At 59.8% G+C, this 113017-nt stretch carries 104 protein-coding genes and 3 pseudogenes (1 of these 107 cut by a window edge); 46 read left to right on the top strand and 61 right to left on the bottom strand.

Features of this window, described 5'->3' with window-relative positions; genetic code table 11:
• Positions 1-92: 92 nt before the first annotated feature.
• The 10 genes from G5V57_RS18070 to G5V57_RS18025 form a co-directional block, all read right to left on the bottom strand.
• Complete coding sequence (locus tag G5V57_RS18070) at positions 93-746, bottom strand: hypothetical protein (RefSeq protein WP_206530065.1); 654 nt, start codon at positions 744-746, stop codon at positions 93-95.
• A complete protein-coding gene (locus G5V57_RS18065) occupies positions 747-1067 on the bottom strand; it encodes a hypothetical protein (protein ID WP_165168969.1) in 321 nt (106 codons plus the stop codon).
• The gene (locus G5V57_RS18060) at positions 1064-1327 is read right to left on the bottom strand and encodes a hypothetical protein (RefSeq protein WP_165168968.1); all 264 of its coding nucleotides are present in this window, start codon (positions 1325-1327) and stop codon (positions 1064-1066) included. Before G5V57_RS18060 ends, G5V57_RS18065 begins: the two co-directional genes overlap by 4 nt.
• Positions 1328-1607: 280 nt before the next feature.
• Positions 1608-2999, bottom strand: coding sequence for a primase-helicase family protein (locus tag G5V57_RS18055; RefSeq protein WP_165168967.1), 1392 nt, complete (start codon positions 2997-2999; stop codon positions 1608-1610).
• Positions 2992-3216, bottom strand: coding sequence for a hypothetical protein (locus G5V57_RS18050; RefSeq protein WP_165168966.1), 225 nt, complete (start codon positions 3214-3216; stop codon positions 2992-2994). Before G5V57_RS18050 ends, G5V57_RS18055 begins: the two co-directional genes overlap by 8 nt.
• Positions 3213-4073, bottom strand: coding sequence for a hypothetical protein (locus tag G5V57_RS18045; RefSeq protein WP_165168965.1), 861 nt, complete (start codon positions 4071-4073; stop codon positions 3213-3215). The genes G5V57_RS18050 and G5V57_RS18045 overlap by 4 nt, the downstream gene beginning before the upstream one ends.
• On the bottom strand, positions 4070-4522 hold the full coding sequence (locus G5V57_RS18040) for a hypothetical protein (protein WP_165168964.1): 453 nt from the start codon (positions 4520-4522) through the stop codon (positions 4070-4072). The genes G5V57_RS18045 and G5V57_RS18040 overlap by 4 nt, the downstream gene beginning before the upstream one ends.
• A 77-nt stretch (positions 4523-4599) precedes the next feature.
• The gene (locus tag G5V57_RS18035; protein WP_165174176.1) at positions 4600-4749 is read right to left on the bottom strand and encodes an AlpA family transcriptional regulator; all 150 of its coding nucleotides are present in this window, start codon (positions 4747-4749) and stop codon (positions 4600-4602) included.
• A 208-nt stretch (positions 4750-4957) separates the two neighbouring features.
• Entirely contained in the window at positions 4958-5470 is a 513-nt protein-coding gene (locus tag G5V57_RS18030) for a hypothetical protein (protein WP_165168963.1), read from the bottom strand.
• Between the two features lie 197 nt (positions 5471-5667).
• Positions 5668-6933 (bottom strand): site-specific integrase, encoded by a 1266-nt coding sequence (locus G5V57_RS18025; protein WP_165168962.1) that lies wholly within the window; start codon positions 6931-6933, stop codon positions 5668-5670.
• Between the two features lie 533 nt (positions 6934-7466).
• On the opposite strand from G5V57_RS18025, the gene G5V57_RS18020 reads away from it, so the two are divergent.
• The gene (locus G5V57_RS18020) at positions 7467-7637 is read left to right on the top strand and encodes a hypothetical protein (RefSeq protein ID WP_165168961.1); all 171 of its coding nucleotides are present in this window, start codon (positions 7467-7469) and stop codon (positions 7635-7637) included.
• Positions 7638-8096: 459 nt separating this feature from the next.
• Here the strand turns inward: G5V57_RS18020 and G5V57_RS18015 are convergent, their stop codons facing one another.
• Positions 8097-8882 carry a hypothetical protein gene (locus tag G5V57_RS18015; protein WP_165168960.1) on the bottom strand — a complete coding sequence of 262 codons (786 nt, stop codon included), beginning with the start codon at positions 8880-8882 and terminating at the stop codon, positions 8097-8099.
• Positions 8883-9514: 632 nt separating this feature from the next.
• Positions 9515-9952, bottom strand: coding sequence for a hypothetical protein (locus G5V57_RS18010; RefSeq protein ID WP_165168959.1), 438 nt, complete (start codon positions 9950-9952; stop codon positions 9515-9517).
• A gap of 437 nt (positions 9953-10389) precedes the next feature.
• Between G5V57_RS18010 and G5V57_RS18005 the strand changes: the two genes are divergently transcribed.
• Positions 10390-10860, top strand: coding sequence for a CARDB domain-containing protein (locus G5V57_RS18005; protein WP_165168958.1), 471 nt, complete (start codon positions 10390-10392; stop codon positions 10858-10860).
• Between the two features lie 80 nt (positions 10861-10940).
• Here G5V57_RS18005 and G5V57_RS18000 read toward each other — a convergent pair whose 3' ends face one another.
• Positions 10941-11387 carry a putative lipase gene (locus G5V57_RS18000; RefSeq protein ID WP_165168957.1) on the bottom strand — a complete coding sequence of 149 codons (447 nt, stop codon included), beginning with the start codon at positions 11385-11387 and terminating at the stop codon, positions 10941-10943.
• Positions 11388-11846: 459 nt separating this feature from the next.
• Here G5V57_RS18000 and G5V57_RS17995 point away from each other — a divergent pair, with 459 nt between their 5' ends.
• Positions 11847-16499, top strand: a complete 4653-nt coding sequence (locus tag G5V57_RS17995) for a DUF4062 domain-containing protein (RefSeq protein WP_165168956.1) — start codon at positions 11847-11849, stop codon at positions 16497-16499.
• A gap of 156 nt (positions 16500-16655) precedes the next feature.
• Entirely contained in the window at positions 16656-17309 is a 654-nt protein-coding gene (locus tag G5V57_RS17990) for a WD40 repeat domain-containing protein (protein ID WP_206530064.1), read from the top strand.
• Between the two features lie 187 nt (positions 17310-17496).
• Here the strand turns inward: G5V57_RS17990 and G5V57_RS17985 are convergent, their stop codons facing one another.
• Both G5V57_RS17985 and G5V57_RS17980 read right to left on the bottom strand, forming a co-directional pair.
• On the bottom strand, positions 17497-17874 hold the full coding sequence (locus G5V57_RS17985; protein WP_165168955.1) for a hypothetical protein: 378 nt from the start codon (positions 17872-17874) through the stop codon (positions 17497-17499).
• A 23-nt stretch (positions 17875-17897) separates the two neighbouring features.
• Positions 17898-18365 (bottom strand): hypothetical protein, encoded by a 468-nt coding sequence (locus G5V57_RS17980; protein WP_165168954.1) that lies wholly within the window; start codon positions 18363-18365, stop codon positions 17898-17900.
• Between the two features lie 834 nt (positions 18366-19199).
• On the opposite strand from G5V57_RS17980, the gene G5V57_RS17975 reads away from it, so the two are divergent.
• From G5V57_RS17975 to G5V57_RS17965, 3 genes are all read left to right on the top strand, one after another.
• Complete coding sequence (locus tag G5V57_RS17975; protein WP_165168953.1) at positions 19200-19430, top strand: hypothetical protein; 231 nt, start codon at positions 19200-19202, stop codon at positions 19428-19430.
• Between the two features lie 546 nt (positions 19431-19976).
• Positions 19977-20180 (top strand): DUF4242 domain-containing protein, encoded by a 204-nt coding sequence (locus tag G5V57_RS35290; RefSeq protein ID WP_371744539.1) that lies wholly within the window; start codon positions 19977-19979, stop codon positions 20178-20180.
• 127 nt (positions 20181-20307) lie between these two features.
• The gene (locus G5V57_RS17965; RefSeq protein ID WP_165168951.1) at positions 20308-23787 is read left to right on the top strand and encodes an RICIN domain-containing protein; all 3480 of its coding nucleotides are present in this window, start codon (positions 20308-20310) and stop codon (positions 23785-23787) included.
• Between the two features lie 26 nt (positions 23788-23813).
• On the opposite strand, the gene G5V57_RS34435 is transcribed toward G5V57_RS17965, so the two are convergent.
• The 3 genes and pseudogenes from G5V57_RS34435 to G5V57_RS34885 form a co-directional block, all read right to left on the bottom strand.
• Positions 23814-24182: a tetratricopeptide repeat protein gene (locus G5V57_RS34435; protein WP_246737280.1), complete on the bottom strand. Its 369-nt coding sequence runs from the start codon at positions 24180-24182 to the stop codon at positions 23814-23816.
• Positions 24179-24526: pseudogene (locus tag G5V57_RS34430) on the bottom strand (hypothetical protein); the annotation flags it as partial. The gene G5V57_RS34435 and the pseudogene G5V57_RS34430, both read right to left, overlap by 4 nt.
• A 32-nt stretch (positions 24527-24558) precedes the next feature.
• Entirely contained in the window at positions 24559-24684 is a 126-nt protein-coding gene (locus G5V57_RS34885) for a hypothetical protein (RefSeq protein WP_256378588.1), read from the bottom strand.
• 130 nt (positions 24685-24814) lie between these two features.
• Here G5V57_RS34885 and G5V57_RS35285 point away from each other — a divergent pair.
• A pseudogene (locus tag G5V57_RS35285) lies at positions 24815-24898 on the top strand (MJ0042-type zinc finger domain-containing protein); the annotation flags it as partial.
• 380 nt (positions 24899-25278) lie between these two features.
• Here the strand turns inward: G5V57_RS35285 and G5V57_RS35280 are convergent.
• Positions 25279-25704 carry a toll/interleukin-1 receptor domain-containing protein gene (locus G5V57_RS35280; RefSeq protein ID WP_165168950.1) on the bottom strand — a complete coding sequence of 142 codons (426 nt, stop codon included), beginning with the start codon at positions 25702-25704 and terminating at the stop codon, positions 25279-25281.
• A gap of 351 nt (positions 25705-26055) precedes the next feature.
• On the bottom strand, positions 26056-27276 hold the full coding sequence (gltS, locus tag G5V57_RS17945; RefSeq protein ID WP_165168949.1) for a sodium/glutamate symporter: 1221 nt from the start codon (positions 27274-27276) through the stop codon (positions 26056-26058).
• Between the two features lie 334 nt (positions 27277-27610).
• Here gltS and G5V57_RS34880 point away from each other — a divergent pair, with 334 nt between their 5' ends.
• Complete coding sequence (locus G5V57_RS34880) at positions 27611-27739, top strand: hypothetical protein (RefSeq protein ID WP_256378587.1); 129 nt, start codon at positions 27611-27613, stop codon at positions 27737-27739.
• Positions 27740-28266: 527 nt separating this feature from the next.
• Here the strand turns inward: G5V57_RS34880 and G5V57_RS17940 are convergent.
• Positions 28267-29634, bottom strand: a complete 1368-nt coding sequence (locus tag G5V57_RS17940; RefSeq protein ID WP_165168948.1) for a calcium-binding protein — start codon at positions 29632-29634, stop codon at positions 28267-28269.
• 422 nt (positions 29635-30056) lie between these two features.
• Positions 30057-31115, bottom strand: a complete 1059-nt coding sequence (locus tag G5V57_RS17935) for an alpha-hydroxy acid oxidase (protein ID WP_165168947.1) — start codon at positions 31113-31115, stop codon at positions 30057-30059.
• Positions 31116-32096: 981 nt separating this feature from the next.
• Between G5V57_RS17935 and G5V57_RS17930 the strand changes: the two genes are divergently transcribed.
• The 4 genes from G5V57_RS17930 to G5V57_RS17915 all read left to right on the top strand — a co-directional run bounded on the left by G5V57_RS17930 (position 32097) and on the right by G5V57_RS17915 (position 37737).
• Positions 32097-33110, top strand: coding sequence for an AraC family transcriptional regulator (locus G5V57_RS17930; protein WP_165168946.1), 1014 nt, complete (start codon positions 32097-32099; stop codon positions 33108-33110).
• A gap of 371 nt (positions 33111-33481) precedes the next feature.
• Complete coding sequence (locus G5V57_RS17925) at positions 33482-35269, top strand: type I secretion system permease/ATPase (RefSeq protein WP_165168945.1); 1788 nt, start codon at positions 33482-33484, stop codon at positions 35267-35269.
• The gene (locus G5V57_RS17920; RefSeq protein WP_165168944.1) at positions 35269-36582 is read left to right on the top strand and encodes an HlyD family type I secretion periplasmic adaptor subunit; all 1314 of its coding nucleotides are present in this window, start codon (positions 35269-35271) and stop codon (positions 36580-36582) included. The genes G5V57_RS17925 and G5V57_RS17920 overlap by 1 nt, the downstream gene beginning before the upstream one ends.
• A gap of 159 nt (positions 36583-36741) precedes the next feature.
• Positions 36742-37737 (top strand): hypothetical protein, encoded by a 996-nt coding sequence (locus G5V57_RS17915; RefSeq protein WP_165168943.1) that lies wholly within the window; start codon positions 36742-36744, stop codon positions 37735-37737.
• Between the two features lie 416 nt (positions 37738-38153).
• Here G5V57_RS17915 and G5V57_RS17910 read toward each other — a convergent pair whose 3' ends face one another.
• A complete protein-coding gene (locus G5V57_RS17910) occupies positions 38154-39332 on the bottom strand; it encodes an adenylate/guanylate cyclase domain-containing protein (RefSeq protein ID WP_165168942.1) in 1179 nt (392 codons plus the stop codon).
• Positions 39333-39501: 169 nt separating this feature from the next.
• Complete coding sequence (locus G5V57_RS17905) at positions 39502-39912, bottom strand: RidA family protein (protein WP_165168941.1); 411 nt, start codon at positions 39910-39912, stop codon at positions 39502-39504.
• Positions 39913-40127: 215 nt separating this feature from the next.
• On the opposite strand from G5V57_RS17905, the gene G5V57_RS17900 reads away from it, so the two are divergent.
• Entirely contained in the window at positions 40128-40577 is a 450-nt protein-coding gene (locus G5V57_RS17900) for a VOC family protein (protein ID WP_165168940.1), read from the top strand.
• A 232-nt stretch (positions 40578-40809) separates the two neighbouring features.
• Entirely contained in the window at positions 40810-41166 is a 357-nt protein-coding gene (locus G5V57_RS17895; protein WP_165174174.1) for a VOC family protein, read from the top strand.
• 327 nt (positions 41167-41493) lie between these two features.
• Here G5V57_RS17895 and G5V57_RS17890 read toward each other — a convergent pair whose 3' ends face one another.
• Both G5V57_RS17890 and G5V57_RS17885 read right to left on the bottom strand, forming a co-directional pair.
• Positions 41494-41661, bottom strand: coding sequence for a hypothetical protein (locus G5V57_RS17890; protein ID WP_165168939.1), 168 nt, complete (start codon positions 41659-41661; stop codon positions 41494-41496).
• A 29-nt stretch (positions 41662-41690) separates the two neighbouring features.
• Positions 41691-42317, bottom strand: coding sequence for a DUF502 domain-containing protein (locus G5V57_RS17885; RefSeq protein WP_165168938.1), 627 nt, complete (start codon positions 42315-42317; stop codon positions 41691-41693).
• A gap of 272 nt (positions 42318-42589) precedes the next feature.
• Between G5V57_RS17885 and G5V57_RS17880 the strand changes: the two genes are divergently transcribed.
• Both G5V57_RS17880 and G5V57_RS17875 read left to right on the top strand, forming a co-directional pair.
• Complete coding sequence (locus tag G5V57_RS17880; protein ID WP_165174173.1) at positions 42590-44287, top strand: SulP family inorganic anion transporter; 1698 nt, start codon at positions 42590-42592, stop codon at positions 44285-44287.
• Between the two features lie 108 nt (positions 44288-44395).
• Positions 44396-46306: a glycerophosphodiester phosphodiesterase family protein gene (locus G5V57_RS17875; protein ID WP_165168937.1), complete on the top strand. Its 1911-nt coding sequence runs from the start codon at positions 44396-44398 to the stop codon at positions 46304-46306.
• 27 nt (positions 46307-46333) lie between these two features.
• Here G5V57_RS17875 and G5V57_RS17870 read toward each other — a convergent pair whose 3' ends face one another.
• Positions 46334-46717, bottom strand: a complete 384-nt coding sequence (locus tag G5V57_RS17870; protein WP_165168936.1) for a DUF1622 domain-containing protein — start codon at positions 46715-46717, stop codon at positions 46334-46336.
• A 258-nt stretch (positions 46718-46975) separates the two neighbouring features.
• Between G5V57_RS17870 and G5V57_RS17865 the strand changes: the two genes are divergently transcribed.
• The 3 genes from G5V57_RS17865 (at position 46976) to G5V57_RS17855 (ending at position 51756) form a co-directional block, all read left to right on the top strand.
• Complete coding sequence (locus tag G5V57_RS17865; RefSeq protein ID WP_165168935.1) at positions 46976-49561, top strand: SH3 domain-containing protein; 2586 nt, start codon at positions 46976-46978, stop codon at positions 49559-49561.
• A 267-nt stretch (positions 49562-49828) separates the two neighbouring features.
• Positions 49829-50617: an alpha/beta fold hydrolase gene (locus tag G5V57_RS17860; protein ID WP_165168934.1), complete on the top strand. Its 789-nt coding sequence runs from the start codon at positions 49829-49831 to the stop codon at positions 50615-50617.
• Between the two features lie 17 nt (positions 50618-50634).
• Positions 50635-51756 carry a PAS domain-containing sensor histidine kinase gene (locus G5V57_RS17855; protein ID WP_246737278.1) on the top strand — a complete coding sequence of 374 codons (1122 nt, stop codon included), beginning with the start codon at positions 50635-50637 and terminating at the stop codon, positions 51754-51756.
• Here the strand turns inward: G5V57_RS17855 and G5V57_RS17850 are convergent.
• On the bottom strand, positions 51753-52910 hold the full coding sequence (locus G5V57_RS17850) for an AI-2E family transporter (protein WP_165168932.1): 1158 nt from the start codon (positions 52908-52910) through the stop codon (positions 51753-51755). The two genes, G5V57_RS17855 and G5V57_RS17850, sit on opposite strands and share 4 nt — an antisense overlap.
• Before the next feature lie 267 nt (positions 52911-53177).
• Between G5V57_RS17850 and G5V57_RS17845 the strand changes: the two genes are divergently transcribed.
• The 3 genes from G5V57_RS17845 (at position 53178) to G5V57_RS17835 (ending at position 55845) form a co-directional block, all read left to right on the top strand.
• The gene (locus tag G5V57_RS17845) at positions 53178-53588 is read left to right on the top strand and encodes a CopG family transcriptional regulator (protein ID WP_165168931.1); all 411 of its coding nucleotides are present in this window, start codon (positions 53178-53180) and stop codon (positions 53586-53588) included.
• A 119-nt stretch (positions 53589-53707) separates the two neighbouring features.
• The gene (locus tag G5V57_RS17840) at positions 53708-54874 is read left to right on the top strand and encodes a PHB depolymerase family esterase (RefSeq protein ID WP_165168930.1); all 1167 of its coding nucleotides are present in this window, start codon (positions 53708-53710) and stop codon (positions 54872-54874) included.
• 5 nt (positions 54875-54879) lie between these two features.
• Positions 54880-55845: a C45 family autoproteolytic acyltransferase/hydolase gene (locus G5V57_RS17835; RefSeq protein ID WP_206530063.1), complete on the top strand. Its 966-nt coding sequence runs from the start codon at positions 54880-54882 to the stop codon at positions 55843-55845.
• A 103-nt stretch (positions 55846-55948) separates the two neighbouring features.
• On the opposite strand, the gene G5V57_RS17830 is transcribed toward G5V57_RS17835, so the two are convergent.
• The gene (locus G5V57_RS17830) at positions 55949-57157 is read right to left on the bottom strand and encodes an FAD-binding oxidoreductase (protein ID WP_165168928.1); all 1209 of its coding nucleotides are present in this window, start codon (positions 57155-57157) and stop codon (positions 55949-55951) included.
• A gap of 93 nt (positions 57158-57250) precedes the next feature.
• Positions 57251-57454 carry a CsbD family protein gene (locus G5V57_RS17825; RefSeq protein ID WP_165168927.1) on the bottom strand — a complete coding sequence of 68 codons (204 nt, stop codon included), beginning with the start codon at positions 57452-57454 and terminating at the stop codon, positions 57251-57253.
• A gap of 134 nt (positions 57455-57588) precedes the next feature.
• On the opposite strand from G5V57_RS17825, the gene G5V57_RS17820 reads away from it, so the two are divergent.
• Together G5V57_RS17820 and G5V57_RS17815 are read left to right on the top strand one after the other, a co-directional pair.
• On the top strand, positions 57589-58329 hold the full coding sequence (locus tag G5V57_RS17820; RefSeq protein WP_165168926.1) for an SDR family NAD(P)-dependent oxidoreductase: 741 nt from the start codon (positions 57589-57591) through the stop codon (positions 58327-58329).
• Between the two features lie 101 nt (positions 58330-58430).
• Positions 58431-59093 carry a DUF924 family protein gene (locus tag G5V57_RS17815; RefSeq protein ID WP_165168925.1) on the top strand — a complete coding sequence of 221 codons (663 nt, stop codon included), beginning with the start codon at positions 58431-58433 and terminating at the stop codon, positions 59091-59093.
• 34 nt (positions 59094-59127) lie between these two features.
• On the opposite strand, the gene G5V57_RS17810 is transcribed toward G5V57_RS17815, so the two are convergent.
• The 3 genes from G5V57_RS17810 to G5V57_RS17800 are packed head-to-tail and all read right to left on the bottom strand — an operon-like array spanning position 59128 to position 62188.
• The gene (locus G5V57_RS17810) at positions 59128-60444 is read right to left on the bottom strand and encodes a glutamine synthetase family protein (RefSeq protein ID WP_165168924.1); all 1317 of its coding nucleotides are present in this window, start codon (positions 60442-60444) and stop codon (positions 59128-59130) included.
• A complete protein-coding gene (locus tag G5V57_RS17805) occupies positions 60441-61343 on the bottom strand; it encodes a MurR/RpiR family transcriptional regulator (protein WP_165168923.1) in 903 nt (300 codons plus the stop codon). The genes G5V57_RS17810 and G5V57_RS17805 overlap by 4 nt, the downstream gene beginning before the upstream one ends.
• A gap of 53 nt (positions 61344-61396) precedes the next feature.
• Positions 61397-62188 carry an N-formylglutamate amidohydrolase gene (locus G5V57_RS17800; protein ID WP_246737277.1) on the bottom strand — a complete coding sequence of 264 codons (792 nt, stop codon included), beginning with the start codon at positions 62186-62188 and terminating at the stop codon, positions 61397-61399.
• A 196-nt stretch (positions 62189-62384) separates the two neighbouring features.
• On the opposite strand from G5V57_RS17800, the gene G5V57_RS17795 reads away from it, so the two are divergent.
• From G5V57_RS17795 to G5V57_RS17775, 5 genes are read left to right on the top strand one after another with little or no spacing between them, the layout of a single operon-like run.
• Entirely contained in the window at positions 62385-63371 is a 987-nt protein-coding gene (locus tag G5V57_RS17795) for an NAD(P)-dependent oxidoreductase (protein ID WP_165168922.1), read from the top strand.
• Complete coding sequence (locus G5V57_RS17790) at positions 63356-64942, top strand: ATP-binding cassette domain-containing protein (protein ID WP_165168921.1); 1587 nt, start codon at positions 63356-63358, stop codon at positions 64940-64942. The genes G5V57_RS17795 and G5V57_RS17790 overlap by 16 nt, the downstream gene beginning before the upstream one ends.
• A 5-nt stretch (positions 64943-64947) precedes the next feature.
• A complete protein-coding gene (locus G5V57_RS17785; protein ID WP_165168920.1) occupies positions 64948-65844 on the top strand; it encodes a branched-chain amino acid ABC transporter permease in 897 nt (298 codons plus the stop codon).
• A gap of 6 nt (positions 65845-65850) precedes the next feature.
• Positions 65851-66912: a branched-chain amino acid ABC transporter permease gene (locus tag G5V57_RS17780; protein ID WP_165168919.1), complete on the top strand. Its 1062-nt coding sequence runs from the start codon at positions 65851-65853 to the stop codon at positions 66910-66912.
• A gap of 36 nt (positions 66913-66948) precedes the next feature.
• Positions 66949-68106 carry an ABC transporter substrate-binding protein gene (locus tag G5V57_RS17775; RefSeq protein WP_165168918.1) on the top strand — a complete coding sequence of 386 codons (1158 nt, stop codon included), beginning with the start codon at positions 66949-66951 and terminating at the stop codon, positions 68104-68106.
• Between the two features lie 83 nt (positions 68107-68189).
• On the opposite strand, the gene G5V57_RS17770 is transcribed toward G5V57_RS17775, so the two are convergent.
• The 5 genes from G5V57_RS17770 to G5V57_RS17750 form a co-directional block, all read right to left on the bottom strand.
• The gene (locus tag G5V57_RS17770) at positions 68190-68390 is read right to left on the bottom strand and encodes a hypothetical protein (RefSeq protein WP_165168917.1); all 201 of its coding nucleotides are present in this window, start codon (positions 68388-68390) and stop codon (positions 68190-68192) included.
• Complete coding sequence (locus G5V57_RS17765; protein ID WP_165168916.1) at positions 68387-68551, bottom strand: hypothetical protein; 165 nt, start codon at positions 68549-68551, stop codon at positions 68387-68389. Before G5V57_RS17765 ends, G5V57_RS17770 begins: the two co-directional genes overlap by 4 nt.
• 159 nt (positions 68552-68710) lie before the next feature.
• Positions 68711-69085, bottom strand: a complete 375-nt coding sequence (locus G5V57_RS17760) for a response regulator transcription factor (RefSeq protein ID WP_246737276.1) — start codon at positions 69083-69085, stop codon at positions 68711-68713.
• Between the two features lie 183 nt (positions 69086-69268).
• Positions 69269-69907, bottom strand: coding sequence for a response regulator transcription factor (locus tag G5V57_RS17755; protein WP_165168915.1), 639 nt, complete (start codon positions 69905-69907; stop codon positions 69269-69271).
• Positions 69904-71652, bottom strand: a complete 1749-nt coding sequence (locus G5V57_RS17750) for a sensor histidine kinase (RefSeq protein ID WP_165168914.1) — start codon at positions 71650-71652, stop codon at positions 69904-69906. The genes G5V57_RS17755 and G5V57_RS17750 overlap by 4 nt, the downstream gene beginning before the upstream one ends.
• On the opposite strand from G5V57_RS17750, the gene G5V57_RS17745 reads away from it, so the two are divergent.
• The 3 genes from G5V57_RS17745 (at position 71614) to G5V57_RS17735 (ending at position 74943) form a co-directional block, all read left to right on the top strand.
• Positions 71614-71811 (top strand): hypothetical protein, encoded by a 198-nt coding sequence (locus G5V57_RS17745; protein WP_165168913.1) that lies wholly within the window; start codon positions 71614-71616, stop codon positions 71809-71811. The genes G5V57_RS17750 and G5V57_RS17745 overlap by 39 nt on opposite strands.
• 505 nt (positions 71812-72316) lie before the next feature.
• Complete coding sequence (locus tag G5V57_RS17740) at positions 72317-74569, top strand: DEAD/DEAH box helicase (protein WP_165168912.1); 2253 nt, start codon at positions 72317-72319, stop codon at positions 74567-74569.
• Between the two features lie 158 nt (positions 74570-74727).
• Entirely contained in the window at positions 74728-74943 is a 216-nt protein-coding gene (locus tag G5V57_RS17735; protein WP_165168911.1) for a helix-turn-helix domain-containing protein, read from the top strand.
• Between the two features lie 222 nt (positions 74944-75165).
• Here the strand turns inward: G5V57_RS17735 and G5V57_RS34875 are convergent, their stop codons facing one another.
• Both G5V57_RS34875 and G5V57_RS17725 read right to left on the bottom strand, forming a co-directional pair.
• The gene (locus tag G5V57_RS34875) at positions 75166-75297 is read right to left on the bottom strand and encodes a hypothetical protein (protein WP_256378586.1); all 132 of its coding nucleotides are present in this window, start codon (positions 75295-75297) and stop codon (positions 75166-75168) included.
• Positions 75298-75302: 5 nt separating this feature from the next.
• Complete coding sequence (locus G5V57_RS17725; protein WP_165168910.1) at positions 75303-75695, bottom strand: hypothetical protein; 393 nt, start codon at positions 75693-75695, stop codon at positions 75303-75305.
• Positions 75696-76058: 363 nt separating this feature from the next.
• On the opposite strand from G5V57_RS17725, the gene G5V57_RS17720 reads away from it, so the two are divergent.
• From G5V57_RS17720 to G5V57_RS17710, 3 genes are all read left to right on the top strand, one after another.
• A complete protein-coding gene (locus G5V57_RS17720; protein ID WP_165168909.1) occupies positions 76059-77012 on the top strand; it encodes an HNH endonuclease in 954 nt (317 codons plus the stop codon).
• A gap of 447 nt (positions 77013-77459) precedes the next feature.
• The gene (locus G5V57_RS17715) at positions 77460-77702 is read left to right on the top strand and encodes a hypothetical protein (protein ID WP_165168908.1); all 243 of its coding nucleotides are present in this window, start codon (positions 77460-77462) and stop codon (positions 77700-77702) included.
• Between the two features lie 246 nt (positions 77703-77948).
• On the top strand, positions 77949-79745 hold the full coding sequence (locus G5V57_RS17710) for an ATP-dependent endonuclease (RefSeq protein ID WP_165168907.1): 1797 nt from the start codon (positions 77949-77951) through the stop codon (positions 79743-79745).
• A 534-nt stretch (positions 79746-80279) separates the two neighbouring features.
• Here G5V57_RS17710 and G5V57_RS34425 read toward each other — a convergent pair.
• Positions 80280-80348: a hypothetical protein gene (locus G5V57_RS34425; RefSeq protein ID WP_246737702.1), complete on the bottom strand. Its 69-nt coding sequence runs from the start codon at positions 80346-80348 to the stop codon at positions 80280-80282.
• Positions 80349-80648: 300 nt separating this feature from the next.
• On the opposite strand from G5V57_RS34425, the gene G5V57_RS17700 reads away from it, so the two are divergent.
• The gene (locus G5V57_RS17700) at positions 80649-81080 is read left to right on the top strand and encodes a hypothetical protein (RefSeq protein WP_165168906.1); all 432 of its coding nucleotides are present in this window, start codon (positions 80649-80651) and stop codon (positions 81078-81080) included.
• Between the two features lie 108 nt (positions 81081-81188).
• Here the strand turns inward: G5V57_RS17700 and G5V57_RS17695 are convergent, their stop codons facing one another.
• On the bottom strand, positions 81189-82034 hold the full coding sequence (locus G5V57_RS17695; protein ID WP_246737275.1) for a metal-dependent phosphohydrolase: 846 nt from the start codon (positions 82032-82034) through the stop codon (positions 81189-81191).
• 350 nt (positions 82035-82384) lie between these two features.
• Between G5V57_RS17695 and G5V57_RS17690 the strand changes: the two genes are divergently transcribed.
• Positions 82385-82540: a hypothetical protein gene (locus tag G5V57_RS17690; RefSeq protein WP_165168905.1), complete on the top strand. Its 156-nt coding sequence runs from the start codon at positions 82385-82387 to the stop codon at positions 82538-82540.
• Positions 82541-82573: 33 nt separating this feature from the next.
• Positions 82574-83290, top strand: coding sequence for a DJ-1/PfpI family protein (locus G5V57_RS17685; RefSeq protein WP_165168904.1), 717 nt, complete (start codon positions 82574-82576; stop codon positions 83288-83290).
• 61 nt (positions 83291-83351) lie between these two features.
• Here G5V57_RS17685 and G5V57_RS17680 read toward each other — a convergent pair whose 3' ends face one another.
• The 8 genes from G5V57_RS17680 to G5V57_RS17645 form a co-directional block, all read right to left on the bottom strand.
• The gene (locus G5V57_RS17680) at positions 83352-83828 is read right to left on the bottom strand and encodes a DUF992 domain-containing protein (RefSeq protein WP_165168903.1); all 477 of its coding nucleotides are present in this window, start codon (positions 83826-83828) and stop codon (positions 83352-83354) included.
• A gap of 153 nt (positions 83829-83981) precedes the next feature.
• Complete coding sequence (locus G5V57_RS17675; RefSeq protein ID WP_165168902.1) at positions 83982-84656, bottom strand: hypothetical protein; 675 nt, start codon at positions 84654-84656, stop codon at positions 83982-83984.
• A 174-nt stretch (positions 84657-84830) separates the two neighbouring features.
• Positions 84831-85196 carry a PRC-barrel domain-containing protein gene (locus G5V57_RS17670; RefSeq protein ID WP_165168901.1) on the bottom strand — a complete coding sequence of 122 codons (366 nt, stop codon included), beginning with the start codon at positions 85194-85196 and terminating at the stop codon, positions 84831-84833.
• A 498-nt stretch (positions 85197-85694) separates the two neighbouring features.
• Positions 85695-86255 (bottom strand): hypothetical protein, encoded by a 561-nt coding sequence (locus G5V57_RS17665; RefSeq protein ID WP_165168900.1) that lies wholly within the window; start codon positions 86253-86255, stop codon positions 85695-85697.
• Between the two features lie 53 nt (positions 86256-86308).
• The gene (locus G5V57_RS17660) at positions 86309-86695 is read right to left on the bottom strand and encodes a carboxymuconolactone decarboxylase family protein (RefSeq protein ID WP_165168899.1); all 387 of its coding nucleotides are present in this window, start codon (positions 86693-86695) and stop codon (positions 86309-86311) included.
• Between the two features lie 68 nt (positions 86696-86763).
• On the bottom strand, positions 86764-88008 hold the full coding sequence (locus tag G5V57_RS17655; RefSeq protein WP_165168898.1) for a patatin-like phospholipase family protein: 1245 nt from the start codon (positions 88006-88008) through the stop codon (positions 86764-86766).
• A gap of 1027 nt (positions 88009-89035) precedes the next feature.
• Positions 89036-90601 (bottom strand): FAD-binding oxidoreductase, encoded by a 1566-nt coding sequence (locus G5V57_RS17650; protein WP_165168897.1) that lies wholly within the window; start codon positions 90599-90601, stop codon positions 89036-89038.
• Between the two features lie 19 nt (positions 90602-90620).
• Positions 90621-91853, bottom strand: a complete 1233-nt coding sequence (locus G5V57_RS17645) for a hypothetical protein (RefSeq protein ID WP_165168896.1) — start codon at positions 91851-91853, stop codon at positions 90621-90623.
• A gap of 224 nt (positions 91854-92077) precedes the next feature.
• Here G5V57_RS17645 and G5V57_RS17640 point away from each other — a divergent pair, with 224 nt between their 5' ends.
• Positions 92078-92887 (top strand): DUF1194 domain-containing protein, encoded by an 810-nt coding sequence (locus tag G5V57_RS17640; protein WP_165168895.1) that lies wholly within the window; start codon positions 92078-92080, stop codon positions 92885-92887.
• 16 nt (positions 92888-92903) lie between these two features.
• Here the strand turns inward: G5V57_RS17640 and G5V57_RS17635 are convergent.
• The 4 genes and pseudogenes from G5V57_RS17635 to mgtA all read right to left on the bottom strand — a co-directional run.
• A pseudogene (locus tag G5V57_RS17635) lies at positions 92904-94118 on the bottom strand (MFS transporter); the annotation flags it as partial.
• Between the two features lie 82 nt (positions 94119-94200).
• Positions 94201-94359 (bottom strand): transposase domain-containing protein, encoded by a 159-nt coding sequence (locus G5V57_RS17630; protein WP_165168893.1) that lies wholly within the window; start codon positions 94357-94359, stop codon positions 94201-94203.
• Between the two features lie 47 nt (positions 94360-94406).
• Positions 94407-95600 carry a succinylglutamate desuccinylase/aspartoacylase family protein gene (locus G5V57_RS17625; protein WP_165168892.1) on the bottom strand — a complete coding sequence of 398 codons (1194 nt, stop codon included), beginning with the start codon at positions 95598-95600 and terminating at the stop codon, positions 94407-94409.
• 62 nt (positions 95601-95662) lie between these two features.
• Positions 95663-98272 (bottom strand): magnesium-translocating P-type ATPase, encoded by a 2610-nt coding sequence (mgtA, locus tag G5V57_RS17620; RefSeq protein ID WP_246737273.1) that lies wholly within the window; start codon positions 98270-98272, stop codon positions 95663-95665.
• 252 nt (positions 98273-98524) lie between these two features.
• Between mgtA and G5V57_RS17615 the strand changes: the two genes are divergently transcribed.
• On the top strand, positions 98525-100339 hold the full coding sequence (locus tag G5V57_RS17615; protein WP_165168891.1) for a M2 family metallopeptidase: 1815 nt from the start codon (positions 98525-98527) through the stop codon (positions 100337-100339).
• 16 nt (positions 100340-100355) lie between these two features.
• Here G5V57_RS17615 and gntF read toward each other — a convergent pair whose 3' ends face one another.
• A complete protein-coding gene (gntF, locus tag G5V57_RS17610) occupies positions 100356-101681 on the bottom strand; it encodes a guanitoxin biosynthesis pre-guanitoxin forming N-methyltransferase GntF (RefSeq protein WP_206530062.1) in 1326 nt (441 codons plus the stop codon).
• Positions 101682-101702: 21 nt separating this feature from the next.
• The gene (locus G5V57_RS17605; RefSeq protein ID WP_165168890.1) at positions 101703-102776 is read right to left on the bottom strand and encodes a glycosyltransferase; all 1074 of its coding nucleotides are present in this window, start codon (positions 102774-102776) and stop codon (positions 101703-101705) included.
• Positions 102777-102992: 216 nt separating this feature from the next.
• On the opposite strand from G5V57_RS17605, the gene G5V57_RS17600 reads away from it, so the two are divergent.
• Both G5V57_RS17600 and G5V57_RS17595 read left to right on the top strand, forming a co-directional pair.
• Positions 102993-103484: a MarR family winged helix-turn-helix transcriptional regulator gene (locus G5V57_RS17600; RefSeq protein ID WP_165168889.1), complete on the top strand. Its 492-nt coding sequence runs from the start codon at positions 102993-102995 to the stop codon at positions 103482-103484.
• Positions 103485-103588: 104 nt separating this feature from the next.
• Complete coding sequence (locus tag G5V57_RS17595) at positions 103589-104389, top strand: DUF2189 domain-containing protein (RefSeq protein WP_371744536.1); 801 nt, start codon at positions 103589-103591, stop codon at positions 104387-104389.
• A 45-nt stretch (positions 104390-104434) separates the two neighbouring features.
• Here G5V57_RS17595 and G5V57_RS17590 read toward each other — a convergent pair whose 3' ends face one another.
• Together G5V57_RS17590 and G5V57_RS17585 are read right to left on the bottom strand one after the other, a co-directional pair.
• Positions 104435-105448 carry an alpha/beta hydrolase gene (locus tag G5V57_RS17590; RefSeq protein WP_371744535.1) on the bottom strand — a complete coding sequence of 338 codons (1014 nt, stop codon included), beginning with the start codon at positions 105446-105448 and terminating at the stop codon, positions 104435-104437.
• A 49-nt stretch (positions 105449-105497) separates the two neighbouring features.
• Entirely contained in the window at positions 105498-106802 is a 1305-nt protein-coding gene (locus G5V57_RS17585; protein WP_246737272.1) for an epoxide hydrolase family protein, read from the bottom strand.
• A 346-nt stretch (positions 106803-107148) separates the two neighbouring features.
• On the opposite strand from G5V57_RS17585, the gene G5V57_RS17580 reads away from it, so the two are divergent.
• A complete protein-coding gene (locus tag G5V57_RS17580) occupies positions 107149-107937 on the top strand; it encodes a methyltransferase domain-containing protein (RefSeq protein WP_165168888.1) in 789 nt (262 codons plus the stop codon).
• Between the two features lie 54 nt (positions 107938-107991).
• On the opposite strand, the gene G5V57_RS17575 is transcribed toward G5V57_RS17580, so the two are convergent.
• Complete coding sequence (locus tag G5V57_RS17575) at positions 107992-108612, bottom strand: isochorismatase family cysteine hydrolase (protein ID WP_165168887.1); 621 nt, start codon at positions 108610-108612, stop codon at positions 107992-107994.
• A 422-nt stretch (positions 108613-109034) separates the two neighbouring features.
• Between G5V57_RS17575 and G5V57_RS17570 the strand changes: the two genes are divergently transcribed.
• Positions 109035-109967, top strand: a complete 933-nt coding sequence (locus tag G5V57_RS17570; RefSeq protein WP_206530061.1) for a DMT family transporter — start codon at positions 109035-109037, stop codon at positions 109965-109967.
• Positions 109968-110016: 49 nt separating this feature from the next.
• Here G5V57_RS17570 and G5V57_RS17565 read toward each other — a convergent pair whose 3' ends face one another.
• Together G5V57_RS17565 and G5V57_RS17560 are read right to left on the bottom strand one after the other, a co-directional pair.
• Positions 110017-111633, bottom strand: a complete 1617-nt coding sequence (locus G5V57_RS17565; RefSeq protein WP_165168886.1) for a DHA2 family efflux MFS transporter permease subunit — start codon at positions 111631-111633, stop codon at positions 110017-110019.
• A 36-nt stretch (positions 111634-111669) separates the two neighbouring features.
• The gene (locus G5V57_RS17560; RefSeq protein ID WP_165168885.1) at positions 111670-112881 is read right to left on the bottom strand and encodes an HlyD family secretion protein; all 1212 of its coding nucleotides are present in this window, start codon (positions 112879-112881) and stop codon (positions 111670-111672) included.
• 120 nt (positions 112882-113001) lie between these two features.
• Here G5V57_RS17560 and G5V57_RS17555 point away from each other — a divergent pair, with 120 nt between their 5' ends.
• Positions 113002-113017: the 5' portion of a TetR/AcrR family transcriptional regulator gene (locus tag G5V57_RS17555; protein WP_165168884.1), read on the top strand. It continues 638 nt past the right edge of the window; 16 of the gene's 654 nt are visible here — the first part of the coding sequence; its start codon is at positions 113002-113004; its stop codon lies beyond the right edge, outside the window.

The raw sequence follows: 113017 nt of genomic DNA, 5'->3' as shown, positions 1-113017 counted from the left end.
GAAAATTTCGGCGAGCGTACCGTCCCCAAAGCGGCAGATATTGCCGACATAGCACTCGCGGCGACCGGGAAGGCGATGCCGATCAGTCACCGCTAGTTATCCGTAACGAAGCTGTAACGGTCAGATGCACGGTCGCGATAGGCGCGCTGGCGACAGGCGTTCGAGCAGAATCTTGCGTCAGCTCGATTCGGCTGGAAGGGCTTGCGGCAACCATCACACATCCGCGTCCGTCGCGGTGAAGGGAGCTCGCCATTGTGGAGGATTGGGCCGCTGTCATGGCTTGCATCAAAACGGCACCAGGCGAAGTTGTCCTTGCCACTGTATTTCGTGCCAGGAATCCATCTCAGGCGGCCAATCACAACAATATTGCTGCACCTCCTCATGAAGGGCCGCGCCTGCTTTGTTGCCGTCCAATCGTATTCCAGCAGGAGCCAGGTTGGCGCAATTTTCTCAAAGTGACTGATAAGGGCGTGCATGACCGGGCGGGAATAGGGCGGATTCGTAATGATGGCATCGATCTCGCCGTAATTGTCGACCGCAAGCGCATCCTGGCCGGTGCGGATGTCACCGGCATAGACGCAGCGCAGGCCGATCTCCTCGAGATGTCTCACCAAGGTGCCGTCGCCGGAACAGGGCTCGGCAAAGCTGTTTATGCCGCGAAGGTGCGGGATCAGGGGCACGACCGCTGCCTGTGGAGTCGGATAGAAATCGGCCTCACGGCGTTCGAAGTTGGATCGCTTGCCCATCTAACCGGCCGCCTCTCTGCACCTGGATTTTCTGGTGTGGAAAAACTCGGGATCGTGGTGAGGTTTGATGGTGCGGGCCGCCGCCGATCCCGCCAAAAGGGACTCTCGATGCGGATCTTGCACAGGAAGTTTGCAGTCCGGCGCAATCGTCCTGCCAGCGCCACCGGACTCCCCGGCCAAGTCCTTGGACTTGGCGGCCCGTTCACCCGCCATCGGGGAGAGGGCGACCAAAAGCGTCGAGGCCGTTCCCGTCCACACCGCCCGCTTTGCCATCGCCGCACAAACGGCGGTGGCGATCACGTTGGCATCGATCACGTTCATGACCCTATCCTTTCCCTTTGCAAGTACCTCAGGACGGCGTCGATCGCCGCGCCAAGGACACTCGCGGGTTGGCCGCCGTAAGTTTTGGTCAGGCCACGCGCAAGACCGTCTAGCGATGCGCCGTGCTGCAGAGCGATCGAAACGGCAATACCGCCGTCGCGCGCTTCGATTTCAACCGCTGTTCCAACCTTGGCAGCGTGCAGGAAAAGTTCCACCGGCGTTAGGTCGGGCAGGCGAAAGCCCACGGTGACGATCGCCATGACGCCATTATGTTCAAATTCAAAGTGTTCGCATGGTCGGCGGTTTGGAAGAGGAGCTCGAGTCATGGAGCTTCCCCCTAATTGCCAACCTGGGCGCCGTTGACGTGGAACATTTCGAGCTTCGGCAGGCTCGTTCAGTCTCCTTTCGCAGGCGGAGCATTGTGCGGCGGCTCCGCCGGACGCTGGGTCTGGTCCCTGAAGTCCGAGAAGTCCTAGGTTTTCAATCTCGGTCAATTTCGCGTGCTGAAGTGCAGTTACAGAACCTAGGACTTCTAGGATTTCACGGTTCATGCTCTCGCCATCCCAGGAAGCCGCGTGCGGCATCAATGCGTTCCCCTGGTGTTAAATTCTTGTAGCCATAGAGGGTCTGGCGCTTGCCGTCGATCTTCCATCTGCCGTCGTCGGCCATGGGATTGGCGACGCGCAGGTATCCAACCCTCTCCAGAAGCTTCGGCACAATCCGACGGTTTTTCGGATCCTTGATCCATATGCCTATCTCCGCCGAGGCGAAGAGTGCTAGCTTCTCTAGGGTGATGACGTCTGGGGGCTTGCCGTTCACCATCATTACATCGATGACATCGGCGAGTCCGCCTTCCTCGCCACCCTGATTGGCATCAACGACGCTCCAGAACGCTTCCGTCTTTGCCGGAGGCGCTTTCGGATTGAACCCTGTGAGATCGAGTGCGGCCAGCCAAGCGGCGACATGCCGATTTCCGCCGTCTTGATACCAGCGATAGAGCTCGTCGAAATATTCCGTGCCCAATGCACCGGCCGCGAGCGGCGACCATGCGACATAGTGGCGACGATCGTCGGACGGCAAATAGCAACCATCGGTGAGGTAGTTGGTCGTGATGATAACGCCGACAACGTTCGGTACAGAGTATTCACGGATGTTCTTCTCATCGCAGCGAAGCACGTCAGGCGGCGCGGCTATCAGGGGCTTACAACGTTCATAAAAGGTGTAGCGGTTGATCTCGCCCAGATCGCGCGCCTCATTGATCCGTAGGATGACGCTCTTGATGAAGCCATTGAAGCGGCCGAGCAACTGCACCGGCGTCACTTCCATCATATTCCAGGATCCGACCGCATAGCTTAGCGGGACCAGTATCGTGTCCTTGCCGATGCCCGGAGCCCCGCCGAGGAGGAGTGCATGATTGATCTTCTCGAATGGCTTCTGAACACGGTGCGCGAGCCAGAGAAGAATATGATCGGCGTTATCGGGATAGACCTTGTGGACATGGTCAAGCCAGCGACCGGCCTGACGGGGATCTCCAGGAAGACAATTCGGCGGTCGGTAGAGATTGAAAATCGTGGTGCCTGGCCGCTCTATGAACCCGCCATCGGCCACCAACAGACCTCGGATCAGCATTTCCTCGCCCGGAAACCATGTCAGTTGCTCGACCGGTTGATGTTGATCGAGCCAGGCCGTTGCCGGGATTGGTTTGTCGCCGCCAATATTGACCGGCGGAATTCTCGCGTTCACGCTTGATCCGGGCCACAGGTCACGCGTCGGCGCGAATAAATAGCGATGTTGGGGCATGTAAGCATAGAAGTCTTCAAGCCGAAGAGCACCGTCCTCGATGCGACGCTTGCGGTTCCAGCGCGCGTCGGCTTTCTCGCGAGCGTTCACACCGGCAAGATGTGCATCATTCCAATCTCGACCCTTAGCCATGAGGCGCCTCTTCGATTTCGCATTCGAGACCAGCAGCAAGCCAACGAGATCGACAGACCTGCGCCGCTTTCAGGCCGCCGCCGTCCTCATCGTGATCGGCAAAGATCGTGAGAGCCTCGACGCCGCCGAGCACCGGAAAGTACTGGATGCCGGCTTTCGAAGCGGTGGTGCCGCGCCATTTCCCTCCAAGTGCGGCGATGATCTCCCGCGCGGTCATGTCCGTTTACCCGCAAAGATCTTGAGCTGCTTGCGCTCCTCCTCCTCGGCGATCTTGAGGATTTCAAGCTGATCTTGTGGCAAGTGCTCGTTGATTGCGCTTTCGACGAGATCGCGAAGATCGTCGGGCGCGATGGCATCGAGTTCGACTGAGATAGCGCCGAAATTCTTAGCACGGGTGTCTGATGCCTTTGTGGGACGCGTCGGTAGATTCCAAGTTTCTATCTGCTCAGGGGTGACGGCGATGCGCTCAAAAACGATGTCGGCTTCCGGCGCCAGCTCCTTGAGGGTCTCTTCAATCTTCTCGCCGGCATTGACACCAGATGGATCGAAGTCGCCGAGGTGATAGATGAAAACGGGGACGTCCAGGTCATTGATACACTCGGCCGAACTATGCAGGAAAGACAGGCTGGCATAGCCGCGAGAAACCATGAGCGGCACGTCATAGAGACTCGTAATCGGGTACACGACGCCAGAAAGCGCATCCTTTTCCAGCCAGATTTCGCAATAAGCGTCGACGTCATGCCATAGGGCTTTCCGGTATAGCCTGGCGGTGTCGTTGAGTGCTTCCTCGATGCTGTCATAGCTCCGTGGCTTGCGCTGCCAACGGGTGTTGTCGGCAAGCCAGTAGTAGGGCATCTCACCGGTACGGCGCATGTGCACAAGGTCGGTCTGGACCTTCGCATAGCCGGCCTCCGACTTCTCGACGATGCCCCGGACAGTTGCCTGGTAAAACACTTGGCGCACGGTCATCGGCTTCATCTCGGCCACGATGTCGAATAGAGCTTGCCGTCTTTCCTCGATTTCCGCTTTTGTGGAGCGAGACCGTTTTATGTGACTAGCCTGATAAACGGTCATGTCACTAGCGTCACAATTGCTGGCCAGACGTTGCCCGAGATGGCGATCGTTGTCTCAGTTCGTCTATAATCGTCCCGACCCAACCGCTCGTCCGGTGAGGTAACCTTTCTCGCATGAAGACGATTGGGTCGGGCCAGTTCATCCCACAACACGAGCGACTGAAGTGCCGCAGTCACCTTCCACCGACCGCAGTCCGCATGGCACCGGACGAGTACTTTACCGTTGCCGGCGCTCCTTATCGCCAAGCTCGGCTCGCGATCGTCGTGTGCCGGACACTGCGCCATCGAGGAGGCGCTGACTTTGCGCCAGGCGAGGGCGCTGGCGATGGCTTCAGCGCTCATGGCGCACATTGCATTCATACGCCCTCGACGAGCAGATCGAGCGATCTTGCGGCTGGTTAAGCGCAAATGGCTGTTGAACGGCAGGAAAGCTGAGGGTATAGCAATCATTGCAATCATCCTTCGCCCCGCTCGTTGCCCCAAGCTCGATGCGGGGCTTTATCCTTGCTGAGCTTGAGGGATGGGGCTTAGGCGGTGCGGTTTTGCGCTCGAGAAATAAGCCAAGCCTTGTACTCAGACCTGAACCAGGCATTTCGACCAGGGCTGAGCTTGATCGGCTCGGGGAAGTCTTTCGCACGCCTGAGGCGCCAGAGCGTTGAGCGAGAGATGCCTCCCATTTGGTCGAGCAACTCTGACTCTGAGATCAACCGATCGGGCTGCGCTGACTCCTCGACCAATTGGCTGGCATGGTTAGCTGTTTGCGCCATTGTCATCACCCTGTGTCAGTGTGCCGCGATGTGCTGCGTCACGCTGCAGGATGTTTCACATGATCCGAGTGTTATCGGCAGTAGGGGCGAATTCGCGATTTGCTCCCTAGGTGGCCCGTTATGCCCTTTTCTTCTTCCGTCCTCGGGCGAGCCGCGCCGCATTCGAGCGGCCAGCGCCACCGCGGTAGCGCTCGCCAGCCTTCCACATTCTGGCTGTCAGTATTTCCCCATTTGTGTCGTTCACCCCCAAAAAGGCTGGCTTGTACTTGTGCCGCCAACCCCGCGCCGTGCTTTCATCGATCCCAAACGCCATACAAATGGTCTTCTTGGGGTGAGGATCCACCTTTATCTGAATGACTACCTCATTGTGCTTCAATCGACCCTCGCACGCTTTCCAATAGGCGAGCGCATACCCAATATCCTGTTTCTCCAAATCGCCAGCAGACGGGCTTCCCTTTGCAGCTGCGTCCGTGATAAATTTCGGGATCGATCCATCAGCCAAGCTAAATGCCATTCTCTTGATCACTGTCAGAAGTTCAGCCGTTAGATTCAATGCCACCTGCCGCTCGTAATACTGAAGAATGAGCCCGACAGATTTCCACCAGTGTCGCAGCAGAATCTTATCGGTCATGTTTCGCCGCTTAATCTCCAGGGCCGCAGATCGGAGCCTCCGCTCCTGATCTAACAGCCCCTGCCATTTTTTATCAGGCAGTAAGTCATCTCGAGACTCAAGATCCTCGGCTCGGAGAGGAGGTTGCGATTCGGTTACTCGTCTTTTGGCTCCCATCTGGGCGAGCAACTGATCGAGGGATATGTCTCGCTTCGTATTCACTCGCCTCGGCGCCCCAGAGCAACAACGTTGTTTAACCTTTGAGTTCCGGCAAAAATGCGCTCCAATTCGGAAGCCCAAGCTTCCAATGCCTGCCGCTTCTCGGCAGCATAGTCGTGATGGATATAGACCTGGCTCGTTATCGTCCGCCGGAGTTCCGAACCGTGATTGAGAACGCGCCCTACAATTCGGTCGGGAATGCCCAAGCGTGCCATCTGGGAGGCGGCCGTCCGACGAAGGTCATGAGGTGTCGCCGGATCCTTTGACAATCCGAGGCTTGTTAGCTCACCACGCATCGCGTGTGAGAGCGCGTGCGATTCCACGGGCTTTTCATGGGGTTTTCCTGATCCAGATGACCTGGGACGGCTTGGAAACAAATAATCCCCGCGCTTTCCGAGCTCGATAGCCTGACGGAGCAGCTCAACTGCCAGACCAGACAAGGGAACAAGGTGTGGCTTGCGGTTCTTCGTTCGCGCCGCGGGAATAATCCAGGTCGCATTTTCCAGATCGAGCTCGTCATGCCTGACGCCACAGACCTCACCCGGTCTTTGCCCTGTCACAAGCACCAGCCGGAGAGCTATTCTGGATCGCGCTGACATTTTTGCTACCTCGAGCCCAGTCCAGAAGCCGCGGATTTCCTCGATGCCCAGGGCGCGCTCCTTGTGCCTTTCCTCAATATCGGTCGGCATGTTCATTGCCGGATTTGCGTCGATAAGGTCTTTGCTGACGGCCCAGGACAAAGCTCGCCTGATAGCTGCAAGCGTCCGGTTCACGGTGACCGTCGCCCCTCGCTTCCTGACGGCATCTAAAACGCCCCGAATGTGCGCTCGCGACAGATCGGGCAATTTGACGCTGCCGATCAGAGGTCGAACATCCTTCTTGAAGATGCGGGTAACCTCCTGGGTCCAGGCCGCCGTCGGTCGCGGATGATGGGCAAGGAATTGATCCAATAGTTGATCGACGGTGTCGGCCTTTTTATAGGCCGTAACGTCGCCCGCGGGGTCTGATCCCCTCTGAATGTTAACCTTTAGCTCAGCGGCCCTGGCACGGGCCTCGGCCAAGCCAATTTCGGGCCATGGGCCGATCGTGGTCCTTCTCCTCTTTCCATCGCTCCGGCGGCGATACAGCAAGGCCCACGACTTGGCGCCGTTCGGGGTCACCCTGAGCGTTAGCCCTTTGGTCTGGGTGTCCGTGAAGTCGTGCCTATCTTTGACGCTGATGGCCTCGATACCTCGAGCTGTCCACTTAAGATCGACTTCCGGCATTCAAAGACCTCCGGGGTTCCGCTGGGGTTCCACTGTGACGCAACATGGTGCCACAGGCTGAAACAACCAGAAAGCCCAAAATGCTGTTATTATTGGCTTCTGCTGTTTCAACGTGTTCCATAATTGTTCTCCTTGTTTCAGATACAACAGACTACGAATCTGGGGGTCAGAGGTTCGAATCCTTTCGGGCGCGCCAAATTTCTCCACGAAAAATCACTTGCAAATCAATGCTTTGCATACCGGTGACTCCTCTGTCAACGGGTCGAGATATGTTGGAGAGAAACAACCTCGGGCGCAGGTAGGGCGCAACTTAGATTATTAGGCTATTGATTTTCATTGTCTTTCTCTAGCCATCGGGCATGACTCTGATTTCCAATCAGGTGGTCAGGCTAACTCGCAACGACACTGCGAGTCATCGAATCTCCGACGTCCATCTGGCGATACGTTAACGTCTACAGGCACGGTCTTCAGACGGGCCAGCGCGCGATCGGTAGCCGTCGAGAGGCGGCTTGTCGTGACGCCATAATTCCCGCGTGCTGATCCTCTTCCTAAAATCCAAGTCCGCCGACCCAGACGAACAGATGCCGTTGCCTGAGAAGCTGCGGCGCATCCTGCTGCTGCGGATCAACGAGGCGAAGACGGAAGAGGATCGGCGGCGAGCGCAGCGCGAGCTGGACCAGTTAGGTGGTGTAAGCACCGCTTAGTTTCCAACCGATGGGCCAAAGACTGCGACCACCGCGAGGACGAGCGCAAACAAGAGCACGATGGCGAGATTACCTTCAGCCGCGGCCTCCATCAGGAATGGGATACGGACTGACAATTTGTTTCTCTTTGGCATCGTTCGGAGCTGCTGGTTGGTTAGAGTTGCCTCACGATGCACGGAAGACTGCCGTTGCGTACTTACAATCGCGTGCAACGCTTTCGCCAAGCCCGTATATCGCGCCGCTTGGAGTGTTCTTAGCCTCCGGCGCTTGCTGGCGCTCAAGCCTGTCCGCATTCCAGTTTTCTCCTCTGCCGAGAATCAGCAACCAGAAGAAACTAGATGCTTTGTGCCGGACTTTCAGAGAGGAGTTTCCGGACTTCGGCACACGCAGATGATTTTCTGAATCTCGGAAAATCCTTGTAGAATTTCCGACCTTCGCATCAAGGCGTTCCTGCTTTTACTATACGGCCGTTTCGGCAAGCGCCGCGAGATGGCCTTTTCGCAACGCCCGCAAATGCCTTGTCACGGCATCCACTGTAAGTTGGGTGCCATTGCTCTTCTGAAGCTCAGGCAGGCGCATTTTCAGAATTGCTCGCGCCGTTTCGCTATCATTCCGTATAAGCTCTGGCGATTGCTTGAACAGCGCCTTCGCAGCCGCTGCGATCGCATTGCGTGTCTTGACACCTTGCCGCAGCCGTTCCTCCCTGGCCGTGGGCAAGCCGCTCTCCCTCCATTCAGACATGGCAATGCCGTCCCACATATAATCTTCGTAGCAAGTCATTGTCATATGCTCAGCGACGGCCGCGCCAAATTCAAACGCCAGGCGCAAGGCTTTTTCCATATCGGTCGCGGGCGGCTCACGGCTAAGCAGCGCATCCATAACATTCATTTTGCCCAGTTCAGACGCTCGCTGACGCCCATATTCGAGCAGCCGAAACTCCATACTGAAATTCGCTTCAATGCCGGTTGGTGAGTTGACCTTCTCGAGCTCGCCGTAAAAATAGTTCAGCATATCAGCCGATGTTTCCAGCAGCTTCTCATCGATTACTTCGACAAACTCGGCGAAATTATCCTCGGTGAGATCGGAGGGAAACCAATATCGAGCAAAGGTTGGGCCACAAAAGCGAAGAACCTCGAAATGCTCTTTGTTGCAGGAACTACAGAAAGTCTTGAGCAGGTCGTACTGCCTGTCGTGCACCTTGATGGATTTGATGACGGGATACGATCCCTCGGAATCGCTGGCCATCCAAGGACTCTACGCGATCCATCCCGAAATCAATAGGTCATAGCTTAGGGTCCCATTTGACCTATTTTCGCGACATTCACTGAATGGGCGGTGCAGCAGACCGGAAAATCTACGACTAAGCCGATAGCCCCAATTTCGATTAAAGTGTCTGGCCGACCATTGACATCCAGACGGGAATCTAACGATCAGAACATCGAGCCAGGTCACCGGACAGACCACCAGACCGCGGCCGCCATGGCTCAGTCTGGTAATCTAAAAGCGGCGCAATTTCGGGCGTAGGTCGGGCGCAAAGGCCCGGGATTTTGAGCGTATTTACGATGATGTTGCGTGAGTTCGACCTTGGCTAAGCGGCTGATTTCGTGACATAAAGTTATAATTCGTGAACCTCAGTGACTATTGCCAAACTAGCCTACGAATCTGGGGGTCAGAGGTTCGAATCCTTTCGGGCGCGCCATTAAATAGTTGAAACGTGGTAATATTTTTTGGAACCATAATGTCGTCGACCTTTCGGGGTAACACGGGGGTAACACGCTAACCGCGCTTCGACATTGCCGGCCCGCACTGGCGCGGTGGATGTAAAGAGCGTTTGAACCGAGATTCCTGCCTCGCTTGCCTGAACCTCTATATTGGCTCTACCGCTGCGCAGCCCATAGAAGTGAAGTTCGAGCGCCGTCGCAGAGTTGCAATGCCATGATGCCTGTCTCTCCGATATCGTCGACGCGCGAAAGGCCCGTAAAGGGGATGAGGCGAACCATCGTGTGTTCTGTCGTATCCAGTCGACGGCGAATCCATTCCACCCGATCTGTGCGGTGGTGCGGTATCCGCACGTGACGGAGATGCACTGGATCGGTCACGAAGGCGAGGCCTCCGGCCTGGTCGAGCCAGGCCATCCAGCCCTCGGTCGGCTCGTGGCACCAGGACTGGTCCTGCGGCCAGCGTGGCAGGTCGAGCACGCAAACCGCGCTCGGCACAAATGTATGGCCGCGTCCCCGGACGACGCTCGAGAACCAGAATGCAGGAGCAGGATAGGGTCCGGTCACCTGGACCGGGGTTGAGGTCATGTTCGACATCGATCCACGGATCGTCTGTCACAATAATACGCCTCTCCACACTCACATCCGGCCACAGGAGCCCTCGTCCTGTGAGAGACACGGCGATCCGGCTCGGTGTGACATTCGCATTGGTGATCGGCCATTGCTGGTGGCGGAGATCGTTATGCCAATAGGAATCTTACCATAGCCGGCAAGCGAGGAGCCCGAAACGATCTGGGACCCTGGGGCGATTCAGGTCGACTTGGGACGCTCCCACCCCGGCCACCTTTCGCAGATGGTCTGCGACTCATCCGTCACCATCATTCTTCTCCGGGCGCGCATTGGGATGGGGACGGAAGTCTGTGGCCGGATGAAGGCACACTTTCGGCCCTCAGGACCCACGAGGCTAGGTCGACTCGCTTTCTTAGCTGCGTCGTGTCTGGTATATTGCGTTATCCTCTAAAAGGGAGGCGACTATGCCCAGCATAGATTTGACGCTCGGCGAGCTGGATCGGTTCGCTCAGAGGTTCAGAGCGGAATTTGGGACGCCACGGCATATTCTCCCCCTGCCCAATCTCCGCATTAATAGAATAACCACAATTTTCATCGATTTTAATCTGACTCAGCTTCAGATCGGCGCAAACATCGCAAATGTCGGGACCGTCGCCGCTGGCCCGTTCAACGTCATGACAATTATTCCGCCCGATCCGCCCCTGTTTCAGCGAGTCGATGGGTTAGCACCGGGCACGGCCATCGATCTGGTGCTCACAGTTCTTGAGAACGCAGGCGGGCAAGAGACGTGCGTGACCGTGGTTGTCGATCCGCCCACTAACGAACGACCCTATGGGGAAGTCTTCGAGTCAAACATAGAAGACAATGTCCTCACCGACTGTTTTATCGTGCTGAAACCACCAGACAAAATCCCAATACCAGACGACAAGCGTTGACGGTAACACCGGAGCAACATGCTATCGTCGCTTTGACATAGCCCGGATTAGAATCGGCTTGTAGATGATTGATGCCAGTCTCATGAGACCAATCCCGATACCATCGATTCAGGGCATGCAGATCGATCCGTGAGCGATGCAATCCCTGACCCCATGTGGGGTGTCGCAAGAAAAACCACTTTAGTGACACGGTCCAAAAACTGAAGAACTTCGTCACGTGACTGGGACTTGTCGTGAGCGTGGCGAAGGAGCTGCTTAGCAACAAGACCGCCCAGACTATAACAAGCAAAAGCAATTGGTCCCGTTTTCAGGCCCGGTCCGAGAATTAGTCGTTCAAAGACATTGATGCTGCGGTCCTGCAAATGCATCACCGTTCCGCGCAAGCGTGATGCACTTGCGGCATATTGGAGGGAATAGACGCCGAGCCCCGGGATTTCTTCAGCGAGCCCGCGCGGCCAGAAAGCGCCATCCGTCTTATCGTACCGCCACGTTCCATAGGCATCTCCACCGAGACCATGCACGAACACGACGCTCCCGAGCGGCAAGCCTTTGGTTCGGCAATCCTGACTAGATCAGTCATTGGAAGCGCAGCCCATTCCGACTCGATCACAATATCATAGTCGGTCAGCGTTAGGTTCGATTTCTCTCATTTAAGCCAGTCGCACGCGCTTGGCATGGTCATCGGACCGGCGCAGGAGCGCGACGGTCCCAGATTTCAAGGGCGGCCGCGTCAGGCAAGCAGCGCCAATATGGCCGAGGCTGCATTCTGAATTGCCAAACTGTAGGAGTGGCTCGCAACGTAGGCGTTTCAACCCCGGTTCATCTGCGTGAGGTTGAAAGCCCGGAGGCGCGCAACATGCGGCGCGTCGCGAGGAATTTGCCGATCGAGGAGAAGCCGCGGACCGGCCTGCGAAAGCGTTGCTCAGGATGCGGACCGTTGGGGAGAGAGCTTTATCTACGGTCATCTCGGGTGCATAATCGAGTGAATGCAAGCGACCGTTCACGTGTTCGTGAGCTCCACGAAAAAGGATCTCCGCCCCGAGCGGAAGGCCGTGGAAACGGTTGTCAACCAGATGCGAGCGACGAAATTCGTCGGCATGGAATATTTCGGGAGCCGCGACGAAACGACAGCCGAAGCCTCTCTCGCCGAGGTTGGCCGCTGCCAGCTGTATATCGGGATCCTGGGTGGGCGCTACGGTAGCGGAATCACGGAACAGGAGTACCGCAGAGCCATCGAGCGGCAGCTGCCGTGCTTGATCTATTTCAAACGGGATGACCGCAGCACCCAACGGGACCGCGACAAGGCCAGCGCGGCGAAGTTGCGTGCGCTAAAGAAGGAACTAAAAAAACAGCACACAGTAAAGACCTATTTCGCGGGCCCGGACGATCTTGCAGCCATGGTCGCAACCGACCTGCATAACTGGCTTTTCGACAAATATCTCGGTCCCCGGCTTGAAGCATTGCTGCAGGGTGGACGCCCGGAAGGGGATCTCGACGCGCTCCTCGGCGCCGTTCGGGAGCTGAGCGCGCTGGGGAAGGACCTCGTATCGCGGCTCCAAACCGCCGGCCTCGTAAGTGCCCAGCTCGCGGACGCCTATATTGACCCGACTCCAGTCTTTAGACGCGTCAAACTGGAGCAATTCGTCGGCCGGGAGTGGATCACGGCGGCAATCGAAGCGTTTCAACAGTCGAACGATTGCGGCTACTTCGTGCTCGAAGCTAAAAGCGGCATGGGCAAGACGGCCTATCTGGCGCACTACGCGCAGCACGTCGATTGCGTGCACCACTTCTGCGAACAGGCGCGGGGATCCACGGGTATCACACAAACGATCCGCAACATCGCCGCGCAGCTTGTGAATCGATGGCGGCTCCCGCGCGATCTAGCGACGGCGCACCTCGCCGAACCGGCGGACAGGCCAGACTTGCAGTCGCTGTTGTTCCGGATTGCGGCACACCGCGATGAAACCGATCCAGGCAGGTCAATCATTATTGTTGTCGACGCTCTCGACGAGGCCGGGACGCCGGAAGGTCAAAATGTGCTCGGCCTGCCGCAGGTGCTTCCCCGCGGGGTCTACCTTGTAGTTTCGCAACAACCCGTCGGGGTAAGTCTCAACGTTCAGGCTCCCCGAACAGTCTTCAAGATTGAAGCGGGTAACACAGACAACCGGCACGACGCCGAGGTCTACGTGACCTCGACGCTCCAGGCCGCTGGAAGCTTGGCATTCGCAGACGTGCAGGCCGCGATCGACGCTCTCCTGGACAAATCTGACGGCAACTGGATCTACCTGCACCACGTCATTGCGGAGATCCAAAGCGGCGAGCGGAAGCTCGACGATCTGCAATCGTTGCCGAATGGGCTCTGGCAATACTATGCGCGGCACTGGCTTGCCTGGAGCGCCAGGCATTCCGAGGACTGGAACAAGCTGCACCTGCCGGTTCTAGCGGCGTTGGCAGCGGCACAGGAAGCCGTATCCGGGCAAGTCCTCGCGGCCCTCGCAAATGTCCCCGAGCCCGGGTTAACAAAACTGTTGGAGCAACACTGGCTTCCGTTCCTGAACGTTTACGAGAGCGTTCCGCCGCGCTACGGCCTGCATCACGCGAGCCTTCGCGAATTCCTCGAAGGCCACGTCAACATGAAGCAACTGACGGCGCCGGAGCAAAGCTTTACTCGCTCCCTAGCAAATGCCGTGCGCTCTACTCACTCCGCGATCACGAATCGTTACCTGAATGCGTGGGGCGGCTTGAAGAACCACCTTCCAGGACTGCGGGATGTCTCGCTGCGCGAACTCGATGAGCGATATGGATTGAAACACCTGGTGGTGCATCTCGAGCGTGCCGCGCGCCACGATGAGCTGCACGCCCTGCTCGCACTTGAATGGCGCCACGAGGAGATTACCCGCCGGCGACGATCTGGCTGGCTGGGGCTGTTCGACAGGATCATCGGCAGATTACATGAAGTGCACCATTGGCGCGTCGAGAACGCTTGGTACACGGCCCATGAGGAAACCGCGCTGCTCGACAACTACCTCGCGGATCTCCACCATGCCTGGCACCTGGCCAGGACAATCACCAAGGAACGTGTCAGAAGCGGTAAGAAGTCTTCCACAGTAGCTTGGGAGATTCGATATGCCCTGATCAAGGCATCCATCAACAGCATGGCCGGTCGCTTGCCGCCGGCCATCTTGTCGGCGCTGGTTCAGAGGGAAGTATGGCCGGTCGACCACGCATTGATGTATGCGCGCCGGATATTGGACCCGATCCAGCGTGCCAGAGCCTTGACCGTTCTTGCTGCATACATTCCGGATGCTCACAGAGCGGGGGCAGTTAGGGAGGCCTACGATACAGCACGTCAGATTGAAGATCCCGGGCAACGCTGTCAGTCCATCACAGAATTGTTGGCGAGCGCCGGCAAACTCGTCCCAGCTGGTGCATCGGAGGCTGCACTCGACGCGGCGCTCCAGATCGAAAAGCTGACGGATATGAAGGGCTGCATCGAGCGCGTTGCCCCATTCCTGACATCGGCCGGATGTCGACATGCCATGCAGTTCGCCCTTGGTCGGGATGATTGGGAGGGACGTTTCGACATCATGGAGACACTCGCGAACAACGCGCCGGCCGCGTGCCAGCGCAGGGTCCGCGGTGACTTCGACGCGATCGTCAAGCGCCTGAGCGACAGCCGTAGCTACGGGATTCAGGCGACGATTGCTCCCTACCTGGAAGGAGAGCAGCGGAAGGCCGTGATCGCTGAAGCCCTGCGACACGCAGCCGCCGCGCGGTACGAATATCCGGTCAAGGGGACGGTGGCGCGCATTCGTCTTGCGGAAGCCGCGTCGGACGAGGACAAGGCCGAGCATTGGAAAAGCCTCGTAGACGATGTTCTCAGTTGCACCGTGCCGGTGTATCAGTCCGAAGCGCTCGGCCATCTGGCGCCGAAGCTCGACGGCGATCCTTTGCGGCGGCTCGCGGACAGCTTCATCAGTAGAAAGCTGGGCGACATCGAACTCTGGAATCCTGAAGGCATGATCACCGTCGCGGTGCGCTGCGCCCAGACGGGCGACTGCGCGCGGGCCTTCGCGCTGGTGCAGAAGCTCAACGTCCGCAGGGACGTGGCTCTCGGCCGGATGGCACCCTACCTGCCGGCGCCTTGGTTGGATCCGGCCTTGCGTCTTTCCGATTCACTCGACCGAGACGTGCGGCGGCGCGTCTACAACGAAGCAACCGCCAAGTCCCGGGACATAGCGAACGCTCGGATACCCGCGATGCTAGGGCTGGCCCCTCGCTTGGCTGCATTGGGACGCGTCGAGGAGGCCCTGTTCATCGTACGCTCGCTTACCAGCACCGATCATACCGACCAATGGGTGCAGCTCCTTGAGGCCATGGCGCCACATCTGCCCGCAGCACAACTGAAAATTCTCCTCGGTCTGGCCCGCGTCATCGATGATGGCGAGGAGCAGACGTCCGCGTTGGCTCGATTCGCGCGCTTCCTGCCCGCAAACCACGTGGCGTCACTGCTGATCCGGACCCGCAGAATTGGAAAGGACCTTGGATACATCGACCCCGGAGGCTTCATCGACCCTGGCGGCCGCTTCAGCAGCAGCCTGGGAATGGAAGAGCGGGCAGGCGCCGCGGCCTTGCTTGGACGCAGGCTGGCGGAGCTAGGTTATGAGGACGAAGCCCTCGCTTCCGTTGCCAGATCAATGGGAAAGGAAATGATCGTGTATCGCGCCCGAGCGATGGCCGCGCTGGCTCCCGCCCTGTCGGAACGAGGCCTTGCGGAGGCACTCGCGGCTGCTGACGCCATCGAGCCTCTGAACCGCGCTACCGAGAGGCTGTACGCGACGCTGGCACCCTATTTGCCGATGCACTTGCGAAAAGCCGCCCTCGCTAAGGCCTACAAGGTTCCCGTTCAGGATTTTTCCTGGATTCCTCGAATGCTGCTGCTCGGCCAACTGGCGCCGCAGCTGGAGGAACCCGAGCGCTCGCGCGCGGCCAAGGAGGCTCTTATGCTCTGGCGCGAGCATAAGTCCAGGATGGGGCCGGAGCTTCGGGAAGAGGCCTTTGATCAAATCCTAACAGCCGCGCTGTCCTCTGCTCCTGAAGACACGTTGGCGGAAGTGCGCTCATATTTCTCGGATATGGAACAGGATCCGAAACAACTGGCTCACTTCCTCAACCACGTGCTGGAACACTTGCCCGATTCGGAACGGACAGCGTTGGTGAGCCGGATGATTGAAGTTCATGGTGCCGCATCGGCGCGCCCGCTAGCGCGCCACTTGTCCGAGCCACTTCTGCGATCGCAGCTGGCTGCGATCATAAAAGAAGGCAATACTGACATATTGTTTGCTGCTGGCACACGCCTTGCAGAACTCGGTTTCGCGAACGTAGCCATGAGGTGTTTAATCAAACACGCGCCACCGGCAGACGCGCTCAGGTGGCTTGCCGATCAAGCCTTCCGGCCTAAGCCTGCCCTGATTGCGGAGGCGTGGGGAAAGTTCCTTCCCGCCATTGCCCAGTACACACGGGGTGACCTGCTGAACGACCTAGGGAAACTGGCCTCTGTCGTGATTGAACTGGGCGGAGAGTCGGTTGCGTCGGAGATCGTGGACGTAACCGACAGTGTCGGACGCTGCTGGCGATAGGATTTCACCTGCAAGCGGTCCAAATCAGAATGAAGAGAAGTGATAATGGGCCTTCCCCAATCGCTCGTCTTTACTGGGCATAAGATCGACCTGCCGGATCGACCAAACCACGTTTCCCCCCGCGGCTAGACTACGCTTGGGTATTTTGATTCAAGCTTGCGCCTTGCATTGCTTGCCTTGCAGAAGAGTGACGAGTCGCCCTTCGCGGTGGTGATGCGGGATGCTCGACGGCCAATTGGTGTCTGTTTTGGCGACGAGGCAGTTCCGTTTGATGCCAACCACTTTGCTGAAATCGCACTGGCGAACAGCCTGCAGAAAATACCCCAACTTTTCGCATTGGTGCATGATCAAGGGGTGCGCTCTTCCGCCTTCTCGCCGGATGGCACGCGGGTTGTGACGGCGTCTTCGGACAAGACAGCCCGCCTCTGGGATGTAGCGACGGGCAAGCCCTTGGGCGAGCCCCTGCACCATGAGAGCGCTGTCTGGTCAGCCGCCTTCTCGCCGGACGGCACGCGGGTGGTGACGGCTTCTCGGGACAAGACCGCCCGCATCTGGGATGTGAGGCGGGCGGTGGTCCTGAAGCTTGACGAACTCGCGCGACTTGTCTGCGCGCATTATCTAGGGGGGTCGGCGAAGCCGACGGACGATGAACTACATCTCGTCGGCATGGAGGGCGAACCGGTAGCCGATCTTTGCGACGGCCATGCCGAAAAGCCGTTACAGAAAGACAAGTGCGTCATCCCGGAGGGAGGTGCGAACCGCGGCATCGTCACGGCACCCCAAGATCGCCGCGACGAAGGAGGAGGCTAGAATCGCCCAACTCGGACTTGGCCAAAGGTCATAGTAGTCCAACTCAAGATTCCGCCGAAGCCGGCAATGAGCATCCCAGTACAGCGTTGGCCGCTTGCTCAAAATCCCAGGGCAACGCCAACGAGGCGCTGGTCCTGTACCGCAAGGCAAGCGGTCTGGGCCTTCATAAGACTGGCCCTGATCACAATCATTCAATTCCGAATGACAGTTTTGGAAGCGTCTCACTCAACTCAAGGCCATTGGCTCTGGCAATGAGATGTGACCCATCCTGAAACTGGAGATTAAGTAAAAAGTTGAAGCGCCAAGTATCATCGCCGTTGGGGACGGACTTAATGGAAACATGACCCGACTTCATCGCACCTCTAGTTGTTGGTGAAATGTGTTCCAGAAAGAACGGACCAGCGTCACTGTTGTCGTCGAAATGCCCGAGATCATCTGAAAGGATGGCCACGACGGTGTTGTCAAACATCTCGACGCTAACTTCAACATGAGTGTCAGTGTCCTTATCTTCATCGTTTGTATGAAACGTGATACTAACACGCTCCAAACCCGCATCGTCGGCCATTTTGTCTTCTCCTGAACGAATCTCTAATTAATGAGGAAGGATTGGGATGGGTTGGTCAGTATACCTAGCTCCAATCCGTTAGCTTCAGCAATGAGGTGCCCACCGTCAGCGAAAAGTAGGTCCAGAAAAAAATTGAATTTCCAGGTGTCGTCCGGGAGGGTCAATCCATCTGCGGCCGAGGCAGTTAGGTGGACCTCGACGCGTCCGCTCTTGAGCCTCTCCATTCGAACCGGTGCCAGAATTAGCAAGGTGAATGGTCCTGCGTCGCTGTGGTCTCCGAACCGATTGAAGTGTCCTGAAATTGCGGCCACAGCTATGCGGTCCTCATCTACTCTCACAGCTACGTTTACCTGAGTGTTGGTGTTCTTATCATCGTCGTTCGTGTGAAAGCTTATGCTTGCCCTGGTCAAGAGCGGATCGCGGTCAGGCGGAGGCACATCTGGTTTGATCGGGAGTGGTTTTGTGGGAAGTTTTACCGGTGGTTTTACCATGTCAGACGTCCTCGCTCATTAACAGTCGTGGTAAGAATTGCGAAATAGAATTCATGATTGTGTCTCCATGATTCTCCAGACGGTCATGCTGAGAAAAAAGAATTCTCCTGTCAGGTACTGAATGAAAAAATGGTGGGTGCCTTCTTCGAGTCGAGCCGGATGTGGTTGGTTGACGATTCCGCTGAACTCAACAGGCTGTAATTGAATGCGTCGATTGTGGGCATAGAGGGACCCTCCCAGCCGGACACAGGCGAACACATCTGCTGTCAACGTCGCTGATTATCGGCGGCGTTCACTCCTGAAGGGCTGCGGCACGCTTGCTGCACGCGCAAGGCCATCCACGACGACAGCTACCATGGACGCATTACGTCCATTGTGTTTCCGGTAAAGAGTTTCAGGGCTCCTCGCTCCATAGCTCCAGTGCACAGATGAACTGGGCACATTCGACCACCGAACCTTGTCACGTAACTGGCGCAGCGATTCTCCGACCTGCCGCCTCGACGTCACGAGAGGTCACGGTCGTTGTCTGACTGCAAAACCTTGAATGCAAGACGTCCTCACGTCAAATCAATTTTCTTGCGCTGCGGTCACCAGAACAACGCGCAGCAATAGGCCGAGATCCGCAAAAAAACCTGCGGCCCTGAAGGAGTGAAACAGTCCCTTGGCCAAGTGGACAGTGCCCGATTGCTCCAGCCACGCTTCCGACCCAACGCCGACATTGGCCATAAGTCTGGCGCACACCGCTCTATCGCCGGAAATCTCTCATGTGGAAAACCGGCGAGAAACCTAAGCTCGCTTTTGATCAAGAAGGATGGAGTAGCTGACATGAGGGCCATGCTTCAACATCTCGCCGGCTGGGCGAGATTTGTCGCCACGTCGTCGACGATCCTCTTCCCGTTGGCGACCTCCTCGACGGAAACGTTTGCGGGGCAAGTAACCGCCGTGGGAAACGGTGAAATTCCCATCCCCAAAGATCAACAAACCCCGCGAGCTCGTAACGCCCAGGAGCGCGAAGAATGGCAGTACGCCATTGAGCTCGCGCCGCCCCAAGAAAGGCTGCTTTGAGGCAAGGTATCCGAATCCCGAATGGAAGGAGGTTCTATGCGTAAAGGCTCCAGATATTCCGATGCCACCCCGCCAGGGCCCTCGGCCACTCGTCGTCGGTAAGCGCCCGCACCAAAATGCTCTTCGCGTATCGGTAGCCAAAGTTGGACTTTTCTTGATGTACGACGCCGCGCTAGATGGGATTGCATGACCACCGAGACAAGTACGAAATTAAACACCGATGACATCGCGGCCACGGCCCATCCGGTGCGATCTCGTCCACTACGGGATCATTCACCATTACCGGCGTGACCAGCGAGAGCGGACAAATCGGCAATACCGGCCCGCTGGCAGCAGATGTCCATACCCTCCAGATTAATCCCAACTTCTTCGTTGGCTCAACGGCCTGTGCCGCATCGATCAACCCCAACTGCAGCGGTTGGCGGCAGTGGGTCTCGATGACGGCCCTGTGATTCAGATGAAGGGCAAGTTCGATGACAACTGTGGGGAATGTCACAGACGACTCCATGGGCCGAACCATAAGATGTTTGTGCTGCTCTATGGATAATGGAGGCCCGCACCAATCACGGTCGGAGCCGACTTGCCCACTTTATGGACCGGCGCGATATAGCCGGAGGAACCGCGGACGAGGTGCCAGAGGCGCACCGCAAGGACCTGGAAATTCAGGTTAAGTTTGGGGTGAAGTTCCTCACCTATTGGTTCGATGAGAGACGTGGCACGACATTCTGTCTTATTGAGGCGCCAGCGTAGCAATGCTTGCATCGCGAAGCCCATAGGCATGTTCCCGATGGGGCACTCCAAGTCTCGCTTTCCGCAATTAAATCTTTTCTCTCAGCCTTCCGCACCGCCACCAACAATCGAAATGTAGGAGGTAAACATGGCTAAGGGAGTGATTGTCTTTTTGGCCATATTCACTTCTATAATTTCTGATCTGCGAGAGAGTCACGCGCAGCCCGACATTGGAACAGAAATCGTTAGTTTAACAGCGGAAAAATGTCTGGACGTCGGGAATGGCAGTCTGACTTCTGGCGCAGATGTGAGGCAATACAGTTGTTACGAAGGCGCAAACCAGAAATGGATGGCACGAGACGCAAGCGCACCAGGATATGTGTACTTCGTGAATCAAAACAGCGGCCTATGTCTTGATGTCCGCATTGGTGGAGCACAGGGTGGGACGCTGCAGCAGTATACCTGCCACTACCGTGACAATCAGCTATTCCGCCTTGAGCCGCAGGCGGACCCGGCGGGCGGAGTGCGCATCGTTGCAAAGCATTCGGGTTATTGTCTTGATGTTCCTTCGGGCAGTACTCAGGATGCGGTGTTGATCCAGCAATACCCTTGTCATTTGGGTCGCAATCAGCGCTGGGTATACGCACCTAGTGGGCCTTATAGTTTTCAGGTATCTGCGACTCCCATCGGACGTCACCCCATCTCTCTCCGAGATGGTCAGTCCTACTCCTTTTCACTATCCAATCTTGTTGGAGTTGTTCCTTTCATGCATCTCTGGAGCAACGTCCACGGAAACGTTACGCCTCTGGGGCAGAACATGCTTGCCTCAAGGGTTCCCACTTTGAGTTACGTGGTTCCTGCCGGTAAAGGAGGGGCATATACCTTATTCGTTCACGCAGCTCCTGGAGCCGCGCCTGGCACGGCCACACTGACCGTTCGGGAGAATGGTTCAGTCGTTAGGCAAAATGTGAACTTCTCGTTTGGGGGAACCGTAGTCGATGTTCCTCGCTCAACCAACTTATCCCCGTTTCGATATGAGACTGTCGCGTTGCCCGGCGGAGTTGATGACACATTCATCCTTGCGCTCGACAACTTGAATTATCTTAAGGGATTTGATGATGATAGTGGAATAGGTCGAGCCTCTCGGATCACTGGTGCAGGGACATCTCGAATTGTGGTTGGCACCGTGAATGGGATCAGCGGACCCTCGGTGTTATACGTGAACGATGTGTTTCGCGACAATGACGGCGATGGATTAGGGTACGGTTTGGAGCGCGAACTCGGTATATGCGACATGAAGAATGTCCAAGCACGATGTGCGACAGTCTTCAACCTAAGCGACACGGACCGCGACGGGATTGAGGACCGAGTCGAGGTACTTGGGGTGGATGTTCCGCCTAATGTACAGAACGGCCAAACTGCGCCAGCCGCATCCTTCCTCTTTCCCAAATGGGGGGCCAATCCGCGCCACAAGGACATCTTCTTCGAACTCGACTATATAGACGAGATTGGCGTAAACCCCTTCACACATGCCTATGCTTTGGCAGTCCAGGGGCTCTTTTCCGGAGCGCTCGCCTCGGAAATCGGCAATAAGGACAACCAAGATGGAATCAACGTTCACCTTGACATTGGGCGTGCCCCTCAGGCCGGTTATGAAACGCTCTATGGCAATTGGGGCAATGGCGGAACGCACGGAGCGGCAGCTGCTCGCAGCACTTGGCAGCTCCAGTATCCGGGCCACGACAATCGAAAGGAGCCCTGGTTCTTCCCCGTCGTGGAGTATGGGACAGCAGGCACAGGCAGTTTCGGATTTAACGACCAGACCTGGCATGAGTTCAACCATACGCTGCTTATTGGCCACGAGAGCGTTAGGGGTGGGCTGAACAGTTCGGTGGTGACGCCCGCACTGGTTTCCTATACCCAATGGAGAAATCCGGATGCCAAGTTCCTCGGGAACCAATTCCTGGAAAGTGGGATCAACTCTTCGAGTCTTTGCGAGTCGAGCAATGAGATCGGAACGGCGCTCTCAGACCCGAGCTACCAGACCTACTTGCTAAACAAACACGGAATCTGGTCTGACGCCAATACCGTTGATTGGAACCGGGATGGAGTCATCACCAATTGCGCCACCGGCGGTCGGGTAAAGGCGAACCTCTCGGCGGGTCCAACCGACAACGATGCCCCGGTTCAGGGCGAGCAGACCATCTCGAAGACCGACGGGACCGCGGGCGGGAGCTTCGGGGTGGGCTCGGGCGACGTCGTTGGCACCATTGTTGGCGCTCCCCAGATGGTTCGCCTGGGCAGCGCCCCCAACAGCTTCTTGTACATCTTCTATGCGAAAACGGATCCTTCATATGGGACGAGGCTCTATTACCGAGCGGGCAGAGTCGGCAGTGACAAGTCGATTGGTGGATGCGCGAGCAGCGCGGGCATGGAGTTCCTGGGAAACGGCTGGGGCCCTGGCACAACGACTCCGTGCATCACCTGGTCGAACGCGGCACTTGTTTCTCTGATACACGGTCTCAAACGCTTCGCCGTGACAGCGTTGTCGGACCGAATTGAAATTGCCGCCAGCAACTCGAGCGATAGCAATATCCACTTCTATCATCTCTCCAGTCAGAACAACTCCACAGGATTGATGGGCACCGGCCCCTCCCTTGTCGGCGGTCTCAAACTCAGTTCTTCACCGAGAAGCGACCTGCAATACGAGATTGTACGGGCTCCCCTTCTTACCGGTGACAAGGTCAATGAGCACCTGGCGTTGTTTTGGATCGACACCAATACCAGGGAACTTCGGTGGGCAAGCAAGCCTGCTGGTACGACTCAGGTGCCGATCCTGCGCGGCGCACTCTGGAACGACGCGAGCCCTTCAGTCGGCCTTGTTGCGCATGACAATTCATCCCTCTCGCTCGCGTCTTGGGGGACAGGGATGACCGGAAGCTTGGCGCGCGAGACGTTCCTCTTCTTCCACAACAGTCGCGGAACCGGCAGCATTTACAAGCTTGATCCAGCAAGCGAGAAGTGGGTGGACATCACGAGCACAGCTCTCCCGAACGGGAATTGCTCGACACTCGGTCAGAAAATTGGCTTCAGGTTCCAGGAGGCCGTCAATAGCTCAGGCGATATCCTTCAAGCAGGCAAGGGTCACTTCTATCTAACCTATCTGAACTGCGGCGGGCCTGCTGTCGTGACCTTGAACAGCGGAACGGTGAACGGCAAGCCCACGGCGCTCAGCGCGACCCGGAAGCCGTCGGCGTATCTGACCTTCGACAGGGGGATAAGAGCCTTTCCGAACCAGGGGCACCCAATCTACGGGGTCACCGGCATCGCCTACTACTCCGACTCTTTCGTAACGTCGCTCAAGGAAGCGTATGTCGATGCAGATGGTGCCCTGCAGTTTCTCCCCTTCGCTGACGGCATCTTGAAAATGCAGTACAAGCCGACCAATCAGTTCAAAATACTCGAAGCCACGATTTGCCGGGCACTGAAATCACATCCGCAGACCGGCCTTTCATCATGGTCTCCCGACTGGGCGGCAGGCGATGCTTTCTGTGGCAACAACGGTATGCGATTCAGCATGGATCCGAAGAACTTTGTGCCCTCTACCCAGACGCTTTGGGGCTATTGAGCCAATTCCAGCAGGAATCAAAGGGGTCAGTCACCGGCGACTGCTATGGACCCATGTTGTTGCTCACGCTCGCCGAGCGTCTGAAGCGCGTTGCCGAGATTCTTCTGGGTCAGGGCCCATTGGAGCGGTACGCGCTCGCGGGTCATCTCCTCCAGCGCCGCGCCATAGGCCGCAACCGCTTCCTCGAGCCGCGCAGTCCCACTCTCGCGCTTGCCGAGCGTCCAAAGCACAAGGCCGAGATCGTTCTGGGTCTTCGCCCACTCTAGCGGCACCCGCTCTCGGGTCCTCTCCTCTAGCGCCGCGCGACATGCGACAACTGATTCCTCGAGCCGCGCCGTGCCGCTCTCCCGCTCGCCGAGCGTCCGAAGGGCATTGCCCAGGTCGCCCTGAGTCATAGCCCATTGGAACGGCGCTCGCGTGCGCTCTCTTGCAGTGCCGCGCGATAGGTGGCCACCGCTCCTCGAACCGCGCCGTGCCGCTCTTCGCGCGTCAATGCCTCCACGAAGCTGCGCGTCTCCTTGGGGGTCGCCGCGATGGTGAGCAGGAGCTTGCGCCGCTCGCCCTCGATGAGCGTCTCATATGCGGAGATCTCCTCCACCTTGCCGCCAAAAGCCAGAATCCGTCTCAGGCTGGCATTGGTCCACGGCCGCTGGCGCGTCTGGGTGCTCAGGTAAACCTCTTCCGTCACCATGGTCATGACCTGGCCGAAATCATAGCCGGCATTGGCGGCTAGGTGTTTGAGGAGCGCAGCCGCATAAGGGCTGTTCGCGCCTACCGCTCCATCGAGCGCCGCATGCCCGGTTCGGCGGCATAGCCGATCACCTCGCCGATAGTGTCGGAAGTAGAAGAGTCCTCCATTATGACAGCACCGCGTGGGGCACCGAGACCCAAAGCCATGATCGGTGCACCTGAGCCCGGATGGGTTCGAACCATCGACCCTCTGATTTAAAGTAGCCGAAATTGATAGCTACCTGGAGACCAAATTTAAATATGTGAACATTAAGAGCCCGCCTATCAGGCCAAGTACTGTCCCCATTGCAGCACCAGTTACCGCATAGAAACCCAAAGAGTATTGATAGCCGAGAAAAGCCCAGGTCAATGCGGCGGCTAAGCCTCCTGCAATAGTCCAGCCGAGAATGACCAATCCCATCCCGAGCCACGTTAAGGATGGTCGAACCATGTGGAGGCTGAGGGCCGTGACCGCACCGCCGATCGCCCCGGCGAGGGCTCCGAAGGCAAAGCCACCACCCACGGAAGCCATTTCCTAACTGAGGAGTCGGCCAATACCTGCGGCGACTGCCCAACCAACCGTGATCATTATGAGTTGCTCGCCACGTACGAGCGGATCGACCAACTGCAACCCTTTGCCGATGGCATATCCGCCAAATATGCCACCGATGGTCCAACCAACACCCCGGCGAACGACGGTCCGAACAGTCTTATGATCACGATACTGAAGGTGATACCGAGGCCGAGTGCTCCACCGGCAACTCAGCCAGCCACAGACACGAGTACCGGAACACCCACTGTCCGACCAAATGCCGTGCTGTCTCTCCGCCCATTGGCGGAGGCATCCGGCGCCGCGGGTCTTATGCCAGGTCTAGTCCGAGAAGTGGTGTCGAGGACCGCTTCGATGCTGGCGAGGACAGGCGCGAGCGCCGCAGTGGTAAGGTTCACATGAGCAAGGTTCGCGGCTTGCAGGTCGCGGAAACCCATTGGCGGCTTAACACGGTCAAGAAGAAGTGGAATAAGGATTCTTCGCTCGCGGGCCTCATCAGCTTCTTCTTGCACCCAACGGGAATTGATCGAATTACTTGACCACGCGACCACTACGCAACCGGCCTCATCCAACGACTTACCGATGTTGTCACGCCAAGTCTCGCCGACGGGATGGTCCGATCCCAGAATACCGACCACCCCTTTGCCTCACAAGCCGCGACGATACCCTTCACTCGCTCCAAATCTTCATGGGCATAGCTGAGGAAGATGTCACTCCTCTCTTCAGGGCCATGGAAGCGAACATGCCGAACATTGTTCGCCGAATTTCGCAGGTGTTCGGAGCGAACGAACACGAACACACTCCTTTAGGAGTGTTCGTGTGTTCCCACCTTGTTCGCTGATTTAGCCCCTAAACCGCAGTTCCGAATATCCGCTTTCGGGTGCGTAGCGGACATCTTTGCTCAGGCCGTTGAGTTCCGCTTATGACCCAAAGCAGACATCGCCTCCTAGCAACTGCTCTACATCATAACGGAATCTTGAGGTGATCCGTCAGAAGGCAGCAAGAAACATCTGGATAATGATTGCATTGGCAATATCGATGAAGAACGCGCCTACAAGCGGCACGATGAGGAACGCCACATGCGAAGGCCCGTGTCTTTGCGTTACCGCGGTCATGTTCGCCATTGCTGTTGGCGTCGCACCGAGAGCGAAGCCGATGAAGCCCGCAGACACTACTGCCGCATCATACGTTCGCCCCAGTGCGCGGAAACAGACATAGACGGCAAATAGCAGAGCCAGCACGAGCTGTAGCGCAAGCAGCACGGAGAGAGGACCCGCGAGATCGGCAAGAGTCCATAGCTTCATGCTCATAAGTGACATCGCGAGGAACACACCGAGTGAGACCTCGGCGATGAGTGCGAGCGCGGGCGTACGACTAGGCCAAGCACCGACTGGCAAGATGCGAGGTAGCAGGTTTGTGAGGATGATTCCGGCTGCAAGGCAAGGAAGAAACAGTGGAACCTTGACGCCGATATCCTCCAAAGCTCTGTGGCCAATAATACCGATAATCCCAGCAACGTGAATGGCGAGGATGGCGCGCAGGAAAGAGAAATAGTCGATTTGCGGATGTTGTGCTTCAGTGCGCACCCCAACATCAAACAGTTGTTCGGGTGGTGCTTCGAGACGGTACCGCTGAATGAGGAAGCGGGCGACCGGACCTCCAACAAGGCTCGCAAGGACGAGCCCCATGGTAGCGCAGACAATACCAATTTCCATTGCATTGGTGACCCCTCGTGTTTCAGCGACGACAGGAGCCCATGCGATCGCGGTGCCGTGACCCCCGGTCATAGAAATGCTGCCTGCGAGCAATCCGACCGACGGGTCCAGTCCGAGGAGGCGGACTGAGCCTACACCGACGAAGTTCTCAACCAACATGAACGCCACAGTCACGGCGAGGAGTATTGCGAGCGGTTTCCCACCCTTCGCAAGATCACCGATACGGGCGTTCAGGCCGATCACCGTAAAGAAATAGACAAGCAGTATGTCGCGCGCCGTCAATTCAAAGTCGACTTTTATACCAGAGATAAAATAGACTAGGCCGAACGCAATCGAGAAGAGGAGCCCACCGGTTACCGGCTCTGGGATGTTGTACTCGCGCAGAATCGCCAGACGCTGGGTGAGCAACTTGCCAACGAAAAGCACAAGAATCCCTGCAGTGACCGAAAGGAACGGTCGGACGTGCAGCACCTGCGCCGCATCGAGCTCGAGCATGCTATCCTTTTGATAGGCTCATGAATTGCCGGAACTGCGCGGTCCCAGCTTAACCCGATCTGGAACCTTGGTTATCCTATTCTTCGCTGCGGTTAATGAGAAGGGCTGTCCCACATAGCCCGATGGACCGGATTAAGCCTTGGCACGTCTGCTTATGGCCCAAACGCGAAGTGACGAGCGGCGCCATTTGCGGCCGCTTCCGGGTGGAAAGCGGACTGCCCCAAGTTCCCGTCTCAAATCCGAGTTTGACCCATAGCGGGCATCTGTCCCATTAGACTCCATAGCGGGACACCAATACAATGCGGTCTGCTTGGTCTGAAAGCAATCGCACCGCATGGCCGAAGAACGCGCCCAGCGCCGTCTCGCTGCTGTCCTCGCCGCCGACGTTGTCGGCTATTCGCGCCTCATAGGCGCGGACGAGGAAGGCACCGCTATCACCTCGGGAGCGGACATGCATGCGTGATCTAACCATGCCTTTTTTCACGCCCTAGGATCGGCGCTGGATCTGATCTCCTCATTGAGGTCCATGGACGATCCAGACGAAGTCGTTCCATATCGCGACTACTGAGTTCTGAAGACGAGCCCTGTATGGGTGCAAAACTTGTCTTGTCGGACGAGAAGGGGCCGCGAGCCAAAAAATCGGCATCTAGTAGTCGGAGACGCTGGGAGCATCGCGCCAGGCGTTGGGAAATCGCGACGCAAATCACGTCAACCGGCGGCCCGATCAAGGGCAATATCAACGCTAAGGGCCAGCGCCTTTATCACGCCCCATGGTCGCGGCACTATGCCAAGACGAGAGTTGACCCATCGAAGGGCGAGCGAACGTTACACTTGCACATTGGCCCGAGCGCTTCAAATGCGCTACTTTCGTGCACACACTACGTGCGGTCTTGCAGCCGATGCCCCGGAAAAGCGGCCCAGCCGGATTCGCCGTTCTCGAGGGGGCGGTTACATTCTCCGGTCTGGGTATGGCGTCCGACCCGGATCATGTCACGTGATATCCAGATAGTCGAATTTCGCGGTAGCGTTAAGACCCTGCATGAGCGCGGCCTGATCGAGTATTGAGTCGTTGTTTGAATCCCAGAAGAGCCAACCATCAACCGTACCGGCAACAAATACTGCCGTTGTTCCGCTGGACATCAGGGAGTTGGCCGTGGCGAGCGCCGTCGCGTAAACATTGGTCGAAATTGTCCCCTCAGCGTAGGCGGAAGATGCCAATGGCCCGGCCACGAATGAGAGATCGACTGAATCCACTCCGGTCTTAAAATCGGTAATCCGGTCATAGGTCGAACTGTTAAGTGAAGTGTCCCCGACGTTGAAGACGAAGGTGTCCGCCTCGGTCCCACCCGTCATTGTGTCCTTGCCAGTTCCGCCAATCAGCCGGTCGGTTCCGGCCTGGCCTTTCAATGTGTCGGTTCCTACGCCGCCGTTGATCGTGTCGTTGCCAGCCCCTCCATCCAGCAGATCATCACCGGCATCGCCGCGCAGGAAGTCGTTTCCGGCTTCTCCGTTGATGATATCATTGCCGATGCCGCCATAACTTTCGTCATCACCTCCGCCGGCAAAAATCGTATCATTGCCGGATCCGCCGTCCAGCTTGTCGTTGCCATTGGTGCCTGCGTCATCGCCATAAAGAGTATCATCGCCGGCTTCGCCAAACAGATTGTCGCCGCCACGCCCGCCGTAAAGCACGTCATTATCATCGCCACCTTCGAGACGGTCCGTTCCGGCGCCGCCATAGAGAGTGTCATTCCCTGCCCCGCCCTGGAGCAAGTCGTCACCTGATATGCCGTTAAAGCCCAGATCGTCGCCATACAGCGTATCGTTGCCCGCTCCACCTCTTATGGTGTCAGAACCGCGATAGCCGAATATCGTGTCATTGCCTGCATCGCCATCAATGGTGTCTTTACCGGCGCCTCCGATAATGATGTCGTCACCGGCCCCCCCATTAACAACGACATCCTTCGCATAGTCTACGCCGCCGACGCCATGACCAGTGAGATCGAGGAAGTCGTTGCCGCCGCCAAGAAAGAACTGTTCTATTGAATCGAACCCGCCGACCCCGCTGCCGAGTGTTCCGTTGTTGTAGAAAACGGCGTCGCTGAGGTTTGAACCATAGAGAACATCCGACTTGTCTCCACCCTGAAGGAGGTCCGTGGAAACCTGGACATTGGTCATGTTGACCACATAGGAAGAGCCATTGGAATTCTTGATTCCAGTGGCCCAGTTGAGGGTGCGCAAGGTCGCGTCCGGCAATATGTGGTCAAGATTGGCGTCGGAAGTGAATGCGAAAAATCCATCCTGCAGACTCGTGCCAACGACTGTGAAACTTCCCAACTTGTTGAAAAAATTTGGCATGACTCAGCTCCTTACGCCGGCCGTATTTCGGCTTTGTAACCCTTGCGATTTCGCTCACATTCCCAACGGGGGAAGCGCCTTACTTGCGAACTAGGATCGGGTTTTTCTCAAAGTTGAATGGTCGAATCCGTTCAAAACTAACACGCGGCGCAAGACTAGAGCGGGCCCACCTGCGGGAGAATATATCTTTCGATAGAGCCTCAAGCTGGCCGGAAAGATGCGTTGCGTCAGCAATAATGGTGGAGATGGAGGACTCGAACAACCGCAGGCCTTGATTTTGACAGTCCCAACGACGTGCGAAATTCGATCCAAATTACTGAATTGCCTCGATGATCGGTGTTGATTGTCCCGCTGCCGATAGGTCGGTCTCGACAAGCGACGAGACTCCTCGGAAGGGGTCAGAACAGAGCTAGATAAGGGCTTCACCAGATCAGCGACCGGTCGATCTCGCCGATGCGCGCCCGGCCGGTTAGCGCCATGGCCAACTCGAAGTCCCGTCGAAGCAGGTTGACACAATGGGCTACGCCCTCGGCACCACCTGTTGCCAGGGCGTAGACATAGGGGCGGCCAATCATGACTGCGCTCGCCCCAAGGGCAATCGCCTTCATAACGTCGGTGCCACGCCTCACGCCGCCGTCGAAGATGATGGGAATCCGTCCGGCCACCCGCTCCGCGATGGCGGGCAAGGCGTCGATGGTCGCCGGCAGGGTGTCGAGGTTACGCGAACCGTGGTTCGAGACCGCGATGGCATCGACACCGGTTCCGATCGCCTGCTCGGCATCGTCAGGATCGAGGATGCCCTTCAGGATAAGCGGCAGGGTTGTCAGCGAACGCAGCCAGGTAATATCCGCCCAGGTCGGCATGGCCCGCCGCTGCGCAGTGCCAGCTTTGATCACGCCGGTGTTCCGGTCCTTGAAGTATGGCGTTGCGAGGCTATCTGGAATTTTGAGTCCTGCCCGGAACTGTCTGCGGCGATCGCCTGGTGTCGGGGTGTCGACCGTCACGATGATCGCCTTTGCCCCCAGTGCCGCCATGCGCGATACGAGCTCGCCATTGAAACCGCGATCGCTTTGCCAATAGAGCAGGAACCAGACTGGGGATTGGCTCACCGCCACGCAATCCTCGATTGTTGCCGTTGCCGTGGTACCCAGAGTGAACACCGCTTCAGCCGCTCCGGCGCCGCGCGCCGCCGCCACCTCGCCTTCCAGATGCGCCAGCCGCTGATATGCTATTGGCGCCAGGATGATCGGATGCGGCAGATTTTGCCTGAAGAGTGTGATCCCGGTATCAAGTCTCGTCACATCGCGCAGCACGCGCGGCCTTAGCCTGATGCGGTCGAATGCGGCTTCATTGTCACGCTTGGTGATTTCGTCGCCAGCACCGGCGGCAATGTACTCGTAAACCGCGTGCGGCAATACCTCCCGCGCCGCCGGTTCAAAATCCGCCAGGGAGAGAAACCGGGTTTCGATGTCAGGCCGCATGGACCAATCTCGTCCGCGTCTCAAGAAAGTCGGCTGATCCAGAGTCAACATTCGCGCAAGTCGCCGCTGGCCGCAAGGCGGCGCGGCACGCCGGACAGCGAGCTTAGGCTACATGGCCGCCAGATACCGTTTGGCGTGAAATAATAAGATATTGGCTAACCCGCATAGGTATTTCCAATGCGCGTCGCTTACCTGAATAAGCGCTGACATATCGATCCTGGTCCGCGCCGCGGACCGAGCCAATAGTAAGGTGTATCATGAGCCGCCTTTCCCCGAGCCCCCGTCGCCGCCTTCGCTTTCCGCGGGTATTGGGCTTTTACTTAATGGTGATCTGCTGGCCGATCACCGGGCTTATCTATTCCTCGGCCTCCGGGCTCAATCACGGCGTACCGTGGAATATGATCCTGGGGGATGTTCTGACGGCTATCCTCCTTTGTTTTCTGGGATGGTTGAGCTGCCTTGTCATCCTTAGGCTGGTTCGTAGGCGCCATCCTGACGCTACACACTCAACAGGCCTCGAATCCGAACTTCCTCGTCGATCAGTCCAGGCAAGTGAAGATCGGCGGCCTCGGTCTCCTCTCGCGGCACATCCTCGTGCGCGACCGACAGCTGATCCGGTGCGACGTCCATCGCGTCTACGGGCGTAATCACTTGAGGGGCCAGGTCTGCCCCGCTTCCGCGACAACCAGATCGCCAACTTCATCTTCGCCCATGCCCGCAGATCAGCCTTGAGCTTGGCGCAGCCATTTCGATGGAGTTGAGATCGGAGCTGTTGGGCAGCTCTGAGCGTTGCTTTTTTGAGCCTCACCGCCTGCCCGCGGCGCGGGCGAAGATCGATACGCCAGCGGCTACCTGCTAAGCGAGGCGCATCAGAAATACTTCCGGCTACCCGCCGATACCTTGCGATTCGACGCGAAAAGGCTTTAACTCCCGTGGGACGGCGTCATTGCTCCCGCTGGACGGGAAGAATGAAGGGGCTCCATGGCAAGTGACGTCTCTTTGTTGGTCAGACCCCTGTGGACGCGCTGCATTGCTACCGAGCTGAAGAACGAGGGAGCGGATGTCGACGCCGCTCTTGCTGCATCCGGCTTAGATTGGCGTTCGCTTAACAAGGCCGACGGATGGATACCGTTTGTGCGTCATGCCGAGCTATTCGAAATCGCTGCTCGCGAACTCAAGAACGACTGTTACGGAATGACCCTGGCCCAGCGGGTCGATGTGCGCGACGGGGATGTGTTTGCCTATCTGGGTGTCGCTTCTCACTCAGTCGAAGCGGCGTTACGAAACATGGCGCGCTACTCTACGGTGTTCTCTGAGGCCTTCCAGGTCGAGCTCGATCTTGATGACGGTTTCGGCACTCTGAACTTTACGGCTCAGCACCCGTCACTTTCTGAATATTGTCAGGCCTCCGAGTTCAGACACTCCCTTATCGTGCTCGCCTGTCGGTCCTTCACCGGCAAGCAAATAACGCCGCGCGCTGTCCACTTCATTCATCAGCGCCGCAAAGGGGTGGCCAGTCTAGTGGAGTTGTTCGGATGTCCGGTGAAGTTTGGCCAAAGCCACGAGCGGATCATCTTCAGCAAGAACGAGCTCGCCACGCCGATCACTTCCGCTGACCACCGCCTTCTGGCAATCCTGCGCACTTATGCCGAGGAAACTCTCCGCGGCCGACCGAAGCGGCGTCCGGAGCTCATTCAGAAGCTGGAGCGGCGATTGATCGAGCTCATTCCTACTGGCGAGGCGCGGGTCAAAATCGTTGCTGCTGAACTTGGCATGAGCGAGCGCACCCTGGTACGCCGGCTTGCCGATAATGACACTTCATTTGCCGATATCGTGGACCGTCTGCGACATGACCTCGCCAGCAAGTATTTGCGCCAGAGGGAGCTGAGCCTTACGCACATAGCCTTTCTTCTGGGCTACTCGAACCAGAGCGCCTTCAGTACTGCGTGCCGTCGCTGGACGGGCAAGGCGCCCCGGGAACTGAGGGCCGCTTAGGGAGTGCCGACTGCCGAACGGTTTCACGTCCCTCCCCCTCTCACAGTTGGCGTCAACTAATAAGTATATGGCGACCCTGTGAATTCACCGGCGGTGGTTCTGCAATGAAGCTGAGGCCAAAGCGGCTGGCTGGCGGTCGCCGCACAGATAATGGGACTTGCGCATCCGACGAGCTTTGAGCCGGTAGAGATACCACCGCAATTCCGCTGATCTGGTCACGACCAGACGCAAGATTGGCGTCAAAGAGTAAGTCCTGACGGTGGTTTTCCCGAGGTCAGCACTCCAAATGACCGGAGTACAAGACGATGCAATGCGGCGGCTGGGAAACCTGCCGCCGATTGTACGCCAGGCCTTTGGATTGGAACATCTCCATGAGAGAACAGTCGTACGGCGCGCAAACAGTAGGTAACGAACTGCGGGCAGCTTTCCGGCACAGTGCCGGTGCGTTGTTGGGCGTCGGGATCTTCTCCGGCGTGGTCAATGTCCTCGGTCTTACCGGCTCTCTCTACATGCTGCAGGTCTACGACCGCGTACTGCCGTCGAAGAGCGTGCCGACGCTGGTCGGCATCACCATTATCATGGTCTGGCTCTATGCCGCCTATGGCTTGCTCGACTTCGTCCGCATGCGGCTTCTGGTCCGTATCGGCAATGCGCTCGACCGCAAGCTGCACGAGAAGGTGTTCGCCGCATCGCTGCTTTTGCCGCTCAGGGCGGGACGGGAAGGATCGCACGTGCAGCCGATCCGCGACCTCGACCAGATCCGCAGCTTCGTTTCCGGAACCGGGCCAACCGCTTTCTTTGACCTGCCATGGCTGCCGTTTTACCTGGTCATCATCTACATGTTGCATCCGTCGCTTGGAATCCTGGCGACGGTTGGCGCGGTCGTCAGCGTACTTTTGACCCTGGCGGCCGAGGGTCTCGGGCGTGCGCCGTCGAAGCGAGCGACGCAATCGGTGACCTTGCGCAACTCCTACGCCGACGCCGGCCGACGCAACGCCGAGGTCATTCGCGCGATGGGTCTTTCCACCCGGTTCGGCCACCTATGGAGCGAGCAGAGCCGGCGCTTCCTCGGAGACCAGCGGCGGATCTCCGACGTGGTCGGCGCGGCCGGCACGTTGTCGCGGATGCTGAGGATGATGCTGCAATCGCTCATGCTCGGTCTCGGTGCTTATTTGGTGATGTCTGGCGAAGCCTCGTCGGGCATCATGATTGCGTCCTCGATCATGTTGGCAAGATCGCTCGCCCCCGTCGATATCGCCATCGCCAACTGGCGGGGCTTTATGTCGGCAAGGCAGAGCTACGCGCAGCTGTCAAAGACACTGACGGCCTTTGCCGACCGGCATCAGCCAATGGCGCTGCCGCGGCCGAAGCAGTGCCTGTCGGTGGAATCCCTGACGGTCGCCGCGCCTGGCCAGCAGAAGGCGCTCATCAACAACGTTACCTTCACCCTCCAGGCTGGAGCCGGACTAGGCGTGATCGGTCCGAGCGCATCTGGAAAGTCGACGCTGTCGCGCGCCCTCGTGGGTGCCTGGCCGGCGTTACGCGGCACGGTCCGGCTCGACCACGCGGCGCTCGAGCAGTGGGATGTCGAGGCGCTCGGCCGTGACATCGGCTACCTGCCGCAGGACATCGAACTGTTTGACGGCACGGTCGCCGAAAACATCTCCCGCTTCGATCCCGAGGCCAAGGGTCAGAACATCCTCGCTGCGGCGCAGGCGGCCGGCGTCGATCAAATGATTCTCAGGCTGCCGGACGGCTTCCAGACCCGGGTCGGTGACGGTGGCGCGGCACTCTCGGCGGGACAGCGACAGCTGGTCGGGCTGGCGCGCGCGCTCTATGGCGATCCGTTCCTTGTAGTGCTCGACGAGCCCAACTCCAATCTCGACACTGACGGCGATCTCTCGCTGGCAAAAGCGATCCAGGGCGTGCGCCAGCGTGGCGGTATCGTCGTGGTGGTCGCCCACCGCCCGTCAGGGCTCGCCAATGTCGACCAGGTGTTGGTGATGGGGGGCGGGACGATGCGGGCATTCGGGCCGAAGAACGAAGTGCTTGCCAACATGACCCGGCCCGCGGCCCAGGCTCATGCTCAGCCGGCAGCTCATGCCGCATCGGGGCCAACCTCGACTGTAGTTTCCATGTACGATCGAAAGGGATCCTAATGTCATCCGCTTCAGAAAAGCGCGCCGACTCCGGTGAAGGCATCCGGGCCAATATCCTGTTTGGTCTTTCGGTTTCGATCCTGCTCGTCGGCGGAGTCGTGGCGTGGGCAGCGGCAACCTCACTGGCAGGGGCCGTCATCTCACAGGGCTCCGTTGTCGTAGAGAGCAATGCGAAGAAGGTGCAGCACCAGACCGGCGGCATCATAGGACAAATCCTGGTCAAGGAAGGCGACCGCGTGTCGGCCGGCGACGTGATCGTGCGGCTCGACGAGACCACGTCGCGCGCCAGCCTGCAGATCATCGCCCAGCAATATGACCGCACCGTCGCGCGTCAGGCGCGGCTGCAAGCAGAGCGTCTCGGGCTTTCTGAAATCGCATTTCCGGAAGACATCGCAAAGCGTGCGACCGACCCCGACCTTGAGACCGTGATTGCCGGCGAGAAAGCGCTGTTCGAAAGTCGCGCCAGGGCTTCCACGGGACTGAAGTCGCAGCTCGAGGCGCGGTCGGGACAGCTCAAGCGGCAGATCGAGGGCCTGACCGCCCAGCGCAAGGCGACCGACGACGCGGCTTCGCTGGTGGAGAGGGACTTCAACACCCTTCAGAAGCTCTACGAGAAGAAACTCACCCCGCTGGAGCGCGTGAGTCAGCTGCAACTTGACCTGTCCCGGCTGCACGGCGAGTCCGGACGCCTCGCGGCCGCCATCGCCGAGACCGAAGGCAAAATCAGCGAGACGAAGCTGCAGGCCCTGCAGGTCGATGAGGACATGCGCAAGGACGTAAATGAGGAACTCCGCGAACTCGACGGCAAAGAGGTCGAACTGGTCGAGCGCAAGGTAGTCGCGCAGGACCAGCTCGCGCGCACCGAAATCCGCGCCCCGCAGTCTGGCTTCGTACAGGAGCTGGCGGTCCATACCGTCGGCGGCGTCATCGCGCCCGGCGAAACGCTCATGCTGATTGTTCCTGAGCAAGACCGACTGGTCGTCGACGCCATGGTGGCTCCGGCCAGCATCGACGACGTCAAGCCGGGACAGCCGGCGTCGATCCGCTTCCCGGCGTTCGATGTCGCCACCACGCCGGAGTGCAAAGGCACCGTCCAGAGAGTTTCGGCCGATCTCATCAAGGACCCACAGCGGCAAGTGTCCTACTTTGTCGCCAGGACGGTCCTCGACGATCAGGCCGCCTGCCTCAAGGACGCCAAACGCCTGCAACCGGGCATGCCAGCGGAGGTCCACATCCAGACCGGAGAGCGCAAGGTGTTGTCCTATGTCCTGAAGCCGCTGTCGGACCAGATGCACCGTGCGTTCAGGGAATGAGAATGAGCAATCCGGATCGTGTTCACGCCCCTCGAGTGACAGACACAGTCCACTGGCGACCATTCACAAACGTATACCTAGCTTGCCGTGAACAAGGCGACGACGGGCCGGTGGTTTAGTACGCAAACAGCCTTAATTATATTGGAAAGACCAAATAGCATGGCACAAACTCCAACGAGCAAATCTGCTCCAGTCAATAACGCAGCCAAGGACGACGTTGTCGGCCTCAACGGCGATTACACGTTTACCCTCGCTGACTTGCTGGCGAATGACCCCGGCGGTGCCGCCAAGGTCTCCACTGCCACGCAGTTCTTCTTCGGCAATACCACCGACTATGTCGGTATTGACTTTGCTCATGGTGGCCTTCCGTCCATCGAGCAGCAGAAGGCTTATCTGCTCAGCCATAACATCGTGTCCAACGCTGCTTTCACCGAGTTTACGATCGGTGTCGGCGGTACCGACTTCGAGTACATGGTCCAGATCGGCAACAAGGGTACGTGGTCGCAGGCTGATGTTCACGTAACGGCCCCGGTGCCGCCGCCAGTCGACACTCATCACAACGGCGCGCTTGTGGCTGAGTGGAATTTTGAAAGCCACACGCAAGCTAACGGGGATGAGGTTGGCATCCCAACCGGTTTTTGGGATTTAAGCCAATATTCGGCCAGCTACGAGGCGAGCCATCCAGGTTTCTCGTTCGGTGAGGACGCGGGCACCGGATTTGCCGGGTATACGCAAGTGCATGGTGTCGATGGTCACCGTGCGCTCGACACCGCGGCATCACCCGGCAACATCTTCCTGCAAGCCATTCCGGAAGGGCGAGGCGGTGCTGCCGCTACCATGCCTGATCTGGTGGCGGGCAAGCAGTATCATGCCGAAGTGATGATCGCCAGACAGGATTACTCCAACGATCCGGCGGCAGTCGCTGCGGGACACGCTGGCACCGATCCGAATGCCTGGGTCGAGTTCCGGTTCAACGACAAGGTGCTGGCCGTACACGCTAGCGACATCCAACCGGGCAACGAGTTCGTGAAGTTCGATCTGGTCTTCGACGGTGTTGCGGGCGAAGATAGTTTTTCGATCATGTCGCACGGCACCAACAGCAACCCGCAAGGGCTTTTGATTGACAGCATCCAGATCCACGACTGGGCCGTCTGATCTGACGGGGTCAAGGGAAGTATTCCCTATTTCGTCCATTGACTAACGGTAAGGGCCGGTCCGGATGACTGATCGGGACCGGCCTTTTTCCTGTGAACAGATTATCAGTCAAAGAATATGGCGACACGGGATGATTCACGTCCCGCAACCCACGCCAAGTGTGATCCAGCCTCGGCCGGCGCCATGTCGCGCTTGTGCAACGCATCGAGCAGCACGCTCCCGCCGCTGAAACCGGCATAGGTCGTCGTCAGGCGGCAACTGATCCTGCGCGCCGGACTCCTGATCATCTCATCCCACAAACGCCGCGAGCGCTCCGACGTGTATTCCCAATTTCATCGAAAGCGCTGATCACCGGGAATGGGCGGCCGTCATCGTAGTGTTGGATTCATCTAAACGAAGAGGATTATGGGGAGCAGTCAGGAAGCGGTCTTCAGTTCGTAGAGCATCTGCGGGTCCGAAAAGCCCTTCAACTGGTGGTGGCCGAGGCTTTCGACCATGCTGGCCGGCAGCCATCTGGCAACTGCGGCGGAGCATATGGCCGGCTTGTCGAGCAACTTGGCGGCGCTCTCGAGCCGGCTCACATAGTTGACGGTCGGACCGACGACAGTGAAATCAAGCCGGTCGAGGCTGCCGATATTACCATAGACGACCGGCCCCATGTGAATCGCGCTGACAAAGCGCAGCTCCGGATCTGTATTGCGCGTGAAGGCGCGCGTCGTACTGCGGACCGCTCGGGCACAGGCCTCAGGTTGTGCGGCTCCGTCCACGGAAAACAGCGCCAGCACGCCGTCGCCAATGAATTTGAGCACATCGCCGCCTTCCGACCGCACGGCCTCGACGACGATCTCGAAATAGGCGCCCAGACGCTGCAGGAGCCGGTCGGGGGCGAGTCTTTCCGATAGATCGGTGAAGCCGCGCAGATCGGTGAGCATGACCACCGCATCAATCTCCGTCATGGCGCCGCGATGGAAGGCGCCGCCGGCCACGCGCCCTGCCGGACCCGTGCCGAGATAGACCTCAAGGAGGCTCGCCATCGAATGGCGCATGGCGGCAGGCTCCATGGCCGCGGCCAGCGCCGGCATCAGCCTCTCGATCAGCAGGGCTTCCTCATCGTGGAAACCGTCGGGCCGGTCGGTCGTAAAGGCGCTCGCCTGGACTGAGCCGTCGCCGTACTCAACCGGGAGCGCAAGGTACTCTGTGCCGCCGGCAGCGGCGAGCTCGAACAGCACCTCATGGTCACGGCCAGCCTCGAGCCTCGCAAGCGACTTGCGGAATTTCGTTCGTGTCTTGATGACATGTTCAAACGGGCTGCCATAGAATGAATTCGTCCGCAGCATGCCGCGCGGCACCGTGTAAAGCTCGGCACCGGCATCGCGCGTCCACATGGCACCCCAGGCCGCGATCAGAGGATTGGCGACCTGCTGGGCGATTCGTACGCGCCAAAGCGGGATGCCGGCACCAACGAGCCGCTCCACCAGCCCGTTGACAATCTCGACCGGCGTACAAGATCGCCGTGCCGGTCCGATCAGCCACGTCGTAATCTGAGCTTCGACAGCCGCCGCAGTCCCGGTCAACTCGCCGGTCTCGATATCCATGCCAATAGCCTACGCCACTCACAGCGCGAATGATAGGACGAGGAGTTCGATACTTCGGGCACGTCGGTTTGACGGCGGCTGAGGCCATTTCCTGATATCTAGTGTCATTCCGAATCCGAGGTTCGCTCGGAAGGTCCCGTTCGCAGTGGCGAACATCGGATTTGGGACATTAGCTTCTGGCGGCCTCGTCAATGACCGCTATCGCGTCGACCTCTATGAGGTAGCCTGGAGACATAATCGCTACTCCGACCACGACATTCGCTGGCTTGTGATCTCCAAACAGCGAAATCTGCGCTTCCTCGATGACAGGAACGTGTTCATCGCGCTTATAATCGACAATGTAGATCGTGATCTTGCAAACTTGCTCAGGCCGTGCCCCTGCCGCACTGAGCGCTCGGCCGAGATTGCCGAATGCCAGGCGCGCTTGCACCGCAAAATTACCATGCCCAACGAGCTTGCCGTGTATGTCTTCGGGCTGCTGACCTGAGACGAATACCAGCTTGGATCCGGTCGCGACGACAACCTGTGTGTACATCTCTGGAATTGGCAGATCATCTGGATTGATGAGTTCGAGCGACATTAGATATCTCCTACTTTGTTCGACTGAAATCGACATTGGTGATCACCGCACCGCTGGCACACAGGCCAGTGCCCTAGCCAGCACCAGCAATAAATTCCGGACAAGTATCCACTGGGACCAGCTTCGTCCTGCCGCATCAAGAAACAGGGTCCGCGCGAGGAACGACACCCCCATCCCGAGCGTTGGCACCCTGAGTTCCAGCAAGGAGACCAAAGATGTCAAACCCCTTTGTACATGTCGAGCTGAACAGCCCCGATCCGGAGAAAGCGAAAGCGTTCTATGCAAAGCTGTTCCAATGGCAATTGGCGGACATGCCGAACCCCGCCGATCCCGGTCATTCCTATACCGTGATCAAAGTGGGAGAAGGCACGGGCGGCGGAATCATGAAGCAGGTTCCGCACGGCCCCGCCGGCTGGATTCCCTACGTTCTGGTGGATGATCTTCGCGCCGCCACCGACAAAGCCACATCCTTAGGCGGCAAGGTCATGAAGGATGTTACGGAAGTGCCGGACATGGGCTGGTTCACAATCATTCAGGACCCCACCGGCTCGATGCTGGGCTTGTGGAAGCACAACCCGGAAATGATGCAAGCTGACCACGGCGCTAAAGAGAAGGCCCCGTCCGCACGAAAGCAAGGAGCCGGAAATTCCGCGCGGGCACATTGAATCGTTTGCAAGGCATGTGAGCTCAATTTACTAACCTTCAGATCGCGGATCACTATTCACTTTGAACGGGAGCTCACGGTGGAAGATCGTTCGGGAGCACGATCGTCCACCTGCTGGATTTCATTTCCGGCGAGGCATACACTGCGAAGGGCGGATTTAGGCGGTTAACGGGCCAGATCGAACTCAAATCAGTGGCGTGACCCTCGTCGCGTCGGGAGACGATATTGAATCAATGCGTGTAAAACGGATCGTTACGAACATTGCGGCCGACCCTGAGCGTATTGCGGAAGCCAAGCGCGTCTACGGCGAGATATTCGGCCTTGATGTGCTGATGGATCTGGGCTGGATCGCCACGTACGGTTCGAACGCGAAAATGACCGTGCAAGTCAGCATTATGACCGAGGGCGGCTCCGGCACGGCCGTCCCCGACGTTTCGATAGAGGTTGATGATCTCGACGCTGCGCTGGAGCGCGTACAAAAAGCCGGACTTGCCCCGGAATACGGACCTGCCAAAGAGCCATGGAACGTGCGCCGATTCTCCGTGCGGGATCCTTTGGGGAAGCTCGTGAACGTGCTTCAGCACGTTTAAAGTATCCGTTTTGGTCAAGCAGGCTTAGAGGTCCATTTTCGGTTGGCTTTGAGCAGAGCGTGATGGTTTTGAGATGAGTTGCCATCGATCTGGGTGGCGTCTGGTCCCTGCGTCCAACTGTCAACAGCGCGAGCCCCTATGTCGCAATCTGGGAAGAACCGTAGAAAACCTCATCGGTAGTCGCAGCCGTAAAGACGCTCGCGATATCTTTCGATATTGCGACACGTCTTCGCTTGATTGATTGCCCTTGAAGCGAAACGGGAGCTGGATAGTCCTTGTCATTGACCCCGTCCACGTGTCGACGCCGACATCTAGAGCGCCGGACGCTCACGTGGAATCGGTCCGGCGCTCCAACTCTTCGATTTGCGCATCGGATTCTCCGAAAACCGCTTCGCACTTTTCGGTCCGATGCTCTAATGTCTCGTCGACCGTCACGATGAGCGGAATGATGTTCGCTACTTTGGCGGTGGCGACTTCCTTTCCATCCGCCTTCACACGCCGGCTCCCTTCCTGAAGGTTCCGCGTTAGCCGTCCCGAGACAAGTTCATTCCCTTCAGGGCCTGCCCGGAACCTACCCCAATCCGCTTCACGAGCGACATCGCTTGTGCCATGGATATATTGAGCGGCAGCGTCCGATTGGCAGGAAGATACATCACATTGCCGGACATTGGTGTTGGTGCCTGCGGCAAAAACACCGCGACCCAGTCGGCTTCCAAACCTTCCAGCAAGTAACCGATCTGCCAACCGTCCTCGATCGACACAAGGACCGGCTTTACGCTTTCAGCATCCTCAACATGAGCGAGGCCCTCGCCAAGACTCTTGACTAGCTGATACTGCGGCAAGCCGCCAAATAGCGAATTTTCAAACCACTGCAGGGTTGCCTTGCCGTATCGTGTCCGAGCTAAGAGTCCGGCACCTAGCGAGACGACGATCAAAATCAATGCTGCCAACAGTGAGGCCATTCCAATCCCGAGGAATGTGGGCGGGAGATGGGAAATAGCCGGTTTTGCAATTTTGGCTGCTGCGTGCATTGCCTTGCCGAGAACTAACGCGAGAAGAACAATCGGCAGAAGAAAGAGCATTCCACCAATGATCGTTGCCTTAAGGTAGCCGAAGACGGCTCGACCAAACCCTGCACCGTTCGTAGACATCGCGCATCCTCCTTACTCTCAGCGAAGGATTCGCCCGCGACTTGTGTGGCCTAATCCTCAGCTTCGAGTTTGGTCGGGAAAGTGCCTGTTTGAGGTTTGTAGCACTTCTATGAATTCGGGGCTTGCCATTTTTGCGACTGTTTTTCCCACAATGTGGCAGGGATTACCCATGCAGGTGGGTTATGCTCAAACCTCCACCGTTCGTGTCCCGGCTCAATAAGCTGACAATCCAGGGCATCGTCACCGGCCTCGTCCGATGGTATGCTTCTGGGATGCAGCCTGTGGACAGCAACGATCACCGCATCGCCTCATCCACTGGAGGGTTTCACCTCGATGTTGTTGCAGGCCTGACCGCTGCGGCCGTCGTCTTACCCAAAGCAATGGCCTACGCGACCGTTGCCGGCCTGCCGGTTATCGTCGGGCTCTACACGGCCTTCGTGCCGATGATCGTTTATGCGCTGCTTGGCACGTCGCGGGTGCTGAGCGTCAGTTCGACGACCACACTTGCGATCCTCGTCGGAACACAACTCGGGCTTGTCGTTCCGGACGGAGATCCTGGCAAGCTGGTCTTGGCAACCGCGACACTTACCGCCCTGACCGGCGCCCTTCTGATCGTGGCTTTCGCGCTGCGCTTCGGCTTCATTGCCAACTTCATTTCCTCACCCGTTCTGACGGGCTTCAAGGCTGGCATAGGACTCGTCATATTACTTGATCAGATACCGAAGCTGCTCGGAATACATATCACCAAGGAAGGCTTCTTCCGGGATATTCTGAGTGTGGTGAGCCATCTGCCTGACACCTCGTTGCTTACAGCGGCAATTGCCGGGGCGGCACTCGTCGCATTGTTTGCGATGGAGCGACGCTGGCCCCATTCGCCGGCTCCCCTCGCAATCGTAGGCTTAGGCATCGGGCTTTCCTGGCTTGTGGGTCTGAATGCGTTGGGCGTTGCTACCGTGGGGCCCATTCCACAGTCGCTCCCTTCGATCACCCTTCCCAGTCCTGGGCTTGTCACTGAACTTTTGCCCGGTGCCCTCGGAATTGCCTTGATGAGCTTTACCGAAACAATCGCAGCGGGCCGAGCCTTCGCCGCCCCCGACGAGCCGGCCATCAGACCGAACCGCGAACTATTGGCAACGGGAGCCGCCAACCTGGCCGGCGCATTCTTCGGCGCAATGCCGGCGGGGGGCGGTACTTCGCAGACAGCAGTGGTTCGCGCTGTCGGCGGACACTCGCAAAAGGCATCTCTGGTCACTGCCGGTGCGGCAGCTGCCACAATGCTGGTCTTGGCCCCGCTAATTGGTTTATTGCCGCAGGCAGTACTCGCCGCGATTGTGATTGTGTACTCGGTCGGGCTCATCAGGCCGGCCGAGTTTGTGTCCGTTCGCAGAGTCCGACGGATGGAGTTTCGCTGGGCGCTCGCGGCCTTCTTGGGAGTACTCTTTTTCGGCACCCTTCAGGGTATCATCGTTGCGATCGTCCTTTCCCTCATCGGACTGGCTAGTCAATCGGTGAAGCCCAAGGTCTACGTGATTGGCCGCAAACGCGGAGTCGACTTCCTGCGGCCAGTGTCACCAGAGCATCCTGATGACGAGACATTCGAAGGACTCCTGATCCTCCGGCCCGAGGGCCGCCTTTTCTTTGCGAACGCCCAACAGGTCGCTGATCAGGTCCAGGCCCTGGTCGCCAAGCATCAGCCGCGGATCGTCGCGCTGGACATGAGCAGGGTCTTTGACATCGAGTACTCCGCTCTTCAGATGCTAGTTGAGGGCGAACGGCGTCTCACTGGGCAAGGTGTCACGGTCTGGCTGGCTGGCTTGAATCCGGACGTGCTGAGTTATGTTCGGGCTTCCGGTTTCGCTGACCACCTCGGCCGCGAACGACTGTTCTCCAACATCCGCGCCGCACTTCAGTACTACTCAGCAGGTGGCAAGCCTGATCAAGTGTTGAACTCACGAGGGGAGAGCAAGTAAATTTGATCCGAACGCGATGCTGGCCGCCGCAGTGGTATCGTTGTCGCGCATATGAGTGGACGCCAGACCGCTCCCTGATATAGTCCTCTACAACCCAGGCTGTCCCCGATGAACGTACGAAGCGATCAAGGAGACCAGGCGAGCGGTGTTGTCGACAAGGCGGTGGTGGTACTGTCCAAAGTCGCCACCCATTTCCGGGTCGCGTTCGCCTATCTCCTGCCCTTCACGGCGACGCACCTCACCGTTCGGCTGGCCGCTTCGGCGCTGTTCGTGCCATTGATCGGACTGCTTCTGGGTGCCGTCGTCGGCTTCTCCGGTCGTAGCGCCGTGACCGATCAGGACATCGCCCGGCTCGTGTTGACGCCAGCCGGCGCATGCATCGCGCTGGCCGCCATCAGCATCGGCATCGCCGCCGCAGTACTGGATGTTGTGGTGATGATGCACACCCTGGCCATCCGCGAGATGCGCGTCCTTCCCGCCGTCCGGCGCGGACTTGCTTTCGTCGTTCCTCGCTTTCCACGGGTGCTGCGATTTAGTCTCGGGCTTCTCCTGCGTGTTCTTGGCATCGCGCTGCCCTTCATTCTCGCGATGGCAGCCATCGCTTATTGGCTGCTGCGCGACTATGACATCAACTACTACCTCACTTACCGTCCACCTGAGGCTCTGCTTGCGGCCGCCCTGATTGCGGCGCTTGCAATACTTATGTGTTTGATCCTCTTGTCGCGGCTGACCGGCTGGTCCTTCGCGTTACAACTCGTCGTGGGGCGAGGCACGCGACCCACAGCCGCATTCCGGGAAAGTGCAGCACTTCTGGCGGGACGGAAAGCACAGCTTTTTTGGCAGGTCGTTGTCTGGCTCGCATGCCGGATCCTTTTGGGCATAATCGTCGCGGCATTGTTCGGCGCCGCGATCGGTCAGGCCCCCTCTCTTTTGGGTGACAATCTGCGGCTGATTGCCGGAGTGACGCTCGTCCTCGTGCTGGTCTGGGGTCTGGCAAATGCATTCGTCTCCGCGCTGTCGAACGGTGCCCTGGCGCGCATCCTGCTGTCTGAATTCCGGGATGTGACACAAGAGGAACCTTTCCCTGCGACCACGGCTGATGACCCTCGCGCCGGCCGCCGAGTGCCGCTCTGGGCTGTTCTTGCGCTGGCATCGGCCTGCGTCATTGCCGGGCTCATTCTCTCGGATCATGTTCTCAACCAGCTCGGTTCGTCACAAACAGTCGAGATCATCGCGCATCGAGGCGCGGCAGGCACCCGACCGGAGAACACCATGTCGGCCGTCGTGAAGGCGATTGAAGATGGTGCCGACTGGATCGAGATCGACGTGCAGGAAACGGCGGACGGCGAGGTGATCGTCGCTCACGACAGCGACTTCATGAAGTCCGCCGGGGTCGATTTGAAAATCTGGAACGCGACGATGGCCGATCTCGCTCACATCGATATCGGCAGCTCCTTTGATCCGGCGTATTCGGCCGAACGCACGCCGACGCTGCGCGCCGTGCTTCTGGCGGCCCGTGGAAAGTCGAAGGTGATGATCGAACTGAAATACTACGGCCACAACTCCGACCTGGAAGGTCGTGTGGCCCGGATCGTCGAAGAGACCGGGATGACCGACCAGATCGCGGTAATGTCGCTCAAGATCGCGATGGTCGAGAAGATGCGCGGACTACGCCCGGGCTGGCGCACCGGAATTCTGGCGGCACGAGCTATCGGTGATCTCTCGGCACTCGACACCAACTACATCGCGATCAATACCGGACAGATCTCGATCGACCTGATCAAACGGATCAAGGCCGAGGGAAAGCAGCTCTACGTCTGGACGGTCGATGACCCCGTGACGATGTCGCGGATGATCTCGATGGGGGTCGACGGGCTCATCACCAATCAGCCTGCCTTGGCGAGGCAGGTCATGGAACGTCGCAACGCCCTGTCCGCGCCCGAGCGTCTGCTTCTGTGGCTGGCCGACAGCTTTGGGATCGGCAGCTTCCGGCTGGTCGCCGACGAAGATGACGCCTGAAGGTTTTGGTGCATCGGCGGGAGCCGATCACGGCGGGTTTCGGCTGTTGCTTCCTTGCCAGGGCCATCTACCCTCGATCTCCAGTACAAGGGTCCAGCTCAGGAAGGTGCGGATTGCGACAAGGCCGGCGAGCACCCCGAGGCTCGTGAATGTGGGCTCGACCGCAATTGTCTTCACAATATCGGCGGCGACGAGCATCTCGAGGCCAAGCAAGAGCGTTCGGCCAATGCGGATCTTATACCGATCGAAGTAGTGTTCTTCCGTGGGCCGCCGCAGGAAATGCGATGTCGACCAGACTATGCCGATGACGATGGTCATGACGCCGAAGACGTCGATCGCATCGCCAATGAAGCGAATCCCGTGACTGATCGTTGCCGTCATGTCGAAGGCGCTCGTGACCTGCGGGTCCATGTTACACCGCGGGGCCCCTCCTATGCAGGTGCCCGAAAATTCCTGTTGGAGGCGACGGGCATCGGCCGCTGCGTTCGCGCCCGCATGATGCGGCGACTATGATTAACAATTCGTTGCCGAGCGCCTCATGACGTTCCAAAGCAATGCCTGTTCTTATATGCTATTTTGATGGATATGGCATGGATCGATAACGACATACTGAAGCCGACCTGAAGGTATCTGGGACGTAGCCTGACGAGCGCAATACGAGGATCCGTCATGCGCAAAGTTGTCTTTTTTGCAGTCATTTGGGCCACACTCTCCACAGCGGCGGTGGCCGCACCAGGGGTGACCACGACCAACGTGAACCTACGCTCTGGTCCGGGCACGACTTACTCCGCAATTCGAACGCTCCCGGTTGGTACAGACATCGACATCGGCGATTGCGATGATGCCGGCAGCTGGTGCGCCGTCACGGTCGAAGGAACGAAGGGATTCGTCAGCGGCCAATATCTGAAGAAGACAGACGATCCGCAAGCATGGCCACGCAGCTACGAAACCGGCGTGGGCCGCATGGTCCTGTATCAGCCGCAGTTCACGGACTGGACCGATTTCAAGACGATCGATGCGGTGGTCGCGGCCGAATATGTCAAGACGCCGGATGCCCGACCGGTTTTCGGCGTTATCGGCCTCAAAGGCGACACGTCCTACGACGAGGACGACGATCAGATCGTCATTACCAATATCACCATATCGAGCCTGAACTTCTCGAGCCTGAAGCGCGACGAGTTGAAGGCCCTGTCGGTCGAGACCGGAAAGCTCTTGCCGACCGACCCGATCACCGTCCCGGAATCCCGCGTGACGGCAAGCCTGGCCGAGCAGAAACGCATGACCGATGTGCCCGGTCTCAAAGCGGATCCGCCGCCGATCTTTGTGTCGACGCTCCCGGCGCTCCTCGTCCAGACCGACGGCGCCCCCGTATTCGGCCGGGTGAAGGGGAAGGCCGGGCTCTCCTTCGTGGTCAATACGAACTGGGACCTCTTCCGGATCGACGAGGGCGGTACATTGTTCCTGCGCGACGACAAGCACTGGCTGACGGCCAAGACCGTCGCGGGCCCGTGGACACCGGTCACCGATCTGCCCCAGCTGCTTAAAGACCTGCCCACGGACGGCAACTGGGACGATGCGCGCGCCGCCCAGCCGCCCGAGCCTTATCCGCAGGGGCGAGCGCCGGCTATCGTCGCCACCAACCAGCCCTCCGAGATGATCCTGTTCGAGGGTGAGCCCGCGCTCGTCGATGTTCCCGCCACCGCGCTGCAGTGGGCATCGAACACCGAGACGGACGTCTTCTTCGACAAGACCGGGAAGCAATGGTACGTGCTTCTGTCCGGCCGCTGGTTCCGCGCTGCCGACCTGAAGGGGCCGTGGACCTTCGCGACGCCGCAGCTTCCCGCCGATTTCCTGAATATCCCAGAGGACGCTCCCTATTACTCCGTGCGCGCGTCGGTTCCGGGAACGTCGGAAAGTGCCGAGGCGCGGCTCAGGGCAAGCATCCCGACCACGGCTCGCGTGGAGAAGGGCTCGATCACGCCGACGCTCGCCTATGAGGGCAAGCCCGCCTTCGCGCCCATCGAGGGGACCGAACTCGCCTATGCGACGAACACGGCCGAGACCGTGATCAAAGTCGGTTCGCGATATTTCCTTCTTCAGGACGGAGTCTGGTTCGTGGCCGACAGCCCGGAAGGCCCATGGCAGCTGGCCACCGAGGTCCCAGCGGCGATCTACGAGATTCCGCCCTCGTCGCCAGTATACAATGCCACCTATGTCCACGTTTACGAGACCGAGCCGGATGCCGTCTGGTACAGCTACACCATGGGCTATCTGTACTGCTACCTGGCCTGGGATTCATGTGTCTACGGGAGCGGGTGGTACTATCCCCCCTATTGGTACGACTCGCCCGACTACGATTACCCGATCTATAACCCGCGCCCCGTAACTTGGGGCATCGGCGCCTATTACAACCCGGTCCGAGGCGTATATGGCCGCTACGGCTATGCCTATGGCCCATATCGCGGCATTGCCGGCGTGCGGACCTGGAACCCGAGCACCGGCACCTATGGCCGCGCCGGGGCAGTCTGGGGACCGAACGGCTCGGCCGGCTTCGTCGCGGCCGCCAATCCGAGCACGGACAAGGCCGGCTACATAGCCGGTGGCCGGAATGTCTATGGAGCTTGGAAATCGGCCGGTGTCAAAAGCGGATCAGAGTGGGCGCGGATTACCGCGCGCACCGGCGCCGGCGGCAGTTCGACACTGCGCTGGAAGACCTCCGAGGGCCAGGGGTTCATCCATGAGGGGCGGCGCGGGGACATGTATGCCGGCCGAAACGGTCAGGTCTACCGGAACACCGGCGACGGCTGGCAAGTGTATGATGGCGGCTGGCAGGACGTGAAGCCGCCCAACCGCGGCGACCTGGTGCAGGGCGGCGAAGGCCTTCCGGGTCTCTCGCCCGAGGCGCGCGACCGGCTCCAGAACCGGGTGGGCGCGGAGTCCCCTGCACAGCCCAAGGCGGGCGCCGCTCCGGTTCGCGAACGGACAAAGACGAAGGCATCCCAGCGCCCGGCGACGCAGCAACACCAGAAAGCGCGGACACAGCGCCAGCCCTCTTCGCAGCGCCCGACGGTGAGCCGACAGCTGCCGTCCAATGTCAACCGGGACGCACAGATGCGGTATCGGGGCAATCAGCGGGAGATGTCGAGGCAGTACTACTATCCGCCCGCCCGCGGCAGCTATGGTGGCCGCGGTTTTGGTGGTAGTGGCGGTGGTCGCAGCTTCGGTGGCGGAGGCAGGGGTGGCGGCCGCCGTTGAGGGTCGGCGTGGTGGTTGGAGGAGCGCCTAAAGTGTGATGGCTTCAGGACGAGTCGCCATCACGCTTCATCTTGTTGTTTGCGCATGATGTTTTCGGACCGCCGCTTCGCACTTCCGGATCATGCTCCGGATGGCGCGGCGTTGTACCTTGACAGCGCTCAGCCGGCTTGCGATGCGTAACCAGCGCGGAACTCGACCTCCGGCACGTATCGCGTCGACGAAAGTGGCGCGATTGGGCCCTTCAAAACCCCTTCCTGGTGATACTCGATGTCCGCCTGTTCACAACACAATGTCCACATGAGTGGCACGGGCCAAAAAGCGATCATGTTCGCTCATGGGTTCGGATGCGACCAGAATATGTGGCGCATGGTCGCGCCCGCTTTCGAGCGCGATTTTCGAACCGTGCTGTTCGATTATGTCGGTGCCGGCGGCGCCGATCTCTCAGCTTATGATCCCACCAAATACGCCAGCCTCTCAGGCTATGCCGAGGATGTGGTCGCCATCGCACGCGAACTCGACCTCCGCGGAGCGGTTTTCGTAGGTCATTCGGTCAGCGCCATGATCGGCATTCTTGCCTCGCTCAAGTCGCCAGAGATATTCGAGCGCCTTGTCCTTGTCGGCCCATCGCCGCGCTATGTGGATGACGGCGACTATGTGGGCGGCTTCAGCGCGGCGCAGATCGCTGAACTGCTCGAATTCCTCGGCGAGAACCACATGGGCTGGGCGGCGGCGATGGCTCCGGCCATCATGGCCAATCCGGAGAGGCCGGAACTCGGCGAGGAACTTACGACAAGCTTCTGCCGCATGCAGCCGGAGATCGCAAAAGCCTTCGCAGCGGTGACGTTCAACTCCGACAACCGCCCTGACCTGCCCAAGGTCAAAACGCGCACCCTGGTTCTGCAATGCAGCCAAGACGTCATCGCTCCCCAGCAAGTCGGCGAATATGTGCAACGTAACATACCGGGCAGCGAGCTGAGGTATCTCAAGGCGACAGGTCATTGTCCCAACCTAAGCGCGCCCGAGGAAGTCATCGCGGCCATTCGCGGCTTCATCTGACGACAGGCGGAAGCGTTATGCCGGCAATGAGCGATGACGATCTCAGCGACCTGTATGAGAATGCTCCCTGCGGCTACCTGTCGATGCTTCCCGACGGCCGGCTCATCAAGGCCAATGCGACGTTGTCCGCCTGGATCGGATATTCGCCTGACCGCCTCCTGGAACTGCATTTCCACGACTTGCTGACGATCACCGGCCGGATCTTCTACGAGGCGCATGTCGCGCCTTTGCTGCATATGCAAGGCTTCTTCGACGAGGCGACGCTCGATCTCGCCACGGCGCCTGGCGGGCGCCTCGCGGTGATGGCGAATGCCCGCCAGCTGCCGGAACGCGATGGCCGTGCCGCATGCGTGCGCATGGCCTTTTTCAAAGCGACGGAGCGACGGCTCTATGAGCGTGAACTGGTGGCGGCGAGGAGCGCTGCCGAGATCCGGCTCAATTCCGAGCGCGAGATCGCACAACTGCGCGAACAATTCATCGCAGTGTTGGGTCATGACCTGCGCAGTCCACTCGCCTCGATCTCTGCCGCCGCGCGCATGCTTGGGCGCGAGCCACAAAGCGATCTCGGCATCAGGTCTCTGGCCCTGATGCAGAACAGCGTGACACGGATGAGCGGGATCATCAGCAACGTTCTGGATTTTGCGCGGGGGCGCCTCGGCGGCGGTATCGCAGTCAGCCGCGATATTGCCGAGGATATCGCGCCGGTGCTGCACCAAGTGGTTGAAGAACTGCGCGCCAGCTTTCCAGAACGAGCCATAGAGGTTGATTTTGCGCTCGACAAACCTGTCTATTGTGATCCCTCGCGTATCGGCCAGCTGGTTTCAAACTTGCTCGGCAATGCGCTGACTCACGGGGCAGACAACGAACCCATCCGGCTCCGCGCGGTGACCGCGAAGGATCAGTTCGAACTCACCGTCGCCAATGCCGGCCCACCTATCGCCGAGGAGATGGCGGCGCGGCTTTTCGAACCGTTTTTCCGCGGCGAGGTGCGCAAAAGCCAGCAAGGCCTAGGCCTAGGCCTTCATATCGCCGCCGAAATCGCCAAGGCGCATGGGGGCACGCTGAAGGTCACATCCACAACCGAAGAAACCCGCTTCACCTTTGTCATGCCAATGGGACCGGATGGGGTCAGCACTTAGTCTCCTGAATTATTCCTGTCTTTTGATTCCTCAACGGCTATCGAAACCGGACTTCCGGAAAGGAACTCCCCAAAGGAACCTAAAGGCTCAAAATGGTCGCAAAACACTTTGACCGCGACAAGAAGAGGGACGGCAATGATTGCGCCAACAATCCCCCAGAGCCAGCTCCACAAAGCAACACATATGAAAATGGCGACAGAATTGAGCTCGAGGCGTCTGCCAAGGAGAATCGGAGTGACGAGTTGGCCTTCGGCAAAAGCACAGGCGGCGTATAACAAGGGCGGTATGACAGCATAGGCGACGGAGTCAAAAGAAATAAGGGCAACAATACCAACCATAACGATGCCAGCCAGCGCACCAATGTAAGGCACGAAGTTGAGCAGTGCGGCCGCAACGCCCCACATAACCGGATTTGGCATTCCTGTGACTGCCATTGCAATGGCGACGGCGGCGCCGAACCCGCAATTGATGAGTGTAATTGTTGCGAGGTACTGAGAAACCTCCCGTTCTACATCGTATGCTATGGCGAGCGCGCGCTTCTTATCCCTCAATGACGGAAGTATGCTGACTAACTTCTGATAAAACATCGTTCCAGAAGAAAGCAGAAAGAGAAGCAAAACGAACGTTACGCCGGCCGTGGTAATTCCCCCGAAGGCGCTGGCGGCGGCGGTCGATAGCATGCCTGGTTGCTGAATAGCCACTTTCTGCACGTCGTCAGCCGAGGTACTATCGGCAATATGACCGACCTGCTCGGAGGCTTGGACCACGGCGTTTACGGGGGATCTGAGCGACGCAAGCTTGTACTGGATCTTCCGGCTGATCTCAGGAGCTTGACTGACCCACTCCGTTACCGGCCCGCTCAAAAAGAATATTCCAGCGCAAAAAATGCCTAGAACGATCAGGACAATGAACAGCGCACTTATGGGAGGCGCCACCCCTCGTTTCTGCATGAATCTCACGATTGGACTCAAGGTGAGCGCGAGGAGCAGCGCCAATATGACTGGCAAGAGAAAGTCCCGCGCAAAGTAGACGAGACCAACAAGCAAGATTAGGAATATTCCCAGAAGAGCGACCCGGATGGAGCGCAGTCGCGAATCCAGTTCGTCAAGCAGTTGCAGTTGAGGCAGCTTATTTGGCGCCTTGGTGCGTTCCATTTTGCGGCGGCCCTCCAAAGTCGCCAGGTTTCTACGCAATGCAACTCAGAGCTATGCATCCCCGCCATTGCGGTCAGCCAGGACAACCACGCTCGGATGGAATGAGGACCTGAACTCAACGGAACATTTCGCCAGAAGTTCCTCAGGAAAGAAATTAGCTGCCCCAAGGGGAAATCGGGGGCAACTCGAAAAGAAATCGCGCGCACGAGAATTCCCTTGAATCTCTCCACGAACCATCCATATACCATCTGGTTGGATGGAAAGTGGATGGAGAATATGGCAGTACTCCGGTTTCCTGATACGGAAAAACTGACGCTCAACATCGGTTATGTCGATTTGGGCAAGATCGACCTTCTCGTCCGGGAGGGTTTTTACTCCAACCGGTCAGACTTCATACGCACAGCCATCCGCAATCAACTTTCAGCGCAGGCGGCCGAGGTTGAACGCGTCGTCGTGCGGCAGACCTTTGATGTCGGCTTGCGTGACTTCAGCCGCGCGGAACTGGAAGCCAAACGCAAGTCAGGAGAACGCCTGTCGATCAGTGTCGTAGGACTGGCAAGGATAGCGAGCGATGTGACGGGAGAGCTGGCCGCCGCAACCATCGAATCCCTCACCGTGCTCGGCGCGCTGCAGGCAAGTCCCGAAGTCAAAGCGGCCCTCGCCGGTCGTATCCGCTAAAGCGTAATGGCTTTAGGCCATTCGCCCTCACGCTTTATCTCTTGTTTACGCATGATCTTCTCAGAAAACCGCTTCGCACTTTTCCGGATCATGCTCTAGCTCAGAAGGAAATGCTCATCATGAAGCATACAACGGCTATCGGCCGAGCGCTGGATGCTGTCCGGTCCTCAGATCCCCTCGAGGCAACCCGCCTGATACAGGAAGCGCTTGGCGGATCGGGGCGCCCGGAAACTCACGCGTCAAAACCTCCATTGTCGAGCTTCCCCATACCCCAAACCCTGGATCTCGAACCTCAAGAATCACGCTCGAACAAACCCAAACGACGAGCGGGACTCGCCGAAACGATCGCGGCTCTGCGTTCCTTCAAATTGCCGATCGATATCAGCAGCCATCGCCCGGATATCACCCTTCCGGAAAGCTTGAACTTTGCAAAACGCCATTTCGCCTGTGCAAGCGGGCAGCGCGACTTCCGGCTATTTGTCCCCTCCTGCATCAAACCCCGCGGTCTGATCGTGATGCTGCATGGATGCCGGCAGACGGCGGAAGACTTCGCCGTCGGCACCAACATTCATGCGATAGCCGAAGAGCATGACCTTCTGGTCGCGTATCCGCATCAGCCCTCGTCAGCCAACCCGATGTCCTGCTGGAATTGGTTTCGTCCGGTGGACCAGGCGCGCATGGGTGGCGAAGCAGAGGTTATCGCGGGACTCACCCGGGATGTGTGCGCTGAATTCCAAGTCCCCCCGGAGAACATATTTGTGGCCGGCCTGTCAGCCGGCGGTGCCATGGCTGTCGTCCTGGGATCCACCTATCCCGATCTCTATTCGGCGGTCGGCATACATTCCGGGCTCCCCTACAAATCCGCGCATGATGCAAACAGCGCCTTTGCCGCCATGCGGGGAGAAAATGGACATCGCTCCCGCGCATCTGCGGGGTACGAATTCCAGCCAAGGCTGATTGTTTTTCATGGCAGCGCGGACCAGACGGTTGCTGCGGCGAACGCAACCTTCCTGTGGAAGGACGCGGTGCGATCGAAAGGTCCGGGCGATGTTCTTGAACTGACCGTTTCGGACGGAGGACGCACTGTCGATCGACGAATATTCTCCGCATCTGCCGATGTCGCATCAGTGGAGCAATGGATCATCCATGGGTCGGGGCATGCCTGGAGCGGTGGAAATCCCAGAGGCTCCTATACGCTCGGCGATGGCCCCAATGCTTCCGCGGAAATGGTCCGTTTCTTCCTGGCAAAGGCTCCTACGTCCCCGCGCGGTGTTCCTTCAGCATGACGCAAATGACGTTCACCGCCCTTGAGGAAGATCTGCCCGGGCTCAAGTGGCAATCCCGTTGGCGGTATTCATGGCCGGCATACCGGGCGTGGCTCGCAACGCGCCGTTTCGACGGGCCGTCGCCGGCCGCCTGCCTTCAGGCCTTGCAGCGCCACATGCCGCAGCTCGTTCAAACCTATGAGAAGCTCCTGGTCCTCTCCGGCAGTGGCGACCTCGAAGCGCGTTTTCTGTCGCACTGGAAGCCACCTGAATATCTCTCGGGTTGTTCCATCGCAGCCGCAGCCGGCCATGGCATGGTGCGGCTCGTCCGCAACTATGATCTGTCGCCGGAGCTCAATGAGGGCCTGCTGTTGAAGTCTCATTGGAAAAAGCCGGTGATAGGCATGGTGGAATTCCTATGGGGGTTGTCGGACGGCATAAATGCCGATGGCCTATGTGCGGCCATTGCCTATGGAGGGCGCCGCGGCACAGACGCAGGCTTCGGCATTACGCTCATCATTCGCTACATCCTGGAGACATGCTCGACGGTGGAAGAAGCCCTAGACGTGCTGAAGAGAGTCCCGTCTCATATGGCCTACAATGTTACGTTGGCGGATCGCCTTGGACAGACAGCGAGCGTGGAGTTGCAGCCGGGCGGCGGGCTGCGTCAGGTCTGGCCGGCCATCGCGACAAATCACCAGAGCGGACCGGAGCAGGCTATGCGCCCCCGCTTTACCGAAACACATGATCGCCGTGCCTATTTGCAGTCTCTGCTGGCAGACGACCCCAGACCCGATTCAATCGTCGAAGCTTTTCTCCTCCCGCCCCTCTTCCAGAGGCGTTACCAAGAGGGTTTCGGCACCCTGTTCACCGCAGAATATGACCCTTGCCGCGCTTGCGTCACCCTGCATTGGCAGGTCGACAAGTGGGCTCAAGGATTTGACGATTTTGCTGAGCGGCATGCGGAAGTGATTCGCTACTGCGATCCATAGGACGCCTCGCCGGCTTCGCGCTTAATCCTCTTGTTTGCGCATGATCTTTGATCGCAGTTTTCCGGATCATGCTCCAGCGGTTACCAGTTGCGTTGAAGATCCTTCAGAACATGAAAAGGTCTTCGTCGGGGTCGCGTCGCCCTGTCAGCTGCGCCGTAAGGACTTCCGCCGCTATACGGCTGAATGTTATTCCATTTCCGCCATATCCCAAGGCCGCGTAAACATCCTGCCGACCGGGGATGCGGCCGATGCGTGGAAGGCCGGTACTGCTGACTCCGAAGGATGCAGCCCACTGAAATTCCGGCGTGGTATCGACCCAGGGCATCAATTTCTGCAATTTCAAACGGATGTGGTCGACCTTGGCTGGGAGGAGAGCGTTGCGCCTATCCTCGTCGCTGAAATCTTCGTCCTCGCCCCCGCAGATAATGCGCCCGTCAGGTGTCGTGCGCAAATAAAGATAGGGTTCCGAAGCTTCCCAGATCAGGGCTTGCGTCGCCCACAGCCGTCGTTTCTGAGGATAGGTCGCGATTGCAAAAGTAGACGCAATCTTCAACGATCGCAATTTGACGATTTTCGGCAGTTCGTACCCCGTTGCATAAATGACGGCACCGGCCTGAAGTCGCGTCCCGCTTTTCAGAGTAGCTGCTATCCCGCCGGCACGAACCTCGATCCGCACGACTTCTTCCGGCGCGAGGATGCGCACACCATGCGCCATGGCATGCCGCAAATAGCCAGATGTGAGGAGGCGCGGATTGAGCGCCAGATTGCCGAAAGACAGGAGCGCTTTCGATCTGCTTAAGCGGTACGCCGCCTTCAATTGCGATCGCGACAGCACAGCCGTTTCAAAACCAGCAGCGTTGCGTGCCTCTCCCTCAAGCTCCAGCTTCTCAGCATTCAGACTGTCGCCTGAAAGATATAGGGAATTTCGCCGAACCATATGGCAATCGATCCCCAGATATTTCGTGCGGTGAGCGAGGTTCTCCACCGCGAGCTTCGATCGGCGCCATGCGCGGATCGCGTTGCCTGCACCTATCCTATCCCGCAATTTCGTCAGGGGCGTATCGATCTCGAACTGAACGAGCGCCGTGGACGCGGGCGTCGAGCCAAGGATCGGGCCACGCCGATCGGCGATGATTACCGACAGCCCCGCTGCCGCCGCCATTTCACTGATCAATGCGCCGCTGATGCCGGCGCCGATCACCAGTACATCCGCCGACATGCGGTCCGTGGCGGCGCGGGTCGAGATCCTGGGCGCTGGAAACGCCTGCCAGATGCTCTTGCCGGCACGCAATCGCTTCTTTCTGGTGACCATTATTCCCTTGGCGTTTGCTCGCGCAGAAATTTACCCGCCCCATTGATTGCCTGGAGCGGGTCAATTCGGAATGATGCGGGCTTGTTGTGCGTTCTACCAGCCCTGTGTCGTATACCACGTGTCTATGTCCTTGCGGACCTGATCCTTGGCTATTCCGTAGCGCTCTTGGATCTTGCCTTCCAGCTGATCACGCTGTCCGTTTATGACGTCCAGGTCGTCGTCGGTGAGCTTGCCCCACTTCTCCTTGACCTTGCCTTTGACCTGCTTCCAATTGCCTTCGACTCTATTCCAATCCATAGTGAAATCTCCTTGCGTTAAGCGCATACCAACGCCGGTCGGACAGTTTCGTTCCCCTCTCCGGGTTCATCTGCATTGCCTTGCGGACGTTCTGAGACAGAGTGTCGGCTGTCGCGATCGGAGGAGAAGCATGGATGGGCAAGCTTGATCGGCGCATCGCGGTCGTCACCGGCGCGGCAACCGGGCTCGGCAAGGCGATCGCCTTGCTCTACGCCGCCGAAGGCGCCGATGTCGCGGTCATCGACCGGAACGCGGACGGAGCGGCCCGTACCGCCGTCGCGATCACACAACAGGGCCGGCGCGGCCTCGCGATCGGCGCCGATGTCGGCGATGAAGCCGCCGTCGACAAGGCGTTTACCCGGATCATTTCGGAATTCGGCACGCCGCATATCCTGGTCAACAACGCCGGCATCGCGACGGTCGCGCTTCTGGAGAACATGGCGACCGCCATGTGGGACGAGATGCTGCGCATCAATCTCAAGAGCGTTTTTCTGTGCACGCGCGCGGTGCTGCCGGCCATGCGCCGCAACCGCTATGGCCGCATCATCAACATCAGCTCGCAGCTCGCCCACAAGGGCGCCGGCGGCATGGCGCATTACGCCGCGGCCAAGGCCGGCATTCTCGGCCTGACCCGCTCGCTCTCCTACGAGGTTGCCGACGACAACATCACTGTCAACGCGATCTGCCCGGGCCCGCTCGACACCGATATGAAACTGCCGCCGGAATGGGCCGCCAGGAAGCAGAACGAACTGATCGTCAAGCGGCAAGGCCGGGTCGAGGAGATCGCTCCGACGGCGCTGTTGCTGGCCGGCGAGGACGCCGGCTTCTATATTGGCGCGGTGTTCGATCCCAATGGCGGCGACATCATGGCTTAGGCATCCGCCAGATTCGCACACTAAACCCCCAACAAGAATCCCGTAAGGGATTCAAATGGAACGCGACTTCGATTGCCTCGGAAGAAGGGAACGGCACACCCATGAACACCCAGGACTATGCCCCCGAAGATATCGTCGCCTTCTGGTTCCCCGATGGCGATGCGCCGACGGCGGAGGAGCATATGCGTCTGTGGAACTGGCGCATGCGCGGCGGGGCCCACGAGGAGGTGATCACGCGGTTCTCCGACCTCACGACACGCGCCGCCGCGGGCGATCTGGATCATTGGGCTGCCAAGCCCATGGGGCGGCTGGCTCTGACTCTAATCTTCGATCAGTTCACCCGGTCGGTCTGGGCAGGCACGCCCCGCGCCTATGCATATGACGAGAGAGCTCGCGACCTTTGCCTTCAGGGACTGGAGAACGGCCATTTCGACGCGCTGGAGAACGTCTGGCAGAAGGCCGCCTTCAAGATACCGCTGGAACACTGCGAATGCGCCGATCCGGCCGACCATCTCGCCAACCTCGACATCGCCATCGCCATTGCCGACCGCCTCATCAACGAGGCGCCGCCGCATCTGCGGCAGGTTTACGAGTTCGGCGCCACCCAGCCACGCAGGCATCGCGCCGTGATCGCCCGCTTCGGCCGCCATCCCCACCGCAATGCCATCCTCGGGCGCGACAGCACGCCTGAGGAACTGGACTACATCGCCACGGGCAATTTTCCGCACACCACGAAACTTGAGGTTCCGCCCAAGGACGCGTGATATCCACCCCCGCTTTCGGTCCGATGCTCCAGCTTCAGAACACTTCTGCGTAGCGGCTGCAAATCTGCTCAGCGGTCCAATCCTGGCTGAGGGCAAGCTCCGCCCGCTTGTTCGCGAGATAGGCCTTGAGGAAGAGCGGCGGCACGAATCCCTTGACCGTCACATCGGCCTCCAATGCATCGAGAGCGGCGCCCAGAGTGCCCGGCAGCCGGACGATGCCGCGCCGCTGCCGCTCGGCATCCGTGAAGGCGCCCGGATCCTGCTCGACCAGCGGCTCGGGCGTCGGCAGGCCTTGCTTCAGGCCGGCAAGACCGGCCCGCAGGATGGCGGCGACCTGGATATAGGGGCAGGCCGAGGCATCGGCCGCGCGGTATTCGAAGTTGAACTGCTCGGCGGTGCTGCTCCGGAAGGTGTCGAAGGTCGGACAGATGCGGATGCCCGCCTCGCGGTCGCGGTAGCCGAGGCTCGACCACGCCGCGCTCCACATATGCGGCACCAGCCGCAGATACGACACCGGCGTCGGCGCGGTGAAAGCGCACAGGGCCGGCATGTATTTGAGCACGCCCGCCAGGAATTTGCCCGCCGTGGCGCTCACTCCGCAAGGCCCCTTCGGATCGTGGCTGATCGGCCGGCCCGCCTCGTCCCACAGACTCATGTGGATGTGCAGCCCGTTGCCGATGGCGGTCGGGCTCAAACGCGGCGAGAAGCTGACGCTATGCCCCAGACGCCAGGCGGTGCCGCGCGTCATCTCGCGCAGCATCACCGCCTTGTCGCAGGCCGCGAGCGGTTCGGCCGGCGGGAAAGTCACCTCGAACTGCCCTTCGCCGAACTCCGCCAGATAGCCGTCGGCTTCGATGCCGCATTGGGCGAGTGCCGCCAGCAAAATCTCGCCGAAAGCGCCATGCCGGCGCACGGCATCGAGGGCATAGAGATCGCCCGTGCGCCCCCGCGCGCCGGAATAGAAGAACTCATGTTCGAAGGCGATGCGCAGCGTAACACCCGCCTCCGATTTGAGATCGTCGGCTGCCCGGCGCAGCAGCGTGCGCGGGCAGCACTCCCATGGGGTTCCGTCGGTCGTCAGCAGGTCGCAGAGAAAGAAGTGCTCCTTGGGCGAGCCGTCGCCGAAGTCCACATTGGCCTCGGCCTTGCGATCCGGCTTGAGGATCAGGTCGCCGAACGGGCCGAAGGGAGACGGCGCGATCGTGCCCATCGGCGTGAACATGATATTGGTCGGCGTCCAGCCGACGCCGGTCGCGAGCCGTTTCTCCAGCAGACGCGTCGGTATGCCCTTGCCGCGCACCTGGCCCGAGATGTCGACATAGCAGAACATCGTCAGCGGTTCCCGATTCATGGCGCAAGGCCTCCCCTCTTCCTGTTCTTTTCCGGCTTCCGAGTCCCCATCGACAGAGTGCTCTCCAAGTGAAAGGGCCGGCGCAGCGTTTCGAGGGTCTCGATCCGTTTCCTGGCGCGACCGCCCAGCCGCTCGACCGCGCCGGCCACGATCACCTCCGCCATCGCCAGCCCGCCGATCGCGCTGTCGAAAGCGGTCGGCATTTCCACCGGACAGCCGATGACATGTGCCGCTTGCGCCGCGATCGGTGAATTCCAGATGTCCGTGATGAGGACAATGTCGGCGCCTTGCGTCGCAGCACCCGAGGCAAACTCCAGCACGTCGCGCTGATAGCGCCGGAAGTCGAACACCACCAGCACGTCGCCGCGCTGCACGTCGAGCAGGTAATCGGCCCAGCTGGCGCTGCTCTCCCGCACCAGCCGCACGCCGGGCCGGAGCTCGCGCAGGCAATGATGGAAGTAGGCGGCGAGCATCTGGGTGAAGCGGCCGCCGAGGCAGAAGACATTGCGCCGCGGGTCGCACACCAGCTCGGTGATGGCGGCATACTCCTCAGGCGAGACACTTCTCACCGCGCGCTCGATGTTGCGGCACTGCGCCGAGCCGACACGCTCCTGCAGCTTGCTACCCTCGCCCCAGCTGCGCCGCGACGGGTAGCGCGCCAGCGGGCCCTGCAGCCGCTCCTGCACCTCGCCCCGCAAGCGGTTCTGGAACTCGGCATAGCTCTTGAGACCGAGGCGGCTGACAAACCGCAGGATGGTCGGCCCACTGGTGCCCGCCCGGTGCGCAAAGCGCGCAACCGTCTCCAGGCCAGCGACCGGGTAATCGCTGAGCAGAGACTGGGCGACGCGGCGCTCCGCCGCCGTGTAATTCGTGAGGTCGCGCCGGACCCGCTCCGACAACGGCTCATCCCGTCGGGCCGCGCTCTTATCCCTCGACGCTGCCCGAGGCCGCTTCACGTCTTGAGGACTCCCGATCGTTCGACCACCTGAGGCAGCAGGCGGCTCATGAGCTCCGCCCATCTGCGATGGCCCGCCGCGTCGGCGATCAGGTCCTGTCTGATCTCGATCTCGACATAAGGCAGGCCGCGCCCCTCGGCATGGACCGGAATGGTATAATCCATCTCCATGTTCACTTCGTAAGGCTTGTTCCGGCCGACGCACAAGCCGGCTTCGGCGGACAGCAGGGCCAGCAAAGCCTCGCCGATCCGCCAGTCGCGATGCGCGATCACCCCGATCTGCCAGGGCCGGGGCGGGTCGTTGCCGAACACCGGCGTGCAGCTGTGCATGGCAAAGATCACCGTCGGCAGGCCGGTTGCTTTGCGGCGATCCAGCTCGCGTTCGATCGTCGCCTGATAGGGGTGCAGGAGCTCGACTTCGCGCGCCCGCACCTCGGCGGCCGTCAAATTGCGATTGCCCGGCACTTCGGTGCCGTCGCTGACCACAGCGATCGACTGCGCCACGCCCGGCTTCCGGTTGCAGTCGATCACCAGCCGCGAATAGCGCTGGTAGATATAGGTTGCGCCGAGCTTGTCGGAGACCTGGGTGGTGACGTCGCGGATGCCGATATCCCAGGCGATGTGCCGATCGAGGTCGGCGTCGCCCAGGCCCAGCGTGCCCAGCCGGCGCGGGATGAGCCGGCCGGCATGGTCGGAGATCAGCAGGATTTCCGATGCACCGTCCGGGTTCTGGACCACGACGGGATCTGGTTCGTTGGGCTCGAGCAGCCGCTCCATGATGTCACGCAATTCCGGTCCGATCTGCCTGATGTGCTCCTGTCGGGCCCCGGCCCGCCCGCACGACTCTTGTGCTGCCGGGCGGAAAGTTGACCGCGATCCTCTCGGCGCGTCGTGCTCGATATCGGATGAGACTTTCTGTTATAAATGATCTACAAATTAGCACGCAAATAACATTTGTTACAAGCACGCTGGGAGGCGGCTTGCAATGACTGGGAAAGCGTCTGACGAGGGCGGCACCCAACGCCGGCTTGACCGCGTGCTTGTGACGGGGGGCGCCGGCTTCCTGGGCAGCGCACTGGTCGACCGCCTGCGTCGCGACGGCGTCGAGACTATAGGAAGCGATCTCGGCCACGGCGCGGCCAATCCCGCGGCCTTCCACCCATGCGACCTGACCGACCGGCGCCAGGTGGATGCGCTCGTAGACAGTCAGCCGATCGACACGATCATTCATGCCGGCGCCGTGTCGGGGCCGATGGTGATGGCTGAGCGCCCACTCGACATCTGGCAGATCAACGTGACGGGCACCGCGTATTTGCTGGAAGCGGCGCGGCGCAAGCGGGCCGTTCGTTTCGTCCTGTGTTCCTCGGTGGACGTCTATGGACCAGGTTCGCCTGGTATGATCAGCGAGGAGACGCGCTTCGCGCCGGAGACCGTCTATGGCGCCAGCAAGGTAGCGGCCGAAGCAGCGATGACCGGCTATGCAAGCGAGCACGGCCTCGATGCCGTCGCCCTGCGCTTCTCATGGATCTACGGACCTGGGCGGCGAACGCCGACGACGCTCGAGCGCCTTATCCGGGCGGGCCTCGCCGGCGAGGCGGTCACGCTCGACGACAACGCGTCAGGCCGCACACATTATCTGTACATCGCGGATGCCGTGGCGGGCGTTCTTGCCGCCGCCACGGCGCCCGCGCGATTGCCGCGCCGCGCCTACAACATTTCCGCGGGCGACGGGCTGCCGTTTAGAGAGGTCGTCGCAACGCTCGCCAACCATCTGCCCCGGCTTCGTGTAAGCTTCCGCGAAAGCAAGATCCCGGACCCAGGCCCGACCGGTTACGAACTGACCACCGCGGCGCGCGATCTCGGCTACCGCCCGCAGGTCTCATTATCGCAGGGGCTTCGCAATTATGTCGAAGCCCTCAGGGACGAACCGTTGCGAAAGCGTGCGATGGAGCGGAGATGTCAGTGGAATTGAGCGCGCCCGCCACGCCTGTTCCCGCCGGTTATCCTGGCCATGCGCCATCCCTCGACGCGCCGGTGCTCGAGCTCGATCAGGTCTCGATCAATTTCGGCGGCGTCCGCGCGCTGGACAAGCTTTCGCTGCGGCTCAAGGCGGGCGAGATCCGCGGCCTGATCGGGCCGAACGGCTCGGGCAAGTCCACGGCCTTCAACGTCATCACCGGGCTCTATCGTCCGAGCGGCGGTGAGATCCGTGTCGCCGGTCGCTCCATCCTCGGCCTGCGCGCGGATCAGGTCGCCAGCCGCGGCGTCGCACGCACATTCCAGACATTGAGGCTGTTTCAGGCCATGAGCGTCATCGAGAACGTCATGCTCGGCACGCATCTCGGCGCAAAACCGCCGTCGCCGGCGTCTATCCTGCTGGGCCTGCCGAATTCACGGCGCTTCGAGGCGGAGGTGCGCCGGCGGAGCATGGACGCGCTCGAGGCTCTGCAGATCGCCGACTATGCTCACGACATGGCCGGCAATCTGCCCTATGGCGTACAGAAGCGGGTCGACCTGGCGCGCAGCCTGGTCGCCAATCCATCGCTATTGCTGCTTGACGAGCCGGCGGCCGGACTGACCGGCGCCGAGAGCCATCAACTGATAGAACTGATCCGGGCGCTGCATGCCGAGCGCGGGTTCAGCCTGCTGCTGGTCGAACACGACATGCAGTTCGTCACCGACCTGTGCGAGCGCATCACCGTCATCGATTTCGGCAAGCTGCTGGTCGAAGGCTCGCCCGCGGAGGTGCGCGGCAATCACGACGTCGTGGTGGCGTATCTGGGTACAGGTCAATTGAGCGCAAGCGCCAGAGCGGCGGACGGAGCGGCGGCGCAGCCGCCCGTGCTCGAGGTCAAGGACATCGCCGTGCGCTATGGCGCGGTGCCGGCGCTCGCGAATGTCTCGTTGAACATCGCGGCCGGCGGGATAACCACGATCATCGGCGCCAACGGCGCCGGCAAGACGACCTTGCTGTCGACTGTCAGCGGCATCGTCGCGGCTCATCAAGGACACGTATTGTACCGAGGCCACGACGTCACCCGGCTGTCCTGCGAGCAGCGGGTGGCGCAGGGCATCGTCATGTGCCCGGAAGGGCGCCGGCTGTTCCCCGAAATGACCGTGCAGGAGAATCTGCTGCTGGGCGCCTATAATGTTACGGACAAGACGGTGATCAATGCAGGTCTGGACCGGGTCTATGCGTTGTTTCCACGCGTTGCCGGACGGCGCAAGCAACTGGCCGGCACTCTGTCCGGCGGTGAGCAGCAGATGGTCGCGATCGGCCGCGCCTTGATGGCGGCGCCGACGCTACTGCTGCTCGACGAGCCGTCGCTCGGCTTGGCACCCAATCTGGTCGAACTGATCTTCGAGACGATCGCGGAGATCCGCAAGCTTGGCTGCTCGATCATGCTGGTGGAGCAGAATGCCGCCATGGCTCTGGAAGTCGCCGACTTCGGCTATGTGCTGGAGACCGGCAAGGTGACGCTCTCGGGTCCCGCCGGCGACCTCAAGGAACGCCATGATGTGATCGAAGCATATCTGGGATAGCACAGATGACGCAATTCAGCGAATTTCTGCAACATTTGGCCAACGGCGTGGTGCTTGGATTCCTGTATGCCCTCGTCGGGATCGGGCTCAGCATGGTCTATGGAATCCTGCGCATGATCAACTTCGCCCATGGCGAGATCCTGATGGTCGGCGTGTTTCTGGCCTTGCCGGTTTCGGCGCTCGGGGCACCGGCCTGGGTGGTCCTGCTCAGTGGCGTCGCCGGTGCCACGGTCACCGGCTTTCTCGTCCAATGGGCCATCTACAGGCCGCTCCTGAAATCGCCAGAGGTCACGCTGCTGGTGGCGTCGCTGGGCGTGTCGCTCCTGCTGCAAAATCTCGTATTGATGCTGACCTCGCCGCAGCCGAAGCGGCCTGACCCGGCGCCGTTTCTGGACCAGCCATTCCGGGTGGGTGAAATCGTGCTGCGAAACGTGGACCTTGCGATCGTCGTCGTTGCCCTCGCGGCGACCCTGGCGACGCACCTGTTCCTCAAGCACACGCGTCATGGCCGTGCGCTGCGCGCGCTGGCCCAGGACATGAGCGCGGCGCGCATGATGGGTGTGAACGTGCCGTTCATGGTGATGGTCTGCTTCCTGATCGGATCGGCGCTCGCGGGCGTTGCCGGTGTTCTGATCGGCTACAAATACGGCCATCTCACCCCACTTTCCGGCTTCGTACCGGGGCTCAAGGGCTTTGTGGCGGCAGTGATCGGCGGCATCGGGTCGTTCCCCGGCGCCGTCGTCGGCGGCCTCATCCTCGGCCTTTTGGAAACATTCCTGGTCGGCTACCTGCCGGATGCCTTGGCGCAGTATCGCGACGCGTATGTCTTTCTGGTCCTGATTCTTGTCCTGCTGGTGAAGCCGAGCGGGCTGTTCGGCAAGGCCGAGATGGTGAAGGTGTAGAGCCCGATGAACCGCACGACGTCCATGACGTTGATCGCTCTCCTTCTATTCGCGCTCGCCGTCTGGGCCGCGGAGGCGCAGCTCAATCCGTTCTATCTGCAGATTCTCGGCTTGCTCGGCATCAACATCATCGCCACGGTCAGTCTCAATTTCGCGGCCGGCTTCGGTGGCATGTTCTCGCTCGGGCACCCGGCCTTCATGGCGCTCGGCGGCTACACCGCGGCCATCCTCACCTATCCGGTGACCATGAAGAGCTCGCGCATTCCAGGCTACCCCGACTGGCTGCTGCAGCTGCAGATGCCCTTCCTGCCGGCGCTGCTGATCGGCGGCCTGGTGGCCTCGGTAGCGGCAATCTTGGTGGGCTGGCCCGTCCTGCGGCTGCGCGGGCATTATCTGGCCGTGGCGACGCTGGGCCTGACGGTGATCGTTCAGGTCGCCATCGTAAATCTGGTCGATTACACGCGCGGCGCCCTCGGACTTTCCGGCATCCCCCGTCTTGCCAATCTGTGGTGGATCTGTGGCTTCCTAGTGCTGACGATCTTTGTCGTCTACCGTCTTGTGCATTCCAGGTTCGGGCGTGCGCTCCGGGCGGTGCGCGACGACTACGTGGCGGCGCAGATGTCGGGCGTGAATGTCGCGCATACGCGACTGATCGGGTTCACGATTGCCGCGTTTTTCGCCGGCATCGCCGGCGGGCTGCTCGGCCATCTCCTGCGCATCCTGACGCCCGGCCAATTCTCGTTCAACGCGGTCTTTCTCGGCGTGGCGATGATGATCCTGGGCGGCATGGGCAGCATCACCGGCAGCATTGTCGGCGCCGTGATCATGACCATCCTGCCGCAATTCATCATACCCCTGGAGCGCGGCGGGAGCATCCTCGGCATCGAGATCCCGGCGCTCAACGGATTGACGCAGATTGTGACGGCGCTCATCCTGATCGGCGTAATGCTGGTCAGACCCGGCGGGCTCGCCGGGGCCAAGGAATTTTCGTGGCGGACCATCTTCAATCTGCCGCGAACTTCGAGACGACGCAGTTCAAGGCATGGTGGCGCCAGCGTCGATGTCTGAACGAAAAGCCACGTGAAACGAGAAGGAGGCGCATCAATGAAAAGACGAACGTTCCTGGTCGCCACCACGGCGACCATCGGCACGGCATGGCTCGCGAAATATGCCGGCGCGGCCGACACGATCAAGATCGGATCGATCTACAGCCTGACCGGTTCCTACGCCACGATCGAGGATCCGGCACTCAAGGGTGCCAAGCTCGCGATCAAGCAGGTCAATGACGGCGGCGGCGTCAAGGGACAGAAGCTCGAGCTTATCCAGTATGATGGCAAGAGCACGCTGGCCGACATCGCCAACGCCGCCCAGCGCCTGGTCCATGAAGATAAAGTCATCGCGATCGTCGGCGTTTGCGATTCGGGGTTCTATCTGGCGAGTGCGCCGATCGCACAGGATGCCGGCATTCCTTATCTCGATACCGGCGGCACCGTGCCCAACCTGCCCGAGCAGATCGGCGAGTTTGCGCATATGATGCCGTTCGGCGACGACTATCAGGCCTTTGTCGCGGCCGAATTCGCCAAGAAGGATCTGGGCGCCAAGACCGCCTTCCTCCTTCGCGACGGCGATACCGACTACACGCGCGCCATCGCGCAGTTCTTCGGAGAACGATTCCAGAGGGACGGCGGCAAGATCATCGAGGAAAGCAGCTACCACACCGGCGACACGGATTATTCCAGCCACATCACGAAGATCCGCGGCACCAATCCGGCACCGGATGTTATCTACGCGGCGATGAACCCCGGCGATGACGCCACCTTCGTCCGCCAGGCCCGCGAAGCCGGCGTCAAGATCCCGATCATCGGCGGAGATGCCTTCGACAATCCGGATCTCGTCAAGAACGCGGGCGCCAACAACACTGTCGATGTCTATTTTACGACGCACATGGCGATGAGTACGGACAATCCCCTGGTCGCCAAATTCATCGACGCCTACAAGGCCGAGTACGGTGTTCCGCCGGAGAACGCCTTTGCCGGCCTCGGCTACGATTCGGTCAACTTGATGGTAGACGCGATGAACAAGTCGAGTGATCTGAGTTCGAAGGCGATCAACGACGCCATCTTCACCATCACCAGCTTCGCCGGCGTAACCGGGAATGCGGACTTCTCGAACAAGTCCCGCGCGCCGGACAAGGAAGTCACCATCATTTCCGTGAAGGATGGCAAGTTCGTGCCGATCGGGAATCGCAAGCCGGCGGCCTGAAACTGTCGAAAGTATGTCGCCGGAATCTGGTTTATGCTTTGGGGCGTGCCATTATGCAGGGGACTCACATGGCACGCGTCTCGTCAGATTCCGGCGACCTCGCGCTCGTAGGCGCTCAACATCCACAGGGGCGTGTTGCCGTTCTTGTGAATCTCGGAAAATCCGCCGGGAGCCGGGCGGCTTTTGTAGGATTTGAATGAGGAGGAAGCCGCCGGGATGATCGTCAGCATGCAAAGCGCGAGCATGACCGCGGCCATTTCCTTGATGGCGAATCTGAGGGTCATTTCACCGGCTCCAGCTTGACGGCCTGAGGCTGATTGGCGGCGTATTGGAAACCATCGTTATCAACGGCCCGTACGGACAGCGTGACCGCCACGCCGCCGGTCAGCAGGGTTGCGGTGATGAGCCCAAGGAGAACGAACTGCAGGAACTGCACGTGAGCCATGTAGGCCTCCCAGCCCGGTTGTTCTTATCTTTGTATGGAGGGAAGCTTATAGGCGACGCGTCCGCCGGCTCAATGATACACTAGGTAAGACTCGATATCGGTAGAGAGGGGCGAGGCTATACCAAGGTATAGTAACCGATACCGCACGGCCGGTCGGCGTCAGCTTGGCCGTCCTGGGGCGCGATTCCCGAGAGCCTTGTCGAGGCAGCCGATCAGATGCTCCTCGTTGAAGGGCTTGCTCAGATAGCCGATTGCTCCGGCTTCAAGAGCGCGTTCGCGAACGCGGTCCTCGGGGAATGCCGTAATGAAGATCACCGGCAGCCGGTGGCCCTCGGCGATAAGCCGGTCCTGCATCTCCACCCCGCTCACGCCCGGCATCTGCACGTCGGCGATGATGCAGGAGGTTTCAGGCATCCTTTCGGAGCTCAGAAATTCTTCCGCCGACCCGAAAGTCACAGCCGTATAACCCAGCGATCTCACCAGGCCCTTGGTTGCCTCGCGAACGGATTCATCATCGTCTACGATAGAGATCACGGGAGCCTGCAGCAAAATTTTCTTTCCTTGTGATTGGGGCTTACGCTTATCGGCGCAACGACTCCACTGTTCATAGGTTACATTTGAACACGCGGAAAATCAGGAGAAACTATACATTGGTATAGGAAAGGGAAAGTTAAGGTATCGAGCTGAGGATGTGCGCAGTTCGCGGGCAGGCTTGATCTATGGCTTGTCCCGGCGCACCCCGAGCGCGTCTGCCATGCGAACCAGATCTGTTACCGATCGGGCACCCATCTTGCGCGTGACATTATGGCGGTGGAATTTGACGGTGATCTCGCTGACGCCGATCTCGGCGGCAATCTGCTTGTTCATCAGACCGGCAGTGACAAGCGCCATGACTTCCTGCTCGCGTGCCGTCAGGGTTTCGAAGCTGGCCCTGAGACCCGCGGTCGCCTTTTCCGTCTCGCGACGGGCGCGATCGCGCGAGAATGCGAGTTGGACCGCGTCAAGCATGTCCTGATCACGAAATGGCTTGGTCAGAAATTCGACCGCCCCGGCCTTCATGGCCTTGACGGTCATCGGAATATCGCCATGTCCTGTCATGAAGACGATCGGAATGTGAATGTTTGCCTTGGCCAGATCGACCTGAAAGTCCAACCCGCTTGATCCCGGCAATCGCACGTCAAGCACGAGGCAGGAGACGGTGTCCGGCCGGGCCGCCCGCAGGAACTCGGCGCCTGAGACGAACTGCTCGACCTGCAGGCCAACGGAACGAAACAGACTGCTGAGCGACTCCCGGACCGAGGCATCATCGTCGATGACGAAGACGACAGCTGACTTTTCGCTTCCATCTCTCGTCATGTGCTGCCCACCCTGCCCGGCGCCGTCATGTGGAAGGTCGCGCCGTGCGCATTCGAAGACACCACCCACAGCCGCCCGCCATGTGACTCGACGATGGAACGGCAGATGGCCAGTCCCAACCCCATGCCGCTCGACTTCGTCGTGACGAAGGGCTCAAAGATGCGTTCCAATTCATCAGGATCGATTCCGGTGCCGGAATCGGTCACCGCTATCCGGACGGCGCCGGCGTCGTCGGTATCTGTCTTCACCAGCAGCAGCCGTTCCCTTTCCGTGACGGACGCCATTGCCTCGGCGCTATTGATGATCAGGTTTATCAGAACCTGCTGCAACTGGACCCGATCGGCAAGGATCTCGGGAAGGCCTTCGCGAAGCTCTGTCTGCACGACTATTCCGTGATTATGCAGTTGCGCCTGGGTGAGAAGCAGGGCCTCGTGCACCAGATCGTTGACGGCGAGTGATGTCCGCTCGGACCGATCCTTCTTGAACATGGCCCGGACGCTCGCGATCACCTCGCTCGCACGGTGTCCATCCCGAACGATGCGCTTGAGGGCGGCACTCGCTTCATTGAGATCGGGCTCCTTATTTGCAAGCCAGCGCAGCGCGGCGCTGCTGTTTGCCACGATCGCCGCCAGGGGCTGGTTGACTTCATGAGCGATCGAGGCGGTCATCGCACCCATTGTGGTCAGTCGCGTGACACGCGCCAGTTCGGCTTGTTCGGTCGCCTCGCGTGCATGGGCCCGGAAAAGCTCGGACAGCATGTCGTTGAATGCCTCCGCCAGCCGGCCGATCTCATCACGGCTGCGCAGGTCGACGCGCAAGCCGTAATCCTTCGTCTCACGCACGGCATTTGCCACGGCCTCGAACCGCTTGAGCGACCCTACGATATGGCGGTGCGTCAATAACGCGATGAGGATGCTGGTTGCGCCAAGCGCCCCGATCACAGCCAGGTTAACTCTCAGCTTCGCCAGCAGACCGTCAATTCGCCGCTGGAGAAGGCTGTCGAGTTCGCTCTGCGTGCCTGCCCAGGCCGAGATCACGTTGCGGATGGCGCCGTCAAACATGACGCCCGCAACCTGATCGACGCCGCCGGACGGTCCAGGGACTTGCCTGTCACTCAAGTGATTCAGAAGCGAGCGCGTGGCGGAAATTGCCGCGCTGAACTTCTGATCTAGCGTTTCGCGCACGCTGCCATCGGTGTTTCCTCGATACGCCGCCGCAAGATTGCCTTGAATTCCATCGGCACTCGCGAGCAGGAGCTCCTTGAGCGCCAGCACGCGTGCCGTGCGTCCACCCGAAGCAATGTGGCCCGGCGCCGTTGCCTTGGACAGTGCGCGCAGCTCGGAGAGTTGAATGAGCCACGCAGGAAGCTTGGTGACGACAATATCCTGCAGATAGTAGGTGTCGAGATCGGGATCCAGGGTCAGGTTGGAATCGTCGCCGATGCGTGAGATGAGGCGCTGCGCCTTGATGAGCGCTTCAAGGGCAAGCCCGTCGGCCTGCGGACCATCGACAGCCCGCGACAGTTCGCGAATGGCCCCGGCGAGCGCCTGCTCCAGCTCGCCTGTTTCGGGAAGTCCTACGGGGTCGGAATTCGCCGAAGGAAGAAGGCGCAGGAGTTCATCAGCCGGCAATGGCTTCGCGGAAGAAGAGTCATCTGGCCGGTGGCCGGCGAGTATCGTCGTATAGATCGTCCGGAGGTCGGCGACATGGCGGTTGCCGGCCACTTCCTTCTTGGCGAAATCCACCGCGATCTGTTTTTCCTGGACGAGGCTGTAGGTGGTGACGCCAAGCGTGATGATGAAGATGCCGCACAGAACGAGCAGCTTTGTGCTGGTATTGAGATTACGAAACATCGCTCACTCGACTGCCCTGGAAACAGGAAAGGATGCCAGCTTGCCGGATAGAATAGGCTGCAGGTCGTGTCGGCTATAGGAGACACTTTTCGATCGTTAGTCCGCCTTCGGGACAGTAGTGCATAACTCGATCCGATTGAACGGGCCCGACTACGGCAAGATTAACGCCTAACAAATCAATAGCTTAGTAGTCCAGAAACGCCCATTTGATTTCCCCTGCCGTTTGGCGCTGACATTGGACCCGGCTTGACCGCCGGCCGAGAAAGCTCAAGCGAGGCCTCCTGCAGCGACCAACATCGATTTCAAGACACAAGAATTCCCATCATTATCCCGCAACACTGAGGCTCTTGCATCACAGGTTACAATGGGTAAACAGCAGGCGGCCGGATTCGGCGGTCAATGCCGGTCTTGGGCAAAATCGCCAGCGATAATTGGCGCTCTTGCTTGTCACCGTGTAAGGCACTCCCACATAACGCTCTTCGCCGGTCGATACCCACCGGCCATGCATTTGGTTCTTTCGCTGTCTCTACGGCAGCCCATCAAGGTCTGATATCTCGTGACATTCTTGCCGACAATTCCGCCGCTCGCCCAAGCCCTGACTGAGCGCAGCTATACCGAGCCGACGCCCGTGCAGGCGGCGGTGCTCGCCGATGCGGCAATCGACCGCGACCTCCTGGTTTCGGCGCAGACCGGCTCCGGCAAGACGGTCGCCTATGGACTGTCGATCGCCAGGAATCTCCTTGGCGACACGGATCGTTTCGAAAGAAACGCCAGCAAGCCCCTGGCCTTGATCGTGGCGCCGACACGGGAGCTTGGCTTGCAGGTGCAGCGCGAGCTCGCCTGGCTCTATCAATATACCGGTGCCCGCATCGTATCCTGCGTCGGCGGCATGGACCCCAGGCGGGAACAGCGCGAGCTTGGCAGTGGTGCCCATATCGTCGTCGGAACGCCGGGAAGGCTGTGCGATCACTTGCGGCGGCGCCATCTCGACGTCTCGAAATTGCAAGCCGTCGTGCTCGACGAGGCCGATGAAATGCTCGATCTGGGCTTCCGCGAGGATCTGGAATTCATCCTGAAAGAGACGCCGGACACGCGCCGGACGGTGCTGTTCTCGGCGACGCTGCCGCGCGGAATCGTGGCGCTGGCCAGGCAATATCAGAAGGACGCCTTCCGCATCGAAGTCGAAGGGCGCGAAGGCGGCCATGCCGATATCGAATATCGCGCCGTCAGGATCGCCGCGCGCGATGCCGAGCACGCGGCCGTCAACGTGCTGCGGTATTTCGAGTCGCCCGGCGCCATGGTCTTCTGCAATACGCGGAATACCGTCCGGCATTTGCAGGCCGCACTCCTTGAGCGCGGATTTTCCGTGGTGGCGCTGTCGGGAGAGCTGACGCAGAACGAACGCACGCACGCGCTGCAGGCGTTGCGCGACGGACATGCGCGCGTCTGCGTGGCGACCGATGTCGCGGCGCGCGGCATCGATCTGCCCAATATCGGCCTCGTCATTCATGCGGATCTGCCGAATGACCCGGAAACCCTGCAGCATCGATCCGGGCGCACCGGCCGTGCGGGCCGGAAGGGGGTCAGCGTGCTGCTGGTGCCGCCGGCGCGCCGCCGGCGCGCGGAAGCGATGCTCGCCCAGACCGGTATCGAGGCCATGTGGGGCACGGCGCCCCAGGCGGAAGAGATCCGCAAACTCGATCACCAGCGCATGCTCGAGGGTCCGCTCTTCACGGAGGAGTCGAGCGAGGATGACCTGACCCTGGCGCGCACGATGCTCGCCGAGCGGTCACCTGAGGAGATCGCGGCGGCGCTCGCCAGGCTCTATCGCGCGCGCCTGCCCGCGCCCGAAGATATCGCCGATCCGGGCCCCGGCAGCGGCCGGTCGCGTGACGATCGCGGCGAGCGGCGGGAGGCTCGCAACGCGCGTGGCAACGACGGCCAAACGGGCACGGAAACGAGAAAGACAAAGCCGGAGTTTCGCCCCTTCGCGGCGGAGGGCAGCGTGTGGTTTCGCTTGAGCGTCGGGCGCAGGAAGAATGCCGAGGCCCGCTGGCTGCTGCCGATGATCTGCCGCCGCGGCGACATCGGCAAGCAGGACATTGGCGCCATCAGAATTTACGGCAACCACAGCGAATTCGAGATCTCCAGTGAGGCCGCGGAGCGCTTTTCAAACAACCTGAAGCGCCCCGACCAGGAAGAGGCCATCCGCATCGAGGCGCTGCCGGGCGGCCCGCAAGGAGAAGCGCCGTTCGAAAAGCCTGCCGATAAACCTGAGGGCCACGGCAAGGCCTACAAGGGCAAGGCACGTTGGAACGACAAGCCCGGTCATAAGCCGCGCCAGAAGTTTCATGGCGAGGCCCCGCCGGCCGGCCCGCAAGGCGAGTCGCCATTCGAAAAGCCTGCCGATAAATTTGCGAGCCACGGCAAAGCCCGCAAGGGCAAGGCACATTGGAACGACAAGCCCGGTCATAAGCCGCGCCAGAAGTTTTATGACGAGGCCCATGCGGCCGGCCCGCACGGCGAAGCGTCGTTCGAAAAGCCCGCCGACAAGACTGCGGGCCACGGCAAAGCCCACAAGGGCAAGGCATATTGGAACGACAAGCCCCGGCATAAGCCGCGCCAAAAGTCTCATGGCGAGGCCGCGGGCGACGGCGTTCCCACGTCCGCGACCATGCCGGGATTGGATAAAAAGCGGCCGCACAAACACAAGCCCGCCGATGCCGGACGGCCGCGGCGCGACCACGCCGCCCCGTTTGCCAAGCCAACCTTCGGCAAGAAGCCGAAGAAAAAGAAGAATCGCGGGTGAGTTTCGAGACTGTCGGGCCAAAGTTCATCCCGTACGGGATGTTTTTGGCCGACATCAGCACCACTGGCCAACAATAGTCCCGATCGGTTCTTTTTCTGGATTTTTCGCCGTCATGACGCTATAATCGTCCCGATAGGGATGATTCATGCAAAATGGCCATGGATAGCAAAAGCTTCGGCCTCATGATCCGCCAGGAGCGCAAGATCCAGAAACTGACACAGGAACAGCTGGCCGGGCTCACCGGAGTGGGCGTTCGGTTCGTGCGCGAGCTGGAAGCTGGAAAGGCGAGCTGCCAGATCGGCCGCGCGCTCCAGGTAGCAGCGGCTCTGGGCCTTGGCGTCTCCGTCGCCAGCCGACGGGGAAGTGCGCCATGACACGCCTGCTGGACGTCTGGTTCGGCGAAGCCAAGGCGGGCACCCTCAGCCAGGACGAGACGGGTGCTCTCTGGCCTCTTGCCGGATGAAGGCGCCCGGCAGCGCCTGGCCGGCGCGCTCGGCATTTCAGCCGGCTTCACCGAATGAGACAAAGTGTTCGTACAGGACATCGGCGCCGTGGGCCGAACGATTCTCCAAAGATCGGTCGACGATTTTCCGGCATTAAGCCAAAGCCACTTCGTAGCGCTCGAACTTACCGAGATCGAAGTGCTCGCTTTCATCCCAGCAGTGGAAGTTGTCATCGACGAAAATCGTCCAGACCTTGTGGGACTGGCCCTGATTCGGGAGCGGCATCAACGTCACTGGTCACCCACATCGCCGACTTTCACCTCGTATTCGAAGTAACTCCGATTCGCGGGACCTCCTTCGAGAATGGACTCATTGCATCGGCGCTCGTCGAAATAGACAACCGTCCAATCCGTGAGTTCGCGTTTCACATCCCGTGCAATCGCCACCCCTTGTTCGCTGAACTGACGCACATCAAACGGAATGACATTCGGGCCGTCCGCATCGGCCTCCCGATCGTACCAGTCGATCCAAGCGCTGATCCTCTGCTTGAGAGCGTCCGAGACCGGAAGATCGGCGAGGTGGCAGAGCTCGCCCTGCTTGTCCCAAACGCCGTCAGCCGAGAAGTCGGCCATGATTTTTACCCACCTTTGGCAGGTGAGTGAGTTCTCTTCGTCTTCCAGCACTACCGCGCTCCTTATTTGCGCACCGGATTATCCGAAATCCGCTTCGAATTCGCCAGCCCATTGTGCAGTACGCATCTGGCACGATCGAAGGAAGCGGCAGCACCGGAGAATACCCCCAGCCATGGTATTTACGTGGTCAAGGGTGAAGGCGAAAAGGCCTTCTCGGCCAGGCCCGGCATGGCTTGGCCGCTTCAGGACTGCGAGGACCGCAACGTCGGGTTTATTCTTTGCAACTATGGAGGGACTGTCCTGGAAGAGCGCTGCCGCGAGCGACTTCCGTCTCCTGTACTCTTGATCCAATTGCGATAAATGGGTGAAAAGCTCCGACATCCCTCAGCGCAGACAACTTGTGTGAATGACCCGATGAAGATTCGCGATTTGCCACTTCCCGTTACGAGCACGAAGGCCGACTGGCTGCCCGGAACAACTTGGCTTGGCTTCACCCCAACAGGAACGGGACCAGATGCGCATGCGAAATGCCAATCCACCGTCAATCAGCAACTGGCTGGCGGACTGGTCCTGGAGCGCGTGACTCAATCATTCGGGACGGCGCAGCCGGGCCACGAAAACGACCCTCAGGTGCTGGCGGATCGCGAACGCCACGAGAAATTCGCGGACTGCTTGATTGCCATTCACCAGTTGCGCCCTTCGGCACGGCGGCTGGTCGATATCATCGGCGCGCAGGAATTCGAACACCTTCAGGACGCATGGTCCGAGCCGGGAAAGCGAAATCGCTGGTCGGTGGCATTTCCTATCGTGAGGACATGGAAGATCACTGGCGAACCCAAGGCTCACGACGTGCTCTCGCGTGAGGTCTTCCGTTCCGCATACCAAACCCAGAGCGCGCTGCTGCGTCCTGTGAGCGAGAGGATGCGGAGCGAAATTGCAGAGCTCGACGTCGTCGAAGTCCCGGCCGGCAATGCCTGGATCGCCATTGAAGATGAGATCGAGATGGCCCTTCGCGACCAGATTCCCGCTTCGCTCCTGCAGAACATCAATTTTGACCTCCTCCATGCGCTTGAGGGGCAGGAGGAGGAGCGCAAGATCAAAATCAAGCGGCGGGCAGCCTGGGTCGCCCAGCGGTTCTGGTTCCAGCGGCAGAAAGCGGGAACGACGCAGTGCGACGATTGCGGCTTCGACCCCGCCGCCGATGCCGCCCTTGCAAAACTCCCGCGCCGCAGCCTCTTCGATATTCACCACAAGGACCCGTTAGCTGAGGGCATCCGCATGACGGAGCCGAAGGACTTCGCCCTTCTCTGCCCAACCTGTCACCGGATAGAGCATGTCAAACTGCGCGCATCGCGCCCACCACGATGATCGAGGACATTATGGCGGACGGGAAGAAATACATTTCCTGGGCGACCGAGCTAGACCTCTACAAAGGTCAACTGAGCTGGCAAGATCTCACGCTTTCTCGGATTTCGGTGACAGTGCTGGACTGTCACTCTCATCCCCCAAGTTTAGCGCACTGTCACCCTCCCCCTAAGCGCACTGTCACCCTTCCCCCGAAGAAAAGCAAATAATACGGTATGCCGACTGGAACGGCTAGATTACAATCCACTTACAATGGCGCAACAGCGCCTATTTCATCTTAGTCCGTGCACCATTTCTTATCGATCCCGACACAAAGCGCCGTTTTCATGCGCTGGGTACCATCTGTTCTCCTATTGCTTCACTATGATCGCATAGGTCATACTGACCTTGTTTGACTTCACACACGCCGCCAACTTGCCCCACTCCGAAATAGACACATGGAGTACATTGATGAGTTATGATCTTGATGGGTTTGATGATGAACAGAAGCAGCTTCTTAGCAAAATCGTCGATGACTTAGATGGTCCGACAGCCACCTTGGAAATTCTGAATACTCTCGAAAGCTCGCTCTACCAGCTGGACCCCGATTGGGAGATTGGTCAATCGCTTGCGCCAGATTTGAGGAAGCGGGTAGACGTTTGCTTGGCGGCGCTGCACTACGCGAAAGTTCAAAGCTTGGCAAAAGTGTCATAACGTTTGCTGCTATTTTAGGTTACGGTAGCGATCTGCAATTTTGCAATGTTGGGCGCGGGTGCAACGTGTCGCTATCCACAAAGTCTTGCGGTTCGATGTGAGCGACCACGTCCGCACCGCAAGCAGAATTTGGTCCGCAAGAGCTTCAATATGCGGTACCTTCTTGGCTCGAATATCGAATAGTCCTCCCCTTTAAAATTGGGGCCGAAGGCACAACACTAAACAGATCATGCCGCAGGAAAAAGAATGTTAGAAAAACATCAACTTGTTCGAGTTGAATTCAATCGGTTCAAGGCATTCAAGAGCTTCAGTATTGATCTTCGCCATTTTAACATTCTGGTTGGCCCAAACAACGCTGGAAAATCAACAATCCTGGCAGCCTTTCGCATTCTCGCAGCAGCGATGCGAAAAGCGGGAACCCGCAAAGCCGAGTGGGTTCGCGGATCACACGGAAATTTGTTAGGCTATTCAATCGACCTCAGTGCGATATCGGTGGCTGAAGAGAACATCTTTTTCAACTACGACGACAGTGAGCCCGCAAAGGTCGTATTTCATCTCTCGAACAAAAATAGGCTAACGCTCTTCTTCCCAGAAAGCGGAGTCTGCTACTTATTACCGGAAGCGCGAGGAAAGGCGGTTTCAACGCCTACGAGTTTCCGCGCTCAGTTTAATTGTCCGATTGGTTTTGTCCCCATTCTCGGTCCAGTAGAGCATCACGAGTCCCTATACGAAAAGGAGGCCGCTAGGCTCGCACTCTTTAACTATCGTGCCGCTAGAAACTTTCGCAATATCTGGTTCCATTATCCCGATAAATTCCAAGAGTTTAGAACCGCGTTGCTTCAAACTTGGCCGGGGATGGATATTGAACGGCCAGAAGTCGACAGATCTCACGACAAACCAAGGCTGCACATGTACTGCCCCGAGCAGCGAATACCACGGGAGATATTCTGGTCTGGCTTTGGATTTCAGGTCTGGTGTCAGATGCTGACTCATCTAATCCAATCCAGCGATGTTTCTCTATTTTTGATTGACGAACCAGATATCTATCTCCATTCCGAACTTCAAAGACAGTTGCTTGGGCTTCTACGAAATCTCGGTCCGGACATCTTGATCGCAACGCATTCGACTGAGATTATTACTGAAGCTGAAACCGACGACATCGTTCTTGTAAACAAAGGACGGAAATCTGCTCGTAGGATCAAAGACCCCTCGCAGTTGGAAGAGGTCTTTAGGATACTTGGCTCGAACATCAATCCGATCCTGACGCAGCTTGCCAAAACCCGGCGAGCACTTTTCGTCGAAGGCAAGGATTTTCAGATTCTTGGGAAGTTCGCGAGGAAAATCGGACAGACCACGGTTGGCAATAGAGCTGATTTTGCTGTTGTGCCCGTAGAAGGATTCAACCCAGAGCGGATCCGAAGCTTAAAACTTGGGATGGAAGCAACGCTTGGTAGCCAAATTGTAGCTGCCGCAGTCCTTGACAGGGACTATCGTTGCGAGGGCGAGTGCGAGGTGATTTCCAAAGAGTGCAGAGCATTCTGCGATTACGTAGTGATCCACATGTGCAAGGAAATTGAGAATTTCCTTTTGGTACCGGCCGCAATTGATCGAGCGGCGGAACGGAAGGTAGCAGACCAAGCAAGAAGGTCAGGAACTGAATTATCATACAGAGCTTGCGCATCAGAGACCTTAAATACCTTTTCTGATTTCAGAAAAAGCTACGTTGCTTCACAGCACCTGACGAATCGAAGGCGCTATGAGAGAATAAATCAACCGACACTACACGAAACGCGGGTTGGAGAGATCGCACTAGAAGATTTCGATCGTCTGTGGGCAGTCGAGAAGACCAGGCTTGGCTTGCTTCCCGGCAAAGATGCTCTTGGCGCGATTAACAAGCATCTCCAGGGTGAATATGGCGTCAGCATTACGCCATCAGCGATTATCGATGCCATGCGCTCTGACGAGATCCCCGCTGAAATGATAAAACTCATCTCGATGTTAACAAAATTCTCTGTTTCGTCAGTGGGTCAGAAGGATCAGTAGCCCGCCCCAACCTAAAACGAGCGACAGGCCCGTCAGATGTGCATTTCAATGTTGTACCACCCGACATCCGACGAGGAACCATTGCGGGGATCTTCACTGTCCGCGATCATCTCCGATGTGTAGGCCTTGGTCTCGGCACATTAGAAGAGAATACGGCGTGTCCGATTTTAATCTCGGCTTCGTGATCTGCCCTGGGATCACACAACTGGATTTCACTGGCCCGTTTGAAGTCGGGAGCCGCCTTTCAACGCCGCCGTCGATCTCTGCTCCCAGCGAGGTTCCTCATACGAAAACCCACATCATCGCGAAGTCTATGCTGCCGATTGCGAGCGATTGCGGTCTCGGCATATGCCGACCTGCACCTTCCAGAGGCCCTCCATTCCATCTTCCTGGAGGGCTTAGGAGCTGTCCAGTCATAGGCATTAATTTATGGCCGCGCGACGCGGCATTGAGATTTGGTCTGCCCGGATAAGATGCGGAAGCGCTCTGAATGCCATTCCCCCGTGCGAAAGGGGCGACGCCTTGGCTTTTCTGCTACGGCGTGACGGTAAACTCAGTCCACATGCCCGTCGCGAAGTGGCCGGGGACATTGCAGATCAGCAAGTACTTGCCGGGTTTCAGGTCGATCGTCAGCGCACCGGAAGCGCCGGGATCGAGTTCCGAAACCTCTCCCTTGTCGCCGGCCCTGTCTTCGTCGACCCGGTTCTCAAATCTGGTGTTGGATTGTCACACGGGACGATCTTTTCTGGTTGTCGCGGTGTTGAATTTCGGCTCGGCGCTCACCTTAATACAGACATTCAAGGGCTAGCCCTGCACGGAAAATTGCTCCGGGCATGATGCCGGCCACGAATGGGCAGGGCGCAAGGGCACAGCCTCGGCGTAACCTCAGAAAGGTAACCGACCATGCCATACGAAGTTTTGCTTGGTGCAGAGTTTTCTGGGGCTGTTGATTGTTGGACTGAATACCTCTGCATTGAGGTGCTGCCTGACGGGCAAGTGGAATTGAGCAGCCGTTCAGCGGAGGTGCTTATGCGTCTGGGAGACGAGGTTGACGATGTTGTCTGGCCCGACGGCTATGACCCGGATGACGGTGAACCGGATGACGACGAACCGGATGACGAAATTCTGCCAGTGAGCGTCGGGGGAAAGCGAGTGGCTGGGTGGGATGGCGAATACATCCTGGGCGATGAACTCGTGCCGCATGGCGACGACGCCACAGCGTGCTTTGTCAAGGGTGGAACCGAAGAAGCCAGAGCGTGGCTCACGTCATACGGCTGGTCGGACAGAGAGGACTTTTCAAAGGCATGGGCGATCATAGAAAAAGCGTTGAAGTGAATTTGGGGGCGCTCAGTGGCGCGTCTGGTTGTCAGGAGCGTGCACGCTTTCGACGAAGTCATCGATATGGGTGTAGAGCCTGGCGAAGTGCACGCGCTGGCGCATCCCCTAAACCTCTGGACCCGTGCTGCGGAGTCCGTGTTCCATCTCAAAGACATTGCAATAGAGATTGGCAGTCCATTGCCGTCCCTCGATAGTCATGCCGAGATATGTGATCGCGTCCGTCACATAGGGTTGAACCTTGCCCCAAAAGAACTTTGGATACGCGGCGGCGATATCGGCCGGGCTGCGGTATCCGAGCTTGGCATTACATCCAATCTCTTCGAATTCATGGAATAAGGCGTTGAGCTTCCTGGGATAGAATGGATCGGCGAGCTGCCCGATGAGATCGGCAGCTCTCACAAGACCGGCCTCGGAATCCGTCACTTGATAATCCTCGTCATCGGGCACAGGAAAGCGAGTCAGCTCGATTGCCAGTGCGAGTCGCTCGGCGTCCACAATTGGGTGTGATGCAAACCTTTCACGTACGACAATCTTGGATCTTTCGACGTGGTATGGCCCAAGGCTCGCGTCAGAGGCTCCGCGCGGTGGCGAGAACGTGCGCCCCTCCTGGTCGATGATGTATGATCCGACTTTGTCGGATCGGCAGGCACCTCGCAAATAGCCAATATCGTGAGCGAGCGTGGCAAGTGTGAAGTGAAGCCAGTCCTCCGGAGAGACATCGTACTTCAGCCTACGCCCGCGCAAGATGTCTTGACCGACCAGTGTGACAAAGGCCGTGTGCTGAGAGTCGTGGTAGAGTGCGTCACTCAAACTCAAGCGCTCAAACACCAGCTTGGCGCTTTCGAAGATGATGCTCGTATAGCGAGGTTCGCTCCGCCCATATGCATTGTCGTACACACTGGCAAGCTCGGAGGCGAAAGCATCTGAGAAAATCGCTGCCGGGTTCAACATCAGATTTGCCCTTTCCGCAGTTCGCAGACAACTACATCGCTTTGGTCAGGCGACATGCCCCTGGTTTTATCGAGAGCTACGATAATGCCGGAGCGCGTCTTTGGTTTTATAATCCTGTCCCCGTCACAGTCTAAGCAATTTTCCGCCAAAGCCTGAGGACGCGCGAAAGGTCAAAGGTTAGCGGCATAAATTCATGCGCCACGCGCCACAACATTATCTGGAAGTCAAAGCCTAAAGCGATCGGGCTGCAAGACACGGCGTCTCAAGAGCCCACGCAGTCCGGATGCCGCAAATCCGTCACCTGAACATTATGGATCATAGACAGCCGGATGCGCGTCAAAGCTAGTGGAATGGACGGGATTGACAAGGGGGCTTATGGCCCCTTCCCGGCGCGCGCCACCCCTGAGCTTTCGGTCCATGTCGCAATCGCGGCGGCCATGGTCGACAAGGCGCCGGCGCGATATCCGACGAGGGACCATTGCCGACAGCTTCACTATCCGCGATGATCTTCGAGGCGCACATTGGAGGAAAAATACGGCATGTCCGATTTCAATCTCGGCTTCGTGATCTTCCCTGGAATCACGCAACTGGATTTCACCGGTCCGTTTGAAGTCCTGAGCCGCCTTTCAACGCCGCCCTCGACCTCCGCTCCCAGCAAACTTCCTGATGCGAAGACCCACGTCATCGCGAAGACCATGCAGCCGGTCGCGAGCGACCGCGGTCTCGGCATCATGCCGACCTGCACCTTCCAGGACTGCCCTCCTCTCGACCTGATTTGCGTGCCGGGCGGTGCTGGCGTGGTGGAAACCCTCGCCGATGTCGAGACGATCGACTTCATCCGCCGGCAAAGCGAGCGCGCTACCTACGTGACCTCCGTCTGCACGGGCGCCTTTCTTCTTGGCGCAGCCGGTCTGCTGAAGGGGCGTCGGGCCGCAACTCATTGGGCCTATGTCGACTTGTTGCCGCTGGTGGGCGCCCGTCACGAAAAGGGGCGGATCGTGCGCGACGGCAATGTCTTCACGTCAGGCGGCGTCTCGTCCGGAATTGACTTCGCCTTTCGCATCGTCGCCGAGATTGCCGGGCCGGACGTCGCGCAAGCGATCCAACTCGGCATCGAATACGACCCGTGTCCCCCTTTTGATGCCGGCCACCCCGACAAGGCACCAGATGCCGCCGTGGCACTCATGGTCCACCGCAACGCGATGACCCGCACGGGGATTCAGCAGGGCCTCGAGAAGCTGGCGATCCTTGACTAGAGCATGGGCGCCGGACGCGGTACAGCCAGCGTGAACACAAATGCACGCATGATCGTGCGCGTTACGGAGCCCATTGCAGCGTCACCGTCGTGACGCCCGCGGCAATGTTCAAGCCAACCTGGCCCTCATAGGAGCTCGGTTGCAGCATGAACGCTTGATTGGAGCCGCCGAGAAGAATGTTTTCACCGAGCCCCAATCCTACCGAAGCATCGGCACTGATGCCCTTGTACCGGCCGGCAAGCGAGCCATTGGGGACGCCCTTCTGATCTGAAATGACGCTCCAGATGAGAACTCCCCCAGCGGTCTCGCCCAGAGCGATCCCGACTTCCTCGATCTTGCCGGTATAGTGATCGACCGGACCACCGCCGAGCGGCTTGAACTGGCATTTCATCGTTTGCTTTTCGGTGAAAATTAGGCCGACACCCGCCGACACATCGCAGTCAAGCAGTCCGGCGCGCAGCTTCTCCGCAGCCGCAACATCGCCCGAAGCCGCGGCAAGCGCGGTTAGACAACATAGTGTGGCAAGCATCCTACCCATGCGTCTTCTCCTCTGTGCATATAAGCCGGAATCCGGGATCGTTCCCCGAATGCAAGGATGCGATCCTAGCCCTTCTTCATGCCGATGACAATCCAGTCACCCTTCATCGTGTCGTCCTTGAGCGACAAGGGAATGCACCGACCTCTGCGGCACTCAGCCTGCCAGCATGTGATCCGCCAGGCTGTAGCAATGGCTCGCCTGATAGGCATTGCGGCCCCGGTTCATGTGCGTGAGGTTGAACGTGCGGATGGCGCGCAGCGCGCGGCGCGTCGCGAGGAATTTGCCGATCGAAGCGACGCCGCGGACCTTGACGCCGAAGATGTCCTCGCCGCGCGGGAAAATGCAGCCAACATCTTCCGGCGTCTTCACGCAACTCTCGAGAAAGGCTTCGTCCATCTGTCCCGGCGTGGCCGAGCGATCCTTGGTGAAATCCGAAAGATGCACCAGGAATAGCGCGCGGATGCTGTCGCCTTCAGCATAAAGCGAGAAAAGCTCCATCCAGCTCGCATTCACTCGGATGAGCGCCTTGCCCGGGGTCGAGGGGAGGCAGGAGACCGACCAGTAGTGCCGCTCGGTGCGGCGCGGTATCGGTATGCAGTCGCGGCCGTAGCGCTGTAATATCTCCAGAACCTCTTGCGCCTGCGGCCGGCGAAGCAGCTTCTGATAGCGCGCGATGTATCTGAACCGTAACTCCGGCGAGTCCGAGCGTTCGACGGCATCGCGCAGGATCGCCTTGCCCGCGATCCAATGGCGTTGCTGGTCCAGGTCCAGGAATCGCCGCAGACCAGTCGTGCTCCGGCGACGCGTGGCGCTCACGTCAGGCATCATATCGCATGCTCACCCGATGCCAGCTTGCCGGTCAAGAGCGCATATGAGGGGATCGGACAAGTGGCGGCGTACCTGACCGCTGGAGATAGAGCGTGGCCGGCGGGTCCGCTCCCGCACGGAAGCCGCCCGCGCAGAAGCGGCGCGGACGGCTTGTCTCTTCGCATTATGAAAATGCTAATTCCAATATGGATCGACCTTATAGTAGTCATATGACGCGTCACGCGCCTTCATGCCGTCATTTTCCGTCAATTCGTCGACCGAATAGGACGGGGCCGCTTTCAACTCGTCCTTGCTGTAGGGCACGACATAGCCGCCTTTTTGCTCGTCGTAATCCAGCGAGGCCCAGGGTATGGCGTGATATCTCTCGCCCATCCCGAGAAAACCGCCAAAACCGACCACGGCAAACATGATGCCGTTGGCGGTCTTCTCCAGCATCACATCCTTGATTTCGCCGATGTGATCGCCGGCTGGGTTATAAACTTCCGTTCCGATGACGCGGCTGGCACGGATCGCGTCGGTATGACCTGTTGCGGTAGGCATCGTTATCTCCTGCGTGAAAGGGGGTAATCTCAACTGTCGATTTAACCGCCTCGCCCGATCTTGGTTCCATTTTTCGAGGATAAGCCGCCTCAGGCCCCGCGCCGGAACACGGCAGGCGGCGCGTTTCCCGGATGCCCGCAGGCGTGACCGTGCGCCTCTTTGGGGCGCAGGCCGCGGCCTCAGTTGTCGCCTTCATTGCGGCCTGGAGCTTTGCCTTGTCTTTCCCACTGAGGGCGGGACGGTCGAGCTTCAGTGTGAGCTTGTTCAGCTTCGCCGTCAGTGTGAGCAAAGGCAGGTAGTCCTCATCATTCACGCCGGTCAGAGTGTCGGAACCAATATCGAAGCTTTCGTCCCATTGCACGATACTCGGCAGCGTGTGCGCCATCCTCTGGGTGGCCACCACGGCGCCGTCGACGCTCAGCGTTCCGGTGCCGGACTGGCCGGGCTCTCATGGCTGGCCACCAAATTTTCGCATGCACCGGCAGGCCATAACGCCGGTTACTCCTGCTCAGTGTGGAATCGTGGCGAACGAAACAGAACTTCCTTCATGCGCCTGGCGCCGATGGCACGCGTGACGTTCTTGAAGGCGAAGAATGGCAGAAGCGACACGAAGAGAATGAGAGCCACGACCAGGAGGCCCAGCCATCCGCCGCCGCCAATCGCGGGCGTGCCGGCCGCGATACCGGCGCCACGAAACATGCCGACAGCCCACTCCTCAATGATATGAACGCAGATGAAGAGTACGCTGCAGAGGGCACTCTCATAAATGATCGTCCATATGGCAGGCTTGCCTCTCATCCAGCGAGCCAGGTCGAGGCTCTCCGAGACCAGCATGACTTTGGCAAGGACGAGCGCATTGATTAGCGCGAAGCCGTGCGGAAGAAAATTGAGTCCTTGCTGGCGGGATACCACCGTCTTGTCCAGGATGAACAGGCCGAAAAGGACCCATAGGTAAAGAAACAGGAGTACGAAGCGGCGAAGCTCCTCGATCGCACGCTCCTTGATAGCGGCGGCTTTGCCGCCTTTGGTCAGTCGTAGCTCGGATTCCTTGCTCTTCATGATCGAACCATCCCTGATGTCATTCCTGAGAAGCGTGTTGATCGATTTAGTCGCTATGTCGCACCGGGCTCCTCGGCCAGGATCTGGACACCAAGATTGCAGGCTTGAATCACCTGGGCGACGCAGAGCTTCACGACTTCCATGATCTCCGCCACGCTTGCGCCCGACGCGAGCGCGCCCTTGATATGGCGCCTGGTGCCGGGCGCCTTGGCGGTGAAGACTCCGCTGCCGTAGATCGCTGCCCCCGCCGCCATGAACTGATCGGCCCACATGGGGTCAAGATTGAAGAACGGGTCCCAGGCCTTATTCCACTGGCCGATTTGTTTCACCCCATCGCAGGCCGGGGTGGCGCCAACCGGTTCGGCTGCAGGAGCGGTTCCGGACGCCGTTGTTTCCTCGAGCAGGATGGGCGCGCCAAGGCTGCAAGAGTGAATGGACAAAGGCGCCCCCATCTTGATGACGGTCAGAATTTCGTCGCGCGTCGCCCGCTAGGCATTGGATCATGCTCTTACGGCGGGTGGTTGGCCCAAGGAATGCCCTTCCGCCCCATCTCGTATCCGACGTGGAACAGGTCGCGCATGAAGGCGCGATCAAATGGTTCCGGCTCCACTTTCGTAAAGGACTCCGGAATCCAGATGGCTTTGAACTTCACGCCGTCCCGCTGGGCGTTGGCGTACATCCTATAGAGATCGCCGATACCTTGCGTCTTGATCAGCGAGGCGATGGATTTTCCGACGATCGCCATGATCTTTGGCTTTACCGCACTGTACTCCGGACTGACCTTGCCGTTGCGGATGACATAGAGCGTCCAGTTCCGCTTTATGCCCACTTGTTTGGCCGCCTGGCGCACGGAGAATTGCGAGGGAAACAGAAATGCCTGGTTGCTGGTCCCGCCATCCACGTGCATTTCATCATATGACTTTCCGTCGGCCACGACCTTGATGTTGATAGGAGGAAAAACGCCGGGAATGGAAGCAGATGCAATGAGGATGTTCTGAATAAGCTGCTTGCGCGAGGCGACCTTGCTCGAGGCGATGGCGCCGATGTCCCAGACAACCGGACGCTCGGCATCGAGATTGGTCGTGCCGATCAACAATCTGCGACCGCGCGCGTGCTCGCGGGTGATATCGGTCAGCATCTGATCGGTGACATAGCGTTCCACAAGCCGCCGCAAAGGCGTATTGTCGGCGGCCGACTCGGATCCAATTATTCCGAGAAGTCCCTTCTTTTCATAGATGTCCTTTCCGCTTATCGCGGTATATGCGGCTTTGAGACTGTCGTCGTAGGGAGGACCCAGGAATGCGAATGGGGCAATCAGTGAGCCGGTGCTGATGCCGGTGACGACAGTGAATTCGGGTCTCGTGCCGGCGGCTGTCCAACCGAAAAGTACGCCGGCACCAAATGCTCCATTGCTGCCACCGCCGGAGACCGAAAGGAAATATCGATCGGTTGCCATGTTCCCGGATGCGCGCTGCTGCGCGGCAATCTCGTCTATCATCCGCGCGTCGATGGCGGCTCCATCATCACCCCAATAGCGGATGTGGGAATAGCCTGGGATGGTGCTGCTCGTCACCAGGGCTGCCGGGACCGGATCGCGAAGCGCCGGAGGTCCGGCGCAGGCAACCAGCAACAGGGCGGCGAAAAGACTTGTGAGACAGGTGCGCAGTCTATGGGTGGTCATGAAGCAATGCAGGCCAATACGGCCACGCCGCATGCCAGTTTGAGGTAACGGCTCATAATTCCCCTTCAGCAACGGATATCCGTCGGAATCCCTAAAGCCCCAGTGCCCATGCATGCTCGTGCATCGGAGGCCTCTTTTTCCGCAATATCAAGGACTCCGAGAGTAATTTACATCCCCCCGGCGTAATTTACGTGCTCACCGCTATCAAAATCAACGATCAATTTGTCGATCGACAGGGCAAGTCTTTTCCCAGGGTAGGACATATGCGGATAAGCCGGCGTGACGAGACTTGCGGGTGTGTCGGCTCACTTGCGGCTGCAATGGCGGCCACCATGCTCGCGCGGCAATCTCCCAGTTCGCTTTGCCGCCAAGTTGACATCGTGGGCCAATCCAGGCGATTTTGGAAATGTCACCATGGGCTCCAGCCGGTGAAGACTTCTGTTACACCGAGCCGCTGGCACCGAAATAGTCCTGATGCTTCTGGTGGTTCGAGAAATCAGGATGCGGTGGCAGACACCTGCACGACAGATTGTCCTGAAACGGTCGGCGACGAAAGACTGCGGGCGCAGAAGACATTAATCGGTGGGAGCTTGTGGCTATGTTCGGTCTGATGATAGCGGCCGTCTTGTCGACGATGATCTTGATGGCTAGCCCGTTGGGGGCTGGCAATCTGCCGTCGGCCAGGATCCGTGAGTATCGAGCCGCGTTACAGCATCAGCTTTCAATTTGGTCTGGTCTATTCGTAGTGTTCGCGATAGTGGGCGGAATGTTCCAATGGACGCTGCCGCCCCTTCTTCCCGAGCGATTGCAGCCCTACTTGCGAACATCATACGACCTCGCTCACTTGCTGGTGGGGCTGATTGTATTCTGTCTCGCGTCGATTCCAACGCGCACTCCACAGGTTGCGAGAGGTATCCGCAGCTTGCTGGACTTGTCGGCCAACATTGCAACAAAACGTGCTAGCTGGGCCTTGCGAGCTATTGCCAATCTGACTCTCCCGGCAGACAGCCAAGCATACCGCCACGTAAACTGCTAAAACATACGCCGGCTGTGAACGGTAGTGCCGCTTCTGAAGGGCCTCGGTCGTTTGCGGATCCTGTCAGTCCGCCAGTACCCCGGGATTGAGGATCCGGGCCGGGTCGAGGGCGCTCTTGGCGGCATCGAATGCCCGGCCGAACAGCTCCGGGCGCTGTTGGCGGTACCAGGGCATGTGATCACGGCCGACCGCGTGATGGTGGGTGATGGTTCCCCCTGCCGCGATCAGGGCATCGGACGCGCGGGTCTTGATGTGTCGCCATTGCTCGAGAAGGCGGCCCGGCGTGCCGCGTGCGTTGAACGTGTAATAGGGCGCAGGTCCGTCGGGATAGACATGGGTAAAGCGGGTCGAGACAGTCCCCTCAGCACCGGTCGCCTCCTTGATCGCTTCGGCCGTCGCCGTGCTCACGGCGGTATGAAACGCCTCGAATTTGTCCCAGGTCACGGAAGTCTCGAACGTGTCGTTGATCAGCCCGAGCGGAACCGTCACCTCGCGCGCATAGGGCATGCGGATGAAGACCGTTCGCCAGGCCTTCGCGGCGCGGTCGTCGGCGTGAAGCCGGCCGCCATTGTCCTCGATCAGCTCGATCGCCCGCTTCGCCCAAACATCGACCGGGTGGTCCGCCGACTCGAATGCGAGGATCAGGATCGTTTCCTCAAAGTCATTCACGCCATAGATGCCGGCCTCCTGATTGTCGATGAGGCGGAGATTGGACGGGTAAAGGCCTGATTGTCCCACCGCGCGCACGGCTTTGGACGCCGCGAAGAGATCGGGAAAACCAAAAACCGCGCCGCCGCGAAAACGAGGGGTGTCCTGCAGCCGCATCCAGGCTTCCACGATCACACCGAGAGAGCCTTCCGAGCCGATGATCAGACGGTCGGGGCTGGGGCCGGCGCCCGAACCCGGCAGGCGGCGCGTTTCCAGGATGCCCGCCGGCGTGACCGTGCGCGTGCTTTCGACGAAATCATCGATATGGGTGTAGAGCGTGGCGAAGTGCCCGCCGGAGCGCGTCGCGATCCAACCGCCGAGGGTGGAGAACTCGAAGCTTTGCGGATAGTGACGGATCGAAAGTCCATGGGGCTTTAGCGCCGCCTCGATGGCGGGGCCGCGCGTGCCGGCCTGGATGCGCGCCGCGCGGCTCGTCCGGTCGATCTCAACGACGCGATCGAAACGACGCAGATCGAGACTGACGGCGCCGGCATAATAATCGCCGACGACCGGCTCGACACCGCCGACGACCGAGGAGCCGCAGCCAAAGGGGATGACGGCGACATTCGCTCCCCCCGCCCATTCCATCACGGCGCTCGCATCGGCCTCGTTCGCCGGCAAAGCGACGAGATCCGGTGCATTGGCGAAGTCGCACCCGAAGGCACGAAGCGTCTCGGGGTATGACTTGCCATAGGTGTGAAGGCACCGCTCATAGGGATCGGCCGTGAACAGGTGGGCCATCGCGCCGGGCGCCGTCACACGCGACGGGCGCAAGCTGATATCCGTCAGTCGCGGGGGTGAGACGAGGCGCGGGTCGATGCCCAGGCGATCAGCGAGGAACCGGAACAGCCTTTCCCGCTCCGCTTCGTCGAGTCCTGAGCCCTCGGTCCCCCAGCCATAGAACTTCAAGCGGTCGCCCATGGAACGGTCTCCCACGGGTTCACGGCAAAGCCGTCATCGACCAGCCGAGCTTCTCGAGCTCAGTTTTGCTGAGCGGCGTCGCCGTGCCGCTGATGGCGAGGACAAGCGCCGCATTCGGGTCGTTCTCGCGGATGGCGGATGTCACAACCGTGAAGACCTTGCTCACGCGTTCGTTCCAGGTGAGAGAGTCGACCGGGCCTAAGAACATGATGCTCCCATCCTTCTGGCGGGTGAGAGGAATGCCCTCGATATTCACGATACGCACGATCGCTCCGGTCCGCTGCTGATAGGCCGCCAGCATTTCGGTCCGGGTTCGCAGAAAGATGGCAAGGTCACGGCTATTGGCCTCGGCAAGTCTCTCGACATAAGACCCGAGGTCCTTGACACCCTGAAGCCGGCGGAGTGCCCCCACAATGACGGTCTGGTCGGCCGGCGTATAAAAACTGTTGGACAGGAATTTCGCGGCATTGGCGCGAGGCACGCCGAGCTTGCCCAGTCTTGCCCGATTGATGTCAACCAACTGCGCCGGCGTTTTGTCGCGCACCAGGCTGCCGAGCCCCTGGGCGCTGGACGTCGCCGATATGGCCGTTCCCACGGTCCCCGGGATGAAGACGAAGCCGATCTTCATCGCAAGGCCGCCAAAGGCCGTGGCTTTGGCGAAGTCATCAAGCTGCTGCGCCAGCGGCGCGAAATCGGTGTAAGGGTCGACGCCCAGATCCGATGCGATCTGCCGCTTGGCGACGGAGACGCCAAGGGCTGCGTTGACGGTGCTGCCGGCGCTGCTTTTGCCGACATTCGCCAGCCCCGATCCCACCCGGTCGAAGAGCTCGCCAATGCCGGAGATCGTCCGCTTGATGGTGGCCTTCGGCTTGTTGATGAGGTCGCCGGCGAACTCGACCGGCGCCGCCCCTGCCTTCAACAAGGCGTCGCCAAAAGCCTCCGACTGGCTCTGCTTCTCGAGAGCGGCCAGCGCGGCAAGCTCCTTGCGCCGCTGCAGCAGCATGGCATCGCCATAGATCGTGTATGTGCCGTAATTTGTCTCGAGCGTGTAGATGCGTAAGAGACCATCGGTCGTGACCGGATCCTGCACATGGTAGTTCGCACCGCTTGCGGCCTCCCCCAAGACCTCTTTGGCGGAGATCGCGGCTCCCTCTTCAAGCTCGGCGGCTGAAAGAAGCCGGACGGGCAACAGTATCGCGGCAAGGATGAGACCTATCCGGACGTTGCGCAGGGGTGCTCTGTTCATTGCCATCGACATGTCAAATAACCTCGCCACGCCCCCGGAATATGCCGTCACGCTACGCAATTGCGGGGCGCGTGTCATCAACGCCGTTCCGGCTTTCTGCGTAAGAAGTATCCGATTGGGGTTCGCAGCCTCTTGGCTCTTGGCGCCAAGGTGGGAATTTTCCCTGCCCCCTCGCCTCTTCATGGGATAAAACAAACCGGCGGTTTCGAGCTGACGGAAGGACCAGATTCATGGGATCAGGCAGCATCGTCTTCATCGCCCTCTCCTTCCTCTTGGCCGTGCTTGCAAGGCCGGTTGCCGCCGACGAAACCACTGTCGATCTTGAACTGGTGATCGCGGTCGACGTCTCCTTCTCCATGGACCAGAGGGAGCAGCTCATTCAGCGCAACGGCTATGTCGATGCCCTTCAGGATCCGCTGGTCATGGCAGCCATACTGGGCGGCCCGCTCGGCCGCATCGCGGTGACCTATGTCGAATGGGGCGGCACCGCGGTCCAGACCGTGCCCTGGACCGTGATCGACAGCCCCGGGAGCGCGACACGATTTGCATGGACATTGAGCCAGCAGCCGATGTGGCGGATATCCTTCACATCCATTTCCGATACGATCGCTTTTGCGCGGCATCTGATCGGCGTCAACGCCTTTCATGCGAAGAGACGCGTCATCGACATGTCGGGAGACGGACCCAACAATTACGGGGCGCCTGCTCCGATCGCGCGCGATGCGGCTCTTCGCGAGGGCATCACGATCGACGGGCTTCCGATCATGCTGGATAGACCCAGCAGCGCACCGACCATTCCGGACATCGATGCCTATTACCAGCATTGTGTGATCGGCGGCAGCGGCTCGTTTCTGATGCGCGTGCGCACCCTCGACGATTTCGACGAGGCCATTCGCAACAAGCTGGTGACTGAAATTACCGGCCCCCGTCTGACCGAGCTGCCGCGCAATCGGCTGCGCCGCGTGCAGTACAGCAAGGAACCTCGTTACAACTGTCTTATCGGCGAGGAGCTTCAGGAACACCCAAGGCGAAGCGACTGAACCGGGCGCGGGGCACCTATTTGGAGCTCTCTGGATTTTCGATCACCTTCGCTGTGCCAATACGCCGTCGAAGGAAGATGAGGGCGAGCGCCAGGAGGGCTATGAGGTAACCACCGAGCAGGAACGGAGCGGAAATGCCCCCCATGTTGGCCAATATGGCTCCGAGCGGCGGTCCTACCAGGGTTGCAATAGCGATCGCCGCCTCGCCAACAGCAGTGACCCGACCTAGCAGATTTGGCGGCGTCTCGCGCTGCAATATGGTTCGATAAGGCACAAACAAGCCGGCGCTTGCGATCCCTATGGCAAACAAAGCGGCAAGAAACACAAGCGGGGACATTGTGATGCTGCCGCCGCCGACATGACCGATGAGGGCGACCAGAAGACCTCCCACGATCCCGCCCGCTGCCATCAAAAGCAGAGGGTCGCGTTGCTCGCCAAACTGTCCAAGCAGCAGCGCTCCAAACACTCCGCCCGCGCCCAGGACAGCTATTGCTGCGCCGAACATTGAGCTCGAATAACCAATCTCTTTGACCAAAAGGGCGATGAGACCGTCGTATAGGAACGTAACCATGAAGCCGATCGCCATCGCGACGATGGCGGTCGCCAGGAGCGGACGGTTGCGGATATGTCTGAGCCCCTCCATGAACTCCGCGAGGACCCCCCGGCGAGGTGAATCAACTGTCGGAGGCCGCAGTCCACGCGGAAGACCGAAGAGGACGAGTGCGGCGATCACCGACAGGCCGGCATTGACGAGAAAGACCTGCTTCGGCTCCAGAATAGCAACCAGCACGCCACCCAAAGCTGGCCCAGCCACCTTGGTCACCTGATTGATAGTATGACTGAGACCGTTAGCCGCCATTAGTCGATCGGCCGGCGCAAGTAGTGGAATTGTCGCTTGTTTTGCTGGCGTGAACAGGGCATCCACGGTCGATTTGAGCGCGACGAGCACCAATAGGATTGGCAGATCCGGCGCTACGACGAACGCTGCGGTGGCGACGGCTCGGAGGCCGCAGCTGGCGATCAGCAACAGGCGCAGATCGCTGCGGTCGATCAGGACACCGATGAGAGGCCCGAACATAACATAAGGCAGCGCAATCGCCAGTGTCAGACCGGCAAGCGCTGTTGGACCGAGTTGCCAGTGAAAAGCCAGGAGCGTTCCGAGGGCCACGAGGTCGAGCCAGTCGGCCAGATCGGCGGGCACCTGGGCGGCGAGAAGACGGCGCAACCGGGGGGACCGACAGGGGCGTGAGCGCTCCGGGTAAGGTCGGGAACCGGGCTGTCATCTGTCGAAGTTGCTTTCTCGCTACGCGGGTTCACCCACTTTGGGCGACCGAGGGCACATTTGTCCAGCGCCAACGCGACAGCACTTCGATCCGGTTGATCGGATGGCCGTCGGTGTTGCGCGCCAGCACATCGGCGAGCCCGGCTTCCGGATCGACGACTTCATCGTCGGCGAGAAGCTTCAGGAACATCCAAGGCGAAGCGACTGAACCGGGCGAAGGCACCGTATGTGGGCGAACTATTCGGGATAAGTCTCGATGCCCTCCGGCGGCCCCTTCTTGAAAAGGATAAACACCAATGGGTTGCCGGGCCGGGACATTGCATCGCTGCGCTGGCCCGTTATCTCTCCAGCGACGCCGCTTGTATATTCCGCAACCACCTCACCGAAGCTGTCGCGTTGGATGGCGACCTTCTGTCCGGCTTCGACCTTGTCGTTGAGCTTGACAAGATGCTCGACGACCCCGCCCGCGGTGGCGATGATCGGGAACGAACTGTCGCCGACAAAGACAGTCACGTCCTTGCCTGTACGCCCCATCGGCCCGCCAACTATGCCATGATGCTTGAGGACGTTCATCGTGCCCTCGACGAAAAGGGAGATCATCTCGAGGTCCAGGACGCGCGCGGCGCCGATCTCCGGCGTAAAGGACGGGATGCCCGCGTCGATAAATGCATTATGAAGGACGCCTGGATATACATGATTGTCGAAAATCTGGCCGACCGGGTAGAGCTCCACCATCGCCTTGATCTCGGGCACATCCATGCCGGGGATATTGAAAGCGGTGACGTCGAATCCGGTTGTCCCGGTGTGGAAGTCGATCGCGAAGTCGGCGTTCGGCCGCAGCAGCCGGTTGAACAGAAGCCCGGCGTGCCGGCTGGCCGCGGTGACGCCGTTCTCGTTTCCAGGCCACTCCCGGTTCATATCGATCAGATCCACGCCTCTGCCCGTATCGGGCCATCGGCGCTGCATGCTCTCCAGGGCCGGACGGGACACGTCCGTGACCGCCATCACCGTGCCCGACATCTGCGCCGGATCGAGCTGGTTCATCACGGTGTGGACGGTGTGCACGGAACTCATCTCGTCGCCATGCACGCCACTCACGAGGATCGCGCGCTTGCCGGGCTTCGCGCCCCTCGCGACCGTCACGGATACATACCAGTGCTGCCCGGTGGGCATCTCGACACCTTGAAAATACAAAAGGTGCTTCTTGCCGGGCTCGAGATCGTTGACATCGAGCCCGCTGACGACCTTTTTCCCCCGGATCATATCGCCGGTATAGGCCGTTCCCGTTGCCGGACCGGCAGAAGGCGTCGTTGCGTCCTGGGCATTCGCGGCACCCGCGTTGACGGCGAGGGCCGCCGACGCGCCGACCGTGGCAAGAGATGCGATGATGAAATCGCGGCGATCGAGGCCTTCCTTGAGACTATCCGGCATGATGGAGGTCCTTTGCGATATGACAAGTCAGGTCAGAACAAGGGCACGTGCATCCGGCGCCGTCAGGCTATCGCGCGCCGTCGTCTGGCCGGACGGCCCGGAGCCATGGCAATATGCTTGAAGCCTTGAGCCATGACCAGATAGGCGACGCTGATGAGGGCGATCGCGGCGAGAACCACGGGTGGCAGCGGCACGAAGCCAAAAACCCGCCCGATCGGCGTGAGCGCCAGCAGCAGTGCAACCGCAAGCGCGCCAAGAGAACTTGCAACGAGTATGGGATGGGGCCGGCTCATCCACGGCGACTTCGTCGACCTGATGATGAAGATCACGAGGATCTGCGTGACGATCGACTCCACGAACCACGCGGTTCGGAACACATCGACCCCCACCCCAAATCCCGCATAAAGAAGGACGAAGGTGGCGATGTCGAAAAGCGAGGACAATGGTCCCATGACCAGCATGAAGCGCAGCACGCTCCCCATGTCCCAGGCCATCGGCCGGGCGATATCCTCCTTGTCGGCTTCGTCAAAGGGGATGCCGATCTCGGAAACATCGTAAAGAAGATTGTTGAGCAGGACCTGCACCGGCGTCAACGGAAGAAACGGCAGGACCAGCGACGCCAGGGCCATCGAGAGCATATTGCCGAAATTCGAGCTCGTTCCCATCCGCACATATTTCATGATGTTGGCATAGGTGCGCCGGCCTTCCGCGATCCCATCCGCCAGCACGCCCAGATCGGGGGCCAGCATGATGATATCGGCCGCCTGGCGCGCGACATCGGTTCCGCCATCGACCGAAATCCCCACATCGGCCATATGAATGGCCGGCGCATCGTTGATCCCGTCGCCGATGAAGCCGACCGTGTGGCCGCGGCTGCGCAAGGCGCGCACAATGCGGCTTTTCTGCTCGGGGGCGATGCGCGCGAAGAGGTCGACCTCTTCCACGCGCGCCGCGAGCGCCGTTTGGGAGAGCTTCGCAATCTCGTCTCCGGTGACGACGCCGCTTGCCGGCAGCGAAAGAATCTCGACCAGATGCAGCACCACCGGCGCCGCATCGCCCGAAATCACTTTCAGGCGCACTCCCGCCTGACCCAATCGGTCCACAGCGGCGGTCACCGATGGCTTGGGCGGATCGATAAACGCGGTGCAGCCGACAAAGGTCAGATCCTTCTCATCGGTGGGCGCGATCCTCGTGCAATCGGCAGCCATCGGGCGCCGCGCGACGCCGAGGAGGCGCAGCCCCTGCCGCCCCTTGGCATCGAGCAAAGCGCCGATCCGCGTCCGCATCGCGGGATCGAGCGGGACGACACTTCCATCGGCAAGCTCCACATGCGTGCACAGCGCGACGAGCGCCTCCGGCGCGCCCTTCGTCAGCATCTCGCATACGCCGCCGGCCTCCACCAGCACCGATGAACGCCGGCGTTCGAAATCGAACGGGACATCATCGAGGCGCCGGCATGCCGTATCGTCCGCCTGCCCAACCGCCAGCAAGGCCTCATCGAGGTTGCTCCGCATGCCGCTGGCAAAACGGGCGTTGAGACAGGCAAGCCGGGTCACAGCCGCGCTGTCGGCGCCATCGACGCCGAAGCTCCCGGTGTGAACGATCTTCGCTTCCGTCAGCGTGCCCGTCTTGTCCGTGCACAGAATATCGATGGCGCCGAGATCATGGATCGCCGAAAGCCGCTTGACGACCACCTGGCGCCCGGCCATGCGCACCGCCCCGCGCGACAGGGTGACCGTCATGATCATCGGCAGCAGTTCCGGCGTGAGCCCCACGGCAAGCGCCACCGCGAACAGGAAACTCTGCAGCGACAGGCCATGGCGGATGAGCTGCGTGAGGAGCACAAAAAGCACAAGAAAGCCGGTCAGCCGCAGGATCAGCATGCCGAGCGCGTGCACGCCGCGCTCGAATGCGGTCGGCGCGGCCTTCTCCTGCATCAGGGCCGCGATCTCGCCGAAACGCGTCGCGCTGCCGGTGGCGACGACAAGCATCGTCGCCTCCCCTCCGACGATGCTTGTACCGCCAAACAAGGCGTTGAAGGCGTCGGCCGGCGCCGGACTTTCAGCCGGACCGGGCCGCTTCTCGGCCGGGTACGGCTCCCCCGTCAGGATCGCTTCGTTGGCAAGCGCGCCACGGCTGGCCAGTACTACTCCATCGGCCGGCACGAGGTCGCCGCCGCGCAGCTCGACCACGTCACCCGGCACGATATCCCGCACCGGATGCTCGACGACATGTCCGTCACGGCGGATCGCTGCCGACACCGCCACCGAACGCCGCAGCGCATCGACGGCTGTCTCCGCTTTCTGCTCCTGAAAGATATCGAGAACGATGGAGAAAGCCACGATCAGCAGAATGATGACGAAGCTCAGCCAGTCGCCGGTCATGCCGGAAATCGCCGCGGCGATAAGGAGAATGGCAACAAGCGGCTCGGCAATCCGCTTCAAGAGCTTGGCGATGAGGCTGCGCCGCACGCTGACCACGGCGAGGTTGGGTCCGTAGCGGATAAGGCGCGCGCCGGCCTCGTCCTCGCTCAGTCCGTCGGACTTGGCGTCCAGGGCGCGAAAGAGTTCGTCGTTGTTCCTGGTCCAGAACGGGTCATTCCTGCCGCCGTGACCCATGACGCCGCTCATGGAACCCTGACCATTCGATAGGCTGATGGCGTTGCTCCGCATCCGGCTCCGCCTGAATGCGGCGACGACGGCCATACACGACAGGCCGGCCGGCCGCAAAAATCGGGAAAACGAGCGCAAGTCCCGAGACAAGGATAACGCGCATTTTTCTCCTGGATCAAGCGGCGGACGACCAGTGTTAATCTGCGGCGCTCCAGTCGTCCTTTACGTCAATTCACGCGTAAGCTTGAGGCGGTCTATCGCAAGAATCGCGCTATCATAATGCGACCCGATGTTCTGCATGAGGAGATGCCCATGAGATCCGCCCTTCTGGTCACGACGACGGTGGTCGGCCTGATGCTGCAAGCAAGCGCGTTTGCCCGCGCCGACAGCCCGACGGTCGCGGAGGCGGAGAAGTTTCTGAAAGATGCGGAAACGCAGCTTGCCGCCGAGTCGGTCCGGGTCAACCGGATCCAGTGGGTGAACAGCACGTATCTCACCGAAGATACCGATGCGCTGGCGGCGGAAGCGGGTGCCCGCCAGACCGAGCTGTCGGTGCGCCTCGCCCTCGAGGCGGCCAAGTTCGACAAGGTGCCGGGCCTGTCGGACGAGATCAAACGCAAGCTCACCATCCTCACGGGCGGCATCGTGCTGCCGGCGCCCACCACACTCGGTGCCGCCGCCGAACTGAGCAACATCTCCACCAAATTGCAATCCGACTATGGCAAGGGCGAAGGCACGCTTCTGGGCAAGCCGATCAATGGATCCGACATCGAGGAGCAGATGTCGGTCAATCGCAACCCTGAGCAGTTGAAGGAGATGTGGACGAGCTGGCACGACAATGTCGGCGCCCCGATGCGGGCCGATTATCGCAGGCTCGTCGAAATCGCCAATGCCGGCGCCAAGGAACTGGGCTATCCGGATGTCGGAGCGATGTGGCGGTCGCAATATGACATGCCGGCCGAGGATGTCGCCAAGCTGACCGACAAGATCTGGGCCGACGTGAAGCCGCTCTATGACGACCTGCACTGCTATGTGCGCGGCAAGCTGAATGAAAAATACGGCGACGCCGTGCAGGCCAAGACGGGCCCGATCCGCGCCGACCTGCTCGGCAATATGTGGGCGCAGGAATGGGGCGGCATCTATGACATCGTCGCCCCTGCCGGCGCCGGCGACATCGGCTTCGACACCACCGAGCTTTTGAAAGCGGCCGGCTACGACGAGAAGAAGATGGTCGAGACCGGCGAGGGTTTCTTCACCTCACTCGGCTTCGAAAAGCTGCCTGAGACCTTCTGGAAACGCTCGATGTTCCTGAAGCCGGCCGACCGCGATGTCGTGTGCCACGCCTCGGCCTGGGACATCGACAACCAGGATGATTTACGCATCAAGATGTGCATCAAGGTGAATGGGCAGGATTTCACGACCATCCATCACGAGCTCGGCCACAATTTCTATCAGCGCGCCTACAAGGCGCAGGACTTCCTGCATATGAACGGCGCCAATGACGGGTTCCACGAGGCCGTCGGCGACACCATCGCGCTGTCGATAACGCCTGAATATCTCGTTCAGATCGGCCTCTTGCCCAAGGACAAGGTGCCGAGCGCCGACAAGGACATCGGCCTCCTGCTGCGGCAGGCGATGGACAAGATCGCCTTCATGCCGTTCGGCCTCCTGGTCGACAAATGGCGCTGGGGCGTCTTCGACGGCTCGGTCAGGCCGGAGGGCTATAATGCGGCCTGGAATGAGCTCCGCCTGAACTATCAGGGGATCACGCCGCCGGTGGAGCGCAGCGAGGCACAATTCGACCCCGGAGCGAAATATCATATCCCGGCCACGACCCCCTATTTGCGCTATTTCCTGGCGAACGTCCTGCAGTTCCAGTTCTACAAGGCCGCGTGCGAGCAGAGCGGCTGGACGGGGCCGCTGCATCGCTGCTCCTTCTACGGCAACAAAGACGTGGGTAAGAAATTCAACGCCATGCTGGAAATGGGCGCGTCCAAACCCTGGCCTGATGCGCTGGAGGCGTTCACCGGCCAGCGCGAGATGTCGGGCGACGCGATCATCGCCTATTTCGCGCCTCTGCAAGCCTGGCTGAAGGAACAGAACAAAGGCAAAAGCTGCGGCTGGTAGGTCGAAGGGGCCTTGACTACGCCTGGACAAGCGTCGGCGGAGGAAACCGGCCATGGGCCTCGGCAAGTATGATACTCGAAAACCCGTGGGGAGTACATTCCGGGACTGATACGGTTCTGACCGTGAGCGCGGAATCCGGAAAATAGTCGCGGAGCAACTTTTCCATGTCGGCGGCTTCGAGAAAGGGACTGGGAAACGCCTTACCGCCGACGAAGTAGCCGCGTGTCCGGCCCAGAGCGGCGACAAGGAGCGTTCCGCCGGGCCGCACCAGACCGACGACCCGGCGCATGCAGGCTTGCCAGTCATCCAAGCTGTCGGTCGCCGAGTCGACGCAATAGGCGGTCAACACCGTCGCATAACATTGTTGCGCGCCGGCCAGCGGCCGATCGTTGCGCATGTCGACACGCAGAAGCGTGGTAGACTTGGCGCGCGTCAGCTGCTCGCGCTCGAGTACAGCCGTGCCGGACGGATTATCGCCTCCCTCGCATCGCAGTGTATAGCGAACGAAAGGCTGCCAGTCGTGAGCCTCCTCCTCACCTTCGATCCAGCGGGTGATCTCATCGAGATTGCATTGAAGATAATCGCCAAGGTGGATCTCGGAGGCCCGTGAGGCCAGGGCGAAGACATGATGAAGCGTCGGACCGACGCCGAAAACCAGCGCCGGCTCATCGGCGGGCATGCGCCGCGCGGCTTCGGCGAAAAATGCAATCGTGTTTCTCTCGTCCGCATCCACGGTGCTGTAGTAGTCCGTGAGATATTGCGCGGGCTCCCATTCCTCCTCGAACGACGCGTATGGCGTCTTCCCGGCTATTCCGATGAGAAAGCGGGTCGAACGGCCGAGTGCGAACTCGTAGGCCGCGGCGCCGGCATTGGCACCCGCGAGGAAAACGAGCGCCTCTTCGCCGGAGATGACATCACTGGCAAAGGCCAGCCCGAAAGCGCCAAGATAGTAAGGCGATTCCTTTGCCAGCTCGAAGACCACATAGCCTGCGGCACTCAAGGTTCGACGAATGCCGCCGCGCCGGGTCCAATGTCCGGCGACATCATAGGCCAGCTTGGACAGGAGGCTGGTGCTCGTCCCCGTGCTCTCCAAAAGCCGCCAGTTGGCGGCAAGACTGGTCGACAATCCGCCAGCCCACAGGAGATATGAAAGCGCCAGGATGATAACGGCGTCGCGAAAATCAAGGCCGGACAGCAATCCGGACGCCACCAGCAGAACGCCCGCGGCGGTGCAGATGGTATCGAGCGCATAGGTCGAGATCGCGTTGGCGATGATCGTCGCCGCCCATTTTTCCATCTGCCTGGCCGGGCGGATAGTCGCGAAAACACTTTTGACAGGCATGTGGATACAGCCTTTTTCTGGTCACGCGCTGAGCGTCTCATCGCCCAGGTGGCGCAGGATGGCGTCGGCGGAAAGCGCCGGGCCGTTGCGCGCGGCATAGGCCGCCTGAATGGCACAGGCGGCGGTTCTGTAGCTTTGCTGCGCGGTCATCTCTCGCACCAGCGCCGGCAGCCTGCCATGCCCGACATCGCACTCAGGAAAAAGCCTTGCCGCTCCTTTAAGCTGCAGCAGAGACACATTGGCATACTGCTCGGGCTGCAGCGGGATGCCGATAACCGGCGTGCCAGCGGCCATCGCCCCTTGCACGCTGCCCTGGCCACCCGCCGAGACCGCGAGGTCCACTCTCGGCATGATCTTGTGGCTGGGCAGGATGCCGCCGACCGTCACCTTCGGACCGGCCAGGTCAGAGACATCATGCACAGTCCCGGCGACGATCACCTCCACACCGGTGCTGGCCACCTCCGCCACGACATCGCGCACGAGCTGGGCGGATGCGGAGGTGATCGCGACATAGACGATCGGCCCCTGGCGTTGGAGCGCCTCCTCCACCGCGGGCGGGACGGGAAGGTCGAGTTCGGCAAAGATCGGACCGGTATATTCGAAGCGTGTCGTCGGCCAATAGGCCTCTCCCGACGGCCGCCAGGCGCGCATCTCCGCCGCGCTGACGCCATAGACTTCCGGCGCCTCGGTCACCAGCGAGAGGTCGCCCAGAAGCAGTGCCGGAAAGCTCGGGATGCGCGGAATGCCGAGCTCGGCGCAAAGGACGTCGAACTCCTTGAGGAAGATCCGGGGCGTCTGCGTGGTCTTGTTGGCAGGCTGCACCGGCCGCGACGGCTCAGGCAGCATGCCGCGTTCGAACAGCGGCGGGATGTAGGAGCCCGCATGCTGCGTGATGAGCGGGATGCCCGCCATTCGCGTGGACAGAAGCGTCGTCAGCGTGAAGCCGGTGACAACCGCCTGCACGCGCTCCCGGTGAAAATACTCGGCCTCGGCGAACACATGGGCCCGCATCTCGTCGTGACTGTACATGCTCTGGCCGGGATCGCCGATGCCGACCACGTCCAGGACAAAGCGGCGGCTGCGCGCGGTATCCATGCGTGCCCGACAATATCGTAGTCGATGCCCTCGCTGCCGAGCAGCGCTTCGTAGACGCCCCCATGTGTCGCAATCCGGGTCTTTGCGCCCCTTTCCCCGAGTGCGCTACATATCTGGATCATGCGCGACGTCTCAGAGAGGAAGGCACAGTTCGGCATCAGGCAGATCATGGAACCGCTCCTTGCACAGCGAGCAGATAGGTAATATATTACATAAATGAGCGATCCAATCAAGCCCTTTGCCGATCTGACCGACGAAGAACGCCAAGTCGCCGGCCCGGCACAGGATGCGGTGCGCTGTTTCCGGCTGATTTCCTATACAGGCCAGCGCCTGCGCTATCTTCTCGACCGGCGCCTGCGGGACGAAAGCCTGACCAGCCAGCAGGGCTTCCTGCTGACCGTCGTGCGGATGCATGGCCGGCCGACCTTGGGCGAGATCGCCACCGCCATGTCCACTACCCACCAGAATGCCAAGCAGGTGGCCTCGGCGCTGGAACGAAAGGGGATGCTGAAGATCATCGCGGATAATCGCGATGCTCGCGTGAGACGGCTGGAGGCCACGGAGCTCGGCAAGCGGGGCTGGGAAGACCGCAACGCCGAAGACTACGCCGCGATCGCAGGCTGGTTCGCAAACCTGTCGAGTGACGAACAGCAAGTGCTCGTGCACCTGCTGTCACGACTTGCCCGAACTGTCCGGGAAGCGTCATGAAAGACATCGCAGAGTGACCAGAAATTTAAGGGACAAGGTTCGACCGGCGGTGTATGATTCCAGCCGCGTTTCGAGTTGAATCAGACGCGCTGTTCAGGGGCACGATGATGGCCTCGACACATAAAAAGCCGCTCGTCTCCATAGCTGACGCCGCCGATTATCCGGAGATCCGAAAGATCAGCCTGGACGATCTCAAGGATGCGTTGGCCAAGGGTATCGACGACTTCAAAGCTAAACCCAGCCACTTGGTCATCCTGGCCCTGATCTATCCTCTTGCCATGCTGGTCGCGGCCAATGTCGCGGCCGGATACATACCGCTGCCGCTCGTCTTTCCCCTGCTCTCCGGTTTCGCGCTCGTCGGCCCACTGGCCGCGGTCGGTCTCTACGAGCTGAGCCGGCGGCGCGAGCTGGGCCTCGACATCTCCTGGGAACATGCCTTCACCGTCATGCGCAGGCCCTCGACCAATATTCTGATACTGAGCGTCATCCTCGGTGTGATCTACTTCGCTTGGCTCTTCACCGCGCTGGCCATCTACCGCGAGATCTACGGCGAAGCAGTGCCCATGTCGCTCACCGATTTCGTCCGGGAGGCCATCACCACGCGTCCTGGCTGGACGCTCATCATCGTGGGCTGCGGCGTAGGCTTCCTCTTCGCGCTTGCGGTTCTGGCCATCAGCGCCGTATCCTTTCCGATGCTGCTCGACCGGCATTGCAGCACGGCGACGGCCATCCAGACGTCGGTTCACGCGTTCCTGGCCAATCCCGTGACGCTCATGTTGTGGGGCTTGATCGTCGCCAGCCTGCTTGTGCTCGGCGCCTTGCCGCTTTTCGCCGGCCTTGCCATCGTGATGCCGGTGCTCGGGCATGCGACCTGGCATCTGTACCGAAAGGTTGTCAGACACTGACGCGGCTGAGATTCGAATCCGTCGCATCCACTCGCGGGCTGTGCGTCAGTTGCCATCGACTTCGACGATCGCGTCGGCGAAAGCCTGTGGCGCTTCCTGCGGCAGATTGTGCCCGATGCCGCCGGTGATCAAGCGATGCGCATATTTGCCGGAGAACATCCCGGCATAGGCGCTGGGCTCGGGATGCGGCGCGCCATTGGCATCGCCTTCGAGCGTGATCGTGGGCACGCCGATGACCGGTGCCTCAGCCAGGCGCTTCTCTAAAACGTCATATTGCGGTTCGCCTTCGGCGAGGTCGAGCCGCCAGCGGTAATTGTGTATGACAATCGCGACGTGATCGGGATTGGCGAAGGCGGCGGCGCTCTTGGCGAAGGTGGCGTCGTCGAAGGTCCATTTCGGCGATGCCAGCTGCCAGATGAGCCTGGCGAAATCATTGGTGTATTGTTCATAGCCGGCGCGGCCACGCTCGGTGGCGAAGTAATATTGATACCACCATTGCAGCTCCGCCTTGGGCGGCAGCGGTTTCATGCCGAGCTGCTGATTGCCGATAAGATAGCCGCTGACCGAGACCATGGCTTTGCAGCGCTCCGGCCAGAGCGCGGCCAGGATATTGGCGGTCCGCGCACCCCAGTCACATCCGCCGATGATGGCTCTGTCGATTTTCAGGGCATCCATCAGGATGACGATGTCGACCGCTATGGCTGATTGCTGGCCGTTGCGCATGGTCGCATCCGACAGGAAGCGCGTCGTCCCATAGCCCCGCAGATAAGGCACAATCACACGATAGCCTTTCGCTGCGAGCAGAGGCGCCACATCGACATAGGTGTGGATGTCGTAAGGCCAGCCATGCAGCAGGATGACAGGCGGGCCGTCGGCAGGGCCTTCCTCGGCATAGCCGATATTGAGCACGCCGGCATTGATCTGCTTGATCGCGCCGAAAGAGTTTGCCGCCGCCTTGGCGGGCTTACTTGTGCCGAGCTCGGCCGCCGCGAAGGTGATGGCCGCGGCGCCGACAAGGAAGCGGCGGCGATGATCGATGGTTTCGCGAATCCTCTTCATGACAATTCTCCGCTATGGTTTTTCCTTTCGGATGCCCGCCTTCCAAGGGTCAACCCGACTGGCGCAAGGGACGGAACGCGGCTCTGAGCTCGGACGAAAAAAGCTCCGGTTGCTCCCAGGCTGCGAAGTGACCGCCTTTGTCGACCGCATGGAAATAGATCAGGTTGCGATAGGCGCGACGCGCCCAAGTCTCAGGCGCCCTATAATTCTCCTTCGGGAAAACCGTGATAGCCACGGGAAGCGAGATCTGGTCGGTCTTCTCACCGGCCGCAAGGACCGGACTGCGGCCACCGCCATATTCCCAATAGAGCCGCCCGGCAGAGGTCCCGCATTTGGTCAGCCAGTAGAGCGTGACATCGTCAAGCACCTCGTCCGGGGATTTTTCCGGATCGCTATCGTCATATGTCCAGCGGGAGAAGCCGGGATGGTTGAGCATCCACGCGGCGAGCCCAGCCGGCGAATCCGTCAATCCATAACCGATCGTCTGCGGCCGTGTGCCCATCATCGCGGCATAGGACCTGTTGCCCATCCTGGCGGTGGCGCTCAGCGTGTCGAATGTCTCGCGTTCCTCAGGAGTGAGGTTGTCAGGCGCGGGTCCGCCAGCAGCGAGCACCGCAGCGATCTCCGGCGGCACGACCGCCGGCAAATTGATATGGATGCCGAGCAATCCTTCGGGTCCCAGCCGCGCCATAGCACTCGATACAGGCGAGCCCCAATCGCCGCCCTGGGCAACATATCGGGTGTAGCCGAGGCGCTTCATCAGTTCCGCCCAGGCGGCAGCGATACGCTCCGGTCCCCAGCCTGTGTCCCGCGGCTTGCCCGAGAAGCCGTAGCCCGGCATCGATGGCAGCACCAGATCGAACGCATCTGCGGCCTGTCCGCCATGGGCGGTGGGATCGGTCAAGGGACCTATGGTCTTGAGTAGTTCGAACACCGAGCCCGGCCAGCCATGCGTCATGATCAGCGCCAGGGCGTTCGGCTGGCGCGAGCGGATGTGGATGAAGTGGATGTCGACGCCATCGATCGTCGTCATGAATTGCGGCAATGCGTTGAGCCTCGCTTCGGCTTTCCGCCAATCATAGCCCGTGCCCCAATATTCGACGAGCGGCATGAGCTTGGAGAGTTTTATGCCTTGCGACTGGTCGCTGACCGTCTCCTCGTCAGGCCAGCGCGTCGCCAGGATCCGCCGTCGCAGCTCGTCAAGCTCTGCTTGTGGGACATTGACCGCGAAGGGACGGATGGACTCATCTCCCGTCGCGGCCTGAGCTGCTGCGGGAAGGAGGCTGGCAGCGGTTGCTGCGGCCGTGGCGGCGAGAAGGTCGCGCCGCCTGAGCAATGGCGATGGTGATGACATGAGAATCTCCTCTCTTCCCATCCTGGTTGTGCGGTAGCCGCCATTCGATTGCGCGATGGTGTCGGCAGTAACATCGGATTGGCTCAAAGAGTACCTGCCTGGCGGGCGCTGTCCGAGCCAGGTCTCGACTTGACCGAGCGAGCGGTATTCATACTCCAAATTCACGCCAGCGCGCCTGGCGTTTTCATGGAATCCCTCGGCGCTCCATCTCTTCGATTTTGCGCATCGGCAAATTCGTCTAGAATGCAGTCCCGGAGATGAGGGCCAGGATGACCAAGGTAGAGCCCCCGCGTGGTCGCTTGAGCAGCCAGGCGGCTGCGGTATCCCTCCGAATGGAGAATGTGGCGTGCCGGAGCCCGAATTGTTTGTCGAGCATTGGGCCAACGTCGATGCGGAAAGCATGGCGCGCTACGAGATCATGTTTCAATGGAGTGCCGCAGCGGATGCATTTTACGCTGCGGCCGATATCCGGGACGGTCTGATCGTCGCTGATTTCGGTTGTGGTCCTGGCCACACAGCTATCGAGTTTGCGCGCCGGGTCGGCCCAGGCGGCCATGTGCACGCACTTGATATCAATGCCGACTTCCTCGAGCGCACGCGACAAAAGGCTGTCTCGGCGAGATTTGTTGATCGCATCACGACTCATCTCATTGACAGCGAGCGCTTACCTCTCGCGAATGCCGTCCTCGATCGCATGACGGCTCGCAACACAATCATCTATGTGCGCGATCCCTCTGCGACATTCGCGGAGTTTCGACGCGTGTTGAAGCCGGATGGCATCGTCCACGTAATTGAGGGCGACTGGGCATTGACCGCCGTCGAACCCCTGGGGGAAGAGTGGAGAACGCTCGTTGCGGCCGCCAGTTGGTCGTGGCGGACACCGGATATCGGTCGCAGGCTACACGGAATTGTGCGTCGCGCCGGGTTCTCCAGAATCAGTCTCGAGATTCTGACCAAGCCTGATATGGAGGGGCGCCTGCTGGGCATGATCCGCACCGTCGCCGGCCTCGCGCGCGAGAGCGGGCGCCTCGAGCCCGCACGGATCAATGCTGCACTTGATTCAGTAGACAGGAGCCTGGTTGACGGCACCTTTCTTGCCATCACACCGCAGTTCATCGTGACTGCGCGGCTTTGAGTTCGGCAGCTTCTTTTATTGAAGCAAACGTGCGCGCCGTAATGTCGCCGCCGCTCACGCCCCGGTGCCGAGTTCGGCGATAAGCTCATGTGTCGTAGTGATAGCGTGGGCGTAGGTCGGTCCGTTGATGGCGTGCGCGGCGTGCATCGCTTCCGCATTGAAATCGGCTGTGGCGTCCGTGACTAAGGTGATATGGTAGCCGAGCTCCATCGCGAAGCGCCCGGTCGCTTCTATGCAGGTGTGGGCGATCATGCCGATAATGATGACGCGCTTAATGCCGAACTGCTTGAGTTGCTGGTCGAGGTCCGTATTGGCAAAGCCGCTCGACCCCCAGTGCTCGTGCACCACGATGTCGCCCTTCTGCGGCTGGAAATCGTCATGGAAGGTCCCGCCCCAACTCCCCTTGGCAAAGACCTGTCGTCCAGCTCCAGCGAGTTGGTAGGGCGTTGCGTGGAGCCATTCGACGTAATCGCCCGGTTCATACCGGTGATGGGGGACGAAGTAGATTCTTATTCCCCTTTTTCGCGCCGCCGCGACGAGGCCGCGCAGATGATCAAGCAGGTTCACTTCCTCGGCGATTGCCTTCACCCGCGGCCAAACCTTGCCGCCCTCGCTCAGGAAGTCGTTGTAGGGATCGACGAGCAGCAGCGCGGTCGTCGCGGGATCGTAGGTCATTCTCGTTTCCTTTCGCTTGGGGGCATGACATCGCCGGCATCAGCTCGATTGGAGACGAAATCTAGAAGTTGGTGTCGCACGTAAGTGCGTGCGATGCGCTTTTTTCACAGCGAGCGGCGAAGTTACCGCCTTATTCGAGCTTATTGTAGTGGATGAACTTGGGATAGGCCCTCTGCACAGCTCCGCGGCGTATGGTAGACCTCATCAGGAAAGACGCTGACCGCAACCGGGATGGTGACATTCTTGGGGCCAAAGAGGTTAGTCTTCTTGTCTACTGCGTCCCAACAGAGATGAGCCGCGGAAACGCCGTGTTCGTCAGCCCAGAAATGAGTGATTGTCGAGGATTTCGTCATGCGTCAGTTCCCCGGTGGCGCTCATCGTCCGGGGGAGAGCCGAGACGACCACCGCCACCGAGAGCTGAAATGATGGCAAACATTATTTTGACGCCCGGCGCAAACCAAAGTCAGAGGACTGCTCTGCTCGCCTTCCTCTTTCTCGGCGTGGTCTGGGGAAGCAATTTCATCTTCATGAAATGGGCCGCCCAACTCATATCACCGGCGCAGATCGTGCTGCTGCGTTGCGTTTTCGGATTCCTTCCGGTTCTGCTCTATGCCCTGTCCCAGCGGGCACTAAGCTGGGGGCACTTTCGCTATATCCATCACTTCATCGTCATGTCGCTTCTGGCCACAGCGATCTATTATTTTGCCTTTGCCAAAGGCACGGCACTTCTTCCTTCCAGCATTGCCGGCTTGCTGAGCGGCGCCATCCCGCTGTTCACGTTTGTTTGCACCTGGCTTTTCCTGCGCGAAGAACGTGTCACTGTCATCAAGGCGGCGGGCATTGTCCTGGGGTTCTTCGGCGTGCTGCTGATCGCCCGTCCCTGGTCCGGCTCGGGTGTGATCGACATTACCGGCGTTGTCTGCATGATTGCCGGTTCCCTGAGCGTGGGATTGTCCTTTGTCTATGCCCGCAAGTTCATCAGCCCGCTCAAGCTGCCGGTCGCAGCGTTGACCACCTACCAAATCGGCCTCGCGATCGTGATCTTGTCCACGGTCACAAGCTTTGAGGGAATTGGCGCTGTTTTTACCGATACCCGCGCCTGGATCGGCCTGGTCTTCGGCCTTGGCCTGTGCGGAACGGGACTCGCTTATCTTGCCTACTATCACATCGTCGCGAATCTCGGCGCCGTAGCCGCCTCGAGCGTGACTTATATTCCCCCCGTCGTGGCCCTGGTGATCGGTGTATTCCTGGCAGGCGAAAAGATCAGCGCTCTTGGTTATCTTGCCATGATCTTCATTCTCGCCGGTGTCGCCTTGCTGCAGATCGGTAGCCGTCCGAGGGAGGATCGAAAGTGACCCCCGTTGGCGGCCCACTCCGCTCCTAGCCGGGAACTCGCGGTTCAATTCAATGCGCACCCGCACCTGCGCCACCAACCTTGATATTCCGGGCGAAGAGCACGGCAATCGCCGCGAGCGCGAGGACGGTCCCGATCACGAAGAATGTGTCGCTGAAGGCCAGGATGAGCGCCTGGCGATGAACGATCTGGCCGATCACACCGATCGCCTTATGCTGTGCCAGCGCCGCATCCGTCACCCCATGCGCCATGAAATACTGCGTGAGATGGTCGATCCTGTCGCGCACCTCGTCGCGGAACAGCGTGACGGACTGGCCGATGATGTTCGAGTGGTACTGCTCGCGCTTGGTGAGCACCGTCGCCAGCGTCGCCGTGCCGACGGCGCCACCCAGATTGCGCAGCATGTTGGACAGGCCCGACGCGGCCCCCGCCTCGCTTGGCGCGATGCCCGTCGTCGTGATCACGCTGATCGGCGTCAAGACCAGGGCCTGGCCTATGGCGCGCACGATATTCGGCAGGAAGAACTGGTCGCCGGCGCTGTCGGGCGACAGACTAATATTCATGAAAGCGCTCGCCGCGAAGACGCTGATGCCGACGAAGGCGACATAACGCACGTCGAAGCGCTTGATCAGCAGAGGGAGGAGCGGGATGATGAGGAGCTGCGGCAAGCCGGTCCAGGCGAGGACCAGGCCGATCTGCTCGGCATTGTAGCGCTGCACCTGGCCCAGATACTGCGGCAGGATATAGACGGTGCCGAAGAGCGCCACGCCGACCAGCACGTTGACCAGAACACCGATGCCGAAATTGCGCTGCTTGAGCAGGCGCAGCTGGACCAGCGGCTTCTTGACGGTGAGCTCGATGATGATGAATGCGGTGAGGAACACCGCCGCGGTCAAAGCGAGCTTGATGATGAAGGGCGACTGGAACCAATCGTCCTTGTTGCCTTCCTCGAGCACTGTCTGTAGCGCCGAGAGCCCGATGGCCATGGTGACAATACCGGCCCAGTCGCCCTCCTTGAGCAGCGGCAGCTGCATGGGCTTCCTTTCGAGCGTGAAATAGAGCGCCACGAACATCAGGAGGCTCGGCGGCGCATTGACGAAGAAGATGCTCTGCCAGCCGTAATTTTCGGTGAGATAGCCGCCGATGGTCGGCCCGATTGCGGGGGCGAAGGTGACCGACAAGGCGAACATGGCGAGCCCGATCGGCTGCTGCGACTTGGGCAGCCTGGTCAGCACCATGGTGAAGGCCATGGGAATCAGCACGCCGCCCGCGAAGCCCTGGAGCCCGCGCAACGCGATCATCGAGCTCAGATCATGGGCGAAGGCGCAGGCGGCGGAGAACAGCGCGAAAAGAACCACATTCGTCAGCATGTAGTGCCGGAACGAAAAGACGCGGCTCAGATAATCGGTCAAGGGGATCACCACGATCTCGCCGATGAGATAGGAGGTCGAGATCCAGGCGCCGTTGTCGACGCCGGTGCCGATGCCGCCTTCGATATCAAGCAGAGAGGCGTTGGTGATCTGAATGTTGAGGATCGCCATGAAGGCGCCGATCATGCTGGCGAGAACCGCGATCCAGGTGGCCGTGCTGGCTTTCTCAGGCGAAGCCGCCGCAACGGGAGTTGAAGGTGAAGATCCCGGCCGGGCGATAGTGGTCTGGGTCGACATCGCAGCCTCCCGCCATGCCTTCTGTGCGTGACCGCCTCAGTTGATCGCGTCGGAGGATGACGAGGCGAGCCGGGTCGTCTCGCCGGTTTTCGTGTCAATGGTCGGATAGACCGACATGCCGGGCCGGAGCACGATCGATAGCGGGCTCCCCTGGTCTAGCACGATTTTCACCGGGATGCGCTGCACGACCTTGGTGAAGTTGCCGGTCGCGTTGTCCGGGGGCAGAAGCGCGAATTCCTGGCCGCTCGCCGGCGAGAGACTGTCGACATGGCCCTTGAAGACCTTTCCTGGGAAGGTGTCGACCTCGACCTCCACCGATTGTCCGGCATGGACGTCGGTGAGCTGGGTCTCCTTGTAATTGGCGATGATATAGGCGTCATGGGTCGGTACGACCGCCATGAGCTGCGTGCCGGCCTGGACATACTGACCGACGCGCAAGGTGCGGTTCCCGATCAGGCCGTCGATGGGCGCGACGAGGGTCGTGTAAGAGAGGTTCAGTTGGGCCTGGTCCTCACCCGCTTTGGCGGCGGCGAGCGACGCCTGCGCCTGGGCGACCTCGGCCCTGCTGACATCGAGCTCTTTGGTGGTATTGGCGAGCACCGCCGTGTCGCGCGCGACCGCCGCGCGGGCGGCGTCCAGGCGGGAGGCCGCCTGCTGCGCGTTCTGAACCGTACCGAAGCCCTTCTTCGCCAGCTCGGCATAACGCTCGTTTTCCTGCGTGGCGAAGGTTTGATTGGCCTGGTCGACCACGACCGTTGCCCGGGCCGCATCGATCTCGGCCTGTTTGGCGACAAGAGCCGCCTGCTTATTGGCGATATTGGCTTCGGCCGACGCGACCTGGGCCTGGGCCTGCTCAAGGGCAACCTTGAAGTCGCGGTCATCGATGCGGGCCAGGATCTCCCCGGCTTTCACCGGCTGGTTGTCATTGACGAGCACGGCCGCGATATAGCCCGATACTCTGGGCGCGATCGTCGTGCTGTCGGCCTTGACATAGGCATCATCCGTGGAAACCAGGAAGCGGCCAACCGTCCAGTAGTCCCATCCATAATCGGCGGCGCCTGTGAGGGCGGCGACGGCGACGCCGGCGAAGAGTGCCACGCGCAGCCAGCGCTTGAGGCCCGCTTTCGGCATAGTCGCCGGTTCCACTGGAAGGGGAAGGTGAGCTTCCTCCGGCATCATGATGCCGGGTACCGCTTCGGCGGCCGGAACGGTCTTTTCCACCGTAAAAGCTGCTTCATGCTTGCTCATGGGACCGAACCTTTCCTGCACTGCGAGGGCCGAAATTCCGGCTTGCTCTTTTTAGGAAAACTGATATTTTCCCAAATAATCCGCGCGAAGCCAGTTGTCAAGAGAATTTGGAAAACGATTATGGTCCTTAATACGA

The organism is Nordella sp. HKS 07, assembly GCF_011046735.1.
Classification (GTDB): domain Bacteria; phylum Pseudomonadota; class Alphaproteobacteria; order Rhizobiales; family Aestuariivirgaceae; genus Taklimakanibacter.
The sequence above is the reverse complement of the archived record's forward strand: the minus strand, read 5'-3'. Positions and strand labels throughout refer to the sequence as shown.

What these genes read in the sequence shown, in the direction of transcription:
- G5V57_RS18070 (WP_206530065.1), bottom strand. Translation starts at nt 746, where the DNA reads ATGGGCAAGCGATCCAACTTCGAACGCCGTGAGGCCGATTTCTATCCG.
- G5V57_RS18065 (WP_165168969.1), bottom strand. Translation starts at nt 1,067, where the DNA reads ATGAACGTGATCGATGCCAACGTGATCGCCACCGCCGTTTGTGCGGCG.
- G5V57_RS18060 (WP_165168968.1), bottom strand. Translation starts at nt 1,327, where the DNA reads ATGGCGATCGTCACCGTGGGCTTTCGCCTGCCCGACCTAACGCCGGTG.
- G5V57_RS18055 (WP_165168967.1), bottom strand. Translation starts at nt 2,999, where the DNA reads ATGGCTAAGGGTCGAGATTGGAATGATGCACATCTTGCCGGTGTGAAC.
- G5V57_RS18050 (WP_165168966.1), bottom strand. Translation starts at nt 3,216, where the DNA reads ATGACCGCGCGGGAGATCATCGCCGCACTTGGAGGGAAATGGCGCGGC.
- G5V57_RS18045 (WP_165168965.1), bottom strand. Translation starts at nt 4,073, where the DNA reads ATGACCGTTTATCAGGCTAGTCACATAAAACGGTCTCGCTCCACAAAA.
- G5V57_RS18040 (WP_165168964.1), bottom strand. Translation starts at nt 4,522, where the DNA reads ATGATTGCTATACCCTCAGCTTTCCTGCCGTTCAACAGCCATTTGCGC.
- G5V57_RS18035 (WP_165174176.1), bottom strand. Translation starts at nt 4,749, where the DNA reads ATGGGAGGCATCTCTCGCTCAACGCTCTGGCGCCTCAGGCGTGCGAAA.
- G5V57_RS18030 (WP_165168963.1), bottom strand. Translation starts at nt 5,470, where the DNA reads ATGACCGATAAGATTCTGCTGCGACACTGGTGGAAATCTGTCGGGCTC.
- G5V57_RS18025 (WP_165168962.1), bottom strand. Translation starts at nt 6,933, where the DNA reads ATGCCGGAAGTCGATCTTAAGTGGACAGCTCGAGGTATCGAGGCCATC.
- G5V57_RS18015 (WP_165168960.1), bottom strand. Translation starts at nt 8,882, where the DNA reads ATGGCCAGCGATTCCGAGGGATCGTATCCCGTCATCAAATCCATCAAG.
- G5V57_RS18010 (WP_165168959.1), bottom strand. Translation starts at nt 9,952, where the DNA reads ATGTCGAACATGACCTCAACCCCGGTCCAGGTGACCGGACCCTATCCT.
- G5V57_RS18005 (WP_165168958.1), top strand. Translation starts at nt 10,390, where the DNA reads ATGCCCAGCATAGATTTGACGCTCGGCGAGCTGGATCGGTTCGCTCAG.
- G5V57_RS17995 (WP_165168956.1), top strand. Translation starts at nt 11,847, where the DNA reads ATGCAAGCGACCGTTCACGTGTTCGTGAGCTCCACGAAAAAGGATCTC.
- G5V57_RS17985 (WP_165168955.1), bottom strand. Translation starts at nt 17,874, where the DNA reads ATGGCCGACGATGCGGGTTTGGAGCGTGTTAGTATCACGTTTCATACA.
- G5V57_RS17980 (WP_165168954.1), bottom strand. Translation starts at nt 18,365, where the DNA reads ATGGTAAAACCACCGGTAAAACTTCCCACAAAACCACTCCCGATCAAA.
- G5V57_RS17975 (WP_165168953.1), top strand. Translation starts at nt 19,200, where the DNA reads ATGCTTCAACATCTCGCCGGCTGGGCGAGATTTGTCGCCACGTCGTCG.
- G5V57_RS35290 (WP_371744539.1), top strand. Translation starts at nt 19,977, where the DNA reads ATGGAGGCCCGCACCAATCACGGTCGGAGCCGACTTGCCCACTTTATG.
- G5V57_RS17965 (WP_165168951.1), top strand. Translation starts at nt 20,308, where the DNA reads ATGGCTAAGGGAGTGATTGTCTTTTTGGCCATATTCACTTCTATAATT.
- G5V57_RS34435 (WP_246737280.1), bottom strand. Translation starts at nt 24,182, where the DNA reads ATGACTCAGGGCGACCTGGGCAATGCCCTTCGGACGCTCGGCGAGCGG.
- G5V57_RS34885 (WP_256378588.1), bottom strand. Translation starts at nt 24,684, where the DNA reads ATGGCTTTGGGTCTCGGTGCCCCACGCGGTGCTGTCATAATGGAGGAC.
- gltS (WP_165168949.1), bottom strand. Translation starts at nt 27,276, where the DNA reads ATGCTCGAGCTCGATGCGGCGCAGGTGCTGCACGTCCGACCGTTCCTT.
- G5V57_RS34880 (WP_256378587.1), top strand. Translation starts at nt 27,611, where the DNA reads ATGGCCGAAGAACGCGCCCAGCGCCGTCTCGCTGCTGTCCTCGCCGCC.
- G5V57_RS17940 (WP_165168948.1), bottom strand. Translation starts at nt 29,634, where the DNA reads ATGCCAAATTTTTTCAACAAGTTGGGAAGTTTCACAGTCGTTGGCACG.
- G5V57_RS17935 (WP_165168947.1), bottom strand. Translation starts at nt 31,115, where the DNA reads ATGCGGCCTGACATCGAAACCCGGTTTCTCTCCCTGGCGGATTTTGAA.
- G5V57_RS17930 (WP_165168946.1), top strand. Translation starts at nt 32,097, where the DNA reads ATGGCAAGTGACGTCTCTTTGTTGGTCAGACCCCTGTGGACGCGCTGC.
- G5V57_RS17925 (WP_165168945.1), top strand. Translation starts at nt 33,482, where the DNA reads ATGAGAGAACAGTCGTACGGCGCGCAAACAGTAGGTAACGAACTGCGG.
- G5V57_RS17920 (WP_165168944.1), top strand. Translation starts at nt 35,269, where the DNA reads ATGTCATCCGCTTCAGAAAAGCGCGCCGACTCCGGTGAAGGCATCCGG.
- G5V57_RS17915 (WP_165168943.1), top strand. Translation starts at nt 36,742, where the DNA reads ATGGCACAAACTCCAACGAGCAAATCTGCTCCAGTCAATAACGCAGCC.
- G5V57_RS17910 (WP_165168942.1), bottom strand. Translation starts at nt 39,332, where the DNA reads ATGGATATCGAGACCGGCGAGTTGACCGGGACTGCGGCGGCTGTCGAA.
- G5V57_RS17905 (WP_165168941.1), bottom strand. Translation starts at nt 39,912, where the DNA reads ATGTCGCTCGAACTCATCAATCCAGATGATCTGCCAATTCCAGAGATG.
- G5V57_RS17900 (WP_165168940.1), top strand. Translation starts at nt 40,128, where the DNA reads ATGTCAAACCCCTTTGTACATGTCGAGCTGAACAGCCCCGATCCGGAG.
- G5V57_RS17895 (WP_165174174.1), top strand. Translation starts at nt 40,810, where the DNA reads ATGCGTGTAAAACGGATCGTTACGAACATTGCGGCCGACCCTGAGCGT.
- G5V57_RS17885 (WP_165168938.1), bottom strand. Translation starts at nt 42,317, where the DNA reads ATGTCTACGAACGGTGCAGGGTTTGGTCGAGCCGTCTTCGGCTACCTT.
- G5V57_RS17880 (WP_165174173.1), top strand. Translation starts at nt 42,590, where the DNA reads ATGCAGCCTGTGGACAGCAACGATCACCGCATCGCCTCATCCACTGGA.
- G5V57_RS17875 (WP_165168937.1), top strand. Translation starts at nt 44,396, where the DNA reads ATGAACGTACGAAGCGATCAAGGAGACCAGGCGAGCGGTGTTGTCGAC.
- G5V57_RS17870 (WP_165168936.1), bottom strand. Translation starts at nt 46,717, where the DNA reads ATGGACCCGCAGGTCACGAGCGCCTTCGACATGACGGCAACGATCAGT.
- G5V57_RS17865 (WP_165168935.1), top strand. Translation starts at nt 46,976, where the DNA reads ATGCGCAAAGTTGTCTTTTTTGCAGTCATTTGGGCCACACTCTCCACA.
- G5V57_RS17860 (WP_165168934.1), top strand. Translation starts at nt 49,829, where the DNA reads ATGTCCGCCTGTTCACAACACAATGTCCACATGAGTGGCACGGGCCAA.
- G5V57_RS17855 (WP_246737278.1), top strand. Translation starts at nt 50,635, where the DNA reads ATGCCGGCAATGAGCGATGACGATCTCAGCGACCTGTATGAGAATGCT.
- G5V57_RS17850 (WP_165168932.1), bottom strand. Translation starts at nt 52,910, where the DNA reads ATGGAACGCACCAAGGCGCCAAATAAGCTGCCTCAACTGCAACTGCTT.
- G5V57_RS17845 (WP_165168931.1), top strand. Translation starts at nt 53,178, where the DNA reads ATGGAGAATATGGCAGTACTCCGGTTTCCTGATACGGAAAAACTGACG.
- G5V57_RS17840 (WP_165168930.1), top strand. Translation starts at nt 53,708, where the DNA reads ATGAAGCATACAACGGCTATCGGCCGAGCGCTGGATGCTGTCCGGTCC.
- G5V57_RS17835 (WP_206530063.1), top strand. Translation starts at nt 54,880, where the DNA reads ATGACGTTCACCGCCCTTGAGGAAGATCTGCCCGGGCTCAAGTGGCAA.
- G5V57_RS17830 (WP_165168928.1), bottom strand. Translation starts at nt 57,157, where the DNA reads ATGGTCACCAGAAAGAAGCGATTGCGTGCCGGCAAGAGCATCTGGCAG.
- G5V57_RS17825 (WP_165168927.1), bottom strand. Translation starts at nt 57,454, where the DNA reads ATGGATTGGAATAGAGTCGAAGGCAATTGGAAGCAGGTCAAAGGCAAG.
- G5V57_RS17820 (WP_165168926.1), top strand. Translation starts at nt 57,589, where the DNA reads ATGGGCAAGCTTGATCGGCGCATCGCGGTCGTCACCGGCGCGGCAACC.
- G5V57_RS17815 (WP_165168925.1), top strand. Translation starts at nt 58,431, where the DNA reads ATGAACACCCAGGACTATGCCCCCGAAGATATCGTCGCCTTCTGGTTC.
- G5V57_RS17810 (WP_165168924.1), bottom strand. Translation starts at nt 60,444, where the DNA reads ATGAATCGGGAACCGCTGACGATGTTCTGCTATGTCGACATCTCGGGC.
- G5V57_RS17795 (WP_165168922.1), top strand. Translation starts at nt 62,385, where the DNA reads ATGACTGGGAAAGCGTCTGACGAGGGCGGCACCCAACGCCGGCTTGAC.
- G5V57_RS17790 (WP_165168921.1), top strand. Translation starts at nt 63,356, where the DNA reads ATGTCAGTGGAATTGAGCGCGCCCGCCACGCCTGTTCCCGCCGGTTAT.
- G5V57_RS17785 (WP_165168920.1), top strand. Translation starts at nt 64,948, where the DNA reads ATGACGCAATTCAGCGAATTTCTGCAACATTTGGCCAACGGCGTGGTG.
- G5V57_RS17780 (WP_165168919.1), top strand. Translation starts at nt 65,851, where the DNA reads ATGAACCGCACGACGTCCATGACGTTGATCGCTCTCCTTCTATTCGCG.
- G5V57_RS17775 (WP_165168918.1), top strand. Translation starts at nt 66,949, where the DNA reads ATGAAAAGACGAACGTTCCTGGTCGCCACCACGGCGACCATCGGCACG.
- G5V57_RS17770 (WP_165168917.1), bottom strand. Translation starts at nt 68,390, where the DNA reads ATGACCCTCAGATTCGCCATCAAGGAAATGGCCGCGGTCATGCTCGCG.
- G5V57_RS17765 (WP_165168916.1), bottom strand. Translation starts at nt 68,551, where the DNA reads ATGGCTCACGTGCAGTTCCTGCAGTTCGTTCTCCTTGGGCTCATCACC.
- G5V57_RS17755 (WP_165168915.1), bottom strand. Translation starts at nt 69,907, where the DNA reads ATGACGAGAGATGGAAGCGAAAAGTCAGCTGTCGTCTTCGTCATCGAC.
- G5V57_RS17745 (WP_165168913.1), top strand. Translation starts at nt 71,614, where the DNA reads ATGGCGGTTGCCGGCCACTTCCTTCTTGGCGAAATCCACCGCGATCTG.
- G5V57_RS17735 (WP_165168911.1), top strand. Translation starts at nt 74,728, where the DNA reads ATGGATAGCAAAAGCTTCGGCCTCATGATCCGCCAGGAGCGCAAGATC.
- G5V57_RS34875 (WP_256378586.1), bottom strand. Translation starts at nt 75,297, where the DNA reads ATGCCGCTCCCGAATCAGGGCCAGTCCCACAAGGTCTGGACGATTTTC.
- G5V57_RS17720 (WP_165168909.1), top strand. Translation starts at nt 76,059, where the DNA reads ATGAAGATTCGCGATTTGCCACTTCCCGTTACGAGCACGAAGGCCGAC.
- G5V57_RS17715 (WP_165168908.1), top strand. Translation starts at nt 77,460, where the DNA reads ATGAGTTATGATCTTGATGGGTTTGATGATGAACAGAAGCAGCTTCTT.
- G5V57_RS17710 (WP_165168907.1), top strand. Translation starts at nt 77,949, where the DNA reads ATGTTAGAAAAACATCAACTTGTTCGAGTTGAATTCAATCGGTTCAAG.
- G5V57_RS17700 (WP_165168906.1), top strand. Translation starts at nt 80,649, where the DNA reads ATGCCATACGAAGTTTTGCTTGGTGCAGAGTTTTCTGGGGCTGTTGAT.
- G5V57_RS17695 (WP_246737275.1), bottom strand. Translation starts at nt 82,034, where the DNA reads ATGTTGAACCCGGCAGCGATTTTCTCAGATGCTTTCGCCTCCGAGCTT.
- G5V57_RS17690 (WP_165168905.1), top strand. Translation starts at nt 82,385, where the DNA reads ATGGACGGGATTGACAAGGGGGCTTATGGCCCCTTCCCGGCGCGCGCC.
- G5V57_RS17685 (WP_165168904.1), top strand. Translation starts at nt 82,574, where the DNA reads ATGTCCGATTTCAATCTCGGCTTCGTGATCTTCCCTGGAATCACGCAA.
- G5V57_RS17680 (WP_165168903.1), bottom strand. Translation starts at nt 83,828, where the DNA reads ATGGGTAGGATGCTTGCCACACTATGTTGTCTAACCGCGCTTGCCGCG.
- G5V57_RS17675 (WP_165168902.1), bottom strand. Translation starts at nt 84,656, where the DNA reads ATGATGCCTGACGTGAGCGCCACGCGTCGCCGGAGCACGACTGGTCTG.
- G5V57_RS17670 (WP_165168901.1), bottom strand. Translation starts at nt 85,196, where the DNA reads ATGCCTACCGCAACAGGTCATACCGACGCGATCCGTGCCAGCCGCGTC.
- G5V57_RS17665 (WP_165168900.1), bottom strand. Translation starts at nt 86,255, where the DNA reads ATGAAGAGCAAGGAATCCGAGCTACGACTGACCAAAGGCGGCAAAGCC.
- G5V57_RS17650 (WP_165168897.1), bottom strand. Translation starts at nt 90,601, where the DNA reads ATGGGCGACCGCTTGAAGTTCTATGGCTGGGGGACCGAGGGCTCAGGA.
- G5V57_RS17645 (WP_165168896.1), bottom strand. Translation starts at nt 91,853, where the DNA reads ATGGCAATGAACAGAGCACCCCTGCGCAACGTCCGGATAGGTCTCATC.
- G5V57_RS17640 (WP_165168895.1), top strand. Translation starts at nt 92,078, where the DNA reads ATGGGATCAGGCAGCATCGTCTTCATCGCCCTCTCCTTCCTCTTGGCC.
- G5V57_RS17630 (WP_165168893.1), bottom strand. Translation starts at nt 94,359, where the DNA reads ATGTTCCTGAAGCTTCTCGCCGACGATGAAGTCGTCGATCCGGAAGCC.
- G5V57_RS17625 (WP_165168892.1), bottom strand. Translation starts at nt 95,600, where the DNA reads ATGCCGGATAGTCTCAAGGAAGGCCTCGATCGCCGCGATTTCATCATC.
- mgtA (WP_246737273.1), bottom strand. Translation starts at nt 98,272, where the DNA reads ATGCGGAGCAACGCCATCAGCCTATCGAATGGTCAGGGTTCCATGAGC.
- G5V57_RS17615 (WP_165168891.1), top strand. Translation starts at nt 98,525, where the DNA reads ATGAGATCCGCCCTTCTGGTCACGACGACGGTGGTCGGCCTGATGCTG.
- gntF (WP_206530062.1), bottom strand. Translation starts at nt 101,681, where the DNA reads ATGCCTGTCAAAAGTGTTTTCGCGACTATCCGCCCGGCCAGGCAGATG.
- G5V57_RS17605 (WP_165168890.1), bottom strand. Translation starts at nt 102,776, where the DNA reads ATGGATACCGCGCGCAGCCGCCGCTTTGTCCTGGACGTGGTCGGCATC.
- G5V57_RS17600 (WP_165168889.1), top strand. Translation starts at nt 102,993, where the DNA reads ATGAGCGATCCAATCAAGCCCTTTGCCGATCTGACCGACGAAGAACGC.
- G5V57_RS17595 (WP_371744536.1), top strand. Translation starts at nt 103,589, where the DNA reads ATGATGGCCTCGACACATAAAAAGCCGCTCGTCTCCATAGCTGACGCC.
- G5V57_RS17590 (WP_371744535.1), bottom strand. Translation starts at nt 105,448, where the DNA reads ATGAAGAGGATTCGCGAAACCATCGATCATCGCCGCCGCTTCCTTGTC.
- G5V57_RS17585 (WP_246737272.1), bottom strand. Translation starts at nt 106,802, where the DNA reads ATGTCATCACCATCGCCATTGCTCAGGCGGCGCGACCTTCTCGCCGCC.
- G5V57_RS17575 (WP_165168887.1), bottom strand. Translation starts at nt 108,612, where the DNA reads ATGACCTACGATCCCGCGACGACCGCGCTGCTGCTCGTCGATCCCTAC.
- G5V57_RS17570 (WP_206530061.1), top strand. Translation starts at nt 109,035, where the DNA reads ATGATGGCAAACATTATTTTGACGCCCGGCGCAAACCAAAGTCAGAGG.
- G5V57_RS17565 (WP_165168886.1), bottom strand. Translation starts at nt 111,633, where the DNA reads ATGTCGACCCAGACCACTATCGCCCGGCCGGGATCTTCACCTTCAACT.
- G5V57_RS17560 (WP_165168885.1), bottom strand. Translation starts at nt 112,881, where the DNA reads ATGAGCAAGCATGAAGCAGCTTTTACGGTGGAAAAGACCGTTCCGGCC.